Origin of the sequence: Paenibacillus sp. FSL R7-0302 (assembly GCF_038006885.1) — a bacterium.
GTDB lineage: Bacteria > Bacillota > Bacilli > Paenibacillales > Paenibacillaceae > Paenibacillus_AQ.
Genome location: NZ_JBBOWB010000001.1, coordinates 633,624 through 748,966, shown reverse-complemented (window position 1 = coordinate 748,966; position 115,343 = coordinate 633,624). Strand labels below are relative to the sequence as shown.

Sequence of the window (115,343 nt, the reverse complement as noted above, 5' to 3'; positions counted from 1 at the left end):
CTGTCCCAGGTGACTTCGGCGGACTCTGAATTCTCTGCCAGCCTGGCGGCTATGGCCGAAGACATGAAGGAATCATTCCGTACGCTCCTGATCAAGGATGGAGTCATTGCCGGCTTCGCTTACTTCCAGGAGGACGGCAGCATTGATTATATGCTTCACCCGCTGGATACAGAGACCGGCATTCATTACCGGTTACTGCCGATGACACGCAGCATTATTGCCGAGCTGGTCACTCCGCAGCAGGCGGCAGAGAACCTGCGCCTGATCGACGAACACCTGAACTGCCCGGACGGCGTGCGCCTGATGGACCGTCCTGCCCGCTATGAAGGCGGCGTAAGTACCATCTTCCGCCGTGCGGAGCAAGCAGCCAGCGTCGGCCGTGAGATCAGCCTGCAATATGTACATGCCCATATCCGCTATATTGAAGCTTCCGCCAAGCTGGGCGAAGCGAAGCGTGCCTGGGACGGCCTGTTCCAGATCAACCCGATCAACATCCGGCAGAGCGTGCCTAATGCCCAGCTGCGCCAGAGTAACATGTACTTCAGCAGCTCGGACGGCGACTTCCCTGACCGTTACAGCTATCAGGAGAACTTCGACCAGCTGCGTGACGGAAGCGTAGAGGTGAAGGGCGGCTGGCGGCTGTACTCCAGCGGTCCCGGGATCTATCTTAATCAGCTGATCTCAGCCGTTCTGGGTATCCGCTTCAGTGAAGAAGAGCTGATTATCGATCCGGTCCTTCCGGCCAGCCTTGACGGCCTGCGCTTCACTTATGAGTGCTTCGGCAAGAAGATGACCTTCGTCTATCACATTAGCGCAGGTGAGGCCCGCACCCCGGAAGTGCAGGCAGCAGGCGTTGCTGTTACCGGCCAGGTACTACCGAATCCATACCGCCCGGGCGCGGTAAGCATTGCCAAGAATCACCTGCTGAGCCTGCCCGGCGATGAGCTGCATATCTATATCACACAATAACTTTCAGTACGCTTACGAAGGAGTTAGCCATGACTAAACCGTTTATCCAGGATCTCGTGAACGATATGACACTAGACGAGAAGTTAGCCCAGCTTACCCAGCTTGGTCCATACTATTGGGGTCTGGATGATACCGTGGATTTGACGGGTCCATTCAAAGAGCTTAATATCGAGCCGCAGGTGATCAAAAGCATCGGAAGCGTTCTGAACGGCATCGGCGCACGGAATGTCATTGAGCTGCAGACCCGGCATCTGGAATCCAGCCGCCTGAAGATCCCGCTGATCTTCATGGCCGATGTCATTCACGGCTACCGGACCATTCTGCCGATTCCGCTCGCCATGGGCTGTTCTTTCGATCTTGATGCCTGTGAGCAGTTCGCTGAGGTAGCCGCGCGGGAGAGCGCTGCCGCCGGCATTCACCTCACCTTCTCTCCGATGACCGACCTCGTGCGCGATCCGCGCTGGGGCCGGGTCATGGAGACCTCCGGTGAGGACCCTTACCTGAACGCCCGGGTGACCGAGAGCATGGTCCGGGGCTACCAGGGCAAGGATCTGAAGGAGCCGGGTCGGATCGCTGCCTGCGTGAAGCATTTCGCCGGCTACGGTGCGCCTGAAGGCGGCCGTGAATATAACACGGTGGACATGTCCACCGGCGTGCTCCGCGAGTTCTATCTGCCGGCCTACAAGGCGGCAGTAGATGCCGGTGTCGCTATGGTAATGGCTGCGTTCAATACCATTGACCGCATTCCGTCCAGCGGCAACAGCAAGCTCCTGCGCGGTATTCTCCGCGAGGAATGGGGCTTCGACGGCGTAACCATCGCCGATTTCAACTCCGTGAACGAGCTGGTGCCCCACGGCGCAGCGCAAGACGGACGTGAAGCTGCCCTGAAGAGCCTGGTAGCGGGACTGGATATCGAGATGATGTCCACCCACTATCTGAACCACGCTGCCTCGCTTATTGAGGAAGGGCTGCTCGACCTCCGTCTGATCGACGAAGCGGTTACCCGGGTACTGGAGCTTAAGGACGCCCTAGGCTTGTTCGACAATCCGTTCAAGGATGCCGACCCTGTAGCTGACGAAGCCGATAAGCCAAGTCCTGAGCACCTTCAGGCGGCACGCGAGATGGGCGCCCGCTCGATCGTTCTGCTGAAGAACGAAGGCGGAGTCCTGCCGCTTAAGCGCGGCATGAAGATCGGCCTCGCCGGTCCCTTCGCTACCTCAATCAATGTTCTTGGCGGCTGGGCCGGTACTGAGAAAGACCCGGCGGTCTCCCTCTACACCGGCATCACCGGCAAAATCCCGGCAACAGACCTGCTCACAGCCATGACCGGCGAGCTGGGAAGTATGCTGGAGGGTGTATTCGATGTGGAGGATGCTTCCGAAGCGGCTTACGAGCAGCTGAAGGAATGTGATGTGATTCTGGCCGCAGTCGGCGAGAATCAGCAGGATACCGGGGAAGGCGGAAGCAAGGCCAGCCTGCGGCTGTCCGCCAATCAGGAGAAGCTGATCCACCGCCTCAAGGCAACCGGCAAGCCGGTGGTCACTATTGTGTTCAGCGGCCGCCCGCTGGAGCTTGCGCCAGTGCTTGAGTCCAGTGACGCGCTGGTACAGGCCTGGTTCCTCGGCACCGAGTCGGGGAATTCCATTGCAGATGTGCTGTTCGGCGATTATAATCCGTCCGGACGCCTCTCCATGAGCTTCCCTTACTCCGTGGGACAGATTCCGGTGTACTATAACGCATATCAGACGGGACGCCCTTATGATCCCCAGTATCCGAATGTACGTTATGTAACCCGGTATCTGGATATTCCAAATGATCCGCTGTTCTGCTTCGGCTACGGCCTGAGCTATTCCGCCTTTGCCTATAGCGGCTTCACAGTAGAAGCTGCGGCAGACGGCAAGGTGCTCGCCTCCATCCAGGTGGAGAACACCTCGGAGGTTACCGGTAAGGAGACGGTTCAGCTCTATATCCGCGATGTTACCGCAAGTGTGGTCCGTCCCGGCAAGGAACTGAAGGGCTTCAAGCAGATTACCCTTGCCCCGCATGAGAAGCAGACGGTATCCTTCGAGATCACCAGAGACATGCTCATGTTCTACGGCCAGGATGATCAGCTCGTGTTCGAGCCTGGAGACTTCGATATCATGCTCGGTGCAAGCTCCAGCGACCATAGCACACAGCGGATCTGGATCGGCTGATCCTATTAACCAATAGACATAACAAATAGCGCCAATCCTCCACTTCACAAGTGTATGGATTGGCGCTATTTATATTGCATAGCTCTGCGTTACGCCCCGGTCAGCAGCTCGATATCCAGCCGGGCAAAGGTATCCTTCCATTCCGCAGAGCAGCCGCTGTCGGTCAGAACCATGGAGATATGCTCCAGCGGAGCGATCTGGGCAAAGGTAGTGATGCCGAATTTGGAATGATCCGCGACCAGAATGGATTCCTCGGCCCGTTCCATCATTTTGCGGGAGATGAGGGCTTCCTCCAGGTGGTAGTCGGTGATCCCCTCCGAGAGCGAGATTCCTCCGGCAGAGATGAACGCCTTATTCACCTTGAACTGACCCAGCAGATCATGGGCGGTGCCCCCTACTGCTGCCTGATACCCTGCATTCACCTCGCCCCCGGCAAAAATAACCTTCCCCGCAAACTGCTCCAGCGCACAATTCAGCACGGGAACAGAGTTCGTAATCACCGTCACCTGTCCACGTTCCTTCAGCGCGCGCATAATCTCAAGGGTCGTTGTCCCGTTGTCGAGGATAACCGTCTCGCCATCTTGAATGAGGGAGGCTGCCAGCCTCCCGATGGCCTGCTTGCCCGGCAGATGCATCTGGGCGCGCTTCATGAACGTAGGCTCATGATTCTCCGAGCGGATGCGCACCGCTCCCCCGTACACCTTGCGCAGCCGCCCTTCCTTCTCCAGCCGGTCGAGATCGCGCCGGATCGTCTCCGTCGTCACCCCGAACCGCTCCGCGAGAAAATGCACCTGCACCTTCCCCTCAAGCTCCAGCTGGGCGAGAATCGTGTGCTTGCGTTCTTCATAGGTCAGCGACATCCAAGCTTCCTCCTATCGTTGTGGATTTTATATAGATTGTACTTTTATTTTTTCTATGATGGGATTGGCCGTGACACCAGAGAATAGTTGCCCCTCCAGCCGCTGTTGTCCCAGATTCCCTTGATTCAGCCACTTCTTGCGGGAGAAATCCGGTGACGGCTGCTGCACGAAGGTAATCCGGCCCGATGTATGCGAAAAACAGCATACATTCTGCTTACGCGAAAGTAACCAGGACCAATGTATGCGAAAAACAGCATACATTCTGCTGCACGAACTAGTAGAGCATCAGAATAAAACCCAAAATCTAACGGACCGGAGAGATCTTATCCCCGCGAAAACGCCACTTTTTGCGGCTTAACGGACCCAGTGGACCTTATAGTCTCTCTATGAGACGTTTCGGAGTTGAAGTGCAAAGGATAAGGCCTGTGGAGTCCGTTACTCGCCCAATTGGCGACTTTCTTCCCAAATAAGAGCACCTCAGTCCGGTACGCTAAGCCAAACGCCCCTGAAGAACAAGGCCCGCTTGGAAAAAAGATGTAATTTGAAGGGGTATTGCGTCTGCTCCACTATTTTAAAATACGATAAGGTACTAGTTAGTAAACTCAAATGTATGTTGGGTATCTCTAGTCAAAATGTTGTTTTTAGTTTATTGATGTTGTTTTCACCAGTATATGAATCTGAATTCCACTTGTCAATGCGAGACCCCTGCCACAGAAATATCCTTGGTAGCTATGTAGGTCTAGCACACATTGTACTTCATACAGCAGATTACTCCAAAATCGTCCGAAAAATGGCCTCTGCTGCACTTTGTACACTAGAATTCTGCTAAGAGGAGGTTTTGAAGCTATATTAGTGAAATCTAATGTATGAACTACAGCAGAATGAGCTTTTGCCTAATATCGTGCTAATTCTATTGCAGAGAATACAACCAGCACGAAATGAAGCTTGACAGAATAATCATCCGAGCCTAAAATCAACATGAAACAACATGAAGAAAGATAAATCAACAACACTCCCGTAAGTGACAAGAGAGGGGATTTCCCGCATGAACAGTAAATTATCATTTCGGCCAGACGGCACCTTCACCATTGCACAGTTCACCGACCTCCACTGGATGGATGGAAGAGCAGAGGATCAGCAGACCCGGGAGCTGATGGAGCTGGTGCTGAAGGCGGAGCTGCCGGACCTGGTTATTTTCACAGGAGATACGATCTATACGGGTCCGGTCCGTGAAGGCGAGCTGCCTTGCAAAGACCCCAAGCAGGCCTTCCGCGATGCAGTGGCTGCTGTAGTGAATTCCGGTGTGCCTTGGGCGTTCGTATTTGGTAACCATGACACGGAGAACGGAGTGACCTACAGCGAGCTGATGGAGATTGCGCAGGAGTCTCCGCACTGTCTGGCTGAGGCTGGTCCGGCGGAGCTTGCCGGTTCAAGCAATTACGTCCTGGAGATTGAGGGCGCGGGCAATCATGCGGGAGCCATCCTCTATATGCTCGATACGGGTGCCTACTCTCCGCTGGAGCAGATTCCCGGGTATAGCTGGGTCCGGCGCAACCAGATGGATTGGCTGGCAGAGCAGTCTGCGCGGCTGAATCCCGGAGAAGGTCAGGCGAAGCGGCAAGCACTGGCGTTCTTCCATATCCCGCTGCCCGAATATGACGAGATGTGGAACACCCAGGTCTGCTACGGACATAAGTATGAACGGGTCTGCGCTCCGGTTCTGAATTCAGGGTTATTCGCTACGCTCGTAGAGATGGGCGATGTGGCAGGCACCTTTTGCGGACATGACCATATCAATGATTTCACCGGCACGCTGCATGGCATCCGCCTCAGCTATGGCCGGGCAACCGGCTATAATACCTACGGGCACGACAACCTCAAGCGGGGCGCGCGCATCATCCGTCTAGAGCAGGACCATCCGTCCTTCGACACCTGGCTCCGGCTGGCAGACGGCTCCCGGTGCACTGAACAGCCTGCCCATACGCCTCTCTCTGCTGCCGATTCACAACACTAACTACTTCCTGAGGGGTTGACTATCCATGCTGCTGCCAATTCTTTTGGTGCTGGCTTCCGGAATGTGCCACGCGGTGTGGAGCATGTTCACCAAAAGAAGCCTGAATAAAAGTATCTTCCTGTGGTCGATCATGATGGTCTCCACGGTGCTGCTGCTGCCGGCCCTGCTGATCGAGCTGTGGACACAGCCGCTGGCCGCCGGTGCTTACGCCCTGCTGCTGCTGTCTGTGGCGCTGCAGGCCTTATATTCCTGGCTGTTATCCATAACCTATGAGATGGGCGACCTGTCCCAGATCTACCCGGTGATGCGGGGGACAAGCACGCTGCTGATCCCGCTGATCGGCGTTATTTTTCTGAAGGAATCCTTGTCTGTCTACGGCTGGATCGGGATCTGCTGCATGCTAGGCGGCTTCGCTGTCCTCAGCGGAATCGGCGCAAGAAGAAGCCTCCCGGTTTCCTCCGCCCCCGGCACCCCCTTAGGCTACTATACACCGATACTCATGGCCCTCTGCGTAGGATTATGCACCACCTGCTACGTATTCGTCGATAAACTGAACCTTCAGCATATGTCGCCGCTCGCACTGCTTGAGGTGACCAATATCGGCTTCGTTGCCGGACTGACCCCTGCGGTCCTGAGATCGCGGAAGCTGCTTGAAGAGTGGCGCCGCAACAAGTTCACCATTCTGCTGGGCAGCGTGCTGAATCCGGGCTCCTATCTGCTGTTCCTGTTCGCACTTCAGCAGGCGCCGCTCGCCCATATCAGCCCGCTGCGGGAGATCGGCACCATATTCGCTACTCTCCTCGGCGTGCTTCTCTTGAAGGAGCGTCAGGGCCTGCGGCGGATGATATGCTCGATTGTCATTTTCTGCGGCATTCTGCTAATTGGCATCTGGGGGTAAGCAGGATAAGGATCACAGATGTCGAATTGAAACCGTATGATGAAGATAACCTCGATGAGTACACACCTAATGAAGACAAAAGCCAGATTCAATCCCAAGCATGCTCTCTTGCTGCTTCTCTATCTAACCATTCTGATCAGTCTGCGCTATCTGTGGTTCAATGCCAATACAGCATCTGTGCATCCCGAGGCACAGCAAGGGGTACTGGATATGCGGGGCTGGGACTTCGAGCATTCCCCGTCCATTCAGCTGGATGGAGAATGGGAGTTCTATCCCGGCCAGTTCCTCGGCTATGAGGATTCCGCCCTACTTGCTGCGGACACGCCGCAAGTTGTCAAGGTTCCCGGCGACTGGAGCAGCGGATTCCCGGAAGGGGAGCAATCCTCTCTGGGCTATGGTACATACAGGCTGCGTATTCTGGTAGATCCGTCACAGACCGAGCCTTACGGCTTCTGGATTCAGCGGATTCAAGCCGCCTCCAGCATTGATATTAACGAGCAGAGAGAGACCAGCTTCGGGAAGCTGTCCACGGATAGCGGGGACTATATCCCTAAGGCGGTCTCTTACACCGCAGCCTACGAGAATCCAGGAAGACAGGAGATTGTTCTCCTGGTCCGGGCAGCCAACTACGACCATCCGCTGGAGGGCGGGATTGTGAGGTCGATCCGTTTCGGCTCCCAAGCCGCGGTGGATAGCGAACGGATGTATTCACTCGGCTTCCAGCTGGTGGCGTTCATGATCATGCTGCTGCATGCGCTGTATGCGGGGATTTTATTCTTTTTTAACCGGCGGCAGCGGTCATTCCTGCTCTTCTTCCTCCTGCTGCTGGCAGTAGCAACTACCATTGTAGCCGATAACGATACGATCCTGCTGCTCTGGTTCCCTATTAACTATACCTGGGCGCTGAAGCTCAAACTGCTGGCCTATCCTGCGTTATCGCTGTTCATGCTGCTGCTGACACGCAGCTTCTCTGCCTACGAACGTCCTGGCTGGCTGTTCAAAATCTATCTGCTGGTTCTGCTGCTCTATACCGCCTATGTTCTGATCTTACCGGCACATTACGTGGTCTATGCCAGACCCCTCTTCTCCGTCCTCTACCTGCTTCCAGTAGTCGGGGTAATCTATTCTATCGGACGGATGGTCATGCGGCAGGAGCAGGATTCCTTCTTCCTGCTGTTTGCCGCCGCCGCCATCGGCTCCAGCGTCATTGGCGGGGCCATGGAGTCGAATGCCAAAGGCAGTATCCTGTATTATCCTATAGATGTCATTGCCGCCATTATCGGCTTCTCCTCCTACTGGTTCAAGCGGTACTTCCGCAATGCAGAGGAGAACCGCCTGCTCAACCAGCAGCTCAAGGAGAGCGACCAGAAGAAAGACCAGTTCCTGGCGAATACCTCCCATGAGCTGCGGACACCGCTGCACGGCATCATCAGCATTGCCCAGACCGTAGCCTCCAAGGAACAAGCTTCGCTGGACGAACAAAGCTATAAGGATCTGGAGCTGCTCATTACCATCAGCCGCAGAATGTCCCTGATGCTTAACGATCTGCTCGATGTGACCCGTCTGGAGGAGAAGCGGATTATTCTCCAGCGGGAGCCGCTAACTATGGGTTCACTGGTCTCAGGCGTGCTGGGAATGTTCGAATTCATGATCGAAGGCAAACGGCTCCAGCTGCGTAATGAGCTTCCCGCTTCATTGCCGCCGGTCTGGGGGGATGAGAAGCGGATTGTACAGATCCTCTATAACCTGCTGCACAATGCCATCAAGTACACGCAGACCGGAACGGTCACCGTATCCGCTGCAGCCGACGGCAAGCTTGCATGGATCAGCGTAGCTGATACCGGAGCAGGGATCGACAAGGAGACGCAGGCGCGGATCTTCTCGCCTTACGAGCAAGGCAGCAAAGGCATCATTGACGGCGGCGGCATCGGTCTCGGCTTAAGCATCAGCAAGCAGCTGACCGAGCTGCACGGAGGAGACCTCACGGTTGATTCAGAGCCGGGTAAAGGCTCGGTGTTCACCTTCACCCTTCCACTGGCATCCTCTGCCGTGGCCCGGGAGATGACGGATCAGGAATCAGCCGCCGCAAGGCAGCCGGACCACCCGGATCTGAAGGGACTGCTGCTTGAGGAAGGCCGGCTGTTATTACAGCAGGCGGATATCCGCAATCTCACAGTCCCTATAGAGTTAACGGCTCCGCCGCAGATACAGGACGCCTCTCAGTCGGCCAAGTCTCTGATCCTGGCTGTCGATGATGATCCGGTCAATCTGAAGGTGCTCTCCAGCATGCTCTCGGCAGAGCATTATCAATTGGTCACCGCCACCAGCGCCGGGGAAGCCTTGGAGCTGCTTGGCACCGAGCCGTGGGATCTGCTGATCGCCGATGTGATGATGCCGTACATGTCCGGCTATGAATTAACACGGATCGTCCGGCAGCGCTTCTCCCTCTCGGAGCTGCCGATCCTGCTGCTCACCGCCCGCAACCAGCCAGCGGACATCTATACCGGCTTCCTGGCCGGGGCCAACGATTATGTCGCCAAGCCGGTGGACGCACTGGAGCTGAAGTACCGGGTCCGCTCGCTGACCGGACTGAAGCAGTCCATCAACCAGAGCCTGCGGATGGAGGCAGCTTACCTGCAGGCACAGATTCAGCCGCACTTCCTGTTCAACACGCTGAACGCGCTGATGGCGCTGAGTGAATTCGACCAGCCGAAGATGCGCGATCTCGGAGAAGCCTTCTCCTCCTACCTGCGCATCAGCTTCGATTATATGAATTCGCAGCAGCTCGTTGGACTCTCCCATGAGCTGGAGCTGGTAGAATCCTATCTCTTCATTGAGAAGGCGCGCTTCGAGGAACGTCTGCAGATCGAATGGGAGGTTGATCCGGGCATCGAGCTGCTGCTTCCTCCGCTCACCCTTCAGCCCTTAGTAGAGAATGCCGTCAGACACGGCCTGCTGAGCCGCAAAGCCGGAGGCAAGCTCCAGATCCGCATTCACCGCCAGGAGGGATACACCTCCTTCGAGGTGGAGGATAACGGCAAGGGCATGAGCGAGGAACAGGTGGCCCGTCTGCTCGACGACACCTTCCAGGCCCACCGCGGCATCGGCCTGCTGAACACCAACCGGCGCCTGACCCAGCTCTACGGCGAAGGCCTCGTCATCCGCAGCCAGCCCGGGGCTGGCACTACAGTATCCTTTGTGATTCCTGAGCGGAGGCGGGAGTGATCCTGTAGTTATACAGCCCAGACTGTCGACCACAACACAAAGCAGCGATTCTCCAATACCGGGAGAACCGCTGCTTTTTTGAGTTTAGATATAATTTAGTATTTCAACTGATACAAACGGTAGATCAAGGCAGCCGCCTCTGCTTTACTGGCGGTCTGGGCAGGGCGGAAGCTCTGATCCCCGAAGCCTTCGAACAGATGCATACTCTTGGTCAACGCCACACTGGATGCCGCCCATTTCGATATTTTGGCTCCATCTGTGAAGGCTGCAATCACTGCTGCCGGCTGGGCAACAGCTGATTTACCGTTATACGCTGTAAGTGCACGTGCAAGCATTGTTGCAATCTCTTCACGTGTGATGGTTGCCTCAGGGTCAAAAGCAGCCGGTGATTTGCCGTTAATAATCCCGGCTGCATAAGCCGCAGCAATTTCATCCGCATAAGGATTCGTTGTCTTAATATCCTTGAACGGCAAGATTAGCCCTTCCCCATTCAGCCCGTAAGCTCTGGCGATCATTGCCGCAAATTGCTGGCGGGTAATCTTGTCAGATGGAGCGAATACTCCGCCCTCATCCACGATGCCCTTGGTCAGCAGGTAATTGATCTCTTTAACTGCCCAGTGATTGGCAGGCACATCTGTGAATGCAGCAGCTCCAAGCATCACCGTGTACTTGCTGAAGTGTCCTCTCGGCGCAGTTACAGTTTGAGTAACAGGATCATATTTACCCCCAACCGCTTCCCAGGTAAGACTCTTCTCATTCAGGACGTACACGGTCAGATTCTCCAGATTCGCCTCTGAATATTTCGAAATATCGATGGCTGATACATCAAAGGTCACATCGATCGGCTTAGCGAAGCTCTTCACCGGCTGGCCGCCAACAGAAGCACTGAATTCCATCACAGGGATGTTAGCCAGCGGTTCTGCCTGGCGGGGTTTGTTAATCACAGCATTCTGTACAACTTCTGCTGCCAGATTAATTTTCTGGCCTGCCTCAACCTTACCGAAGGTATCCGGCTCAATAGTAAATGCCGTCTGGTCCATTTGAATCTTCAATCCGGCAATATCATTCTCCCGCACCAGCGTGAGAATCTCGGATGGAAGTGTGGTATTCAGCTTATGAATACCTTTATCCACCGGAGGTACCTTCACCGTCAGGCTCAGCTTGAGGTCAGCAGCTGTTCCTGCCCCAAGCTTGCTTGTCAGCTCTCCAGCGACTGATGCTAATGCCTTCTTGGCCGTTTCAATCTGTGCGCTGATAAATCCCGAATCCAGCTGTGAAGAGACGGCATTTCCTTCTACACTTACATTTTCTTTGGCAATTGTAACTTCGCCAGCCTTGTTAAGCGCGGCCTGGCTGGAATGAATAACAGCATCCTTCAGCTTCTGAACCTCTTCAGCCGTGATGCCCTGCGCATTGCTCAGCACTGCAGCAGCATTATTAATAAGGGCCTGGGCAACTTCTACTGCCTTGCTGGAGCTATCCAGCTTGTTCAGTAAATAAGGCGCACTTCCTATCAATTGAGTAATTGAACTCACAATCTTCTGTTTCTCTGTGGAATCCTGAATAGTTCCCAGGAGCTGTGCTGCCGTATCCATAGCCTGAGACAGACTCTTACTGTTCTGTTCAGCTTGTTCAGGCGTATTAGCCGATTTGAGTGACTCGGCAATGCTGGACAGCGCATTCTGGGCAGCAGAAGCCTTCTCTGCTGCGGAGCTGGAGGTGTTCTTCAGCAAGTCCTGCAGCTTGTCATTCTGCTGCTGAACGTTCGCGTCAGTCCCTGTTACCGCAGCCGGAGCAGGAGCAGCCGGTGTTGCTGCAGGTCCAGGTGCTCCTGGCCCGCTGCCTCCTGGTGCCGGTGCAGGATTTGGATTCGTACCGGTATTGCCGCCGCTACCTCCATTATCGCTTCCCGGCGGGTTCGGGGCCGGATTAACCACAGTACCCCCAGTCGACTCCAGGATTACTTTTTTGTCCAGGGTATAGGTCTGTCCATCAATAGTCATCGAAGCTTTGATCACATAAGTACCGTCAGTCAAAAGCTTGTTATCTGTATTATCATAAGTAATTGCTCTTAGCGGGTATACCAGAAAGGCCTCTTTGGATAGCACTTTCCCCGCTTCGTTCTGAATCTCATAAGTAGCCTTGTCCGGGTACAGACTCATGCTGCCACTGCTTGTTCCGCCATTGGCAACCAGAATTTGCGGCTTCTTGATTTGTCCGATGGAGTTGCCTGCCGTATCGACCAGTCCAATCTCAAGCAAGGTCGAACCAGCGGGCCTGATTAATTTACCATTCTGCAACCCCACAATATCCAGCCCTTTCAAGGCCAGTGGCGTAATCTGGGTGAGTGTACCTGCCTGCAGCGTTCCAGGTGCGAAATGAATATCGTATTGGTATTCGATGGCACCCTTGATTTGGTCTACAGATACTACTACATCGCCAGGGGTAATTTGCACCTGATTGGCATTGAACGCATAGCCTTGGAGTGTCGATTGGCCCGGTGTCGTATATTTAACCGCATAGATGGTTCCCGATTCAGGCGCCACCAGCGTAGCCAGCGCGGACGCACTGTCATCCATCGACAAGCTATTGTCTCCTGCACCGATTACAACCTTATCACGGTATACAAAAGTGTCTGACCGGGTATGTGCCAGCATACTGTAGGTTCCTTGTGTTGCGTAGAAATAATTCTCACCTGCAGGATTGTTGTCGATCACATAAGGAATATAATCTGCCCCTGCCAAATCCTGGCGTACCACATACAGCTCATCTGTCGGCTGATCCAATATAACCTTGCTGACTTCCTGAAGCTCTTGTCTGGCGTCCAGCACCAGCGAATAATCCTTGCCGGGTTCTGTGTTAATGGAGCCAAACATGTAGTAACCGTATTTGGCCTCCACTCCGTTATGGCTTCGGTTATATCGCATGAAGTCTACATCTACGGATGAAGGAGAATCTACCACCAGGAATCCATGCGACCCAGGAGTGCGAATATAAGAATTGACAACGTAAGAAATCCCGTCGCTTCTTTTCACTGTAGCCTGGATATTCGCATCATCCAGCGGAACCCCGCCCGCATAGTTGCCGCCTTCAGCCTTATCGAGGCCCCGCACACGGATGACAGCCTGCGATTGCGGATTAATCACCGCTACGTTCACACTTTTAGATAAATAATCAGCTTTCTTAAAGTACAGCTCACCTATATAAACAGCCTTGTCAGCCGGAATGGTGAACGTTCCCTGCTCATCGGTGGTGCCAAGCACCTCCCCATAACCGCTGATTTGCACTCCAGCCACCGGTTGCCCCTGGGCACCCGTATCATGCTGGCGTACAGTAATCATTACCTTCTGCGCCTGGTCAACGGTCAGGTATGGCTTGTCTACCAGATCCACCAACTTGCCATCATTGTCTCTAATCTCTATATCCAATTCGTTCTTCGGCAGAACCTTCAGCTCGGCCTCACTCAGCAATTCTCCCAGAACATAACCACCATTTTTATAAGTGTTTGGGAATAATTGAACCTTATACGTCCCTGATTTGGCAGGCTTCCAATTCCGCATGTTGATCCGCTGCAGCTTCCCTTCCTGTTCCTCAGTGGACCAATACAGAGATTCATCCGAGATCACTGCGCCGCTCTCATCTGTGATGATCAGCTTATAATTACTGCTGAGATCCAGACGATTCTCATACTCATCTGTCACTTTCACCAGAATATTCACACTCTCACCCAGAACAACCTGATTGCGGATTTCAGCCCCATCATAGTAACTGGAGCCTGGCACCAGGAGACTGATCCCGGCCTTAAAAGTACTGCCGCCACGGATGTTATACTCATCGTCAACCGGAGTGAAATACGAATTCAGTACAAGTTCATTCGGGTTGCTGCTAGAATCCGTACCGCCAAAAGTGGTGTTTGCCGTCAGACGGTGAATTTGTTCGCCCTTAGGTACATACAGATGATCATCTACGGCAAGACCCATACTGATCTGGTTATAGTTATATCTTTCGTTCAGATAAGAAATATTTATTTTACCATGTCCCATCCCCATAGCCGGTATCTGAAGTTGCAGCTTGCTGAAATCCCGGGAATGACCCTCATAGAATATTTCATGTTTTGCTTCGGTTGGCGTAATTTTATTACGGAATAAGATATTGACGCCGGTATCACGATTTCTTGCAAGCGACGTGAATTCATATTCCTTATTCTTCTCCAGATAGATACTTTGCCCGAAAAAGAGCTGAGAACCTCTAGCATCGTCAATCTGTTTGTACCTGGTATTATCAATGAGAGAATAGTTCTCTACATATACAGGCTCACCATCCAAGGAAGCACGGAAGCTAATCCGGCTGTAGTCACTGGCATCCTTGATGATTTCTTTGTGTAGCCCTTCTTCCGTTGCGTACAATGAAGAGGCAGGAATCTGGAACATATAAGCTTCACGGTTCTCAGTGGCTATATAAGCTTTATAGTCTCCAGGCACCTCTCCCGTTCTGAATACCAGCACCGTATATCCCGGCACAGCAAACTGATTCGCCAATCCCCTGAGTCCGGAGTTGGTCAGAAACGGCTGGGTGAACAGCTTCCCCTTGGCATCCAGATAACGGACAGCCACCATATACGTACCCGCTTGCTCCCGGTCAGTTACATAGATAGGCTTAGCCTCATACTGTTCGCTTCCCTGCTTAAGCAATACGAACATTACCGGACTATTCATATATAATTGATGATTATCCCTAAGCTGAATCTGTCCGTTCGCATCCGTGGTATAGTTAAAGGACTGATAATTCATCCATACCGCCACAGATCCATTCACAAGCGGAACACCATTATTCAGGATGGTAAGCCTTACATTCTTATCATCGCTGCGGACCTCCGATTGTGTAGCACTTTCATATGTATTGGAATCCTTCGTCATCCGTTCTACAGAGATATCAATGCCCGTAGCTGAAGGCACACGGATGCTCTGCGGAGGTGTCATCACCAGCCCCTGCCCGCCCGTATATTCGGCATGAAGAGAATATTCTTCACCGGCAGCCAGCCCTTCAAAAGAAAGATAATTGTACTCCATAGAAGTATACACTGCATCCAGCACAGTCAGCTTGGCTTCACTTCTCGCCTTCACCTTACTGGCTATCTCCACATCTTCTTTCATAAGTACGAACTTAACCTCATTCAGAACCTTCAGATCGCTATAAGTCACATCTACTACACTATTGACCATAATCTTTTGTGTGCCGTCCGGGAGCCGGTCATTCGAGACTACCCCTGCCCTGAACGAGGCGGCTGATACCTCAAGCACACTGAATAACGATAATAATACAACCAGAACCATGGAAACTGCCGTTCTTAATTTCTGCGAATACATACTTCATCTCCTTCTCCCCAGTTCAATCAACACATTTTACCTTATAGTTATATTATTACTCCCTCCCCAGTTAATCCTATTAAGAAGACTCACAACAAGGATGCTACATTTTTTTCGCGAAAATGTCTATTACTTCCTTAACAGGGACCCGGAAAGTTAACTTTACGCCGGGGGTTTGTCACATTTTGTCTGAAATAAATTCCAAAAACATACAAAAAAAAAAGACGAAGACCCCAAGGTCTCCGCCGTTTCAATTCTACTATTCCTCACAACCCCAATCCCGCCGTCTCCCGCTTCAGCCACACCCGGTGCTCCTCATCCAGCAGCGGAGCCAGCTTATCGTACACCTCAGCATGATAATGGTTCACCCAGTCCAGCTCCTCCCTGCTTAGCATAGAAGGCTCAATCGCCCGGGTATCTATCGGCAAATAACAGAGGTCTTCAAACTTCAGGAATCTTCCGAACTCCGTAGTCACATCCTCCGTAATCAGCAGCGTGTTCTCCGTACGGATACCATGACGGCCTTCCTTATAGACTCCCGGCTCTACCGTGATGATCATCCCAGGCTCCAGGACAACAGGATTCGGCTTGAAGCTAAACCGCTGCGGCTCTTCATGCACATTGGAGTAATAGCCCACACCATGTCCGGTGCCGCACTTGTAATCGAGGCCATTGTCCCACATCGGCTTGCGGGCGAGAATGTCGAGGGTAGATCCGGTGGAGCCATAGAGGAACTTGGCCGTAGACAGCGCAATCACAGACTTCAGCACCAGTGTAAAATCTCTCTTCTCCTCATCCGTCAGCGCGCCAAGCGCCAGTGTGCGGGTAATATCCGTTGTCCCGTTCTGGAAGTGCGAGCCCGAATCCAGCAGATACAGGCCTCTGGCTTCCAGCTCTACCGGATGATCGGCGGACGGAGAGTAGTGCATCATCGCAGCATTCGCGCCGTAAGCAGAGATACTGGAGAAGCTTAGCTCAGCGAATAACGGCTGCTGCCGGCGCAGCTCCAGCCCCTTCTCATCGGCTTCAAGCTCAGTCACCGGACGAAGCGGAACCGTCTCCTGCAGCCATTTGAACAGTCCGACCAGAGCGGCCGCATCCTTCAAATAGACATCACGGATATTCCGGATCTCCACCTCGTTCTTGATCGACTTAAGGGCCACCACAAGACCCGGCGCTTCAATGATACGAGCGGCGTCCGGGATCGCAGCCGCCAGACTATATCCGGTTTTATTCGGATCGTACAGCACGGAGGCCGCTTCCGGGAGCGTCTGCAGGAACGGTAGGATGTCATCATACTCCCTGATCTCCACGCCATCCCTGGCCAGCGTATCCTTATCTTCCGGGGTGGCTTTATGTCCTCCGGCGAACAATATTGCGTTATGTACCCCCACTATGGCAAAAGCAGTCACATACGGATTGAACGGGATATCCCGTCCCCGGATGTTGAACAGCCAGCACAAATCATCCAGCGCGGACAGCACATAATAATCAGCGCCTTGACGCTTCATGGCGAGCCGAACCTGCTCCAGCTTGTCCACCCGGCTGAGGCCCGCATATTGTTCATCATGCAGCATTAGCGGCTCGGCCGGAATGGCCGGTCTGTCCGTCCAGATCGCCCCTACGGGGTCGAGGTCAGTGATCGTCTGAATCCCTTTATCTGCGAACTTGACCTGCAAGCCCTTCATGGCGGTTACGGACAACGTTCTGCCGTCAACGGCCATACGTGCGCCCTGCGGCAATTGCTCGGCCAGCCATTCATCCCATTGCGGGACGCCCGGCTCAGCCATACGGAACAGACGGATACCGGAACCCTCCAGCTCCCGCTCCGCCTGAATATAATACCTGCCATCCGTCCACAGACCCGCATCCGTTGCCGTAATCACAGCCGTTCCGGCGGAACCGGTGAACCCGGTAATCCAGCGGCGGCTTTTCCAGTGCTCCCCCTCATATTCACTGATGTGAGCATCCCCGCTGGGTACCACACAGGCCTCTACCCCGCGCTCCGCCATCCATTCTCTTAGCTTATGTACTTTCTCCTTAGGCAACATACCAGCATCTCCTTCTCTCTATCTAGTCTACTGAATCATCATACACCTGCATTTCCTATAAAAAAAGATGAAGACCCTTAGGTCTCCATCGTCTCATTATCCTCTTTCCGTACCAGCTTCCGCCGCTGCTTCCCCTTCTTGATCCACAGCCGCTCCTGGTCATCCCGATAGAATCTGATCCCGAACAAGCGCAGCGGGGTCCACATTTCCCTAAAATAATAATTGGGCATGGTCCATTTCTCCCAGACTATAAATAGATTTGCTCCTAATTATAGACCGGGATACCTGGTTTGTTTGTCGCATTGTGGAGACGGAGCCTTAAGGTTTACCACCAGTTTCCCAAAATCGCCTTATCTGCGGAACCAGCGCTTGATCCGCTCCAGTGAACCCATTGATTTATAGGTATGCTCCAATTTGAACTTTGTATTGTTCGTTCTCTTCTTCATTTGCTTGATTCCGATGCTGCCCAAACAGATCGACACATTTGATTACATTGCTCTCGTTATTGATTCTAGCGGAGGTTTCCAAACTTTGCAGGATAAATCCAATTCCTTCTTTGCGCTTGTTATTTAAATAATAGGCTGCTAATTCAGCGAGGAATTGAGTGTGTTGGTCCAACATAACCTGCCTATTATAATCGCCAAATTCTGTAGAATACGTCCGGTATGGAATATAGGCAGCAAATCGCTCCAGAATAGAATCAACATTCCAATTGTAGCGGTTAGCAGATGTGATAATATTGTGTAAAGCTATGAATATCTCATCTGGTCGCTCAGAGATAAATTCGACATATTCAGAGAGGGCCTCATATTGGCCTCCCATCACCCGATGGAGCAGTCTGTTTGCGGTACCCCACTCCTGGAACTGAGCCATAGTCCGCTTCACTTCTTCATTGTCCTCCTGTATCCAGCTCCCATCCATATAGAGGAACACCCAATCTAATGCCGATTGATAGTCTCCTAATTTCTCATACACAGTTGAACGGATAAGCTGAGCGTAAAGGATATAAAAGTACAGGGGTTTCTCGGTTTTTTTCTCGTTACTCTCTCTACGGTCCGACTTAAGCTGAAGATTATAACGAAGAGTTGCTAAACGCAGCATTTTCTTCGCCAATTCATCCACTTTATGCCACCGATGCATTGTAGCATATACATGACCCAAATGCTTCAACCCGTCCAATTGATCCGCTTCATCCAGCCGGTCTAGGTAACATTCGAAGAGTAGCGCCGCCTGCAAATTCTGCGTCTGGTCATCACCAATGGCGATACGGAACAGACGGTATTGGCATACCGCGAGCCTCTCGGAATTCTGGTACTTCTCGCTGGCACTCACATTCTTATACAGCAATTCAGCAGCTTGCCACAGCCCCTCTTGAAACAGACCTTCGGCCACTTCGAACAGCATTGGGGCATAGACCAGATTCTCCAGCAGATTCTGAACCACCTTTTCAACACAATCCAGACGGCCCAGTTCAGCCGATCGCACAAGAAAAGGCCGCAGACGCCGCCAGGTGGGTGACGAGAAATAGAAACATTCATCCACATATAAGCTGTAGAAATGATCCTCCGGCAGATCCATCGCCTTGGTGATTCGCTCCAGATGGTTCATCGCAATGGGCTGCTGACCACTAAGTATCCGGCTGAGCGTTCCTGAATTAATTCCGGATTGTCCCGAGAATTGATGAATAGACATTCCCTTCTGCGACAAATGCAACGCTAATAGATCGCGAATCATAGTTCTAGTAGTAGAAACCACGCAAACACCACCTAACTGGAATCCAAATATTATTTATTCTATAGATGTAATAATATGTCACATAATTCCAATGGTCAATAACGTAGACTGCTGCAGATTAGTCTAATCCGTGAACTACAGGCAATCGGTTTGCCATGATGGCAAAAAAATAGAGACCCTAGGGGTCTCATAAGGTCTCTGTCATCCGATATCACATTTGCGTAGCCGCTTCTTCCTCCGGTGTTACCACCGCTTCACCCATTGCCAGTCCTCGTACCCCGTTACCTGCGGAACCAGCGCTTAATCTGTTCCATCGCCCCTTCGCTTCCGGGCCATTATAGCCGAAGGCATTGCCAATCATCTTAATGTATTTGCTGCCCGGTAAGCATTAACCGCCATAACCGTGGCCCATAGTTTGAATCAGAGTTGGAGTACTGATGCTTGCTACAGGCTCAGTAGTACCAACTGTTATAATAATTGCAATAGCCAGACTACAGGAAGCTAGAAGCTTGAACAATTTTCTTTTCATGTGAATCCTGCACCTCCCTAATTAGAAGTTTGTATTGCTCCTTCTCTTCTTCATCCGCCAAATGCCGATGCTGTTCGAATAGATCAACACATTTGAGGAGATTGCTCTCGTTATTGATTTTAGCAGATGATTCCATACTTTGCAGGATGAATCTAATTCCTTCTTTGCGCTTATTATGTAGATAATAGAATGCAATTTCAGCAAGAAATCGTGAGTATTGACTGGCTATGACTTGTTTGTTATGAAGAATCCCATACTCTGCAAGATTTGTCCGGTAAGGAATATAGGAAGCAAATCGCTTCAAAATATAATCAACATTCCAATCATAGCGGTTAGCCGATAAGATAATATTGTATAACGCTATAAATATCTCATCTGGCCGGTGGGAAATATATTCGACATATTCAGAGAGCGCCTCATATTGTCCGCCCATCACCCGATAGAGCAGTCTGTTTGCGGTGCCCCACTCCTGGAACTGAGCCACAATGCGCTTCACTTCTTCATCGTCTTCCTGTATCCAGCTTCCATCCATATAGAGGGATACCCAATCTAATGCCGAATTGAAATCTCCTAATTCCTCACACACAGTTGAACGGATAAGTTGAGCGTACAGAATATAGAAGTACAGGGGGTTCTCAGTTTTTTTCTCGTTACTCTCTCTACGGTCCGAATGGCGCTGAAGATTATAGCGAAGAGTTGCTAATTGCAGCATCTTCTTCGCGAGTTCATCCACCTTATGCCACCGATGCATTGAACCATAGACATGACCCAAATGATTTAACCCATCCAATTGATCCGCTTCATCCAGCCGGTCCAGGTAACATTCGAAGAGATGTGCCGCCTGTAGATTCCGCGCCTGATCGTCACCAATGGCGATACGGAACAGACGGTATTGGCATAACGCGAGTCGCTCGGAATTCTGATACTTCTCACTGACACTCACATTCTTATACAGCAATTCAGCAGCTTGCCACAGCCCCTCTTGAAACAGTCCTTCAGCCACTTCGAACAGCATGGGGGCATAGACCAGATTCTCCAGCAGATTCTGAACCACCTGTTCAACGCAATCCAGACGGCCCAGTTCAGCGGAGCGCACAAGAAAAGGCCGCAGACGCCGCCAGGTAGGTGACGAGAAATAGAAACATTCATCCACATATAAGCTGTAGAAATGATCCTCCGGCAGATCCATCGCCTTGGTAATTCGCTCCAGATGGTTCATCGCAATGGGCTGGTGACCACTTAGTATCCGGCTGAGCGTTCCTGAATTAATTCCGGATTGTCCCGAGAATTGATTAATAGGCATTCCCTTTTGCGACAAATACAACGCTAATAGATCGCGAATCATAGTTCTAGTAGTAGGGACCACGCAAACACCACCTAACTGGAATCCAATATAATTTCTTTTATAGTTGTAATAATATGTCACATTATACCAATGGTCAATAACATTGAATACTGTAGATTAGTACAATCCGTGAACTACAGGCAACCCGTTTGCCATATGAGGGCAAAAAAAATAGAGACTCTAGTAGTCTCATAAGGCAGGGCCACCCATTCGATTCAAATTCCCCATCATCACCTCTATCTTGCTCATAACAGCATCCCGTAGACTTTGAGGCTCCATCGCTTCAATAATCGGTCCATAAGAGAGAAAATAATTTGAAAGCCAATCTCCTTCGGGCATGGATGCGATAACAGTAAAAGATCCATATTCATGTTTTGTTATTTCTTTTTCACTAAAGTCATCGTATATCCTATACGCTCCCGCCGGAGAGATTTTTAACCGAATATCAATAAATTTCTGTAAATGATTATCTGTCCCTTCAGCCGCAGATTCCACTGATGTCTCTTGCTCAAAAACCTCTTCAGTGATTTCAATATTAGCCATACGGGATATTTTGAATGTTCTGTATGTCCTTTTATCATAGCAATACGCTTTCAAATACCATGCCTTATCCTTGAAAATCAACTTAAGCGGCTCAACCCTGCGCAAGCTTTTCACACCTGAGGTATTGAAATAGTCGAATATAATAATATGTTTGCTTATAATTGCCACTTTTATTGCATTGAAATTTTCTTTGTTTCGTTCATTACTTCCCCAGGGTGAGAAGTCCAATTCAATCCAATTCACATCACTCTTTTTGAAAAGGCTGCTTAATCGTGAAAGAATAGTATTAATTTCCGGATACCGCGCTGCTGATAGATTCTGCAAGGCGAGCAGTATTTCATCCTGTTCTTTTTCAGAAAGTAATGACTTATTGAGTATAAATTTGTCAAGAATGACGATTCCGCCGCCTCTGCCTTGATTCGTATAGACAGGTATGCCAGCGCTGCTTAATGTCTCAATATCACGATATATGGTTCTAACCGATACTTCAAAACGGTCGGCAAGCTCTTTCCCTGTAGTTTCTTTTTTCTCAAGTAAGTAATAAACAATGCCGAAAAGTCTGCTGATCTGCATTAAAGCACCTCAATTCAAGTACAGTATATCGTTCTAAACACGACACCAGTGTGTCATATTGACATATTTTTTAACACAAAACCAGACGGACTGTTGTCAGGTTTTGTCCTTTATATTAAGAAGTGTACAATCGACTGCGGCGTTGTCCGCACACTATAAAGGAGAATGATGATTATGATAAACAAAATTCAATTACCCCAACCGGTTGAGGAACATTTTCATGCGACCAATACAGATGATCCCGCGGCCTTCCTTTCGATCTTTGCCGAGGATGCCGTTGTTTTTGACGCCGGCAAAGAATATCACGGGAAAACCGCTATCAAAGAGTGGAGCGACCACGACTATTTCGGAGTAGACTTAAGACTAGAAATCATAAATGTCGTTCAAAATGCCAAGGAGATCGTGGTTACCGCAAAATCAGACGGAAATTACGACAAAACCGGACTACCGGACCCCCTTTATTTTGATTTTCATTTTACTGTGGATGGAGATAAAATTACACGCCTGCACAATGTTCTTTCCTCTAACAGTAGGGCAATTTCTTTGCCACAGCCTATTGCAGCCTATTATCATGCCTCAGATATCTTTGACGGTGACCTTCTCGCTAACTGCTTTGCAGAGGATGCCATATTAGTTGACAATGGAGAAGAATTTCATGGTCCCGAAGTTATCAGCAAGTTCATTGTGAAGGCAAACAGAGACGCTGCGGGTAGGACTGAAATCACCAATTGTGCGGAGAAAAATGACGAAACGGTTGTCACCGCCACCATTTCAGGTAATTTCAAAGGCAGTCCAATTCCACTGGATTTCCGTTTCAAGCTTAATAACGGGAAAATCAAAGCCTTGAATATCGTAGGGTAAATAAAGAACAAGAGCAAGTTATCGAAAAGATAACCTGCTCTTGTTTGCATAGTAACTTGACATTCCAAATGAATTTACGTACACACAGTAGTCTCATAAGGTCTCTGTTACCTGCGGAACCAGCGCTTAATCTGCTCCAGCGCCCCCTTCGCTTCCGGGCCATTATAGCCGAAGGCATTACCAATCATCTTGATATATTCGTTAAACGTCGTCTCCCGGCTATACCGGTCACTCCACCACGTCTTCGCGTTATAGCCCGAATCCGCCCCGATATAAGTCAGCGCAATCCCCGACTTCCTATACACATGATCGAAGATAAACTTCACCCGCCGCATATGAAAATCCGACGACACCACAATCGCTGACTTGAATCCCTCCTGCTGCATGATCGGAAGCGTGAGTTGCGCGTTTTGGTAGGTGCTCTCGGCAGCGTCCTCCGTCCAAATAGCGGATTCCGGGATGCCCAAGGAGAGGGCCGTTTCGCGCATGTCGCCGGCAGGGCCGGTGATCTCTTTAGCGTTAGACAGCAGGATCTGCGGCGCGTAGCCTTCTTGAAACAGCTGAACCCCTTGCTCCACCCGCCCTCCCCCGCCGCTGAGGATGATGATAACGTCTGCTTGCTTGGAAGTGTCGGATATAATCAAAAATCTTCCCGCAAAAATGGAAAGAAGCACTACTATAATGAAAAGACCAAAAAGGGGTTTGAGTATTCTTTTTCTTTTGTTAATAATCATAAGATTTAGGTGTTCACTTTTCTTCTACCAATTGACTCGTATACTAACCCATTTTTCTCCACCTCAGTAAGGGAATAGCAGTTTCGCCCATCAAGTATAAGTGGATTCTTCATCAACTCTTTATATTTATAAAGTGGAAAATTCTTAATCTCTTCCCATTCCGTAAAGATAAAACACATATCAGCATCTAATAAAGTATCTTCTATTGATTCACAGTAATTAATTTCATTAGGAAACAGTTTTCTAAAATTATCTGCCCCCACAGGGTCCCAGGCCTTAACATGAGCGCCATCCTCAAGTAGCAATGGGATATTTACTAAAGAAGGAGCATCTCTTAAATCATCCGTACCAGGCTTAAAAGTTAAGCCTAACACAGCAATATTAAGGCCACTAAAACTATCATAATATTTCCTGGATTTTTTTATAAGTCTTATTTTTTGATTCTCATTTACTTCAATTGCAGCCTTTACTGTTTTTAATTCATAATCATTAAAGCTGGCAAGCCAATGCAAAGCTTTAGTATCTTTGGGAAAACACGAGCCGCCATAACCTATACCAGCACTTAAGAACCTATCACCTATCCTTGGATCCATTCCCATTCCAGTAGCAACATCCTCAATGTTAGCTCCAACAATTTCGCAAAGATTAGCCATTTCGTTAATATAAGATATTTTCAAGGCTAAGAAATCATTAGCAGCATACTTAATCATTTCTGCACTTCTACGATCGGTAACTACAAAGGGAATATTAAATTCACTATACATTTCTTTCAATAATCTCTCTGCACTTTTTGACTCGACACCTAATACTATTCTTGTAGCATTCAGGGTGTCTTTAACTGCGGTACCTTGAGATAAAAATTCAGGATTAGAAGCAACTTCAATAGTTACATTATGGTTCTTATTTTCTTTTATAATTTGTTCAACTTTGTCATTAGTTCCTACTGGAACAGTTGACTTAACAATAACAATACAATCCTTTTCTACTGTTTGTGCTATTTGCCGAGCAACCTCATATACATATTTTAGATTCGCTGATCCATCTTTTTTTTCGGGGGTACCTACCCCAATAATAATAATTTGTGCATTGCTGTATGCCTTTTGAAAATCAGTTGTATAAGTAATACTCTCTTTATTTTTCTTCATAAGTACTTCTAGACCAGGCTCGAATATTGGAGAGACACCATTTTGCATGAGAGAGATTTTTTCTTCATCGATATCTAAACAAGTTACATTATTTCCTCTTTCAGCTAGACAAACTGCTGTTACTAGTCCTACATATCCTGTCCCTGCTACGGAAATCTCCACTCTAATCAGTCCTTAAAATATAATAAAAATCTTTATACAGTATGTTTACAATTCCTTTTTCCGATTTAAAAATATCATCGGATTGAACGATTTCAATACCATTTCAAAGGAAATTCTGGTTCTTTTAAAGAACCCAAAAATAATAATGTTGGCAAAAAATTGAGCCATTAAAGTAGCTATAGCTGCACCATACGCACCATATCTTGGAATAAGAAAGAGATTCAAAGTAAAGTTGATAATCAGTCCGCTAAAAGTTTGAATTAATGAATATCTTTGGAGTCCCTCACAAAGTAACCATATTGAACGAGCTGAACCAATAGTTGCAAAAACACCTGTCCATACACTAACTGATAATATCCTATATGCGCCAATGTATTCCTGACCGTATAACAATGTAATTGCAGGCTTAGATAAAAGTAGAATAATTAAACCAAAACAAATTCCAATCCAAGTAACTATCGAATACAACAGCTGCAGTGACTTCAAATAGCTTTTTTCATTAATTTTTCGTGTACTCATTATGACCGGTCTAAATGATGTAATAACCGCCATCGGCACAAAATACCACATTTCAGCAATTCTTACTGCTGCTGAGTAGATCCCCAAAACTCCCTTGTTTGGGAACATATATCCTAACATTACTTGGTCTAATCTCATATATAAAGTAATCATTAATCCTGAAATAATTAAGTACCAGCTCTGTGACATTATGTTTTTAGCATAAAAAAGATTAAATCTCCAATTAGACTTGCTTTCTCTGATTTTAAAATATGCAATTAATAAAGCAAAACTAATTATTATTGCATCAACGGTATAAATACAAGCAAAAAGAATTAAATTCCCTTTTAATAGCACTAATAATATCTTTAATATAGAAGTAATGATTGTTACTACCATTCGAATGATAGAAGAAACTTTAGCCTTTTGATGAGCTTGAATCCAATATTCAATAACATCTAAGGATTTAATAGTCATTGAAAATGACATAATTAGAACTATAATTTGTAAATTATAATCCTTAGGTTCAATTAATCTAATTATTAGTGTCGTGAATATTGTTAAGAATACCCCACCAAATATTCGTAGAAAAAGACTAGTACATAATATCGTTCCTTCATCAAACTCCTTTTCAACTAAAGACTTTACCGTCAAAACTTCTAAACCTAAAGTAGAAAAAGCAGTAAATAAAGAAACGAAAGCTAAAGCATAATTAAACTGCCCAAATTGCTCTGGCCCAAAATAACGAGCTGTAATTGCGCTAACAAATACTCCAAGTAGCAATGTGAAAATTTTATCACTTACCAACCAACTAGAATTATTTATAATTTTTTTAGCTTTATCATTTTTTATTTTGTGTATCCCGAGTTTCTTATATAATATTTTCAGACTCAATTTCAATATCCACCCTTCTCTTAAGTAAATTTATTCAAAGGATGGTTGAATAAGGCTTGTGTCTTTTTAATTGTTTCATCATTATTTAGATATTGTTTTCCATAATCATATGCTTTTGTTGACATTATCTCGTATTGAATTTTGTCCATGCCCACGCATCTTTCCAATATACTAATAATTTCATTTTGAGAATCTAATGAAAGGTCCCAACCACAACCCTTTTCCTCCAAAGATCTCCATGGCGTTTGATCACTAATGATAACTGGACACCCAACTGTCAATGCCTCTATTATCACATAACCAAAGTTTTCGCCATGTGTCGGTAGAAAAAAGAAATGATTTTCTGCTAATCTTTTATATACGCTATTGTGATCTATACTTCCCTCGTAAATGACTTTAATATTATTAGGCATACCACTTATAACATTTTTACATTTTTCCCAATATATTTTGTCTTCAATAGGCCCAAAAATGCTAAAAATCACTCTTCCTTTTACTTTTCTTAATAATTCTAATGCACCAATTAAATTCTTCTTAGGAGAAATTCTCGAAAGAAAAATCAATCTCACTTCACCAACATTTTTATTAAATCTTTTATTTTGAAAAACATCTTCAATATAAGAAGGAATCTCTGGAGCAACTTTCACTTCAACATATCTACCTATTTGATTCTCTATATCCTGAACCTCGAAATTACTTGAAGCTTGCCAGAGTATATTTTTGTATAACCCCAGTATCCTGGACAAATTAATAAATAGTTTTTTTTTATTACTTTTTAAGTTTAATGCCCCATTTGAGAATTCTCCTCTTGGAGCCAACACTATACTTTTATTTCTAAGCAACCTCATTTTTATTAGAATCAAGGGCAATATTGTAAACTTCCAAGAAAAAAAACTATTAAAATAAAATAAATCAAAATCCTTATTTTTAAGAGTTTTAATCAAACTAAATAAGGATAGAAGGCCAGGTTTTGAATAATAAACTTCAGTGCCGTTGAGCTGTGTCCATTTATCATTCTCAATTCCCTGATATTTTGTTTTGTCGCCCAGATCTCTATCAGAAGTCACAATTGAAAATTCAAAGTCATTTTTAAGAGCTTTCACAGTATTCTCTATGCAACGTATTGGCCCTCCACCTTTATATCCAGGAAGATAATAAGCACTAAACACTAATATTTTTTTCATTTTTCTCACCTAACATATTTTTTTTATCTACAATTAAACTATAAGAAAGTAATATTAAAAATAAAGCTAATAGTTTCTGTTCATCAATTAGAGTATTAATAGAGAATGCTACAATTGCTGGAATTAAAAAGAAATACCTTTTACCTTTAAACATATTATTAAAGAAAAATTTCAAAATCCCTAAATATGCAACAATTCCATAAGAATAAATCATTCGAAAATGATCGCTATGAGGCTTAAATATGTTCCCATTAATTAAAAGTATATAGCCCTCTCCCCAAAGATAAGGAGTAAAGTTTTTTAAAGTTAATATATATCGGTCTAGTCTTCCTTCTTTGTTATCAGAACTAACATTTTGAATTCTACTGAAAAAATAATCTAAATAAGGTGTAATAGTAGTCTTATATTGTGCAAATAATGTGTATATTAATATTAATGAAATGCCAACTGTTATAATTTGAGTTTTGCTTACACGTTTTTTGTATATTATAAAATTTATAATTTCAAAACCTAAAATCATTAAAAATATTAATAACAAAGCGTTACTTTGAATAGCAATTAGATTAATAGGTACTGACAGTATGGTTACCAGTTTCTCTACTAACTTTAAATTCATGTTGTATAACATAAATATTACAACTATTGCATACAAATAACCTGCGGTGTTTGGATCAGTGAACATATAACTGAATCTATAATTATAAAAAATATCTTCTATTCTATTTGCACTCGATTTATAAATCAGCATTTTTAAATCAACAAGATAATTCGGATTAATCATAAATAAAATAGATAAAACAGTAAAATAAATCACGAAAACCAAAAACACACTTTTAAAACTTATATCTATAGTTTTTAATATATATCTATAATAAAAAAAATAAGAAAATGTGGTTATTAATTGTAATCCTCTTTTCAAATTTTCAAGTAAATATTCTGAGCGATCATAAGTGAATAACCCAATTAAAATACTTATTGATATCATTACCGTAACTATTAGAAACAATAAAAAATACTCTTCTCTTACACTTTGCTTCACCGTTAAAAGATTAAGAATTAACACTATTGGTAAACTAAACGGGATAATAAATATAGGAAAATATGGCAATATCAATATATCAATTAATATTATTATTGGTAAACTTTTTGAAATTAACGATTTCTCTATATTTAACTTTTTACTCATATGGTTCTCCCTAAACTCAAACATTTTTTTTCATTTTATTGTCTATAATAGTCGAAAAAAAGTCCAATATTCTCTTTGAATGTATCTCACTTTCAAAAGAATTTTTCCCTCTATTCCAAGCCGACAACCCCATTTTTTCGCGATCATTATCACTGTAATTTATTAACTCCTCAAGAGCATTTGCAAATATTAATGGATTATTTGGTTTTACAATTAATCCATCTACTTCATGTCTTACATACATGGAAATATCTCCTACATCGGTGACAACTATAGGTTTTCCCAATGACATATATTCTGGTATTTTTTGAGGAAAGCCCGCCTTTGCGAACCTCATATTAGGTCTTGTTAAAATTAAAATATCACAATTAGAGAAAAAAACTGGGATATCTTCTTGATTAATCTTCCCCATAATCACAATTTTTTCAGATAATAATTTATTGGAGTTGACTATTTCTATGACTTTTTTCAAGTGACCACTTCTACCATCGTCACCAGCAAGGTAAAATTTAAAGTCACATTTTTTTTCAGAGAGTATATTAATAGCCTGAATCATTTCGTATATTCCATCTTTTATAGAAGGAGTACCGTAATAACCAATCTTTATAGGGTAATTGTTATCTTTTTTCTGTTCTGAAACTACTGGTAAATTATTAAATTCACCAATTGAAGGAACCCTCAATAACGGCAATGATGTTTTTTTATAATATTTTTCAAGATATGAACTAATAACTAATAATCCATCCACTCGTTTATTTATTACTCGCATATAATATTCGTGATCCCAAGAGAGAGGATGAAATGCACCACCATGAAACACAAAACTGCTAAACCATTCCATCACATCATTAACAACTGGGACACCATATTTTCTTGCTACTTTAAAGATACTTCTGAATGCAATATTAAAATTCCCGCTGTACAGAATAATGTCTATTCCTTCTAATTTAATTAGGTTTTCAAGACTTTTTGCACTTTCGTTATATGCTTCTATTAAATTCAAAGAACTAGTTAAGTATTTTTTTTGAGTTGTCTCTCTCTTTATAACCGATTCATATCTAATACCTTCAAATTCATAATTATCATTTTCTATATTGTAATCATCTTCCCTTGGTACATACGGTAATTGCGATATTACATAAACTTCAGTATTTAATTTTTTTAATGATTTAGCTAACAACCTATAACGAGCCCCAGCTGCATCTCCGTATGGAAAAAGAAATCCACCAACTATTGCAATTTTCATAATATCACCAACTCTTTATAAATCAATTGATTAATCTCCTCTACTCTTGATTCCCATGTTGCATTTTCACAAATATCCAAGGCTTTTTCAAAGTAAATGTAATCCCAATTATTATAGACAGATGTCAAAAATGAATTGAGGGAATTATTTTCTTTGTATATATTCACAAATTCATTATACGGACTTGGCCAATCAAAGAATGGAGTTGCAACAATTGGTTTACCCATCGATAAATATTCTAAAAACTTTAGAGCAAATCTATATTCTCCTACCTTATCGCACTTATAAGGAATCAAACAAACATCTAACTTAGATATTTCTAACATCATTTGTTTTTTATTTAGATTTCCAATGTAAGATACTCTATCATGATTAAAAAGTTCAGCATATAGATTCTTCATATTATGAGAAGATTCTATAATAGGCCCCCCAATGATTAATTGACAATTGGTATTTTTTATTATTTCATAAAAAAAATTCAAATCCAATGTGTTATTCAATGTCCCTATATAACCCACTGTGTCCATATTTTTTTTCTTCTCAAATCTCTTTGGGATTTCATTAGGCCATATACCATGAGGAATAAAATAACTATTCTCATTTATCTTCTTAAATCTCTCCATCAACTTGGGTGCAGTACAAAATACATAATCTACTTTTCTCGCCAAATCAACTTCATAATTCAGAAAAGCTTCTTCGCCAAAATAATCATTACAAAAGTAAATACTTTTAGAATCAGAGTAATATTTAGTTATCTTCTCTGCCGTAAAATCATATAACCATAACAAATCAGGTTTTCTTCCAATCTTGTTTTTGAGAAAATTATTTAATAACCTTATTCTTCTATTGTTATTCAATTTTTCTGAAACTCTAAATCTATGAGGTAATACAGATTTTCCAGTATGTAAGACGTATAAATTACTATTAATTTCTTCTAATTTTGGAGATTCGTATTTTTCTTTCCAAGATAAAGTTCTGTTTACCCATATAACTACATTATCTTTCGATAATTGGGTTGCATAATGATGCCTACCACGATGTGGTTCATTCCAAAGGCTCATTGTGAAAAATATTATCAATTTGTTTTTCATCAGAAACTCTCTTTCTTATTAACTTATTTATTCCACACTACCTTATTTACAATCCCTACATAACTCTGTATTATTTTAACAACCTTTACTGAAACATTATCATCTTTGTAATCAATAGCAATTTTAGTTTTAGCCCCTGCATTAGACAGTTCATGGCTTAATTCTATTCCTTGCAAAATTGTTTTTTCATTTATTCCACCAATAACTATAGTTCCCTTATCAAGAACTTCTGGTCTTTCAGTTGAAGTTCTTAATAATACTCCGTTAAACCCTAGCATGGCGCTCTCCTCAGACAAAGTGCCGCTATCTGAAAGCACACAATAACTATTTTTTTGAAGCTTATTATAATCTAAAAAACCAAATGGCTTAAGATTCTGTACTAGTGGATGAAACTTGAAATTACGTTGTTCTATATACTTCATGCTTCTAGGATGTGTAGAATAAATCACTGGCATTTGATAACGTTCAGCAATTTTATTTATTGCAGTCATCAATGACATGAAATTTTGCTCATTATCAATATTTTCTTCACGATGAGCTGAAACAATTATATACTTCCCCGACTCGAGATTTAATCGTTCAAGAACATTACTTGCATCGATCTTATCCATGTGCGCTTGAAGAACTTCCTGCATTGGGGACCCAGTAACAAAGATATGCTCTTTACGGAATCCTTCCGATAGAAGGTATCTCCTGGAATGCTCTGTATAAGGCAGATTAATATCCGAAATATGGTCAACAATCTTACGGTTGATTTCTTCAGGGACATTTTGATCAAAACATCGATTCCCTGCTTCCATATGGAAAATCGGTACCTTAAGTCTTTTTGCAGCTATCGCACTAAGAGCACTATTAGTATCACCTAAGATAAGCAAAGCATCAGGTTTTTCCCTTTCTAAAACTTCAAATGATTTTGCTATTATATTCCCCATCGTTTCGCCAAGATTTGTTCCTACTGCTTCGAGGAAGTAGTCGGGTTGCCGAAGTTCAAGTTCATTGAAGAACACTTCATTTAATGTGTAATCCCAATTCTGTCCAGTATGAACAAGAATGTGATTGAAATATCTATCACAAGCTTTAATACACTCAGACAAACGAATGATCTCTGGTCTAGTGCCCAGGATTGTCATGACTTTAAGCTTTTCCATTTTTTAAACCTCCAAGTAATAAGTATCTGGCTTATCGGGGTTAAACAATTCATTAGCCCAAAAAAGGGTGATTACATCAATGGTACCAGTATTAGTAATAGAATGTGTATAACCAGGAGGAATATCTATCACTCGCAAAGATAGTCCATTTACCGGATATTCTAAGATTTTCTCATCTTCAATCCGGCGGAATTTCACAACAGCTTCTCCTTCAATAACAAGGAACTTCTCCACCTTAGTATGATGCCAGTGGTTACCTCGGGTAATACCTGGCTTAGTACGAGAAATAAATACCTGACCAGAATGTTCAGTTTTAATAAACTCAGCTAACCAACCTCTGTTATCATGCTTCATTTCCAAATCGTATCCGAAATCATCTTCAGGCATATATGAGAGATAAGTACTATATAGAAAACGTTCAAAATCACTTTTCAAGTCTGAAATTACAAGTGTATGCCTGCTTGATTTAAAGGAAACTAAGCTTGCTTCAATATCTTTAAGCTTAACAATAAAGGAACGCGGTATATCACGGTAATCACTTATACTTGATGTATCTGCAGCATCCATCGTGTCTATGAAGGATTCAACAACATCATCAATATAAACCAACTCAACTTCTGCTTCCGGATTATTCACTTGAATAGGTATTTCTCTGCTAATATTGTAGCACCAAGTTGCGACAACAGAATTATAGTTTGGTTTACTCCATTTTCCAAAAACATTAGGTAGCCTGTACACAAATGTATTTACTCCTATATTATGACCATAAGCCAAAACCGCTTCCTCTGCTGCCCGCTTGCTGCTCCCATATGGATTTTCTTGTTTAGCTTGAATTGATGAAGAAAGCAAAATAGGAGTCTTCTTTTGATTCGAGGATAATATATTTATTAAATGTTGGGTGGAACCCAAATTCCCTGTCATAAAATCCTCAGTATTCTCTGGTCGATTAACCCCGGCAAGATGGTAAATGAAATCAGCCTTTAAAGCGTACTCTTCTAATTCCTCAAGTGAGTTTTTGGAGTCGATTCTCATAACCTCTATATCTTCTCTTCTACTTATAGTAGCTACCAAGTTACGTCCAATAAATCCGTTAGCACCTGTTACCAAAACAGTTCTCATTATAGAATTCCCCTACCATTTAGTTCTTTTTGGATTAAATCTAGACTTAACAAGAGTTCTTTTATTCCTTGAACATCTAATCTTTCTGTATTATGCGAATTGTATTCCCAGCCTTCAGAAATCTCTCTATTACCTTCTTCAAAGAACTTGTCATAGTTTAAATCTCTGGTGTCTGCAGAAATCCGATAATAGCTGCCTAAGTCGTTAGCTTTAGCCATTTCTTCACGCGTCAGCAAAGTCTCATATAACTTCTCACCATGTCTGGTTCCAATAACTCTGGTTTGACTATCTGATTGAAACAATTCTTTCAGGGCGATAGCCAATTCCCCTATTGTTGAAGCGGGGGCTTTCTGAACAAAAATGTCCCCTTGTGCAGCTTTGTTAAAGGCAAACAATACTAATTCCACAGCATCCTCTAAGGACATAAGATATCGTGTCATGTCAGGATCAGTAATTGTTATATCCTCATAATTTTTGATCTGATCAATAAATAATGGAATCACAGACCCTCTGGAACACATCACGTTTCCATAACGTGTTCCACAGATTAATGTATCTTCAGGAGATACAGTTCTAGATTTAGCAACCATTACTTTTTCCATCATTGCTTTTGAAATACCCATAGCATTAATAGGATATACTGCTTTATCTGTTGACAAACATACAACTTTCTTTATTCCAAATGCTATGGCTGCATTAAGAACATTCTCAGTCCCGATAACATTTGTTTTGACAGCTTCCATAGGGAAAAATTCGCACGAAGGCACTTGTTTTAGTGCAGCCGCATGGAACACGTAATCTACATTGTGCATAGCAGACGCCACACTATTATAGTCACGAACATCTCCTATGAAGAATTTCACTTTATCATTTCTTAGTTCCTTACGCATATCATCTTGTTTCTTTTCATCTCTGGAGAATATTCTAATCTCACTAATTTCTGTGTCTAAGAATCTCTTCAGAACTGCATTCCCGAAAGAACCAGTCCCCCCAGTTATCAATAATGTTTTTCCAGTAAACATACCGTATACCCCGCATCCGTTATTATTTAATGAGCAACAATGATTTCGTAGGTTTTATCTACAGTGAAGTTTTCTTCCAGATAAGTTCTCCCATTAGATCCCATTTCTAGCCGTAACATCTGATTGCTACTCAAGGTAATTATGTTATCTCTGAAGCTTTCTAAATCCCCACTCTCAGACCATAATCCACATTTAGCTTCGTAAAGCATATCTTTAACATCTGTAATAACATCGGTTGCAGCTAAAACTGGTAATCCGAACTCCAAGTAAGAATTGATTCTTGAAGGAAAATTTGGGATGGTAAATCTTCTATCCAGGAACACGAGCCCCACATCGCTTACAGATAAAATTTCATCGAATTCATTCTTAGGCATATATTGTTCTAACCTTACATTTGTTTGTTTATTAACTGATATATGATTCTTTATCTTATCAAACTCAGTACCTGAACCTATTATTAGAAAATATATATTTTCTATATTTTTCATACTATTTAATGTATTAATTAAAAAATCCATACCCTGGGGTTTACCTAAATTCCCACCATAAATATAAACCACAGAACCTTTAGGAATATTGTATTTTAGTCTCAATTCTTCCCTTCTAGCTAGAGACTGACAAGGAACGTCAACGGGTTTAATAGAGTTAGGACACACTTCAACTTTATTTATATTAACTTCTTTATTATGTTCCAGCACATAGTTAGCATTCGCTTTCGACATGCAGCCAATATTGTCAGAGACTGAATAGAGTTTTCTTTCCTTCTTCCTAAAGTAATACCAAATCAAACTCTTCTCTTTAATAATGCCTAGATCAACTGCATTTTGAGGGAATATATCTTTCAACAATAAGTAAGTCTTACTCCCATCTCGCTTTTTAAAATATTCGACCACTTTCACAAAAGTAATTGGTGGAGTAGAGTAGAGAATTAAGTCAAATTTTATTCCTTTATAATATTCTTTTGCTGCTTTTATAAACTGTCTTTCAATCAACAAGGTAGATAATCCCTTTTCAAGGAACCCTGTTTTAGTAACATTTCCTGTTCTCACCCTTAATACTTGTATTCCAGATTCATTTTTCAATTCTGTTTCTTTACCATATCTTCTCTCACGCTGACAAATAACAAACACTTCGTCACCACGATCTTTAAACTCTCTCATCAGGTCTACATATAAATTCCGAGAGCCTTCTCCCTCTGGATAAGCCAGTGTAAGAAATAATATTTTCATTTATTTACCGATGTAAAGATATTTTTAATCGTATTTATAACCAGGCTTTGTTGTTCATTTGTCATGGAAGAACCTGATGGTAGGCAGACTCCATATTGAAACAATTGATTACAAACGTACTCAGTCTCATTATGATAAAAAATAGGTGTATCCAAGAAAACAGGCTGTAAATGCATTGGTTTCCATAAAGGACGAGATTCAATATTCAGCAATTCAAGTTTATTAATGATGTATTCAGGGTTAAATTCCACATTCTCATTTAGAGTTAAAACCGATAACCAGTAATTAGGACTTCCCAAATCAGAAATAGGCATGAAAGAGAATGGAAGTTCTTGTAGTTGATCTTTATACTGTTGAAATATAAACTTTCGGTTATCAATGAATCTGTCCAAAGCTTGAAGTTGCCCCCGCCCAATCCCAGCACAAATATTAGACATCCGGTAATTGTATCCTACCTCTTTATGCTCATAATGCTTCGCAGGTTCTCTAGACTGCGTCGCCCAGAAGCGCATCTTCTTAATAGCCTCTTCGTCGTTAGAAACAACCATTCCACCACCAGAGGTAGTGATAATCTTGTTCCCGTTAAATGAAAAGATACCAATGTGACCAAATGAACCGCATTTCTTCCCCTTATACGAAGCTCCGAGGGCTTCTGCTGCATCTTCAATGACAGGAACATCATATTGCTCACAAATAGGTAGTAATGCATCGTAGTCTGCACTTTGCCCATATAAATCCACTATAATAACTGCCTTTGGCATTTTATTTTCTTTTTTGGCCCACTCGAATGCTTTCTCTAAAGCTATGGGTGACATATTCCAAGTTTCCGGTTCGGAATCAATGAATACAGGATTCGCATACTGATAAAGAATCGGGTTACAGCTTCCTGCAAAAGTTAAATCTGAACAAAATACATAATCACCAGGACCTACATCAAAGTATTTCAGTGCCAGGTGAATTCCTGCAGTACCTGATGACAAGGCAAGCCCATGCTCCATGCCAACATAGGCGCAGATCTCTTCTTCGAACATATCAACGTTAGTACCTAAAGGGGCAATCCAGTTACTATCGAATGCCTCCTGTATGTATTTCATTTCATTTCCACTCATATGTGGAGGTGATAAATAAATACGTTCCTGCATTACGATTCATCTCCAAAGCATTTTTTTGTTTGTGCTGGTACACCTGCTACCATTACACTATCAGGAATATCATTAATTACTACAGCGCCAGCGGCAACAATCACATTGGAGCCTATAGTGATATTATTTACGATCTTCGACCCTACACCTAGCCAAGTGAAATCATTAATTGTAACTGTTCCGCTAACATTGGTGCCAGGAGAAATATGAACCCCATTCCCAATCACACAATCATGATCAATCGTACTTGAAGTATTAAGGATGCATCCCTTTGCGATCCTAGCGTTTGCATTGACCACAACCCCAGCGAGAACTACAGTACCGGACTCAATTTCACAGAATTCACTTAATATGCTGGAGGGATGAATTATTACAGGGATTTTGTAGCCTGCTTGTTCAAGTGTAGTCAGCCAAGTCAATCTATTGTGATTATTCCCGATGGCAACGATCGCATTAGAATATGTCTCTTTATAGTTAGGATAAGTATCGAAACCTCCAATAACAGGAATCCCTATCACTTTTTTAAGAGAACTATCATTGTCCAAAAAAGCTATCTCATCCCATAGACCAGTACGCATAGCTGTTTCAGCGACAACCTTACCATGTCCTCCAGCCCCCAATATCAATAAGTTTCCCAATGAAATCACCTGACCTTGATAGAATAATCAGCTTTCAATTGTATTGCCACCCGTAAAGACTGGCATCGTATCTGTCTGAGAGTTGTTAACCCCTTCTCTAATCAAAACATTCTTAACCGTTTTCCAGAAAATTTTCATATCGAGCTTTAAATTAATATGATCAACATACCAAACGTCGTAATCGAACTTTTCTTGCCAACTGATTGTGTTTCTTCCATTCACTTGAGCCCACCCTGATATCCCTGGTGTAACTTCATGTCTACGATTTTGTTCAGGGGTATAATATTCAAGATATTTGACTAACAGAGGACGCGGTCCAATAAAGCTCATATCCCCTTTAAGAATGTTAAACAATTGTGGCAGTTCGTCAATGCTTGTCTTACGCAAAAAAGAACCTACCTTAGTCATTCTTTGAATATCGGGCAAAAGATCCCCCTGCGCATCCGTCTCTAGAGACATTGTCCTAAACTTGTAAACCGTAAAGATTTTGCAATTCTTTCCGGGGCGTTTTTGCTTAAATAAAGCAGGCCCCTTAGAGCTAATCTTCACAGCTATAATTGCTGCTATCATAAAGGGCGAACTTAGTACAATAAGCACACATGCAATGAGCCAATCAACAACCCTTTTTACTACTAAGTATGGCCTCATTCACCATCAACCTCTGTTTTCAGATATTGAAAATAGCGGATGTTAACCCGCCATCTTCTCGACAATGTCTCTTATTAGGTAAAACTGTTTCACACCTATTATTTCCCCATACCCTCAGCCGCAGCTCTTCCCTTATCTAACTCAGCCTCGAAGGCCGCTCTATACTGAGCAATAATAGCTGTGCTATATCCATTAGTGTTTAGTTTTTGTTCAGCGTCAGCGATTATACTGTTAAATGAGGCTTTGAAAGAAGCTAGTTGCTCTAACCCTTTGGCCTTGATACTTTGCTTGGTTGCAGCATCTGTAGCACCCACATATTCAAAGGCAATTGCTAACAATGTAGATGTACTCTGTGCCTGTAGCGCGCTCAGCTTGGCTTCGGTGTCACTGGTAATACTCTCATAAGAAATCTTACCGGACCCTGTTCCTGCCGATCCTGAACCGCCTGCTGCTCCACCTGGTTCAGCCGTTGGAGTTGCTGCTGGTGCCGGAGTAGGGCTTGCAGATGGACTTGTTCCCTTGTCGGTTGGTTTCGCAGAAGCTGTATTTTCTTCGTAGTTCTTGGAATTTGCTGTAATGGTCTTTGTCTTCGTATTCCAGCTAATGGAATTTCCTACAGATTCCGATAAGAATCTTAGGGGGACATAGATCGAGCCGTTCAGCAGATAACTGGACTGGCCTTGGGGCAATGCCTTCGTACTCCCGTTAAATACATAACTTGCCTTAACGTTGTTAAGCGTAATATTCTTGGCAGCAAAAGAAGGACTGGAAGTCGCATTCATCAGGTATTCCTTAATGACTACCATCTCTGAGCTGCTTGGCTCCGCTACGGATACCTTCAGGTTCTTGGCATCCCAGCTTACGCTCTTCTGTAGGGCATATGACATGAAGCGTAAAGGAACATAAGTGGTGTTATTGTACATGAACACATGTTGTCCAGCGGGCGGCTGTAGTGCTACACCGTCGAATAGCATGGTCACATCTACATTCTGTACTTTGATAGCATTGGACGCCTTGATGGGAGCAGCTGTTGCAGTGGCTACAGGAGTAGCTGCCGCTACGGTGGTAACCGGAGCCGATGCTGTCAGGGGCTCACAGCCCATTAAGGCTACGCTCAGAAGTGCTGCTGCAGGAATCTTGATCTTGAACATGCCTATTCACTTCCTTTTTCTTGGGCTTTAAGCTTTTCTTCTTCAGCCAGGATCTGATCCCGGGTCTTGCCTTGGCTGACGCCGTACTTCTTGGCAATCTGAGCAAGCTCGTTATACTGCTCCTCTGAGACCTTGCCGAGGATAATGCTGCGGGCTTCCCGCTTCTCTTCATTGGTTAAGCCGCCTTGGGCTAACTCTTGCAATCTCTTAATATCTGATACACTGAGCTGCTTGGCTACGATGGCTGCCACATTCGCTTTATCTGTGATCGTTACGTTCTCTTGAACTTCCTTGGCCTTGTCCGTAGAAATGTGGGCTAATCCATCCACACCCGCAGGGGTTGGAGCAGGAGTGCTTGCAGGCTTGTCTGTATTGGCAGGCTTGTCCGTACCACTAGTAGTCTGATCTCCGGTCCCGCCGGATGCAGGTGTACTATCCGGTGCAGAGCTTGAAGCCGGATCAGCGGAAGCTGCTGGCTCCGCAGACGGGTCACTATCTGCTACGACAGGTTCAATCACTTGTCCTTGAGGGACACTAGGCGTATTGCCAGCTTCCACATCGAAGCCGCCTGCCATGGAGTTCATCAGCTTGTCAACAGCATAATTGGCCGCGAATAGTCCGCTGGCTCCTAACACCACGATGACCGACAGCGTCCAGATCAATACTTTTTTCCATCTTTTCACTTCAGGTACCTCCAACTCTCTAATTAGCTAATGGCTGCCTGGATAACTGGCTGCATCGGTACGATCTGGTTAATCACTTCGCGGATGGCTTCCGCATCTTCGGTGATCACCCGTTCCAACCGTTTGAATTCCAGCTCCATCTGGCTCCGGGTGATGACATTAGGTCTGCCGATGAAGATCCGGTCATGCTGAGTGGAACCCAGGTTCTCCTCATCGGTCAACAGTTCTTCATACAGCTTCTCGCCTTCACGGATGCCGGAGAAGGTGATGTCGATGTCCTTGTAAGGCTCGTAACCGGACAGTGTGATTAAGTCCTCGGCCAGAGTCAGGATCCTAACTGGTGCTCCCATATCCAGGACAAATACTTCTCCGCCATTCGCGAAGGAACCGGACTGGATCACCAGTTGAACGGCTTCAGGAATAGTCATGAAGTAACGGACCATCTCGGGATGCGTTACGGTGACAGGTCCACCGGCGGCAATCTGCTGCTTGAAGGCGGGAATGACACTGCCCCGGCTGCCCAGTACGTTACCGAACCGTACCGCAGAGAACTTGGTAGGGCTTGTTACATTGAGACTCTGCACATACATCTCGGCAATCCGCTTCGTGGCTCCCATGACGCTGGTAGGGTTCACGGCCTTGTCGGATGAGATCATCACGAAGCGCTCTGCACCATACATGTCTGCACAGTCGGCTACATTGCGGGTCCCGAAGACATTGTTCTTGATCGCTTCGGAAGGGTTGCGCTCCATCAGAGGAACGTGCTTATGTGCTGCCGCATGAAAGACCACCTGCGGCTTATAGCTCTGGAATACATCCATTAACCGGGTGCGGTCCTGAACATCGGCAATCACGGTCACGATCTCCAGGTAAGGGAAGCTCTTGCGCAGTTCCATCTCAATGGTATAGATACTATTCTCGCCGTGTCCTAGAATCATCAGCTTGTCCGGTGCAAAAGGAGCGATCTGGCGGCATAGCTCTGATCCGATCGAACCGCCTGCGCCCGTAACCAGTACGGTCTTGTTATGAACATAGCCCAGAATACTGTTCATGTCTGCCACAATCGGCTCACGGCCCAGAAGGTCTTCTACGCTGACATCGCGGAGCTTCTTGACAGAGATCTTGCCGGCGATCAGGTCATTCAGTGCCGGAATAATCTTCAGCTTCGCACCTGTAGCCTTGGCCAGATTAATAATCTCGGATATTTGGGTTCTGGAGACCGAGGGCATCGCGATAATAATCTCGTGAATCTCCTTCTCCTTCACAATCCGTGGAATGTCATAACGGTTACCCAGTACAGGTACACCCAGAATGGACAGGTGATATTTATCTGCGCTGTCATCAATGAATCCAACCAGCCGGGTACTCGCGAAGGAAGGTCCCGTCAGTTCTTTGGCAATCAGAATTCCGCAATCTCCGGCCCCGACAATAAGTGTATGAAGCTCAGTATTCTTATTGTTGCTCCGGTCACTGCGGAAGACTCTCCAGAAGAAGCGGACGCCCCCAACCAGCAGCAGAACCGTCTCCATCGACCGGACTTCTATGCTGAATGGCACGCGCTCGGGCAGGATCATATATGCGGCAGCGTAAGATAACACTGCTCCTACTACAATAGCTTTGAGAACCGATATAATCTCGTTAATACTGGCATATTGCCACATTCTGCGGTAGAGTCCGAAGTAGACCAGGCTTCCCCCGACGGCCACCGTGGAGATTACGCCGAACACGATCATCTGTACCACATATTCCGGCGGGATCTCATTGTAGAACCGGAACAGGTAGGACGTCACGATGCTGAACCATATGATCGCAATATCGATCATGAATAATACCAACACTCTGGTTTTGGCTGTCATTTTCAGTGCCTCCAAAAACAACATTTTATCTATTCAACAATTCAATTGCCATAGTAGTAATAGTAATAGCCTTCACTGGCCTTGCGCTTCACGTTGTTAAGGACCACGCCCAGCATCCTGGCCCCGACCCGGTCCAAATTGTCCTTGGCCTTGGCAGCAATATCCCGCTTCACCTTACCGTAGCTGACCACCATGATTACGCCATCACTCTTGGAGGCAACAATCTGTGCATCTGTAACGGCCAATAGCGGCGGTGTATCAATCAGAATGACATCATATAACTGGCGCAGCTCCTGCAGCACCGCACTCATCCGGTTGGAGGCCATCATCTCCGCAGGGTTCGGAGGAATCGGGCCGGATGTCATTAGATACAGGTTGTTCACACCCGATTCCTGAATCACATCGGACAGATTCGCCTGCTGCGAGAGCAAGGAGGACAACCCATACCGGTTACTCAGTGAGAAAGTCTTATGCGCTGTAGGCTTACGCAAGTCACCGTCGATCAGCAGCACCTTCTTATCCGCTTGCGCGTACGCAGCGGCCAGGTTAGCGGTAACGGTTGACTTCCCTTCCTCCGGTCCGGAAGAAGTGACCATAATAATCTGGATCTGTTCATCTACAGAGGAGAAATCAATGTTCGTGCGCAGTGCCCGAAAGGCTTCGGATACCGGCGAACGCGGGTTGGTCACGGTGATCAGATGGCGTTGTTTATTTGGCTGCTGTGACATGCTCGAGTTCCCCCGCCTTTCTGCTCTGTGTCTGAGCCTGCTGCCCGGTGGTTTTGGTTTCTTCCTGGCCCAGCCGGGTAATCATAGCTATAGTTGGAAGTCCAAGGTATTTCTTAATGTCGTCTTCTGTCTTCAGCGTATCATCGAGATACTCCAGCAGGAAGGCAATCCCCAGACCAATCATCAGGGATACGATAAAAGCAATGGCGAGGTTCATGACCACATTCGGCTCTACCGGTCCGGGTGCAACTGGCGGATTAAGCTTGGCTTCGTTGAGGATGGACACATTCTGTACGTTGAACAAGGACGGAATCTCCTGCTTAAATACAAGTGATATGGCATTCACGATCTCTGCGGCTCTCTGGTATGAATTATCTCGAACGACAAGTGTCATCACCTGCGTATTATTTACAGAACTCACGTTAACCTTCTTCAGCATTTCCTCTGCCGTAATCCCGAACTGCGGGTAGTTCTTGGCCACAACATCGAGGATCGCCGGGGTCTTGATAATTTCCTTGTACGTATTAATCAGCTGAATGTTGGTATTGATCTGATTCAGATCCAGCTGTGCTGCCGTAGCTTGGGTAGGCGTCTGATTAACAATGATCTTCGTTGAAGCTTCATAGACCGGATTCTTGATATATAAGCTGTAGATCCCGGCAAGAACACAAGCCACGATAACAATGCTGATAATCATCCACAGTCTCTTCCTGACAATCTGGAAATAATCGCGCAAATCCAATTCTTGTGCTGACAAGTGCATTTCCCTCCAAGCTGTAAATTCTTATACCCTATATCCTAAAAAAGTGCCTCCTCTCTATACGACGAGAGGAGGCTCTCCACAATACTATTTACTTACTTGAAGTTGATTGTACGGTAGATAATTACTGCAGCTTCAGCACGTGTAGCTGTGTTGTTAGGGTTAAACTTGCCGGCGTTGCCGATAACCAGGTTATTGCTGGCAGCGAAGGCTACTCCGTCTTTCAGGGAAGCAGCGATCTTGCCTGCATCGGAGAACTTGCTCAGAGAGCTGACATTCGTTGCAGCTTCCGGCTTCTGCGATTTCACGGCACGGGCAATCATTGTTGCCATCTCAGCACGGGTAATCGTTGCATTCGGATCAAACTGGGCTGCACTGCGTCCAGTAATGATGCCCTTCTCAGCAGCAACTGCTACGTAAGGAGCATACCAGGAAGTGGAGCTTACATCGCCGAAGCTCTGCTTCGCGGAGTTGTTCTCCAGGTTCAGTGCGCGGATCAGCATCTTGGCGAACTCTGCACGGGTTACATTGTTCTTCGGAGCAAAGTTACCGTTGCCTACGCCTTCAATAGCGCCCTTGGCTGCTACAACCGAGATCTGTCTTCCAGCCCAGGCTTGAACACTGGCAACATCCTTGAAGCTTACTTTGTTCTCAAGTACAGCGTAGGAGGAGAAGCCGTCACGCGGTTCAGTGATGTGATCACCATCTACAACACCACCCTGGAATTGCAGTGCCCCGTATACTACCTTCGCTACGGACAGCAGTTCACGGTCAAGGCCTTCTGTATTCTTAAGCGGCAGCTTGATGATGATTGGCTGCTGGAACGTTGTTGTAGCAACGCCGCCTACAGTCAGTTCGAAATCATACACGCTTGAGGCCAGCTTCAGGCTGGACACAGAGGTTACGGTTGTATCTGCTACGGTGGAAGCGGTCAGGGTAATAGCTTCACTGAACTGTCCTACCGGAATCGTTACGGTCAAGCCGTTGAAGGTAATGGCGATGTTGGCAATGCCTTTGGCCTTGGCTGCTTCGATGATTGCTTTGGACAATGGCACTTCTACCGTTGCCGCATTCACTGTACCCAGGTTCAGGGTAAGCGTAAGACCTGTCTTACCGGCATTGGCAGCAACCAGTGCATCGAAGGCTTTCAGTACGTCAGCATCTACGAGCTTCAGGGTTGCTTTGTCGCCTACAATCGTTACCAGCTTGGATACATCGTATACACCTGGTGTAGCTGTAGGGTTCGTAACTGGAGTTGTTACTGTGCCGCCACCGCCGCTAGTGTTACCACCAGGGGTTCCAGGCTCAGTAGTTCCTCCACTAGTCGGGTAAGCTCTCAGATAAGCTAAAGCAAGGGCCTTCACAGCAGGCGTAGTTGTTGGAACTGTATCCTTCAGGTTCTTCAGACTGAGCTTAATATCAGCAGGAGTAATATTCAGGTTGTATACTACTTGACTTACTGTTAGTCCACCCTCAACTGTGTTATGGTTCAGAACTTTGGTGATCGCTTCATCCAGCAATGCATTGAAAGCCTCATTAGTGCTGGAAGCATTCGCAAGCAGGTTCACCAATTCGGCACCGGACTTATTGCTGATCAATGTGCGAAGTTCAGCTTCAACGCCTTTGTCGCCGAACAGGAATTCAGTGAAGTCTTCAGCTGTAAGATTCTTTACGCCAGCCTTAGCTGCAATTCTCTTCAGCAGATCCACGTTCTTCTCATCATAGCGGATCTCCTTAATTGCAGTGTAATCCTTGTCATATACATCGTAGACTACACTGGATACACTAGTGAATGCTTTATGGGCAGTTGCAAGATCTTCAGTCTCTAAGGCAAGCTTGGAAAGTACTGGTTGGAAAATCTGTTCGAAAACTTCAGCGCTGATATTGCCTGCTTCCTTTTCATAAGCAAGAAGTGCTTGTCTCTCAGTCTCTGTCAGTTGAGCATAAATCTTCTCAACCTTCGTCTTCACATCTGCTTGAGATACAGCCGCGGACGCGGTACTGATTCCAAAATGTTCAGCCAGCCCCTTGCTGCTGAACGGGAATCCGGCAACGGATGCCGCTGCCATGCTTACTGCTAGTGTAGATACTGCTAATTTTTTCTTCAAAGTCACTTGTCATCCACCTCTTATTATGTATTTGTATTAATACTAGTGCAAGAATCCAGTAATACCCATTCTACCATTAATGACACGGAAGGTCACCCTTTACGAGAAAAAAATCCGAACAATCTATGAAGTTTGCTGTTGGATTGAATAGAATTAACTCGAATAATCTCCTTATTTGCAAGGATATCGCGCGCATTATGTTGAAAAAAGTCGAATGATTCTTCTCCCAATTCCCGCCGCACCACCCCGTAAGCTTCGCTTAATCCAAAGGGACGATGCATAGAATCATGCGCATCCGATGCAATAATATGCACGGCATGCTTCCGGCATAATTCGAGCGACAGCTTCTGCAGCTTACTCCCGAAGACGCCGGCTATACTCTGTGCGGTTACCTGTCCCAGGGCGCCAAGCTCTATTAACCGCAGCAGCTTAGACGGATCGGCAGCAACCTCCGCATTGCGCTCCGGGTGGGCGATAACCGGCACCATTCCCTGGATAACCAGCTCATGACAGGTCTCTTCCATCGTGCGGGGCACCCGTGAAGAGGGCATCTCCAGCAGAATATACCGGGAACCAGCAAGCGTCAGCAGTTGTCCCCGCTCCAGATCATCGAGCAGTTCTCCGTAGATCCGGATCTCCTGCCCCGGCAGCACGACCAGCGGATTGCCTGCCTCCTGCAGCTTCGCATTCAGCACCCGCACCGCCGCTTCAATCTCCGGGGCCGGATTCATATAGACTCCGTTCGCATGGTGGGGGGTAGCCACTACAGTTGTAATACCATCGTTATGGGCGTCAAGCGCCATGGCGAGAGCGGCGTCGTAATCAGCGGCTCCGTCATCCATGAAGGGTAGAATGTGGCTATGGATATCTATCATATGTTGTTTATCGGTCCTTTCGTAGAGGATATGTATAGTTTTCGCAAAAAAATACAACCATTTCACTAGGAAATGATTGCCATATTTCGAAACATTATCACTTATGCTTCCAGTCGGAACAGCCGGCCGGCCGCCTCTGCAAGTCTCTCATCGACTTCCTTAATCACTGCCTCTTGCTGACTGCGGTTGCGCAGATCAAGCAATCTATCAGTCTCTTGCCGGAGCTGCTCAATCTCACATTCTACGCTCTGACGCTTGTAGACAGCCAGCATCTCTGCCACTGAATATTTATGCTGATAGATCAGCTTAGTGCCGCCCGGCCTTACTTCCGAGATCCGGCGCACCGAGCCGCCTTCATAGTAGTACATCATTGTAAGATCTTTATAAATCCGGTTTACGGTCCCTGTGCCCTTATACATGAAGAATAGTTTGCGCACTGCATTAATCAGATGAGGATTCACCACCCTGCAGGATAAGGAACCCATATAGATGCCGCCTTTGCGTTCAAAAGACAGATGGACCTCCTCGCCTCCGGCCTCCTCCAGCACAATCTCCTGTTCGCCCGCGCCTAGTACCTTCACACGGTGACTGATATAGCTGGTATCGGCGGTCAGCAGAAACTGGTTCAGCTGAAATTCAGTCATTTGCATCGTTGCATTCACATATTCCATCGCCAGACGCTGAGCCATAAACATCCCTCAATTCTTAATGACAAACCCTTAAGTCTCGGAAGGCGCTTCATGCTGCGGTTCATCCCCGGAATTCTGATCATCCGGATCTGCCGGAAGCTCTTCTTCGGTGGGTAGAGTATGTCTATCTATAAGTTCCCATAATTCGTCTTTACCAAGTCCAATCTCAGATGAATACGCAATGAAGCTGTCTCCCGGCAGCACACCGAGCTCCTGCTTCATTACCTTGATATGCTTCGGCCAGCGGGTCTTCGGAATTTTGTCCGCTTTGGTAGCCACTACGCAGAGCGGCAGATCGTAGTGCTTCAGCCAGTCAAACATCATCTTGTCATTGGCCGTCGGCGGGTGGCGCAGATCCACGACAAGCAGGACCATCTTCAGCGTCTCGCGTTCCGCCATGTACTTCTCGACCATTTTGCCCCAGGAGGCGCGCTGTGTCTTCGAGACCTTGGCATAGCCATAGCCCGGGAAGTCAACGAAATACATGCTCTCATTCACAAGATAATAGTTCATATGCTGCGTCTTGCCCGGCGTAGAACTGGTGCGGGCCAGATTCTTGCGGTTAATCATGCGGTTGATCAGAGAGGACTTCCCTACATTGGAGCGCCCTGCCAGAGCAATCTCCGGCAAGGCATCCACAGGGTATTGGTCAGGGCCTACGGCACTGATAATAAATTCGGCGTTGTTAACTTTCATAAGACTTCCTTTCTAATGCACACTACTGGGCGCTTCAATGCTTATTTCTGTATCTGTATCTGAGTCTGAGCCGGTGTTAACGTCTTCTGCATGATCTACGAGCGCGTGCTTCAGCACCTGGTCCATATGGGATACCGGCACGAACTCGACATCATTACGGACACTCTCAGGAATATCCTTGAGGTCGCGTTCATTGTCCTTCGGCATAAGAATCTTCTTGTAGCCTGCACGGTGGGCGGCCAGGGACTTCTCCTTCAAGCCTCCGATCGGCAATACGCGTCCGCGCAGTGTGATCTCGCCGGTCATGGCCACATGCTTGGAGACATAACGCTTGGTGAGCGCGGAGATCAGGGCCGTGGCGATGGTAATCCCTGCGGACGGGCCGTCCTTGGGAATCGCTCCTTCGGGAATATGGATGTGAATATCGTTCTTCTCGTGAAAATCAGGGGCAAGCCCCAGCTCCTCCGCCTTCGAGCGGGTATAGCTGAAGGCGGCCTGCGCCGACTCCTTCATTACATCGCCCAGCTGTCCGGTCAGCGTCAGCTTCCCGGTGCCCTGAACCACCGTGACTTCAATCAGCAGCGTATCGCCGCCAACCTCTGTCCAGGCCAGCCCGGTAACGGTACCGATCTGATCCTCCAGCTCTGCCATTCCATAACGGAACTTGGAGGCTCCCAAGTAATCCTTGATCTCCTCCGGAAGAATGCTGACGCGTTCCTTCTCTTCCGAGACAATCTGCTTCGCCGCCTTGCGGCAGAGGGCAGCAATCTGCTGCTCCAGATTCCGCACCCCGGATTCGCGGGTGTACTCGCGGACAATCTTCAGCAGCGTATCGTCGCCGATGGACAGCTGCTCTTCCGCAAGGCCATGGCTCTTGCGCTGCTTCGGCAGCAGATAACGGCTGGCAATCTGCAGCTTCTCCAGCTCCGTATAGCCGGGAATGAACAGCATCTCCATCCGGTCCAGCAGCGGACGCGGAATGTTGTGCACGGCATTCGCCGTAGTGACGAACATGACGTTCGACAGGTCGAACGGCAGCTCTACGAAGTGATCGCTGAACGTATTGTTCTGTTCCGGGTCCAGCACCTCCAGCAGGGCTGCCGACGGATCGCCGCGGAAGTCCGCTGCCATCTTATCGATCTCATCCAGCAGGAAGACCGGGTTGATGCTGCCTGCCGTCTTCATCCCCTGGATGATCCGGCCCGGCATTGCGCCGACATACGTACGTCGGTGACCCCGGATCTCGGCTTCATCCCGCACGCCGCCCAGCGAGATGCGGACGAACTTGCGGTTCAGGGAGCGGGCGATGGAGCGGGCGAGCGAGGTTTTGCCGACGCCCGGAGGACCTACCAGACATAGAATCGGCCCCTTCAGACCCTTGACCAGCTTCTGCACGGCCAGGTATTCCAATACCCGTTCCTTTGGCTTCTCCAGACCATAGTGGTCTGCGTCCAGCACCTCTTCCGCCTTGCGGATATCCAGATCATCTTCCGTGGCGTCACTCCATGGCAGACCAAGCAGCCAATCCACGTAGTTGCGGATGACGCTGCCTTCGGCCGAGCTTGCCGGCATTTTCTCCAGACGGTCGATCTCCTTCAGGATCTTCTCCTGCACCCGCTCCGGCAGATTCTTCTCTTCCATCTGGGTGCGCAGCTCATCGGCTTCACCAGCCCGGCCTTCCTTCTCGCCAAGCTCCTTCTGGATCGCTTTCATCTGCTCGCGCAGGTAATATTCCTTCTGGGTCTTCTCCATCTGCTTCTTCACGCGCTGGCTGATCTTGCGTTCGAGCTCCAGCACTTCGCGCTCATTATTGAGAATATCGAGCAGCTTCTCCAGACGCTTGCTGACGTCAATGGTCTCCAGGATCTCCTGTTTGTCCTTGATCTTCAGCGCCAGATGACTGGTGATGACATCCGCCAGCCGCCCGGGCTCCTCGATATCGGAGACCGCAGCAAGTGTCTCCGGCGTTACTTTTTTGGACAAAGTGATGTAGTGTTCGAACTGGCTCAGCACGCTGCGCATCAGGGCATCGCTCTCCTGATCCACATCCTCCTGCTCCGGCAGCTCACGCGCCATCACCTCATAGTACTCCTCGTTGTCCGTATAATGAATGATCTCAGCCCGCTCTACGCCTTCCACCAGCACACGGATCGTACCATTGGGAAGCTTCAGCATCTGCCGCACATTCGCCACCGTACCCACGCGGAATATATCCTCTTGTCCCGGCTCCTCAATATTGACTTCAGACTGGGAGCAGAGCAGAATCAAATTATCTTCAACCATAGCTTTCTCTAATGCCCGGACGGACTTCTCACGGCCTACATCCAGATGCAGAACCATACTGGGATAGACAAGAAGACCTCTAAGCGGTAATAAAGGAAAACGACGACCTTTGGATTTATTTTGTATCATCGCTTTCGCACCTCCCATGGTTCATAAGTTGTGTCATATGCATTCATTCTAACAAAAGCCGCATGAAAACACCAACAACCCGTGTCCGCAATTGGCGTTATTGGCACGCTTACCCATCGGTATGTAGTATTCGCTGAACATTCGTGTCCTATGCCGCCGCTCTCCCCTACTCAGCCATAAAAAATCCCCCGGCAGCTGCCCGCCAGGGGATTTCTATTCTGTGCCTGTCTTACCCGGGCATACTCTCGCCCGAAGCGTCCGCCTTCAGCAGCGAAGGCGCCGAAGAGAACGTCTCGCCGGATACGGCGGGCATCCGGATGTCTGCCGTGTCGGTGCCGAACAGGTGGCGGAAGACTTCCTCCACCGTGTCCACGGGGATCACCCGCAACGCGCCGAGATCGGCGAACAGCGACTGCCAGTTCTCCTTCGGAATCAGCACAGTCGTTGCTCCCGCCTGGAAGGCCGCCTCCACCTTGGCGACCACGCCGCCGACCGGCTTCACCCGGCCATGGATGCCAACCTCGCCGGTGATCGCCACCGTGTTGTCCACCGGCAGCTGCCGGATGGCGGAGACGATGGCCACCGCCATGGCCACCCCGGCGGACGGACCGTCAATCGGCGTCCCGCCGGGGAAGTTAATGTGCAGGTCATACTTGTCCGGCTCCAGCTTCATGGAGCGCAGGACGGTCAGCACATTCTCAATCGAGCCCCGGGCCATGCTCTTGCGCCGCACAGTCCGCGAGCCTCCGCGTGTCTCCTCTTCATCGACTACCCCGGTGATATTCAGCCTGCCCGGCCCGTTAAGTGCTGGCGCGGCTGAGACCTCAATCTCCAGCAGTGTGCCCATGCCGGGCCCGTAGACGGCAAGGCCGTTGACCAGTCCGACCTGCGGGGCGGATGGTATCTTACGCTCCGTCCGCAGCGGCAGCTGGCTGCTGCTGGCGACCCATTCCACTTCCGCTGCGCTCAGCGTATCCCGGCCTTCGGTCAACGCAAGGCCCGCAGCCAGCTGAATCATATTCACCGCCTCACGGCCGTTCGTAGCGTACTGCTGCACGACCTCGACCGCTTCGGGGCTTGGCTTCAGCCCAATCTTCTGGACGGCATCCCGTCCGATCACGGCAATCTCCTCCGGCAGCAGCGGACGGAAATAAATCTCCATGCAGCGCGAACGCAGCGCCGGCGAGATCTCGTCCGGCGACCGTGTCGTGGCACCGACCAGCCGGAAATCGGCAGGCAGGCCATTCTGGAAAATATCATGGATATACGCTGGTGTATTGCTGTCCTCCGAGTTGTAATAGGCGCTCTCCAGCAGTACCTTGCGGTCCTCCAGTACCTTCAGCAGCTTATTCATCTGAATCGGATGCAGTTCGCCAATCTCATCGAGGAACAGAATTCCGCCATGCGCCTTGGTCACCGCTCCCGGCTTCGGCTGCGGAACTCCCGCTACTCCCATGGCTCCTGCTCCCTGATAGATCGGATCATGCACGGAGCCGATCAGCGGATCGGCAATTCCGCGCTCATCGAAGCGCGCCGTAGTGGCGTCGATCTCGGTGAATTTGGCATCGCGTTTGAATGGCGATAACGCATTCTTCTTCGCTTCTTCCATAACTACCCGCGCCGCTGCCGTCTTGCCTACACCCGGCGGCCCGTAGATAATAACATGCTGCGGATTCGCACTGCATAACGCGGCCTTCAAGGCACGCAGCCCGTCCTTCTGTCCGACGATGTCGTCGATGGAGGCGGGGCGTGTCTTTTCCGAGAGCGGCTTGGTCAGTGAGATCATCCGCATCTTCCGCAGCTTGTCCAGCTCCTTGCGCGATTCCCGGTCCACCGCCGTCTTGTTCGTCTTCTGTCCCCGCAGCAGATTCCAAAAATAAACGCCGATGACCAGCGCGAAAAAGAGCTGCACGACCATCAGCAATATACTTAGTTCCATAGGTCACCCTCCTGTATCCTTCCGTCTGCATGTTCTGTATTCAGCTTCTACTAGGTAGTATAGCCGTTTCAAACATTCGTAAACTCCGGCGGCAAAAAAACAGGAACCGCACCGCCCTACCGGGCAGTCTATTGCATACGATTTCCACAATCGGAAAGACTATACGGGATGATAGGAGGCGAATGAACATGACACAGCTGGAGAACGCAGGCTCGCCGCAGGAGAAGCTGCCGGATTCTATGTCCGCTTTTGTAGAGGGGACACAGGCCCGTCTGGGTACAAGTACAGATATCATCTACAGATTCATTACACTCGGACCCTCGTCCGTGGTGGTTGTATATATTGAAGGAATGGCTGATCCGCAAGCTCTGATGGAGGCCATTCAAGAAGACGAAGACCGGTTCAATGAGTTCAGTGAACCGCAGCCGGAGCGCTGCCTGAAGCTGCTGCAGGAAAGAACAATCTCCCTCGGCAAAGTTGGAGAGATTACTAATTATACAGAGGTAGAGACGGAGCTGCTGGCAGGCAACTCGGTCATCTATATCGATGGAAGCACGAAGGCGTTGTCTGCCGGTACAGAAGCGCTGAAGCAGCGTTCAGTGGAAGACGCGGTTTCCCAATCCGTAGTAAGAGGGCCGCGTGAAGGCTTCACCGAATCCCTGCGGGAGAACACGGCTCTGATCCGCCGGCGTATCCAGAACCCCAAGCTGCGTATTGAACAGCGGAAGCTTGGAGAGCAGACCCAGACCAATGTCGCGGTGATGTATATTGAAGGCAATGCCGATCCCGAAGTGCTGCAGGAGCTGCGCAGGCGGCTGGATGCCGCTAAGCTCGACAGTGTGCTGGAGAGTAACTATGTTGAAGAGATGATTCAGGACCAGCGCTACAGCCCCTTTCCGACTGTGTATAATACAGAACGCCCGGATGCTACCGCCTCTGCACTGCTGGAAGGCCGGATCGCCATTCTGGTGGAGGGGACCCCGTTTGTCCTGGTGGTTCCGGCGCTATTGGTGCAGTTCTTCCAGTCGAGTGAGGATTATTACCAGCGGAGTGATTTTGCCAGTCTGGTCCGGATGCTCCGGTTCTTCTGCTTTGCCATCGCCCTGCTGACTCCCTCCTTCTATATAGCGATTACTACCTTCCACCAGGAGATGATTCCCACCACTCTGCTGATCAGTCTGATCGGACAGCGTGAGGGAATTCCTTTTCCGGCCTTCCTGGAAGCCTTCATCATGGAGATTACCTTCGAGATTCTGCGTGAGGCCGGCATCCGTCTGCCCAAATCGATCGGCCAGTCCGTGTCCATCGTCGGAACGCTGGTGATTGGTCAAGCGGCGGTCGATGCAGGACTCGTCTCGGCGGCTATGGTTATCGTCGTATCCATTACAGCCATTGCCAATTTCGCCTTGCCTGCCTTCAATGTGGGAATTTCCGTGCGAATGCTGCGGTTTGTCCTGATGGTCATTGCCGCCTCCTTCGGTTTATTCGGAATCATTATTGCCTTGATTATTCTGGGATTGCATCTGTGCAGCCTTGAATCTATGGGCATTCCTTACATGACCTCGTTTGCCCCCATCCGCTGGCAGAGCCAGAAGGATACGTTCATCCGCTTATCCCGGCGCACCATGAAGAAGTATTTTGGGCAGAATTAGCAGGTTGACATGAACTCTCTTCAACGAAAGGACTGCTGGCCATGTGGAGAAAATTCCTGTGTATCCTTCTGATCATCAGCCTTACCTTGCTCACCGGATGCTGGAGCCGCAAAGAGCTGAATGATCTGGCTCTCGTCATGGCGCTCGGCATTGATCTCGATCCGGGCGGCTATGCCGTCACCGTTCAGGTGATGAATCCCGGGGAGGCGGGCAACCAGAAGGGCGGCAGATCCGGGGGGATGCCTGTGGTTACCTATCAGACCATTGGCAGAACTGTTCCCGATGCGTTGCAGCGCATGCTGAGCATGACTCCGCGTATGCTGTATCTGGCCCATATCCGCGTGTTAGTCATCGGAGAGGCCTTGGCACGCAGAGGAGTCAGCGATGTGCTGGACTTCATCTCACGCAACCATGAGCTGCGTACCGATTTCTTCCTGCTGGTAGCGAAGGAATCCAAGGCTTCCAAGATACTGGAAATCATCACTCCATTCGAGCATATTCCGGCGAACTCCCTGTATTCTTCTATTCTGGTCTCGCATAAAAAATGGGCAGCTACCGGGAAAGTGACCCTCCAGCAGTTCATTACCGAGCTTGAGCGCGGCGGCTCCAATCCGGTGATGTCCGGTGTGCAACTGAATGGGGGCGGGCAGAATGGAGGGTCCGTGAACAATGTGGATACGATCCGCCCGAAGACCATGATCGAGCATGCGGGAATCGCAGTGTTCAAAAAAGACAGGCTGGTCGGCTGGCTGGACGAGCCTGGCAGCAAAACGGTCAACTATGTCCTGGATGAGGTAGACTCCACAGTTAGCAATGTATCCATTCCCGGAGGCGGGCTTGCAGGCTTCATAATAACCCGTTCAGACAGCAAGCTGGACGTCCGGCTAGATACACAGGGCAAGCCTGAGTTTACGGTAAAGCTAAATATAGAAGCCAATCTTACCACGATTCAAGGCAAGCTTAATCTGAATAATCCGGCCAGTATTGAAGATATTCAGAGGAATCTGGAGCAGACTTATGACCTCAGCCTCATGCAAAATATACGGAAGGTCCAGCAGAAATACGGCGCTGACATCTTCGGCTTCGGCGAAGCCCTGCACCGGAAGTATCCCCGTCTGTGGCGAACATACCGCGAGCATTGGGAGGACAGCTTCAGAACCGTCAAGGTTAATGTACGTTCCAAGATAGTCATTCAGCGCATCGGTTCGGTCATCCAACCCTTGAACCAGGAGATGGAGGAAAAATGAATTGGAATCTGATTCTGCTGTTCTTTCTGTTACTGGTGTTGATCCTGAAGACACCTGCCGTAATCAGGCTACGGTCACTGCGGGATGCGGCCGCCTTCTATAGTCTCTGGAGTCTTACTGTTGCGGCAACCGTACTGGACATGGCAGACCTGCCTCAGTTCAGGCCGCTCGACTGGGTACGCAGTCTCATGCAGCTTCTGTCCTGAAATAACTTTCAAGAGAGAGGGAGTGAACTACCCTGTGAAGAATCGTTCGGGTATTTCCTTACGGCAGTTCTATATCATGACATTCGGACTCACCATCGGAACCTCCATTCTGATCATCCCAAGCGGACTGGCGCATACTGCGAGAGAAGATGCCTGGATCGCTGCACTTTGCAGCCTCCTGATGAATCTGGTTATGGTCATCCTGTATCTCGCGGTTGCCCGCTTGTATCCCGGCAAAGATCTCTACGAAATACTCGAAGCTGGTTTCGGCAAATGGGTTGGCAAAATCATCTCGTTACTGTATCTGTTCTATTTCATGATTCTCACCGGCACGCTGCTGGGCGACCTGGGCTTCTTCATCACCAGTGAGATTCTGCCCGAAACACCGATTGAAGCGGTCCAGATTATCTTCCTGACCGCTGCCATAGTAAGTGTCAGTTCAGGGATTGTCGTATTTGCCAGAGTATGCGAATTATTATTCCCCTGGGTGCTGTTCCTGTTCCTGATTCTGGTGCTGGCCCTGATTCCCAAAATCGAATGGAATCATATCAAGCCGGTCCTGGAAGGGGGCTTACCTCCTGTCCTCCTCGGCGGCTATCAATCTGCTGTGTTTCAGGAGCTCATCGTGCTGATGACCTTCCTGCCACTCGTCAGGAAGCCAAAAAGCGGGGAGCGGGCCTTTCTGCTGGGCACGTTCACAGGCGGCATGGTCCTTAGCCTCATTGTGCTGCTCAGCTTGCTCATTCTTGGGATTGAACAGACGGAGAACAGCACCTTCCCCGCCTATGCTCTCGCCAAGACGATTAATATCGGAAATATTCTACAGCGGGTCGAAGGCATTCTGATCACCATTTGGGTACTGACCTTTTTCATCAAAATCTCGTTGCTCTACTTCTCCATTCTGAAGGGGCTGCAATCCGTCTTCCATCTGCGGAAGCAGGACTATCTCATCTATCCCTTGGCTGTATTGTTCATCATCATCGCTTGGAATACCTATATCAACACCGTTTATATCAATGAAATCATTGCAAAGGTATGGGGGAATTTCGCGTTTATCTTCTTGGTACTTCTTCCGCTGCTGCTCTATGGGCTAACTTTGCTGAAGAAAACTATTCATCGGCTCCGCACAAAATAAGCGCCCCGCCACAAACGTCTGATCAAACAGACTTCTGCAGCAGGGCGCTTCAAGTACATGGACATAATTATAATTAGGACAGGGTTCGTGACGAACGGGGCGTTCTGTTAATTCCCGTTCTCCGAATTGCTGAGCGCAGCGGCCGGAGCCAGTCCGGCATGACTGCGGCCGGGAATCTCACCAGTCGCCTCAAAATGCTCCACAATAATGTCAATCTCCTTCTTCAGCTCAGAGACCAGCTCCGCCTCAGGCACCTTGCGGATCATCTTGCCGTAACGGAACAACAGCCCTTCTCCGCGCGCACCGGCGATGCCGATGTCCGCTTCTCTGGCTTCCCCCGGACCATTCACCGCACAGCCGAGGACTGACACCTTAATCGGCACCTTCAGCTTGGAGATGTACTCCTCCACTTCGTTCGCAATCGAGAAGAGGTCAATATCCAGGCGTCCGCAGGTCGGGCAGGAGATCAGAGTTGCCGCATTCGAGATCAGACCGAAGGTCTTCAGCAGTTCTCGCGCTACCTTCACTTCCTCCACCGGATCAGCACTCAGGGAGATCCGCACTGTACTGCCGATGCCCATGGAGAGCAGCGCGCCGATCCCGGCGGAGCTCTTCACTGTTCCGGCGAACAGAGTACCGGACTCGGTAATCCCCAGATGCAGCGGATAAGGAATGACCTCCGCTGCCTTGCGGTAGGCTTCGATGGCCATTGGCACATCGGACGCCTTCAGCGATACGATAATATCGTGGAAGTCCAGCTCCTCCAGAATGCCGATATGGTACAAGGCACTCTCAACCATCGCCTCCGGTGTAGGATAACCGTATTTCTCCAGCAGGTGATTCTCCAGTGAACCGGCGTTAACCCCGATACGGATCGGTATTCCCTTCTCCTTACAGGCCTTAACGACAGCTTCCACCTTATCACGGCGTCCGATATTGCCGGGATTGATCCGCACCTTGTCGATGCCGTTCTCAATCGCCAGCAGGGCCAGCTTGTAATTGAAATGAATATCCGCTACGAGCGGGATATGAATTTGATTTTTGATTTCCTTAATCGCTGCTGCCGCTTCTTCATTGTTGACCGTTACCCGCACGAGCTGACAGCCGGCTTCCTCCAGCCGCAGAATCTCGGCCACGGTTGCTTCCACATCAGCGGTCTTGGTCGTACACATGCTTTGGATGGCAACCTCGTTGTTACCCCCGATAATCACTCCGCCAACATTGACGGGACGGGTCTGGTGTCTCAGGAACATGGTTTTCTCCCCCATAACGATCAAAGCTCCACCCTCTCCGCCCCCGCAGGTCATGCGGGGTGTGCGGGAGAAAGTGGAGACCCTGAGCTGTATTGTTAAGCCGCATCAGGCCTGGTTATTTAAGCCTGGCTTACGCGCTTTCTTCTTTTTTCTTATCCTTCTTGAGACTAAGCTCCGGCAGGGACTTCTCCTTAACAACCTGCTCGGTAATGACACAATCCTTAATGTCATCACGTGAAGGCACCTCGTACATCACATCAAGCATAATGCTCTCGATGATGGCACGCAGTCCACGGGCACCGGTGTTGCGCTTGATCGCTTCCTTCGCAATCGCTTCAAGAGCAAGCGGTTCGAACTTCAGAGCTACATTATCCATCTCCAGCAGCTTCACATACTGCTTCACGAGCGCATTCTTAGGCTCGGAGAGAATACGCACCAGGGTGCTCTCATCAAGCGGCTCCAAGGTCGAGATAACTGGCAGACGGCCGACGAACTCTGGGATAAGACCGAACTTCAGCAGATCCTCAGGCAATACCATGGACAGGTATTCACCGGCCTTGAGGTCCTTCTGCCCTTCAACCGCTGCGTTGAAGCCGATGACTTTTTTGCCGATACGGCGCTTGATCATCTGCTCCAGGCCGTCGAAGGCACCGCCCACGATGAACAGAATGTTCGTCGTATCGATCTGGATGAATTCCTGATGCGGGTGCTTGCGTCCCCCTTGCGGCGGAACCGAAGCAACCGTACCTTCCAGAATCTTCAGCAGCGCCTGCTGAACGCCTTCACCGGATACGTCACGGGTAATGGACGGGTTCTCTGATTTACGCGCTACCTTGTCAATTTCGTCTATATAGATAATGCCGCGTTCGGCTTTCTCCACATCATAATCAGCCGCTTGAATCAGCTTCAGGAGAATATTCTCAACGTCTTCACCGACATAACCGGCTTCCGTAAGGGAAGTGGCATCTGCAATGGCAAAAGGCACGTTGATGATCTTCGCCATCGTCTGCGCCAGCAGGGTCTTACCGGAGCCTGTAGGTCCGAGCAGCAGAATGTTGCTCTTCGTCAGCTCCACATCTTCAATCTTGCTCTGGCTGTTGACACGCTTGTAGTGATTGTATACAGCGACGGAGAGCGATTTCTTCGCTTGCTCCTGGCCGATCACGTATTGATCCAGAATATCACGGATTTCCTTCGGCTTCGGAATATCCTTCATATCCAGCTCTTCCTCGTGGCCAAGCTCCTCTTCCACAATCTCTGTGCACAGCTCGATGCATTCGTCACATATATAAACACCAGGTCCCGCTACGAGCTTACGAACCTGCTCTTGTGATTTGCCGCAAAAGGAACATTTCAATTGTCCTTTTTCATCATTAAATTTAAACATCTTACCACCCCTTTAAGATATGATCGGTGAAGAGAGTACTTGGTCAATGAGCCCGTATTCCTTCGCTTCTTCCGCGCTCATGAAGTTATCGCGGTCTGTATCCCGTTCGATTTTGTCAAGGGGCTGACCTGTGCGCTCTACATAAATCTGATTCAGCTTCTGTCTCGTCTTGAGAATCCAGTCGGTATGAATCCAGATGTCGGACGCCTGCCCCTGAACGCCGCCGAGCGGCTGATGAATCATAACCTCGCTGTTGGTCAGCGCATATCGCTTGCCGGGCGCTCCGGCTGTCAGGAGCAATGATCCCATACTGGCGGCCATCCCTACGCAAATCGTTGAAACATCCGGTTTGATATATTGCATCGTATCATATATACCCATGCCGGCTGTCACAGAACCACCGGGCGAGTTGAGGTACAAGTGAATGTCTTTTTCGGGGTCATCTGCTGCCAGGAACAGCAACTGCGCAATAACCAGATTGGCGACATCATCGTCAATCGCACTGCTCAGGAAGATGATGCGATCCTTGAGCAATCTGGAATAGATATCGTATGAGCGTTCTCCCCGGCTTGTCGTTTCCACAACCATTGGTACCAGACTCATGCCACCAACCTCTTTTCTCTATACAGATTAGTCTTTCCGTTTCAGAAATATTTTAACACGTTCAAAGCGGGATGTCATTTATTCACTGGCTCCCTAAACCGCATTGTTCATGTGCATGCCATTATAACGCAATTCCACGGACAATGCCAATTGAAGGGTTCATGATATGTACTACTAAACGCCCGGCCCCCGATAAAAATAAGGCACGTAACAAAAACTTACGTGCCTTATCAAATCTCTATGGAGGCTAATGGATAGCCGTTCTAGGTAAAGGATTGAAGCTTACTCAGCCTTTGCTTCTTCTGCTGCCGCTTCTTCTGCAGGTGCTGCCGGAGCTTCAACTTCCACGCTGTTGCTAACGAGGAATTCGATGGTCTTGCGCAGGGAGATCTCATCGTTCAGGCTGCTCAGGGAACCGTTGGCTGCCAGAATGCTGCGGATTTCTTCAGGAGTACGCTTGTAAGCTTCAGCCATAGTAGCCAGCTCTTGCGTAACTTCTTCTTCCGACACTTCGATCTTCTCTTCCTTAGCAATAACTTCCAGAACAAGGTTGTTACGAACGCGCTTCTCAGCATCGCCCTTCATTTGTTCCTGCAGGTCTTCACGAGTCTGGCCCGAGAAGCTGAGGAACATATCCATGTTCATGCCCTGCTGGCGGAGACGGGTATCGAAGTCACGAACCATGTTCTCTACTTCGCTGGCGATCATGGCCTCAGGAATTTCCACTTCAGCATTTGCTGCTGCTGCGTCAACTACTGCGGATTCACGAACGCTCTTCAGTTCTTCCTGCTTGCGGGATTCGAGCTGTGCCTTCAGATCTGCCTTGTATTCTTCCAGAGTGTCGAATTCACTAACATCCTTGGCGAATTCATCATCCAGCTCAGGAAGCTGTTTGCGCTTGATTTCGTGCAGCTTCACTTTGAATACAGCAGCTTTGCCTGCCAGTTCAGCAGCGTGGTAAGTCTCAGGGAAGGTTACTTCAACATCCTTGAAGTCTCCAGTGGACATGCCCACTACCTGCTCTTCGAATCCTGGAATGAAGGAATTGCTGCCCAGCTCCAGGGAATGACGCTCAGCCTGTCCGCCTTCGAATGGAACGCCGTCAACGGAACCGTCAAAATCAATTACTGTGATGTCGCCGTTCGCTGCTGCTCCTTCTTCAATGACAACAAGCTCAGCGTGACGCTCTTGCAGACGCTTCAGTTCAGCATTCAGCTCTTCGTCAGTGACTTCTGCCTTCTGTACTGGAACTTCCAGACCTTTGTACTCGCCCAGCTTCACTTCCGGCTTAACTGTGATCTTCGCTTTGAAGATGAACGGCTGGCCTTTGGCGAATTGCTCGATGTCCACTTCAGGACGGTCTACAGGGAAGATGTCAGTCTGTTCAACGGCTTCGCCGTAAGCTTCAGGAAGAAGAATGTCGATAGCATCCTGATACAGGCTTTCAACACCGAAACGGGATTCAAAAATCGGCCGCGGTACTTTACCTTTACGGAATCCAGGTACGTTTGCTTTCTTTACCACTTTATTAAAGGCTTTGTCGAGTGCTGCAGCTACGCGATCTGCTTCTACTTCGACTTCAAGAACTCCGAGGTTCTTCTCTATCTTTTCCCAAGTTGCTTTCATAATATACTTTTCCCTCCAAAAATAGGTTACATGTTTACTTAAATAGTCCAACATTTCACGCACAGAATAACCACTATATTATATACAACATTACTTTATTTATCAAGTAGAGAACTCTTCACGAATCCCCTGAGCGAACGGTAGGCCCCCTCAAATTGGAAGCGCATGCTATCGGTAATGCCGTACATCCCCCGTGTTTCCTCTTCTTTGCGGTTCCCGTTCAGGCTCTCCGACACCATCTGGTGCAGAGCCCCCGCCCAAATATCCAGCTGCGAATACTCCCCGTCCAGCAGCTTGCGGTAATCCCCCGTCCCGTAGATGGACATGACGAACTGCCCCCACAGCTCCTGGGCAAAATAATACAGCGTCGGCTCATGCACCTCCGCCTGCTCCGCCACCCGTTCCAGCACCTGGCTGATCTGCGGCGGGAACTCGTCGCTGTACAGCGGCACGGTCTCGATCTCCACCTCAGCGGCCTCATGGCCCCGGCTCAGCCTGATTGCCCCCTGAGCCCCTCTGCGCCGCAGCGTCTGCAGCGTGCGGAACTGCAGCAGCGGATGCACTTCGGCCTGCTGCAGCCAGCCGGTCAGCGCTTCATCCACCCCGCTCCCTTCTAGGTAGGAGAGCTGCTCCAGCGCCAGCACCGTCGCTTCAGACAACGGTTCGTTCATCACCCGCTTCAGCAGCTTATCCGGGTACTCCGCGTCCTCCTCCAGCTTGGATCTGGCCAGAATCCGGGCCATGTCCTCTTCCCCCAGATCCATCTCCTCCGCATCCGTGGCACCTTCCCCGTCACCGCCCTGCGCCGCGTGGGGGAAGGCTGCCGCCAGCCAATCCAGCAGCGACCGCCATTCCTCGTAGTGCCGCTCTTCCTGTCCCTGGCACTGCAGCAAAAAACGCAGCAGCTCCATCGCTTCCCCGTAACGTTCATTCTCCAGCATAACTGTGAGCTGAATCTGGTAGTAATCCAGGGTCTTGGGAAACAGCACGATGTTCTCTTTGGCGGGGGAATTGAATTGATTCATGAGGGCACCTCCTTTTCTCCGAACTGTAATCGCTTCTGAACCTTAATCAATTGTAGATTATAACATATCCCTGCACGGTTTCAAAAAAACAAGTTGAAAAAGTTAACTATGTATGATAACATAATTTTTGCTTGCTTTTCAGTCAGTGTTCATGTCCCGGTAGCTCAGTTGGATAGAGCATGCGCCTTCTAAGCGCACGGTCGGGGGTTCGAATCCCTTCCGGGACGTCAAAACAACAGCCTTCCTTCGGGAGGGCTGTTTTGTCGTCCGGGGGGAGTCTTAGTTTTGAGCGGGATGTACTTTGGCGCTTGGGTGGACGCTGCGCGAACGGACCGTTGTTACAATCGCTGTTGTCTCCAGATTTTATTTATTTCCCTAATCGGTAAAAATCCGGAGACAAAGGCGACCGCTATCGCTTTTCCACAATCGTTCCGTCCTCTCCGCTGTTTGAGCGGGAAATGACCTTCACAGACCCTCCCTCACTCTTTAGTAGTGGAGGAAGGGAATCCTGCACGTACTATGCGGACTGGAGATCCCTTATTCCGGCGGATCACGCCTATCCGCAGGGTCATGCGGACTCAGAGGCCGTTAAGTAACCTGTTTCTCCGCACTTCCTGCTCGAATGCACAGTTTAACGTCCTCTGAGTCCGTTTAAGAACAAAAAGTTGGTTTTTTCGGCGAATAGCGTACCCTCAGTCCGGATGACTCAGCTGCTGGCTACATTCTATTGGTTCACTTTGTTGTCCACGTTGAACCGGCTACCTGGGGAGGATGCCGGAGTAACAGCGAACCGTGCACGTACCGTGCACGTACTATGCGGACTGGAGATCCCTTATTCCGGCGGATCACGCCTGTCCGCAGGGTCATGCGGACTCAGAGGCCGTTAAGTAACCTGTTTCTCCGCACTTCCTGCTCGAATGCACAGTTTAACGTCCTCTGAGTCCGTTTAAGAACAAAAAGTTGGTTTTTTCGACGAATAGCGTACCCTCAGTCCGGATGACTCATCTGCTGGCTACATTCTATTTGTTACCCTTGTCGTCCACGTTGAACGGGCTACCTGGGAGGATGCCTGAGTAACAGCGAACCCTGCACGAACCCTGAGCACATTTCGCGGACTGGAGATCCCTTATTCCGGCGGATCATGCCTGTCCGCAGGGTCATGCGGACTCAGAGGCCGTTAAGTAACCTGTTTCTCCGCACTTCCTGCTCGAATGCACAGTTTAACGTCCTCTGAGTCCGTTTAAGAACAAAAAGTTGGTTTTTTCGACGAATAGCGTACCCTCAGTCCGCATAGCTCAGCTGGTGGCTACATTCTATTCGTTCACTTTGTCGTGCACGTTGAACCGGCTACCTGGTGAGGATGCCGGAGTAACAGCGAACCGTGCACGAACCGTGCATGTACTATGCGGACTGGAGATTCCTTATTCCGGCGGATCATGCCTGTCCGCAGGGCCATGCGGACTCAGAGGCCGTTAAGTAACCTGTTTCTCCGCATTTCCTGCTCGAACGCACAGTTTAACGTCCTCTGAGTCCGTTTAAGAACGAAAAGTTGGTTTTTTCGACGAATAGCGTACCCTCAGTCCGGATGACTCAGCTGCTGGCTACATTCTATTTGTTACCCTTGTTGTCCACGTTGAACCGGCTACCTGGTGAGGATGCCGGAGTAACAGCGAACCGTGCACGAACCGTGCATGTACTATGCGGACTGGAGATCCCTTATTCCGGCGGATCATGCCTGTCCGCAGAGCTTGTTATTACATAATGTGTAGAATAACGCTGTTCCATCGTTGGATCTCCGGTCTTCGAGAAGCGAAGAGGACGCTTGGGGCCCTTTCCCCTTTTGACATAAGCGGTATGGGATGGCTTCAGTTCATGCTCCCGTGCCTTCTGACGGATCAGTGAGAGGATGAAGTTGAACTGCGACAGATTGCCGCGAAGGACCCTTTCCAGATAAGGAACTTTGCCCAGACGCCACTCTTCTACCTGTTCAGGACTGACTGCTCCAAGTCTGAGGAAGACCTCCAACGGAGCGACAACGCCCTTTCCTGCAATGAGCTTCTTAACAATTTCGCCCACTTTCTTGTTCAATTCCTGCCTATTCATGCATGCCGTCCTCCGTATTCCTGCAACGCCCGCACTTCTCCGGGAAGTAAATGCCATCTGCCCGGTAGTAGCTAAAATCAAGGTGATCGAACACAAACGGCTCCCCGCATTCCTGACATGCCAGCAAAACATGATCACGCGGGCGTATAATAAGCAATTGCGCTCTTTCCTCCAGCAGTTGCTGCCACGCTGTTTCATCCATCTTGTAGCGCATTCTAAGGTCTGCAATTAGCTGGCGGATTTGAGTCTGTACCTTCTGAAACTCTATCGCTTGCCACTGCTCCAGGAAAGGGATGTATTTCTGATCGCCGGCACACAGGATTTTGAACAGAAACAACAGAATCATGCCCCGGTTCCGTTCCTTCAGATACTCCATACTGACCGGCGTGATCCCTTGGTCCAGCCACTTCTCCCATTCCCGCAGCAGCTCCTCTGCCGCCCGTTCCCGCCGGACAGTCCAGCCGTAGACGGTGAACTCGATCATGGGAAGCTTCCCGTACAACCCTCTCTTCAGGTACCCGGCTTCTATGAGGACGTCCACCTTCTCCATGGTCTGCTCCATCGTCAGTTCGCGGTAAAAGCCATAGGCGGGCGTGTGATCCAGGCCGAGCTCGAGCAGCTTCTTCTCCTTCGAGCCCTTCAGGATCTTGGCCAAAAGCGTACGCCCTCCTGCACCGATAATCTCATCAGCTGCCTGCAGAATGGCAAGCAGCTCCGGTCTCGGCAGCGGTGTATTTAATGGATACGCGGTCGTCTGCTTCCGCTTCGGCTTACGGCGGCTCTTCTTCTGCGTACTCACAGAGTTCTTCCTCCTTGTCCTTATCATGGGCACAGGCTAGTCCAGCCTGCACTTATTTTATAGCCGAATTATAACATATCCAGACCCGGAAACAGGAAATTCAGGGTGAATTACAGCCCTTCCCTGAGCACTCCGAAGCTCCCTCCATTACACAGCAAACAGGCTGCCCGCCATGGATTGTCCATAGCAGAGCAGCCTGTTCTTACAGGGTTATAGCGATAGCGTGAATCCGCGCATCCGTATCCCTCTCAGCGTCCCCGGCGGCGGTTGCCCAGCCACAGCGGGAAGCGGAACATGAAGTTGATCAGCAGCACGACAAAGACCAGCACGGCGGCAGACTTATCCGCGATTTGCCGCGCATCCTCGACAATGGCCTCAGATTGCACGTACCACAGATGTACGGCCAGGGTCTCGCCCGGCGAGAACAGGTTGAAATCCCACATCTCGCCGGAGGTGCTGAGTCCGGCGGTCAGGATGATAACCGCCGATTCCCCGAAGGCGCGGCCGGCCACCAGGCAGACGCCGGTGACGATGGCCGGAAGGGCTACCGGCACGACAACCTTGCGGATGACATGGAACTTGGTCATGCCGAGGGCATAGCCGGCTTCACGGATCTCGCCGGGTACCGCGCGCACCGCTTCCTCCGTGACGCGAGCCAGCATCGGCAGATTCAGCAGCGCCAGGCTGACTCCCCCGCCGAGGATCGTTAAGCCAACACCGAAGTACTCGGCGAAGATCGCCAGGCCCAGGAGGCCGAACACGATGGACGGCACCGAGGACAGGGATTCCACGCAGATGCGCAGCGCGCCCGTGAAGGCATTATCCGGCGCGTACTCCGCCATATAGATCCCTGCCCCGATCCCGATCGGAACGGAGATCAGGAGGGAGATGAACAGGATATAGAAGGAATTGAACAGCACGGGACCAATCCCGCCGCCGGGATCGATCTCCTCCGGCTGCTTGAGCAGGAAGTCCGGTCTGAGCGAAGGCAAGCCTTTGCTTAGAATGGTGAACAGCAGCCAGAAGATCAGCAGCATGACCAGAACGCCCAGCGTATAGAAGCCGATGGTCGCCAGTTTATTACGCCGCTGGGCTCTGGCCGTATGGCGTGTGCGCGTGAACCCGTTCATCAGGCATCCCTCCGTTTGCGGCCCAGGAGCCGGATAATCAGAATCAGTACAAACGAGATCAGCAGCAGCAGGAAGGCCATCATATGCAAGGAATAGTTCCAGGTGGAGTCGAACTCCACGTTGGAGATCTGCATCACGATATTACTGGTCAGCACCGAGGTGGGTGCGAACAGGCTCTTCGCCAGCTGCGGCGTATTGCCGATGACCATCACCACCGCCATGGTCTCCCCGACTGCGCGGGTCATGCCAAGAATGACCGCCGAGATAATGCCCCGGCTGGCAGCGGGCAGAACGACGCGCATAATGACCTGAAGCCGGGTCGAGCCGAGCGCATAGGCAGCGTCACGGTATTTGCGCGGAACAGCCACAATCGCATCATCGCTGATCCGGCAGATGGTCGGCAGCACCATCAATGCCAGCACGAGTGCGGCGGCAAGCAGTCCGTCCCCGAGACCTTCTCCGCTGACTCTGCGCAGGAAGGGCAGCAGCACGGTCAAGCCCAGATAGCCGTATACAATAGAAGGAATGCCGACCAGCAGATCAAGCACCGGACGGATGAAGCTCTTCAGCCAATTCGGGGCAATCTCTGCACAGAGCACAGCCATCCCGACCGAGATGGGCACGGCGATGACCAGGGTCAGCGCGGTAAGCGACAATGTATTTACGATGAAGGCGGCGGCGCCGAAGGCATCCTCTTCCGGCGTCCAGTTGAACGAGAAGAAGAAGTCCTGCGGGGAGATGCGGGTGAAGAGCAGCAGCGCCGTTTTGCCAATGAATACAATAACTAGTCCCAGCACAAGACAGAGCGCAAGGATGCTGAATAAGAAATAATAACGGGAGATGCTGTTGCCCAGCAGATGTCTGCGGTGCCGCTTGGTGTTACGTTTAACTTCCTCTAGGCTTGTCTGTGTCTTTGCTGTCAGGCCATGAACCGGTGCCCCCATACTTTCCCTCCTGTAAGAGGCCAACCCCGTAGTTCCCGGAGCTGGCCGCTGTTACCTATCCATCTATTAGGCTTGCTTGTCTTGAGTGATCTTAGGATTGCATCGCAGAGATTGGAATGAACTTAAGCTTCTTAAGCGAGCCCTGCTGGAACTTCTTGCTCTGTACATATTCGATGAATTCTTTGGTCGCGCCGGTCGGCTGGCCCTTCGTCATGTAGTAGCCGTAGGCCCAGATCTTGTACGAGCCGTTGATCACGTTATCCGTAGTAGCTTCCACACCATTGAACTTTACAGCCTTGATATCATTGCCGGTTACATATACAAGGTCGATGTAGCCGATAGCGTTAGGCGTTGTACCTACAGCTGTTTTCATGTCGCCGCTGGAGCCGGTTTCCTTGTAGTTCTTCTCTTTCTTCACGATATCTCCGCCGCCCAGCGCCTTGGCCTGATAGTTCACGCGCGTACCGGAGCCGAAAGCACGGGTGATCACTACGATATTCGCGTCCGATCCGCCGACCTCTTTCCAGTTGGTGATTTTACCGGCGTAGATGCCTTTAAGCTGCTCTGTAGTCAGGTTGTCGACTCCGACATTCTTATTAACGATGGTTGCAAAAGGAATCACCGCGACCTTGTTCGCCACCTGTCCGTCAAAGGCCTTGAAGCCCGGAACATCAATGCTGGCATCCCAGTCGCAGGCTCCGATATCGGCAATCCCCTTCTTCACGGCCTGCGGTCCGGTCACGGAGCCTTTGCCGGAAGCGGCGATCTTCACTTTAGGGTGCAGCTTCTGGAATTCCTTAGCGGCCTGCAGCGTCAGCGGAAGCAGGGCCGTAGAACCGTTAACGGTAATTTTACCTTTGAGGCTGTCCGCTGCTGCGGCTACCCCTGCAAAGGATGCGGTAACCGCGATCACCGCGGTAAGTGCTGTAACTGTGAATTTTTTGAACATCTTCATGTCTGAATTCTCCTCCCGGCGGTGTGCGCCGATAAATGTTGTAATTAATTAGCAGCTTCCGGTGAGACTGACAATTGCAGCGCTTTGCCGTTCTGAATGACCAGTACCTTGCCGTCGCTGATAATAGCCAGCTTGCTGCCGTCTGCCGATACCGCCACTTCCGATACATCTTCAGCTGTCCGGTACAGTTCAACTGGAGCTGCACTGCCTGCAATAGAGTAGATTACCGTGCTGCCGTCCGCTGTAGTCCCGGAGACCACAAGGCCCGTGCTAACCCCTATGGACCAGTTCACCTCTGCACCGAGGGCAACATCTGTGCTTTTACCGTCTGCTGCAATCAGCTTCAGTGTGTTAGCCGCATTGCCGTCTGCATCTGCACTCAGGTAGGACACGCTGCCGTCTGCCAGAATCTCAGGATACAGCTTGTTGTCAGGCGTAGTAGTCAAGGCTGCCGGCTTCGCGCCTTTGGTCGTAAGATCCAGCTTATAGAGCTGTTCTCCGGCCTTGCTGAAGTCTACAGTAAGTGAATCTTCTGTGCTGTCGGCATCATTCTTCGCGGTACCGGTGATATTGACGATGTACACTGCACTTTTGCCGTCTGCCGATATGCGAAGCTCCGATTTGTTCTCCACTTTATCCTCAAGCAGAGCCTTGATCTCTCCGGTCTCTACTGAAATCTGTGCCAGCTTCTCCTGCTTGTCGCCCTGGACGAAATAGAGCGTCTTGCCGTCACTGGACCACACGATATCTGTCTTCACGCTGGTGTCCTTGCCGAGCGGACTGATTAAGCCGGTGGACAGGTTGATCAGCTTCAGCTGGCCGGTCTCATCGCTGAACGCGCCCCACTGCTGGTCGGCGGAGACTGCGAAATCCACCGCGCCTTCGACGGAAGAGAACAGATCATAGTTGCCTGGAGTCTGGGTGAATTTATAGAGCAGGGTGGATTCAGCGTCGTTTCTGTTCGCAATCAGGCCGCCGTCAGCGCTCCAGTGAAGAGTATCGAATGAACCGGCGGGTCGGGCAAAGCTCAGAATCGTATGGGTATCGGCCGCAAGCTCACCGCCAAGCGCCGTAACCAGCTTCGTCAGCTCCACATACGTTTTGCTGTTACGTACAACCGGGGCCACTGTGAATTCCAGGGTTTCGCCATCCACCTGATAGCTTTTCACGCCAGGCTGGAGCTGTACACTATGTAGACCTTTGCTGTCATTCAGCTGGATTCCGCTGCTCCCGTGCACAAGTCCTGCTCCCAGCTCTGCGGCTACCTGGCTCAATGAATAGAGCTTGTATCCGCCGCTGTTAATGGTGCTGAGTGTAACCGGCGTACCGTTGATGCTCCAGGACATGCTGCCCTCTACGGCTGCTGTTTTCACAGCTGCGGCACTTACTTGGCTGCTTGTGGCCAGAACACTAACAGCTCCCCCTGTTACGAGAAGTGCAGAAGCCAGAGCCGCGCCGATCCATTTACTATTCTTCAATTAGATTCACCCTTTTCCTATAGGTAACTGCTAATGTTATTTTCGTCTACGAGTGTCAATTCTGTTGCGCAGGAATGTTATGGAAATATTAACTGTAAAAATAATTACAAGCCCAAACCAAAGAAGACCCGCCCGGGAACCCTCCCGGACCGGCCTATTGTAAATCCTGTGTTAATTCACAATCCACGTCACGATAATCTCATTCCCGCCGCGCTCTGATTCCGAGGGACTGCCAATAATAGAATACGAATATGAGCCGTTCACTTTGCCGTTAATCAGCAGGTTATGGCTGTCGACAAGCTCTGTACCGAGTTCCAGCTCCTTCTCTCTTACATACTTCTGATATGTAGTTCCAAGAGCGGCCATGCTCTCCTTCGTCTGATAGATCAGCATGGAGGATTTCTTCCCCTCTGACTGTTCACCTTGGGTAAAAGTAATACCTGCCCCTTCGGGAATCGGCAGATCCTCCGGCAAATATTGCCTTGCCTCCGTCTTCTCGTCTGCCAAGGTATGAAACCGTCCGCCACTGCCAGACTTGTCCGCATCGCCGCAGCCGCTAAGTCCAGCCGCAGCCAGCAGAGCTGCCAGAGGAAGGAGCAGCTTATGTCCTGCCATAATTCCACCGCCTTTAGTGAATTGGGTTTCAGGATGCCGGTAACCATAGGATGTTCCTTTTATTACCCGGATAAAGAGCAGGAGTAACGGATAATCCTTACAATTTTATTTACTTTTGAGTAGGGAATCATTAGTATAATGAGTGAGCGCTCACTCATTATTATGGCGGATGGAGGAGATTGGTATGGATGAGGGGAAGCCTGTCATTGCGGTTACTCATGTGAACCGGGCTTTTGGCGATAAAACAGTGTTGAAGGATATTACGCTTCAGGTGAATCAGGCAGAGACCTTCGGGATTCTGGGGCCATCCGGCTCCGGCAAAACCACGCTGGTCAAGCTGCTTACGGGCATAGACGAGGTAACCTCCGGTGAGGTCACCGTGCTGGGGGTGCGGATGCCGAAGCTTGCCATGCTCCAGCAGATCGGATATATGGCCCAGTCGGATGCCTTGTATAACGAGCTTAGCGCCAAGGAGAATCTGGAGTTCTTCGCTGCTCTGTATGGCTTGAAGGGCGGCAACCGCACACGGCGGATCGGGGATGTGATGGAGCTGGTGAACCTGCAGGAGCATCTGCGGAGGCGGGTGGACCAATATTCCGGCGGCATGAAGCGCCGGCTGTCCCTGGCGATTGCCCTGCTGCACGAGCCGCCGCTGCTGCTGCTGGATGAACCGACCGTCGGCATCGATCCGGTGCTGCGCCAGTCCATCTGGAAGGAGCTGAAGGCGCTGAACCGCAAGGGAACAACGATTGTGCTGACCACTCATGTGATGGATGAGGCGGAGAAATGTGACCGGCTGGCGATGATCCGGGACGGCGTGCTGCTGGCGGCTGATACTCCGGCCGGACTGCTTGAGGCTACCGGCACCGCCAGCATTGAAGAAGCCTTCCTCTGCTATGGAGGTGTACGCCGATGAGAATCCGGGCCATTACCCTGAGAATTCTGCAGCAGTTCATTCATGACCGGAGAACCATGGCGCTCATGTTCATCGCTCCCCTGCTGGTGCTTAGCCTGATGAGCCTGGTATTCGGCAGCGATGCCTATGAGCCTAGGATCGGCGTCTCGGAAGGTGCGGCAGGGTTCAGTTCAGCGCTGGAAGCCCAGCAGGCTGAGGTTACTAGCTATGCGGATGAAGCATCCGGGCATGCCGCCCTGAGGGCGGGAGACATCGATGCTCTCCTTACAATGAAGGGAGACGCTCCTGCTGTTGTCCTTGAAGGCAGCAATCCGGCGGCTAACCGTGCTGTGATCATGGCGCTCCAGGAAGCTGCGCAGAGCCTCCGGCCGCCAGCTCCGGGCGGCGGACAGCTCCAGCCGCAGATCAGCTACCTCTACGGCGCGGAGGATATGAAGACGATCGACCGCTTCGGCCCGATTATGATCGGAGTGTTCGTGTTCTTTTTCGTCTTCCTGATTGCCGGTGTCTCCTTCCTGCGGGAACGGACCACGGGCACGCTGGAGCGTCTGCTCTCCACCCCTCTTAAGCGATGGGAGATCGTGACCGGGTATGTCTGCGGCTTCGGCATCTTCACCGTCTTCCAGGCTCTGCTGATCTCCTGGTTCTCGATCCAGGTGCTGGGAATTATGATGACAGGCAGCTTCGGCTACGTGCTGCTGATGACGCTGCTGCTGTCGATGTCGGCGCTGACGCTCGGCACCTTGCTCTCGGCGTTCGCCGCCAATGAGCTGCAGATGATCCAGTTCATCCCCCTGGTCATTGTGCCGCAGATCTTCCTCAGCGGATTATTTCCGCTGGATACCCTGCCGCTCTGGCTCCAGCGCATTGGACTCGCCACCCCCATCTATTACGGCGCTCAGGCGCTGATGGACATCATGCTGCGCGGCAAAGGCTGGACCGACATCGCCCCGGATGTGCTCGTGCTGGCCGGCTTTTCCCTGCTGTTCATGCTGCTGAATGTGCTGGCGCTGCGCAAGCACCGGCGTATGTAAAGGGGGAACAGGCTATGGTACACTAGGAGGAACTGTAAGAGTCTGGAGGTTCTATTGATGGAGAATAACCCTGCTGCCGATCAGGGGCAGCTGGAGCAAGACCAGTGGGTCCAGGAGCTGCTGGACCTCAGCGAGAAGGAGCAGGTCACGCCCAAGCAGCTGTCGATTCTGCGGGCGGCGATTGATGTTTTTGCAGAGAAGGGATTCTCGGCGGCCGCCACCAGTGAGATTGCCCAGAAGGCCGGCGTGGCCGAAGGCACGATCTTCCGTTATTACCGGACCAAAAAAGATCTGCTGCTCGCCATCGTTGTGCCCACCATGAGCCGGATGATCGCCCCGTTCGTGCTGCGCAACTTCAGCGGTGTGCTGGATGTGCCGTTCGAGAGCTACGAAGCCTTCCTTAAGGCCTTCATGGTGAACCGGCTGGAGTTCGTCCGCAGGAATCTGAAAATCGTCAAAATTCTCATTCAGGAGATCCCCTTCCAGCCTGCGCTGAAGGAGCAGCTGACCGAGAATATCTTCGAGCAGGTTCTGGCGCGTGTCACTGCAATTACCGAGCATTTCAAGGCGAAAGGTGAAGTGATTGATGCGCCCACTCCTGCGATTATCCGCTTTACCATCTCCGCGATTGCCGGATACCTGCTGACCCGGCTGGTGCTGATGCCGGAGCAGGACTGGAATGATGAGGCAGAGATTGAACAGACAATAAGCTTCATTCTGCACGGGATCGGCGGGAATGGATAATCTTTAAGTACGATATCCCCCGTGGGGGTGGCTTAGATAGAAGCAATAAAAGGAAGTGAGTATACGGTGGGTTATCAGGTGCCGGAACGGGTAATCAAGCTGCTGTGCGGCAATGCCGCTTTTGACCAGGGAGCGGCTTATTATCATGCCCATAAGGTGGATCTTGTCTATACGGAGCATAACGGGGAAGACGAATATTCCAAATACCGCGCTGAGGTTCATGGCTTGGAGAGCTATGAGATAGCGCTAATTATCGACAGCGACGGGGATGTGCAGGGGGAATGCACCTGCCCTGCTTATGTTCACGGCGGCCCCTTCTGCAAGCATATTGCAGCGGCGCTGGTGGCGGTCCTCTACCGCAGCCGGGCGGCCGGAGCTGAACAGGCTGAGGATATGCAGGCAGATACGGAGGAGACTTATCCCGCAAAGGCCAGCAGTCTGCCGCTGGCGCAAGGCCGCTCCGGCCCCTCGGGGGCAGAGCACAGGGAGCGCAGCGGAGACCGGCAGCTGGTGAGCAGCATGCTCGGAATATTCACCGGCGGGCGGCAGCTGCCAAGCGGTGCAGGCACGTATATCGACCTGCGGACACCGCTCCAGGTCGAGTTCATCTGCCGGCCCTTCAACATTGGCTACAGCAGCACGATGCTTGGAATCGAAGTGAAGCTGGGTCCTAAGCGCCTCTATATCGCGCAGAAGATCAGACCTTTTCTGGAGCAGGTTCACCGGGGTGAGCCTTTTCAATTCACAGCGCACTTCAGCTATGATCCCGCCCTGCACAGCTTCTCCAAGGAAGATAATGAGGTCCTGCTGAAGCTGATTGAGATCATGCAGAATGAGAAGGTCTACAACAGACTCAACGATCCGTATGCCACCCGCTCCAACACTCTGGGGAATGACCGGCTGCTGCCGGTGGCCCCTTTTTTCTGGGAGAGTCTGTACCCCCTGCTAGAAGCAGCACCTGCCGTACGCCTTCAGCATGGACAGCTTCTGCTGGACCGCTTGTCCCTCTCGGAGGAGCCGCTGCCGCTCAGCTTCCAATTCGATCAAGCACAGGAGGAAGGCTACCGGCTGGACGTCCGGGGGCTTGAGCAGCTTACGATTCTGGAGAGCTACGGGCTGGTCTTGACCGAAGGCAGGCTGCTGAAGCTCCCGGCGCAGGAATGCGGGCGTCTCTCCGAGCTGAAGCGGATGCTCAGCGGCAGCCGGCGGGATAGCCTGGCGATTGCACCTGAGCAGATGGAGCCCTTCATGGAGACGGTCATTCCCGGACTGAAGAAGCTTGGCAGGGTAAGCATTGCCGACGCCATCGCGGACCGGATCGTCCAGACCCGGCTACACGCCAGACTCTACCTGGACCGGGTGCGGGACCGGCTGCTGGCCGGGCTGGAATTCCAGTACGGCGGGATCGTCATCAATCCGCTGGAGGAGAAGGCGCATGAGCGGAGCAGCGAGGTCATACTGATGCGGGACGGGGAAGCGGAGCGGCGGATTCTGGACCTGATGGCGCATGAGTCCTTCTCTCGGACCGAGAGCGGATATATCATGCGTGACGAGGACGGGGAATTCGACTTCCTGCACCATACCATCCCGCTCTTGGAACCGCTGCTTCAGGTCTATGCGACCACTGCGGTCAAGCAGCGGGTGCTTACGGAGCATGCAGCGCCCAAGGTCAGCCTGAGCTGGAACGAGAAGACCGACTGGCTGGACTTCAAGTTCGCCATGGAGGGCATCACGGAGAAGGACATTACCGAGGTCCTGAAATCTCTCCAGGAAAAGCGTAAATATCACCGGCTCAAGGACGGAGCCCTGCTCCCGCTGGATACCGCAGAGTTCCAGGAGATTATCGCGCTAATGAACGAGCTGGGCGTCCGCAGCGTGGATATCAAGAGTACCGAGTTCTCCCTGCCGCTGGTCCGCGCCCTCCATCTCCATGGGGGCACCGTCCAGGGGCAGACCATCCAGACCGGACGCTCCTTCCGGCGGCTGCTGGCCAACATGGCGAGTCCCGAGAATCTGGACTTCCCGGTGCCGGAGAGTCTGGCTCCCGTGCTGCGGGATTATCAGCAGTACGGCTTCCAGTGGATGAGGACGCTGGCTCATTACCGCTTCGGCGGGATTCTGGCGGACGATATGGGCCTTGGCAAAACACTGCAGAGCATCACCTTCCTGCTCTCGATGCGGGAAGACATCCGGCAGAGCGGCGTGCCTGCGCTTATTGTGGCGCCGGCCTCCCTGCTCTATAACTGGCTTAACGAGCTGAAGCGCTTCGCCCCGGAGCTTCAGGCGGTCATTGCCGACGGCACCGCCGGTGAGCGCAGCCGGGCCCTGCGGAACACGGCCGGGCATGATGTCATCATCACCTCGTACCCGCTGCTGCGCAGAGATGTGGATGAGTATGCCAAGCGGTCGTTCCATACGCTCATTCTGGATGAAGCGCAGATGATTAAGAATCATGAGACTATGGCTTCGCAGGCGGTCAGATTGCTCCAGGCCCGCTACCGCTTTGCGCTGACCGGAACACCGGTGGAGAATGCGCTGGAGGATCTGTGGTCGATCTTCAGCGTCGTTTTCCCCGGCCTGTTCCCCGGGAAGAAGGCCTTCCATGACCTTCCCCGGGAGACGGTCGCCAGGCGCGCCCGCCCCTTCCTGCTGCGCCGCCTGAAGAGCGATGTGCTGAAGGAGCTGCCGGACAAAATCGAGTCCCTCCAGGCCTCCGAGCTGCTGCCGGAGCAGAAAAGGCTCTATGTCGCCTACCTGGCCAGATTGCGCAAAGAAGCGCTTAAGCATCTGGACAGCGACAGCTTCGGGAACGGCCGGCTCAAGGTGCTGGCCGGACTGACCCGGCTGCGCCAGCTGTGCTGTCATCCCGCCCTGTTCGTGGACGGGTACACAGGCGGCTCCGGCAAATTCGAGCAGCTCCTGGAGATTATCGACGAATGCCGCAGCTCCGGCAAGCGGATGCTGATCTTCTCGCAGTTCACGCAAATGCTAGGCATGATCAGTCGTGAACTGGCTCTGCTCGGGATTCCGCATTTTTATCTCGACGGACAGACCCCGGCCTCCCAGCGGGTTGAGCTGTGCAGCCGCTTCAATGAAGGCGAGCGCGACCTGTTCCTGATCTCGCTGAAGGCGGGCGGCACCGGCCTCAACCTGACCGGGGCCGATACGGTCATTCTCTATGACCTGTGGTGGAACCCTGCTGTCGAACAGCAGGCCGCCGACCGCGCCCACCGGATCGGGCAGAAAAAGATCGTCCAGGTCATCCGCCTGGTAGCCCAGGGTACGGTGGAGGATAAAATGTACGAGCTGCAGCAAAAAAAGAAAAACCTGATTGACGAGGTGATCCAGCCGGGGCAGGAGGCGTTGTCGAGCCTCAGCGAGCAGGATATCCGCGAGATTCTCTCCATCTGACCGGCCGCCTGTTGTAGCAAGGCAGTTTATGCCAAAGCCGGACGAGGGGGATGGAGTGCTGAGGATGGAGGAGCTGGTGAATTAATGCATGCTGCTCAACCCTTCCTCAGCTATGCTGTACTTTGTACAACAGAACACTTCCAAAATCGTTGAGCACTTGAATCTATTGTACTTCGTACACTAGAATTTCGGGTAAAAGCTGTTTTTGAGCAGATATCCAGGAATCAAATGTAAGAAGTGCAATAGAATGCTTTTCTGAGCGGAAAAGTACTGTTTCTATTGCACAAAGTGCAATCACCTCAAATGGCTCAAGTGAGCTGCGGCAGTTGAGACGATATGGCTGGGAGGCCGGAGGCAGAGTGGCTCTGAGATGTTAGGGATGATGGCTGGAAACGCTGAAGGTAGCGAGAAGCTGACACGTTAAGCGCAGCGGCACTCTGGCGCTTGGAGACTCAGCCCCTGACTTGCGGCCCTGGTATAACGCCACAACAGGGACTCTCCCAAGCTAATACCCGGGAGGTCCCTGTTCTTTATATCCTATGGCATACCGCTGCTGAATTAGACGATGGTAAGTCCTGCACTGGCATAACCAGGAATCGTTACCGCTGCATCTGTTCCAGCTGTATTTGCAGCAGAGAAGACCATCAGCAGACGGGTTCCCGCAGTTACCGGGATAGACAGCCCTGTAGCTAATCCGCTGCTGATCGTACCTAGGGTAACAGCACCTGTCAACGCAGGGGCTAACGTGACCAACGCTCCGGTAACAGGGATGAATGTATTATTCGGAGTAACCGATTGATACAATTGTGCCGTTACAGTCATTGTAGATCCTGTGAGTGCGACTGTATCCGATGTGCTGAAATAAGCCGCCAGTGAAGTTATGGTGCCATCGTGGGGCACAGAGAAGGCAACATTGAGCATTGTGCCAGCCGCCCCTGTCAGATCAATGGTTCCGGCTGGCACGCCTGCAACGCCTGTCACGGTGTTGCCGAAGCCCACCAGACTGGAGGTATTGTTCACTCCTCCCACGACAGTCGTCATTTCTGCAGGAATCCCGGATGCATAAGGGATAATTGCCCCTGAGCCTGTAGCTCCGGTCATGCCGGTCGGCCCAGTCTCACCTGCTCCTGTCACACCGGTCGGCCCTGTTATTCCTGTCATGCCGGTCACACCTGTTGCCCCAGTCTCACCTGCTCCTGTCACACCAGTCGGCCCTGTTATTCCTGTCATACCGGTCACGCCTGTCGCTCCTGTCTCAGCTGCTCCTGTCACACCGGTCGGCCCTGTCGGTCCTGTCTCACCTGTCATACCGGTCACGCCTGTCGCTCCAGTCTCACCTGCTCCTGTCACACCGGTCGGCCCTGTCTCACCTGTCGCGCCGGTATCACCGGCCGCTCCGCCGCCTGGACCTGTAAGTCCTCTGGCGCCGGTCTCGCCCACATTGCCTGTCGCACCAGTAACTCCAGTTGGCCCTGTCGCGCCGACAGGCCCTGTCTCTCCGGTTGCTCCGCCGCCAGAACCAGCAGGACCTGTTGCTCCTGCTGGACCTGCTGGACCTGTTGCTCCTGCCGGACCTGCTGGACCTGTTGCTCCTGCCGGACCGGTGGTTCCGGCAGTGCCGGAACCTTCCCCTAGCAATTCCTCTGAGACCAGGCGGTGAGCAGTAACCAACGCCCCGGTACTGCTCTTGCCCCAGACTGATACCTGGATTGGGTCATCCGCAGTCACAGATGTCACAAATGTAAATTCAAAAGCGTCCAGATCGGCAAAATAGGTTTTAGTTACCGACTGATTCGGGTTAACATTATTTGCCTCGCTGACATACAGATTTCTCACTCCGCCGCTCAAATAATAACCTTTAACTGTTATTGTTGAGGCAGTAGTATCGCTGCGGTTATCAATCCTTACCGTAACCTGGGTAGTTGGTCTCACTCCGTTAACCCTATTATTTTCTATGGGTCCTGTGGATAAAAAACTCATTGTGTTCAGTCCTCCTGTTTATAATCGTTTTTAACGGGAATTTATACTTCAGGGTTTAGTTGCTCATGTGCAACCACACGATGAGCATTCACCAGCTGACCGGATGATGTTTTTCCCCATACTGAAATTCCGATCTCCTCTTCATCTGCTTCTTCAGTCGTAAATACAAATTCATAGGCATCCAGATCGGCAAAATAACTTCTGGTCACCGCTTCATTAGGAGCAACATTAATAAGTTCACTTACATACAGCGTTCTTGTCGTTCCCAGTACATAACCCTGAATGCTGACAGCCGAAGTGACAGCAGTATCCCGCTTCACTATTCTTACTGTAACAGTCTGTGTAGGTCTGACCCCTGAAACGGCATTATTCTCAATAGGTCCTGTTGATAATATCGCCATCCCGCTCCCTCCCTTCTGCCTCTAAACTCTGTCTCGGCGATTGAGTTTAATCGCTCGACATATTCATATTCAAGCATTGGCATAACGGTGTGGACACAGGCCTGAGCCTATTCACCAATGACCGCAGGCACGCATATCCTTGAATAAGGAAAGACCGCCCATGGGCTGCGCTTTCTTCATACGAACGCCGAACGGAAGAAGGGACTCCCATGCCCCCTCCTGGAAAAGGAAAGAAGCCCGCCGCCAAAAAATCACCGTCCAGCTCCAAAACCCAGACACCTAAGGGGCTTGAATTTGCCGTAGCAGCCCTTCTGTTGACCGGCAAGCTCAAAGTAGACTCTATCCAGATGTACACGGACGCGTCGATGTTCGTCAGTCTGGTAGGCAAATATAAAACCTTAAGCGATCTAAGTAGTGACAACGTCGATAAGCTGGTCAGCTTCCTCGATGACAACAGCAGCCTGACGCTGAACGAGATCATGGCTGCTCTAAAAAAGAAAGCCGAAAACACCTGAACACATACGGAAGTGAAAGTGAGGTACGGGGCTATGGACAGTTTTGACGGAGAAGGATTTGCCGGCGGACTCCTGCTGATTATTGCAATTCTGCTGCTGATTTATGGTTCAACGGACATCAAGAATCTGACAGGGGCGCCTAGTGACGTGTAATTTTTAACCGGAGGACTCCTGCTGCACAGCAATCTGCTCTTGCTTTCTTTCAGAAATTCGCTATACTGATACAAATCCATATTCAATCGATGACCGGGAGAGTAATGGTCTTATATCTAGTCCCCAGCGAGCCGGGAAAGTGGAAGCCGGTACAGATTAGAACCATGAAGCGCACCCGTGAGATGGACTTCTGAACCTTGTAGTAGGAAGCCCCGGCCGAGGACCGTTAACCTGTAAGGTGGCTGAACCGTAAGGCTCAGCAACGAGAGTGGTACCGCGAGCGCACAAGCCTCGTCTCTTAGGAGATGAAGGCTTTTTTGTCGTTATTTTATTCAGGAGGTTGTTATTCATGCCAATGCTAAGTGAGCTCATTCAAGAGAGCTTGAAGCAGTCTGTTCACAAAATCGTGCTAACCCTGGGCGTGCCCGCCATCGCTGAAGTAAATGTTGCCCTGGAGCAGCCGGCGAGTGCCGACCACGGGGATTATTCAAGTAATATCGCCATGCAGCTGGCCCGCCCTTTGCGCAAAGCTCCGCTGGCCATTGCCGGGCTGATCGCCGCCGAGCTCGAAGCTTCGGGCTCTGTTCACGGACTGGTGCTAAGAACCGAGGTCGCCGGTCCGGGGTTTATTAATATGTATCTGGATTGGCAGGCCTGGGCACGGGCGAAGGGAAATTTCACATTGCCTCAGTATGCAGGAGGATCGAAGGTGATTGTCGAGCATACATCCGTTAATCCGAATAAAAGCCTTCACATCGGGCACCTGAGAAACTCCTGTATCGGAGATGCGCTGGTGAGAGTACTGCGGGCGACCGGCCATACTGTTGAGGTACACAACTACGTGGATGATCTCGGCAATCAGCTGGCAGATACCGTAGCCGGTCTGCTGAATGTTCCGCTGGCGGGAGCCCATGTCCGGTTCGGAGACTACTGCTGGGACATCTATGCCGAGATTAACAAAACGTACGCGCAGCAGCCGGAAATGGTGCAGAAGCGGACCGAGATTCTTCTTGCACTGGAGAAGGGCCATGGTAATATTGCCTGGATTGGCAACCTCGTCGCCGGGCAGATTGTGAAAGAGCATGTAGAGGAGATGCGGGGGTTCGGCATTGACTACGATCTGCTGGTGTGGGAGAGCAGCATTCTGAAGGAGGGCTTCTGGGCCTCGGCATTCGAGCTTCTGTCGCAGACGGAGATCTTCGTGCAGGAGACCGAAGGCAAGCTGGCAGGCTGCTGGATTCTGAAGCAACCCGCAGAAGACGCTACACCAGACACGCTGGAGGAGCATCAGAAGGATAAGGTGCTGGTGCGCTCGAACGGAATTCTGACCTATACTGCCAAGGACATCGCCTATCATCTGTGGAAGTTCGGACTGCTGGAGAAGAATTTCAGCTACAGCGAATTTCAGAGCGGACTGTGGACGACCGGCTTGAGCGGACAGGCTCTGCCCTTTGGACGGGCGGACCAGGTCGTGAACGTCATCGATTACCGGCAGGAATATCCGCAGCAGATGGTCAAGCAGGCGCTCAAGGCACTGGGATTCGGTGCGCAGGCAGACGCGCTGCATCATGTCAGCTATGGGGTGGTCTCGCTGAGTCCCGCTTCTGCGGCCGGACTGGGCATTGATACCTCCAGCGGCAAAAGCTCCTACGCCATGTCCGGGCGCCAGGGAATCGGCATTAAGGTAACCGAGCTGGTCCGGCTCATGGAAGACATGATTGAATCCACCCGTTCGGACAAAAACGGCCTGTCCAGCCGGCTCATCGCCACCGCTGCCATCCGTTACTACCTGCTGCGCTTCAATCTGGGCACCGAAATTGTGTTCGACTTCAAGCAGGCAATGGAAATCTCCGGAAATACCGGTGTCTACCTGATGTACGCCTATGCGCGGGCGCAGCGCGTGCTTAGTAAGGCCGCTGCGGCGGGTGATGTGAGTGACGTTGGCGGGGTGCCGCTGTTCCCGGCGCAGCTCGAAGCGGCTGAGCTTGCCCTGCTGAGACAGCTCAGCTTGTGGCAAGACACACTCTATACAGCTAGCCGGGAGCTTACGCCGAATACGATTTGTAACTATGCCCACTCCCTGGCCTCGTTGTTCAGTAACTTCTACTCGGCTTGTCCGATTCTCAAGGGCGGGGAAGTCAGTATTGCCTTCCGCCTGTGGCTGACCCGGAGCTTCACCGAGACGCTGGGGGAGGCGCTCGACGTACTCGGTCTGCCTAAGCCGGAGCGGATGTAGACGCGCTGAGTCTACATCCGTTTAAGAACATACCTGCTCTATGGGATGAATGAGCAGGAACCTATGCGGGTCCGTGTAGCTTGCGTGGGCTGCTCCCCTTTCTCCATCTGCCCACTTCTGAGACATTCTACTTAATGAGGTGCACTAATGCACCTCATTTTCACATTTCGCCGGCTTCCGGTAAATTCAAGTGCACTTTTACACCACATTTTCTCATTTTGGCCGCTTCTGCTAAATTCAGGTGTACTTATACACCTCATTTGCTCATTTAGCTCTATTCTGCTAAATTCAGGTGCACTTGTGCTCCTCATTTGTTCATCTCGCTCACTTCTGGTAAATTCAGGTGTACTTATACACTACATTTGCTGATTTGGGCCGCATTCAGTAAATTTAGAGTCAATTGGTCCGTTCTAAATTGAGCGTACTAAGATCGCTCCTTTGGAATGGATGGTTTTTGAGCTTTTTTGGATTGTTATGTATTTTGCACCCCGCTTAAACAGCGGAGCGGACGGAACGATTGTGTAAAAGCGATAGCGGTCGCCTTTGTGTCCGGATTTTCACCTCTAAGGAGAATACATAAAATCTGGACACAACAGCGATTGGAACAACGGTCCGTTCGCGGAGCGTCCACCCAAGTGCCCACGTTGATCCTACTCAAAATAAAATGAGGGTTCTCATCCTCCGGACGACAAAACAGCCCTCCCGAAGGAAGGCTGTTTCTTGACGTCCCGGAAGGGATACAGCCCTTTCGGGCTGATTGCGAAGTATTCCTAACGAAGCTTATGCTCCAACGTCCCCGGCTGGCGCCCAGGGTTCTCATCCCCGGACGCACAAACAGCCTCCCCGAAGGGAGGCTGTTCTATGACGTCCCGGAAGGATACAGCCCTTTCGGGCTGATTGCGAAGCAGGTGCTAACGAAGCGTATGCTCCAACGTCCCCGCTGGCGCTGGGTTCTCATCCCCCCGACATCAAAACAGCCCTCCCGAAGGAAGGCTGTTTCTTGACGTCCCGGAAGGGATACAGCCCATTCGGGCTGATTGCGAAGCAGGTGCTAACGAAGCGTATGCTCCAACGTCCCCGGCTGGCGCCCAGGGTTCTCATCCCCCGGACGACAAAACAGCCCTCCCGAAGGAAGGCTGCTGTTTTGACGTCCCGGAAGGGATACAGCCCATTCGGGCTGATTGCGAAGCAGGTGCTAACGAAGCGTATGCTCCAACGTCCCCGGCTGGCGCCCAGGGTTCTCATCCCCCGGACGACAAAACAGCCCTCCCGAAGGAAGGCTGCTGTTTTGACGTCCCGGAAGGGATTCGAACCCCCGACCGTGCGCTTAGAAGGCGCATGCTCTATCCAACTGAGCTACCGGGACATGTAGGATAACGTTGTATCACTTGAAGCTTTTGAAGAGATATGTATTAACGCAACGTTATTCATTATACCTGATTCACCAGAATTAGCAAGACCAAACTCTTCCAGTTAAGAAGCTTCCCGCAACCGCCGTCACGGAAAGCCTCCTGCTCTATAGTTAAGCCTGGACATGACCTGCGGAAGATGTGGGCTCAGGGAAGCTGCCTGAAGTGCTCGCCCAGTTGACGCTTCAGATCGCCGAAGATCAGCAGCTCGCGCTGGAACTTGGAGCGTTCATCCTCCGGGGTCATCACCGTACTGCCGGTGAAGCCGCTGACCGTAACGTCCTGGAAGGCATCATGCAGATTATTGTCGAACCAGTCGGTGGCCGTATCCGCATCATTCGTCAGAATCCGGACAATTTCATAGCCCTCCTCGCGCTGATCCTCAACAATATACACCAGCAGTGCGGAATCGCCCACAGCTCCCGGCAATACGCCAACCTCTGCGCAAGGCGCACCGTCGTAGTCAGTCATTCTGCGGATTTTGGCGTCTTTAATGTAATACACTTGTCATCATCCCTCCTGGCAAATTTCCCTCTCCCCTAGTGTTCGGATAAGGACATACATTTTATCCCTTCAATCGGCATATATCTGTATTACTTGGCAAAAAAGAAAGGACAGACAACAATCGCACAAAAGAGAGGATGAATCAGACATGTGCGGAATAACCGGATTTGTCCAGTGGCGCGGTGATCTTACCGGGCACTCGCAGCTGCTCGTCAGAATGACCGAAACGTTAGCCAACCGCGGACCGGATGCAGCCGGAACCTGGATTTCAGGGCCTATTGCCTTCGGACACCGCCGACTCAGCGTCATCGATCCCGAGAACGGTGCACAGCCGATGATTGCCCGCCATGAGGATAAGTTATACGCTATAGTATATAACGGCGAGCTATATAATGCCCCTGAGCTGAAAAAAGAGCTGAAGCAGCGCGGGCATCATTTTCTCACGGAATGCGATACCGAGGTTCTGCTGCATGCCTACATCGAATGGGGGCCGGATTGCACAGAGAAGCTCAATGGCATCTTCGCCTTCGCCGTCTGGGACAGCTTGCGCGATCAGGTGTTCCTGGCCCGCGACCGTCTGGGCGTGAAGCCGCTGTTCTACAGCCAAGTGGAGGACGTCTTCGTCTTCGGGTCCGAGCCCAAGGCGCTGCTGCAGCATCCCCTGGTCCAGCCGAAGGTCGGGCCGGAGGGTCTGGCCGAGATATTCATCATCGGTCCGGCACGGACTCCGGGACAAGGGGTATACAAAGATATATTCGAGCTTCGCCCGGGTCATGCCATGATTTACAGCCGCAGCGGAATCCGCAGCTATGCTTACTGGAAGCTGGAGAGCGTCCAGCATGCCGATAACGTGGATGAGACGGCAGCACGGGTGCGTGAATTGCTTCAGGATACGCTGGAGCGCCAGCTGGTCTCCGATGTTCCGGTCTGCTCGCTGCTCTCCGGCGGACTCGATTCCAGCGCCCTGACTGCGCTTGCTGTGGATTATTACAAGCGGACCGGCCAGGGCCGGGTCGATACCTTCTCCGTCGATTATGTAGACAACGATAAGCATTTCAAAAGCCATTCCTTCCAGCCCGGAGCAGACGGCCCCTGGATTCAGCGGATGGTCGATGAGCTGGACACGAACCATCACTTTATCGCTTTTGACACACCGGAGCTGGTAGCCGCTCTCGATAATGCCCTGTACTCCCGCGATTTGCCGGGGATGACCGACGTGGATTCCTCACTCTATTTGTTCTGCCAGGAGATCAAAAAGAAGGCCACAGTGGCCATCTCAGGCGAAGCAGCAGACGAAATCTTCGGCGGCTATCCCTGGTTCCACCGTGAGGAGATGTTATCTTCCGGTACCTTCCCCTGGTCAGTGGCCCCCAATATGCGTGCCGGATTATTATCGCCGGAAATCCGGGAGTGGATACGTCCGCTGGAATATTTAGGAGACCGGTACAGCGATGCGGTGGCTGAGGTACCGAAGCTTGACGGCGAGACCGGCAAACAGGCACAGATGCGGGTGATGTCCTATCTCAACATAACCCGCTTCATGCCGACCCTGCTGGACCGTAAGGACCGGATGAGCATGGGCGTGGGGCTGGAGGTACGCGTTCCGTATTGTGACCACCGGCTGGTGCAATATGTTTTTAACATTCCATGGGAGATTAAGATGGTAGGCAACCGGGAGAAAGGCATCCTGCGCAAGGCGCTGGAGGGCGTACTGCCGGACGATGTGCTCTACCGCAAAAAAAGCCCGTACCCCAAAACGCATAACCCTGCCTATCTGAACAAGGTGCGCTCACAGGTACTAAGCATTCTGGACGATCCTTCCTCCCCCATTCTCCCGCTCCTTGATCCGGCCAAAATCCGTGAAATCGCCGCATCGCCAGAGTCCTCCACCAATCTGCCGTGGTTCGGCCAGCTGATGTCCGGCCCGCAATTATTCGCTTATCTGGCCCAGGTCAACCTGTGGCTGAAGACATACAATGTGTCGATCGGCTGATGCCGCGTCAAGCCAAAAACAGCGGCTCTCATCAAAGAGAGCCGCTGTTTTTATTTTTAGCAAGCCGGTCCGCCTCATTTCTCAGCGCAAATCATGAACACCGGTGTGGACCGGTACAAGACCTGCTGTCTCTCATCCAACACCTTACCGTTAAGCTTCTCTTCCGTATATACAGCGGAGAAGCCCAACTCTTTGAGTACCCGTACATCCCACTCCGGCCGCCACTCTCTGGTCAGCGGTAAGGCCAGGCTCAGACGGTCAGTCTCTTCGATGTTCTTATGATGCGGAAGCTCACCATAGCCCCTGTCGATATAGGCCTGCTGATCCTCTGCGTGCTTCCGCGCCATCTCTTCATCCCATAGATGACGATTCCAGTTGGCATCGAAGACCAGCAGCCGTCCCCCGGGCTTGAGTACTCTTCCCCACTCCTTGTAAGCTGACTGCGGATCGGTAAGACTCCAAGTGACATTGCGGCACACGATTAGATCAAAGCTCTCTGCAGCAAAATCCAGCTTATGCGAGTCCATCTTGCGGAAAGTTACGTTGACACCCTCCCGGCTGGAGTGGGCGCGCGCCTCTTCCAGCATATTGTCGGTACAATCAATGGCCGTAACCAAATGCCCGGCACTTGAAAGAATGACTGAGAAGAAGCCGGGACCACAGCCAATATCCAGAACATGCAGGCTCTCCTTCTGCGGAGCATGATCAAGGATAAGCTTCAGCCAGGCCTCCCGCTGGAAACCGTTCAGTTCCTTCTGGATGCCTTCACTGTACAGCTCTGCTTCGCCTTCCCAATACTGTTCTACCTCTTGTTGTATACTCATTATCATTCGCTCCTTCTTGGCAAGTACTGTATCTTATCATTTACTGTCTACATCCAGCTGGTTCCAAAAGACAGGGGTGAACGTGGTGTGCCCCGGCTTAAATCCGGTCACTCTATGATTTACAGCCAATATGTCATCAGGGAAATACACAGCTGCAAACATTGCTTCCTTATACATGCTTAAAAATATGGAATCATAAGCACTCTGACGTTCCTGAAGATCCATGGCTCCGACTGCGGTATCAATCTGTGCTTCCAGTTTCGCATCAGACCATACTACAGCAGGAGCTTCAGCCGACCGGTGGAACAGGGACAGCAGGAATGAATGAGGGTTATAGGCATCATCATAGGTCCGGTACAGGATGAGATCGTAGGCTTTGCTTGTCCATAAGGCATCATAATAGGCATTTGGCTCCAGCACCTGAAGATTAACCGCAATCCCAATCTCCTTAAGCTCCGATTGAACCAGCTCACTGATGGTCTTCCATTCAGGATATTCCGCCTGCTGAAGCACGAAATTGAATTCAAGCGGGTTTCCGTCCTTCTCGGCAATCCCATCTCCGTCCGCATCCTTATAGCCGGCGGCTGCCAGCAGTTGCTTCGCTTCCCCGGGATCGAAGCCGTACCATGTGTTATTGGACTCTGTGACATAGGGAACGGTCAACGGGAATAGGCCCTTTGCCTCCTGTCCAATACCGTTCATGAGATCGTTCACAATGCTTTTTTTGTTCATTGCCAAATTAATTGCTTTGCGGACATTCAGGTCTTGCAGAGCAGATGTATTATAATTAAAAATCATGAAATGCGAGCTTGTTCCTGGTGATTTTTGCAGAGTTAGTGAGGAATCCGCTTCGATCACGGGTACACTTTCGACTGGGATTTTCCCCATTTGTCCCCCGGCAATATCTACATCCCCGCTTTGCAGCGCCAGTACTCTGGACTGTGGATCAGGAATGACCTTCATAATAATTTTGGACAGCTTCGGCATGTCTCCCCAATAATTAGGATTGCTGACCAGTACGGCTTCCTGATCCGTCTTATAGCTCTCTGCCATCCAGGGACCGGTTCCAATCGCCCGGACGAATGTACCGTTAATATCACCTGCTGGCTCCACCGCGGTAGGGCTGATAATCCGTACCGGTCTTGCAAAGGATAGCTCGGTCAAAAAAGGATAATAGGCTTTGTTGAATGTCATAGTAATAGTACGCTTGTCTACGGCTTCAAGAGATTCCATGGCGGTAGCTACATTCAGCGAATTGGCCGGATCTTTAACCCAGCGTTCGAAGGAGAACTTGACTGCATCCGCATTAAATTCCGTACCGTCCGAGAATTTGACACCCCGACGAAGGTGGAAGGTATAGACCTTCCCATCCTCAGAGATGTCCCATGACTCCGCAAGCGAAGGCAGGATTTCGCCCTTCTCGCCGTACTCCACTAATCCGTCATATATCATCGCATGTACATTCATCGAACCCTCATAGGCCCCGGCATCCAGCCGGTCAAGACCGGTATCAGCCGCTATGGCAACAGTAATCACCTTGTCCCCGGATTCAGAGGTTTGTACCGTTCCATTGCCTGCAGCAGAATTGGAATGAGTTGATGAATTGCTTCTGTTATCCGAACTACTGCAACCTGACACTCCTATAATTAGCACAAGAAGCAGGATGAATAGTGACGTTGTTAATACACTTTTTGACTTTGAGCTGGCTCTCATTCTCTGTACTCCTTTTCTCTATCTTTTCTCCTTAAGCGGGGGTCTTGCACAGGTATCGAGGAGAGTAATTTTCTTGTATACGGGTGGTCTGCCTGCTGCATGATATGCGCACCTGATTGCTTCTCCACAATCTCCCCTTGATCCATCACAGCTACACTGTCGCAAAAACGGTTCACTACCGACAAGTCATGTGTGATAAACACGTAGGATAATCCCAGCTCACGCTTCAATGCCTGCAACAGATCCATCATCTGCTTGCGCAGGGTGACATCGAGACTGGAGAACGGTTCATCACAGATGATCAGCTCCGGGCGCAGTGCAATCGCTCTGGCAATTCCGACCCTTTGCTGCTGGCCGCCGCTGAGTTCATGCGGATAGCTATGAATGTGCTTCTGCTCAAGTCCAACAAGCTCAAGCGTGTCAGCTACCAGAATTCTCCGCGCGCCAGCCTTCCTCTCCCCGTAGTTCCGCAGAGGCTCTCCGATAATTTGCTCTACTGTGAACAGTGGATTAAAGGAAGCCAGACTGTTCTGGAACACCATCTGCATCCTGCTGCGGATCTTACGCATCTCGCTGAAGCTCCAGTCTGTATAATCCGCACTTCGGTACAGCACTCTTCCGGAGGAGGGTTTCTCCAGTCCCAGCAAGAGTCTGGCTAAGGTACTTTTCCCGCAGCCGCTTTCACCCACCAGTCCCAGGGTTTCTCCGCTCTCCAGACTGAAGGACAGATTCTTCACAGCATGCACACTCCTGATATCAGATGTGAACCACCTCCTTTTCATTCCATACTTCTTATTCAGGCTTACCGCCTCCAGCAGCTTCATGGATCACCACCTCCCCCGTAGAACATATAATTCTATAGTTGTTATCTGCAATCCATTAAGTATCTAGTGTAGGAATGCATTGGACGTGCAAAGATGTCAAAGACATTGCCCGATTCCACAATCCTTCCGGATTTCATCACATATACATAATCCGCAAGCTCGGCGACAACACCGAGATCATGCGTTATTAATAGGATGCCCATATTATTCGCCCATCTGATCCGGTCCAGCTCCGTAAGAATCTGTGCTTGGATGGTTACATCCAGAGCCGTTGTAGGTTCATCTGCAATAAGTAAGCTTGCCCCGGAAGCCAGCGCGATAGCGATCATGACCCGTTGGCACATCCCGCCGCTAATTTGAAAAGGATATTTATTGAATAGCTGCGCCGGATCGTTAAGGCCCGCTTGCTGCATTTGCAGCATAGCCAGCTGCTTGGCTTCTTGTCCAGTGACTTGCCGGTGCATGGTAATCGTCTCCATGATCTGCCTTCCAACCGGAAGCACCGGATTCAGCGCGTTCATGGGATCTTGAAAAATAACCGCCATTTCTGTTCCCCGGAGCTTCCTTAGCTGGCGGGTAGAGCACTCCCGGAGGTTGTGGCCGCGAAGCCATATCTCTCCGCTATCAATGCAGCCTGGAGGATCTACCAATCCGAGAATAGACATCGCCGTAACACTTTTCCCGCTGCCGCTCTCGCCAACCAGAGCAACAATCTGCCCGGACCTCACCTCGAGACTGACATCCTCTACAGCCCTGACTTGCTGACTTCCGGTATGGAAGCTGGTCGATAAGTGACTAACCTTCAGCAGGGTGGATTCACTGTTCATTTACCGGACGCTCACCTCCCGGGTATCGTAATCACGCGCTGAGCGGCGCAAGCCTTCCCCCAACAGATTGAAGCCCAGCACCGACAGCAGGATGGCCATTCCCGGGAAGAGCATGAGCCGCGGCTCAGTCTGAATATAGGCCCGGCTGTCGTTCAGCATCATCCCCCATTCCGGTGTAGGCGGCTGGGCTCCCAGACCAAGGAAGGACAAGCCCGCAATCGAGAGCATAATTGTACCTGTCTCCATAGAAGCAAGAACCAGAATGGGACGCGCCGCAACCGGCAGGATATGCGTGAGCACAATTTGCAAATGGGAAGTACCCGACGCTGTGGCGGCTGCGATATAGCCGCCTTCCTTGATCTGAAGCACCAGGCTGCGGATCACTCTGGCATATCCCGTCCACCAGACGGCTGCAAAGGCGATTAACAGATTCTTCATACTGGCGCCCAACATCGCTGTAATTGCGAGCGATAGAATTAAGCTGGGAAAAGCAAGTAAGATGTCGATGATCCGCATAATCAATTGATCAATCTTGCCGCCAGCGTAACCAGCCAGTAAACCAACGGGGATGCTGATGGCAAAAACTACAGTCAAAACGGCAAATGAATAGTAAAGCGTGGTTCTTGTCCCATAGATTAAACGGGATAGCATACAGCGCCCCAGATGATCCGTACCCAGCGGGTAGTCCCAGGAAGGCATGCTCAGCTTATGCTCCATGTGAATCTGCAGCGGGTCAGAGGGGGAGAGCCAGGGGGCAAAGAGTCCCGCTCCAATGAACAAAAGGATAATCCCTGCCCCCAGCTTCGCTCCGTTTTTCTTAAATAAGCTACTTCGAAACATAATACCTTACTCCTTTTACAGCGTCACCGCAGCCTGATTCGCGGGTCCAGCATCAGATGCAGTGCATCTACTGCCAGGTTAATCAGAACAACGACGACAGCCATCCATAATACATAACCCTGAATGACAATATAGTCTTTTGCAAAAATCGCCTCAACCACATACTTTCCGATCCCCGGCCAGGAAAATATAGTCTCTACGACCACAGAACCGCCGAGAAGCCCTGCTATGTTAACCCCAAGTAAGGTAAGACTCGGAAGAAGTGCATTACGAAGCGCATGTCTGGTGATGACTCTCCATTCCTGCAGCCCCTTGGCCCTCGCCGCCTTGATGTAGAGCGTACCCAGAACCTCCAGCAGACTGGAACGAATCAAACGGATGTACACCCCCGCCATGCCAAACCCAAGTGTAAATGCAGGCAGAATGACACTGGAGATCCCATCCATTCCTGTTACAGGTAATAGCTTCAGCTTCACTGAACCATAATAAATCAGGAGCAGACCCAGCCAGTAGCCTGGCATTGATACGCTAAACAGAGCACATACTCTTCCCAGCCGGTCAAGCCATTTCCCCGGATACAGTGCAGAGCCTACACCCATAGGCAGAGCTATAAGAATAGCAGCCAATAAGGAACAGCCGCTCAACAGCGCAGTAGCCGGGAACCGATTCATCAGCTCTGTGAATACCGGACGATTGCTGCTGTAGGATATGCCCAAATCGAGGTGGAGCACACGGTACAACCAATGAACATATTGCATATATACAGGTCCATCCAGACCGAGTGCATGTCTGGTCGCCTCAATGGCTTCATATGTAGGCTTAATACCGTCAGCACGCAGCATAATCTCTGCAGGATCACCTGGGGTCAGGTGCATCAGCGCAAAGGTTATGACAGAGATGCCTAGCAGCACAGGAATGAGCTGCAATAAGCGTTGCAACAAAGTTCGTATAATGGCATTCAACTCCACTTATTTAATCGTAATAATTACGATTATAACATAAAAATTTTAAATGAATAGTCCTAAAAAAAATGCCACACTGCCGCCAAATGCAAAAAGCAGCCCCCTTGAGGAGGCCGCTCTTTGCATTTACAGCTTATAATGACTCTATCTGCCAGCTTAGAAATTGAAATTATCCGGGTCCGGGCCGAAGCGGCGGTTCTGATTCAGCTCCTCGATGGCTTTAACATCCTCATCGCTGAGTGTGAAGTCGAAGAAGCCGGCGTTCTCGATGATCCGCTCCTGATGGACCGACTTCGGAATGGTAATGACACCCTGCTGGAGATCCCAGCGCAGAACAATCTGTGCTACCGTCTTGCCGTAACGCTCTGCCAATTCCTTCAGCAGCGGCAGGTCCAGATTACCCTGCATGAGCGGACTCCAGGCTTCCAGCTGGATATCATGCTCCCGTGCATACTTCAGCAATTCACGCTGGGTCAGCAGCGGATGGAATTCCACCTGGTCCACCACCGGCACCACGCCGCTGTCCTCGATGATATCCTCCAGATGATGCGGCTGGAAGTTGCTCACCCCGATGGATTTGACCAGCCCTTCCTTTTGCAGATGGATCAGAGCTTTCCAGGTTTCTTTATATTTGCCGGCCACCGGCCAGTGGATCAGATACAAATCTACCTGCTCCAGACCCAGCTTCTTGCGGCTGACTTCAAAGGCCTTCAGTGTCGATTCATATCCCTGATCCGGGTTGCGGACCTTGGTGGTAATAAACAGCTCTTCCCGGGGGACTCCGCATTCACGGATGGCCTGCCCCACACCCTCTTCATTGTTATAGCCGGCAGCCGTATCAATACTGCGATACCCCGTCTCCACCGCAGACTTCACCGCGCGGATAACCTCCTCGCCATCCTTGGTCTGCCATACGCCAAGACCCAGCCACGGCATAGTTACTCCATCGTTCAAGGTAGGCCCGCCTGTAAATGGTGCGTTCATTTCACTCATATGGATACCCTCCAAGCCTAATTTGAATTCAACAAGCTTCCTTAACCGTATTACCGCTCTCATAATCATCCAATTGCGAAATCCGTTCCCGTTATAGCGAATAGGTTGCCAAATCGTGAAGATTGTATGCCTCTTATGTACAAAAATGGAGCACAGCCCCTTCCCGGCCGTACTCCATTACAACCTGCTTATTTCTTGTCAATCAGCTTGAAATCGTCAAAGTGGAACTCCGGCGATACGATGCAGGAGACGAGTGCCGGTTCTTCACCCAGCGGGCGGGCGGCCTGCCATACGCCTGGAGGAATCACTACCTGCGGCTGCTGGCCCGCAGCGATATCCAGACCCAGGATAACCTCCGTTACGTTCTCCGGCTCTGCGCCATTGCCTCCCAGACTAAGCACGATCGGGCTGCCGGAATGATACAGCCAGATTTCGGAGGACAGCACAGTGTGCCAATCCGAACTCTCGTCAGCATGAAGCAGGAAATAAATCGATGAAGCTGAAGCACGCGGGCCCGAATAAGCCTCGCCCAGCGTGTCCCGGGGAATCTCAAACGGAGAATTCCAAAGTCTCTTGTACCATCCGCCTTCCACGTGGGGCTGCAGCCCCAGGGTTTCTACGAGCGGGGAAATTTCTTTTTGCGTCACGGTATCTTCTCCTTCAAGTTCTGCACAGCGGCAAAACAGTCTTCATAAGCAGAGGCTTAAGAGGTACAAGAGTACCTGCTAAGCCTCGGCCTGATTGTGCTATTAACTGTAACGGAAACTGCAGCGATTGTAAATTGTCTTCCTCTTATTTGCCTTCTTTGCTGGCCTTGAATACTTCGGCGATCGCTCCCAGGCTGCCCAGTGTCTCCACCGCACTAGTCGGCAGGAATATTTTGTTCGCAGGTCCCTTAGAGATGTCAGTCAAGGCTTCAAAGGATTGATAAGCCAGCACTCTTTCATCCAGTCCTGCGCTGGCAATCATGGCAATCCGGGCCTTCTCCGCCATCGCGACTGCTTCAATCGCCTTGGCCTGGCCGAGGGCTTCCAGCTCCTGCGCCTGACCGAGACCTTCCGCCTGACGGATGCGGGCTTCCTTATCCCCTTCCGCCTTCAGGATCTTACTCTGCTTATCCCCTTCAGCACGAAGGATCATATCCTGCTTGGCGGCTTCCGCTTCCAGGACAATCGCGCGCTTGCTGCGTTCTGCCTTCATCTGTTTGTCCATGGCTTCCTGAATATCGAGCGGCGGCTTGATGTCGATCACTTCGACACGCTCAATGCGCACGCCCCACTTCTCTGTCGCTTCATCCAGCGCGAGACGGATGTCGGAGGAGATTTTCTCACGGCCGGACAAGGTCTCATCCAGCTCCAGCTTACCGATAATCTGACGCATGGTGGCTGTGGAGATATTCCGTACCCCGTACACATAATCGGAGATTCCGTACGTTGCTTCTTCCGGACCAACCACCTGATAGAAGATAATCGTATCGATCTGCACCTGCACGTTATCCTTCGTGATTACCGTCTGCGGCGGTACATTCGCCTGTTGAATCCGCAGGTCATGATAGACCCGCACCTGATCAATTACCGGAATGAGAATATTCAGACCTGGTGTGAGCAGACGGTGGAATTTACCCAGACGCTCTACAACTCCAACTCTTTGCTGCGGGACAATCTTGATCGTCATTGCGATAAATACTACGACAACAACAATAATAATTCCGATAATTATCAATTCCATTAGTACATATCCCCCCATCGTTCTACTTCAATAATGGTAGTGCTTCTTCTTACTACAATTACCTGCTGACCCTTACCCAGTGCCACTGTTGAGGTTGCACTCCATGTATCGCCGCCAATCTTGACCTGCCCGTAACGGCCAGGCTCAATCGGTTCGGTCACCAGACCCTGTCTGCCGATAATCTCGGTACCCGTATCCTTGAAGCCCCGCGCATTGCGCAGCCGCTCAGACAAAGGCTTGGTGAAGAACGTCAGGACCAGGGCTAACAGCGAACCTGCTACGACCTGCAGCAGCCATGCATCCGGCAGCACAAGCGCAACCAGTCCGGCAGCCAAGGCTCCCAGGCTAAGCCATAACAAATAGAATGTAAACGTAAACATCTCTACAACAAACAAGACGCCAGCGGCAATTAACCACAATACCCACATACTCATTGGTGAACCCACCACCTTCCGCTATATACTACTATAACGAAATAATCGGCATCACGTTTCACAAATTTTTAGAGGCCGGGACAGCCGCCTGTCTGTTCATTATATTTCAGCCTGTGGAAGCTTATGAACCTGAAGCGGGATACAGGACGGCTAAATTGTATTTAAACATAAATATATCCAATCGAAGCGAAAATAACTCATGAACCGGAATTTCCGTACCCGGGAGCTCGCGGCAGATGAAGCAAGTGTCTGCTCACGCTTTCTATTAGCAAACAGAATCGTACGCAGCAGCACAACCTGTTCAGAAAAACACAAAAACGGTGCCAGCTTAAAGCCGGCACCGTTCCTTCTTCTATACTTAGGCATATTCATGCCTTATGGCTGGATTTCCGCGCTGCCCGCTCCGCCTTTAGTTCAGCTTCCAGAGCGCAGGAGTGACATTCGGTTCCCAGCCGGCAAGTGAGGTATGCGCCTGCAAGCAGGTGTAGGATTGGCCGCTGTACGTTACGGTACTGCCGACACTATAAGCGGTGCCCGCTTTCCAGGCAGTAGCGCCTGGGGTAGCCGAAGGGACTGGCGTCACTACAGGCGTAGACGTTGGCGCTACTGTCGGCGTAGCCGAAGGGCTTACTGTCGGGAGTGGCGTAGCTGTCGGCTGCGGAGTAGCGTTACCGCAGGTTCCGGTCACCCGCCATACCCCGGAGGTACCGCTGAGGTCCGGCCGTTCTCCTTGTGTCCACCACTGGGCTTGGTACAGCAGCCCGCCATAGGAGACTTGCTGGCCCTGTGTGTAGACAGCGGTGGAACTCCAGGCTGCCGTAGAGCATTGCCCCGGCGTAGCCGTTGGCGTCACGGTCGCGGTCGGCGTGGCCGATGGCTTCACCGTGGCCGTTGGCGTCACGGTTGCCGTTGGCGTAGCCGATGGCTTCACCGTGGCCGTCGGCGTCACGGTCGCGGTCGGCACCGGCGTAGCCGTTGGTGTCACCACTCCGCCACCCAGCTCTGCGCTGAGCTTGGTCTGCAGCGTCTTGTTGCGGTCTCCGCTGGTCTCCCAGAACATCGCACCGGCCAGGCCCTTGGATTTCAGGTAACTGGCTTTGTAGCCGATGGATTCAGCATCATCATAGCTGATGAAGGTCTGGTTGGACGAGTTGTAGAGATAAGGGACCTTGGAGGTGTTGTTCCAGTAGCGGGTGTAGCCGTTCTTATTGATGTAATTGGCCTCAAGGTCACTGAAATCGTAGTTGCCCTTCTCCCAGGTTCCGGTGGAAGAGATCCCGGCGGATACCTGATATTGCCCGTTCCCCGCAGCAGGAGCCCCGCCCCAGCCCCGGCCGTAGAACGGCATGCCGAGCACCAGCTTATTCGCCGGTACGCCTGCACTCAGATAGCTGGTCACTGCCTTATCGATATTATAGTTCGCCGGCTCGGTCAATCCTGACGAAGCGGCTGCCGGGTCATAATACAGCGGCGCATTGTGGCCGGTAGTAGGGTTCCAGCTGCCGTTGAAGTCATAGGTCATAATGTTGATCCAGTCCACCACGGAGGCGATTCCGCTGAGATTGTTGTTCTGAATGTACGTTGGTCCTGCACCGGAGGCAATGGTCAGGAGATACGTTTTGCCGTCGGCAGCTCCGGCGGCATTCAGCTTCTCCCGGATCTTCTGGAGCAGCAGGATGTAGTTCTGCTTATCCTCGGGGCGATAGCTGTTGCCCGCAAGTCCGCCGCTGACCGGGTATTCCCAGTCCAGATCGACGCCGTCCATCTTGTATTTGCGGATGAAATCCACGGAGGAGTTCGCGAACACCTCACGGGTTGCCGCCGTGGCTGCCACATCCGAGAAGCGGTTGGACCAGGTCCAGCCTCCGACAGAGATCATTGTCTTCAGGTTCGGATTCTTCTCCTTCAGCTTCCAGAGCTGCTTCAGATTCCCCTTGATCGGGTCATCCCATTTGTCATCGCCGAAGCTTTTCTGGGCATCGATCCAGGGATCGCCCAGCACTACTGTACCGTTGGGGACGCTGATCGCCTGTCCCTGCTCGTTCTGGCAGGACCAGGTGACCGGATTCGGCCCGGTCGGGTCGGGATTGCCGTGTATGCCGTTCCAGCAGATGTCGGCAAAGGCATAGTTGATGACATTCATTTTGCCGGGATCGATATCGGTGACATTATAAGCCCGCCCGTAGGCGGCCCATGAAGCATAGTAGCCGACAATCTTGTAGTTACCGGCTGCATGAACAGTTCTGCTATTTGCACCAAAAGCCGAAAAAAGAGTAAGGAAAAGGACTGCCGCCAAGCCAAGCACAAAGGATTTGCTTTTGATAAAGGCCATTTCGTGATTACCTCCCCGTTTCAATGCGTAACCTGTAAGCCTGCTTCATGGACATACATGCGCCTCTGCCATCAAGGATATTAAGTGACCGTTCTTCCCTTGCCGCGAATGAGAAAGCTCAACGTTCACCTCCCGGACCCGATTGACCTTGACCTTCACCCTGTGAAACTATTAAATTCCTTGCAGTGTGGCTGGTAGACTAGCAATATACAGCTCAAAAAAGCACAGTTCAGCAGCATACGGATCACTCGCTCCGCTGCGGTAGCATTGTTGTTTGGTACAGGGCAGGGTGGATGGATTGCGGCGATTGGCGGAAGGATGCAGGATCTGCGAAGGGGTGAAGTCAACTCTTATTCTCATACAAAGCCGGAGGATATGCTAGGGATAAATTTCCATAATCAGGGGGGATTATTATCTAAAAAAACAGAAGCAGCCCCAAGCATATTCTGCTTACGGGGCTGCTTCATAGGTACCAAATCTTCTATTGACCGCCGCTCTGCGCGGCAGCAAGCTTCTCGGTCAGACGCCGCAGCGCCGTCCCGCGGTGGCTGACCGCCTGCTTCTCCTCAAGCGTCAGCTCAGCCATCGTCTTCTCGTATTCCGGGAGATAGAACAGCGGGTCATAACCGAAACCGCCGGCACCCGCCGGCTCTGAGGTAATCCAGCCTTCAACCGTGCCCTCAGCCGTCCATTCCCGGCCTTCCGCCGGATCATAGAGCGACAGGGCACAGACGAACCGGGCGGGGCTCAGCAGCGGCTGTCCGGTATCCTCACCCTGCTTCAGCCGCTCCAGCTCGCTCATCAGCTTCAGATTATTCGCCTCATCATCCGCCGCCTCACCGGCATAACGGGCCGAGTACACGCCGGGGCTTCCGTCCAGCGCCTCTACGCAGAGACCGGAATCGTCTGCCAGCACCGGCAGTCCAAGAACGTCCCCTACAGCGCGGGATTTCTTGAAGGCATTCTCGGCAAAAGTGGCCCCGTCCTCGACCACATCCGGCAGATCCGGGTAGTCATACATGCTTTTGACCGTAAGTCCCAAGGGAGCAAAGGCATGCTGGAACTCCCGAACCTTGCCTTTGTTCTTCGTCGCGACAATCAGAATTCCGCTGCCGGACTTCATCCTACACCTCTTGACCGGTCTGGCCGGCAGGGATTTTGAGCGCGATGGCGCCAAGGACTTCTTTTTGCACAGCGATCAGCTCGTAGATCCCCTTCTCTCCGAGACCCAGCAGCTGGTCCAGCTCCTGGCGGGTGAACGGCCGCTCTTCGCCCGTGCCCTGAACCTCAACGAAAGCGCCGCTGCCTGTCATGACCACGTTCATATCCACCTTCGCCTTGGAATCCTCTTCATAATTCAGGTCGAGCAGCGTCTTGTCGCCAACGACACCCACACTGATAGCTGCCAGGTAGTCCGTAATCGGGAAGACCGTCAGCTTATTCTGGAGGGCAAGCTTGTTCATGGCGAAGGCCATCGCTACAAAAGCACCCGTGATCGAAGCCGTCCGCGTTCCCCCGTCCGCCTGAATCACATCACAGTCCAGCGTAATACTGCGTTCGCCGAGCGCCTGCAGATTCACCACCGAACGCAGGGCCCGTCCGATCAGACGCTGGATTTCCATGGTCCGCCCGGTCAGCTTGCCGCGTGCCGCTTCACGCTGGTTGCGGGTCTGGGTCGCACGGGGAAGCATCGAATATTCGGCGGTTACCCAGCCCTTGCCTTGTCCTTTCAGAAACGGCGGGACCTTCTCGTCCACGGTTGCCGTACAGATGACCTTGGTATCTCCCATCTCAATGATGACGGAGCCTTCTGCATATTTGTTGGTCTGGGTCGTTATCGTTATTGGCCGGAGCTGGTCTTCGTTGCGTCCGTTTGATCTCATCTTTTCTGCCTCCTACATCGTATAGCGCAAAGTTTGTGTATACATCCATCCGTATCTTATACGCAGAAACGGGTGCCGTCCCCTATGGAAGAGAACGGCACCGCTGCTCCTGACCCGTTATTCGGATGAATAATACTTTATTCTATCAAAGAGTAGGCACAAAAGCATCTTTTTAAGCCAGGGGATTCGCTCTAGAGCGGCAGCTCGTTCACATATTCCGGCGCGGAGACCGGCTGGCCGTAATCGACGTTATTGGTGCCCGTAACCGTATCCTTGCCGTTCAGGCGGATCTGTACCAGCGAATCATCTGTATTCTGGGCCACCGTCAGCACAACCGACTCCAGCATCTCCTCGGGAATGCTTGTGCTGCCTTTGAACATATCATCGGTCAGCGATACGGTGACTACCCCGTTCTGCCCTGCTTTTACAGAATCAACTACCGTTCCCTGCGTCATGACCATCTCCAGGCCGTTCTCGGACTGCGGTCCGGCAATCAGCTCGCTCAGAGCTGCCTTCACCGTATCCCCGCCAGCGGGTACAAAACGGGTAACCGGAACATAATACTGATGGCCGCTATCCGGTGAAGCTGCAGCGAAATAGACCGTAACCGCGCTGGAATTCATCATCAATGCGTTATGCTTCGGCAGGTTAATGCCCATTGTACGGGACAGCGGGCGATCCAGCGGTGTACCCTGCAGCGGCATTTCAGTCAGCTTTTTGCCATCGACCCAGAGCTGTACTCCCTTGATGTCATCCTGCCCGGTCAGTGTCCAGGTCAGCGCTTCAAGGATTTTGCGTTCATCTGATGGATCGTAGTCGTTAAATGCCGAGTTGAATTCAACAATTGCTACATGATCCTGACCGACCGACACCTGGTTCACCTTCGTTCCTGCGGGCAGTACGCCCTGGAAGCCCTTAGGCAGAGCAGAGGCGTAATCCCCCTTGCTGACCAGTGCCGTGAGGGAATTCTTCAGCATGACCGTATCCTCGCTTTTCGGAAAAGACAGAGCCACCGGAGCCAGCAGACCGTTCTGATCCTCCAGATACACAGTAGTCCGCTCCCCGGCTACAGCAGGCGCACCGGTATCCTTCACCCCGGCAGACAGATCAGTCTCATCCATGGAGGCTGGTCCGAATACACCGGTATCCAGCGTATCTTCCCCGCTCACTTGCAGCATTTGCGCTTCTACGGCGGCGGGAGGCGGATCCACAGCGGCGGATTCTGAACCGAACAGACTGCAGCCGGAGAGCACAAGCGGAACGGCCAGCAGGCAAGCCGCAGACGCCCCGCGGAGGTGTTTCACTGGTTTCATCAATCTTCATTACCCCTTTCTAGCGTTAAGATCAGTTTGTACTGCTATGTATACGAGCCCTGTGTCCAAAAAATAACAACAGCTTATCCTAAATTACAGAAGTTCTATTCCGGACGTTTCTGGACATCGGTCTGCCGCTTGCGTACAATTTAGTACATACCCACATCACACCCGACTCACGAATGGAGGACTTCCTATGACTGATGCCAAAATTCCTTACAGCCTCAACAGCAAAGCCGTTGCCGAAGCGACCCGGCACTGGCTGCACAAGCGCGGGGTAACCCTGGAGGAGATTGCCGAGCTTGTCATGCTGCTGCAAAAGAAATACTATCCGGGCCTGACTATGGAGGAATGTATTCATAACGTTGAGATGGTTCTCAGCAAGCGTGAGGTGCAAAATGCGGTTCTGACCGGCATCCAGCTCGATGTGCTGGCGGAGGAGGGCAAGCTGTTCTCGCCGCTGCAGGATATGATTGAGAACGATGAAGGATTGTACGGGGTAGACGAGATTCTCGCCTTCTCGATTGTTAATGTATATGGCAGTATCGGGTTCACCAACTATGGTTACGTGGACAAGCTCAAGCCCGGCGTACTGGAGAGACTGAATGACAAAACCACCGGCCAGATCCATACCTATCTGGATGATATCGTAGGTGCTGTAGCCGCAGCGGCCAGCAGCCGGATTGCCCACCGCAAGCAGGCGGAACGCGAGCAGGAGCTGGGCCTGCCCCATGCCCCGGAGGACGCGGAAGAGGCTGCACGGCGCAGCCGGCTGGAGGAGACGTTGCCAGAATAAGACGAGAGCTGCTATTTATAAAAGGAAAGGTGCGAAATATGCATGACCTATTCGTTCGTAGTGGAGCCGCTGGCCGTCCAGGATTTCGAGAGTGAGGATGAGCGGATTGAGCGGTGTAAGGAATGGAATCTTCTGCCCGGTTCAGCCACCCGGGTCAAGACTTATCTGTACAAACGGCAGGGCCTGACCCTGCCTTGTGAAATTATAGGGTTCGTGGATAATCAGACGGTGGTGGTCCAGTTCGAGAATAAGCAGCAGCATTGTATCCACCCGGCGTACCTCAAAGAAATGCAGACCGCCAGCTTCGGCCAGCGCGCGCAAGCAGCGGCGGATGCACGGTCCGAGGACCCGGCAGAAGCTGCAGGAGAGGCCGCAGCTGAGGAGCTGCTGGAGAACCACCCGGTTGAGGAGGGTGCGGGGAGTGCTGGTGCTGTGGAGCGTTCAGAGAGCGGGAGTGCTGCTGAAGGCGTGACTGCTGCGGAGACAGCAGCTCTTGAAGAGAAGCCGCGCAAGCCAGCCGCCTCCAAAAAGAAGCCCGCCCTGCAGCTGCCGGAAGACAAGCTCAAGGTTACAGCGGTTGTCAAGGAATTCACGACCGTTCCCAACCACTTTTCGGATAACGATGATGAAGTGATTATCTATGACAATGTAGCGATAGAAGGGCATGAGCTGGCCATTGACGAAGTCTGGTCAAGCCATAGTGCCACGCTGAAAAAGCTGGAGCTGAAGGAGGGCGACCCTGTTTCTTTTGAAGCGAAGATTGTGGCTAAGAAGCTCTCCCAGCACCCGGTCAAATACAAAATCAACAACCCGTCCAAGATGAAGGTGATCCAGCCGGATTCCTAGGAATGGGATAACCGCAGGCCACTGGACGACACCGGCAGCTCATTGTCTAGGGCAGAGCGTCCAGCGGCTGCGGTCCCATCTGATTGCGTTCGAGGAGGATACTGATATCCTCCATCAGCCTTTTGGCCGAAATCGGTAGCGAGTGTGTAATCCACCATTCCATTACGCCCACAGCAGCCGAAGCCATAAAATGCAGCAGCATCTCCTTGTTCATCCCCCGGTTTACCCCATCCATATCGATCTGCTCCGCCAGTCCCTCCATCAGCATTGCATGCAGACGGCTTCTGAAGGCAGGAATCCCGCTGTTATTAATTAGTGTAATGAAGACGGCAGCATGCTGCTCCACATATTCAGCCGTACGCAGCAGAGGACCGGAAGAGGTGAAATCCAGATTCTCCTGGACGCCCATACAGCGGTCGCGCAGCTCCGTCATTTCCTTCTCCACACACTGATCCAGCAGATCATATTTGTCCACAAAATGCAGATAGATAGTCCCTCTGCTGACATTAGCCCGCTCCGCAATCTCATGTACCGTAATCTGCTCAAAGCTCTTCTCTTCCATCAGACTAAGAAACGCCTTAAAAATAGCATCCCGCGTCTTCCCAATACGCCTGTCCACCGCCATCCCTCTTACATCTCCTTCCCCTGAGCTCTTAGTTGGGTTCATTATATTTAACAGTTGTCAAAAAATCAACAGATGTGCAGAATTCAGGGGCACTTGTGCTTCATTCACGCTCCCCGCCCGTTTTCGGCGAATTCAGGGGCACTTGTGCTCTTCATTCAGACTGCTCAATGGGATTTATCCCTCTCATATCCGCACCTCAACCACTTTCAGCTGAATTAATAGGATTTATCCCTTTCATTTCGGATCATTCGCCACTTTCAGCCAAATTAATGGGATTTATCCCTCTCATTTCGGACCATCCGCCACTTCTAGCCGAATCAATGGGATTTATCCCTTTGATTATCACACATCACCCGCCTGCAGCCGGGCTGGAGGTAGTGTTGATTACAGGCTGCAAGTTTCACCAACGATTTTGCCATTTTTTTCAGGCATTCCAGTAGTCGAGGTTTCCAGAATAGTGTGAGGGTAGCAACAGGCTAATGAGCGGTTTTCGGTCAGCGGGTTGTGTGCAGTGGGGCATTACAGCGAGTTATGGGCTACGTGTTTTGAGCTGTGTGGGCGTGTTATGGGAGCTACCTGTCGTGAGCTGTGTGGGCGTGTTATGGGGAGCTACCTGTCGTGAGCTGTGTGGGCGTGTTATGGACTACGTGTCGTGAGCTGTGTGGGCGTGTTATGGGGACTACGTGTCGTGAGCTGTGAGGGCGTGTTATGGGGACTACGTGTCGTGAGCTGTGAGGGCGTGTTATGGGCTACGTGTCGTGAGTTGCATGTTATGTTATGAGTCACGTGTGATGAGCTATGTATGATGAGCTGCTACATGTCATGAGCTGCGGGTTGGCGGCAGCAAATTACAGTATCTTGTAATCTGCTGCCAGCAGTCGGCACCGTTTCCTCGCGCCGGCCTACTCCACAGCCGTGAAAAGCAGGTCGCCGCCTGGCCCGGCCTCCGTCTCGGCCGCCCGCCCCCGGCGCACCAGCTCGGCCAGATGGGCCAGCGCCTCGCTCATGGCGAACCGCATCTGGTGCGCTGTCGCGACCCGGCTGCGGAACAACCCCTCGCAGACCGCGAACCCGCTCTGCGGTCCGCCTGTGAGCAGCGCGGCTGTAGCATCCAGCCGCTCCTCATGATGCCGGAGCAGGCTGTCCGCCCGCGCCGTGAACCCCGGGAACGGTTCCCGGTGGCCCGGGAACGCCAGCGTTACCCGCAGGCTGCGCAGCTCCCGCAGCCCCTCCAGGAACGTCAGCAGCGGCTGCGGATCGCTGCCTGGCTGCAGGCCGACATTGGGCGAGATCTGCGGCAGCACAGCATCGCCGCAGAGGATCTGCCCGCTGCCGCCGTGGTAGAACGACACATGCCCCGGCGCATGCCCGCCTGTGATAATGGGCTGCCATTTCCGGCTGCCCATCACAAACGGCTCCGCGGCATGGATATAGGTGACCTCCGGCTGCGGGGTCACCTCGGGCAGGAAGCTATCCAGATGCTCCCGGATACCCAGAAGCCACTCCTCCGGCATGCCATGCCGCCGGAAAAAGAGCGGCAGCGCCTCATTCAGAATCGCCTCGTCCCCCCAGGCCAGAGCAGCCTCGGCATGCGCCCGCTCACTCATCCACACCCGCGCTCCGCTGCGGGACTGCATCCAGCCTGCCAGCCCGTAATGGTCGGGATGATGATGGGTCACCACGATATCCCGCACCTGCGTCCAGGTAAGGCTCAGCGCCTCGAGTACCCCCTGCCAGGCAAGCTCGGCAGCCGGTGTATGCGGGCCCGGATCAATAACCGTAACCCTGCCGTCCTTGTCCGGCAGAAGATAGCTGTTAACCTGGCGCAGCGGCAGCCCCATTGGTACAGATACTTGAAGAACTCCTTCGTCCCAAGCTTGAATGATCTCCTTGTTCAACCTTCCTTCGCCTCCTCTAAGCCCTCTCCCTGATGCCATCTCTAAGGTCTACCTCCCATGAAGATCATGCGGGCTGAGGCTTCAGCGTCATATTCCTCTTCGTCGTAGCCGCCGTGAACGGTATCCAGCCGCAGCCCGGCAGCGTCAAGCATTCTGCGGAAATCCTCCAGCGTGTAGAGCTTCACCCGTTCCTGGCACTTGCGGGCCGGAGCGCTCCCAGCCTTCGAGGTCAGCAGGATCTCCTTTTTCACATACCCTTCCTCGATCCGGCGGGTCTCATCAATCGTGATATCTCCATCCTCCCGGACCGAATGGGGCACCAGATGGCGGATGACGTAAGCCGGGTTCAGAAAATCAATGAGGAACCGGCCACCCGGCTTCAGCATCCGGCAGATCTCCTTAAGCACCTTAATCTGCTCCTCATCCTCTTCAAAATACCCAAAAGAAGTGAACAAATTGACCACAGCATCGAAGCCGCCCGTAAGCGGAAGCTCACGCATATCCGAGCGCAGCCAGGTTACCTGCTCGGCACCCGCCTGCGCACGCGCCTCACGCAGCAGCACCTCCGACAGATCCACGCCCGTTACTTCATAGCCAGCCTGCGACAGAGCCAGCGAATGGCGGCCCATGCCGCAGCAGAGGTCCAGTACCTTCGCGCCCCGGGGCAGGCCAAGCCACTGGATCAGGCTCTCCACCTCATGACGCGCACCGCTGAAATCCCTGTGTTTGTATACAATCAGATAGTCCTCGCCAAAACATTTCTCATACCACTCACTCATCTCTCTCCTGGCTCCCTCCATACCCCGCTTCACCGCACGGGCTTATCCCTGTCTCTAATAACGCCTATTGTACCGCCTTTTACTATAGAAGCCCAGCGAAGTCACAGACCTGCAACACATAATATTTTATTTATAATTAGAGGAACCGGATCACAGTGTGGACAAAAAACATAATAATTCGCAATACCTCGCGGCGCATATGTATTCAGTCTTCCGCATAACAAACAGCAGTCCCGGCGTTCCCGCCAGGCCTGCTGCACATCTATAGGTTCGGTTCTGCATTCGTTCGGTTCTATGCTCAATTATCGCTTGGATTCGCTTAAGCAGGACCATTATCTATCCGCTGCAGATACACGCGCGCTTCATAAGGGCGGAGCTTCAACTGCTGGAGATCCTCCTCCTGAGCAGGCTCATAATTGGAGATCAGCAGCTCCAGCTTCGCGGCCGGCTGAAATTCCTCCGGCAGCTCGAATACCGGCTCATGCCCGAAGAAATTCAGGATCACGAGCAGGCGCTCGTCCTCCAGCGTCCGGGTATAGGCATAGATTTCGGGATGCTCCTTCAGCAGCAGTCCGTATTCACCATAGACGATGACCTGATGTTTTTTACGGAGCTGAATCAGCTTCTTATAATAGTTGAAAATAGAGTCCGGGTCCTTGACGCTGCTGGCAGCATTGATCTCCCGGGAGTTCGAGTTAACCCTGATCCAGGGCGTACCTGTGGTGAACCCGCCTTCCTCGCCATCATCCCATTGCATCGGAGTCCGGGCGTTGTCACGGCTCTTGGTATGAATTGCCGCCATGATGTCGGCTTCGGGAACACCGGCGTTGCGCTTTTCCTCATAATAGTTCAAGGTCTCCACATCCCGGTAATCATCGATCGACTCGAAGGCTACATTGGTCATGCCGATCTCCTCACCCTGATAAATGTACGGCGTGCCTTCAAGCATATGAATGAAGGTGGCGAGCATCTTGGCCGACGGTACCCGGTAGTACAGGTCATCCCCGAACCGCGATACCGAGCGCGGCTGATCATGGTTACACAGATAGTTGGCGTTCCAGCCCCGGTTATGCAGCACGGTCTGCCAATCGCTGATGATGGTCTTCAGGTCCGTCAGCTTCCAGGGCACGACATCCCACTTCCCGCTGCCCGGCGAAGCGGCATCCAGATTCATATGCTCGAACTGAAAGGTCATATTCAGCTCGCGGCGTCCGTCACCGACATAATCCAGCGCCTGCTCCGGCCCGAGGCCCGAGGTCTCCCCTACCGTCATGATGTCGTAGTAATAGAGCACCTGATCGTGCAGATTCTGCAGCAGGGTATGCACATGATTCAGGTTCGAGAACATGTCATAGGCGCGGACAGTGGGGGTGCCGCCGGGATTCAGGGCATCCGGGTAGCCTTCCGCCTTCACGATATGGGCAATTGCATCGAAGCGGAAGCCATCTACACCCTTCTTCAGCCACCACTGCACCATCTCATGCAGCTTGTCGATCACAGCAGGATTCTCCCAGTTAAGATCGGGCTGGAACCGGGAATACAGATGCAGGTAATATTCATCCGTACGGGGATCAAGCTCCCAGACCGAACCGCTGAAGTAGGATTCCCAGTTGTTCGGCGGACCGCCGTTTTTACCTTTTCGCCATATATAATAGTCACGCTTGGGATTATCCTTCGAACTTCTGGATTCCACGAACCACGGATGCTCATGCGAGGTATGATTCAGCACCAGGTCCATCATCAGCTTCATTCCGCGGGAGTGCATCTCGCGCAGCAGCAGGTCAAAATCATCCATCGTGCCGAATTCCTTCATAATGTCGCAATAATCGCTGATATCATAGCCATTGTCATGATTCGGGGATTTATAAATCGGACAGACCCAGATCACATCCACGCCGAGATCCTGCAAATAATCAAGCTTCGATAATATTCCGCGCAAATCTCCAATTCCATCACCGTTAGCATCCATGAAGCTGATCGGATAGATCTGGTAGACAACACTCTCTTTCCACCATTTAGGGTTCAATTCAGACGCCTCCGCTTCTCTCGATTCCTGTTGCATAAGACACATTAATATATTTTAACCAGAACAACCGCCTTCAACCAACCTTCGAATTCACATGCCTGATCGACCTTTGCGGCAAAAAGAAAGGCCGGATACCTGATCGGGTACCCCGCCTTCTGCCGGCACGTATCCGGCCCAATAAGTGAAAATATTCTGGTCGAAAGCCGAGCGATGACGCTACATACGGTACGCCTAATTGCATTCCGTACATCTAAATCGTCTGATTTATTACCGGTGATACGTTAAACCGAACCCCATAAATTGCTCATGGTGAATGAATTCACTTCTTGGTACTGATGCTGTACTAAGCCAGCTGCTTAATGACAATCGAAGCATTGACATTGGCTTGTGTTCCTCCAGCCAGCGTCTGCAGAGTGACTGCGGCAGCCGAGCTGTGATTCCGAAGCGTCAGCACATCGCCTGACGATAAAGCGATGATCGCCTGCCCGGTGTTCTGCTGGGTGCCTGCGCCCGATCCGTAGACCGTTCCCGGAACCTCCGCCCCATTCACGAATAAGGCAAACTGGCTGGGCTCCGTACCGGATACCGAGAAATTAACCTCATAGATTCCGTCATTGGCTACCGAAATTGTAGTTGTCCCTGGGGCATGTGTAATTCCCGGGGTAAGCAGCCCATTCGTATCAAAAGACACATCTGCCTCAATCGGCACTACCAGCGCGCCGAGGTTATAGACGTATCCGAACTGGGCAATTCCACCGGCTGCCCCTGTGGCACCCGTCGCTCCCGTTGCCCCGGCTGGACCGGCAACTCCTGTTGCACCCGTTGCTCCAGCGGGCCCCGCTACTCCCGTAGCACCTGTGGCCCCCGCTGCTCCTGCCGTTCCCGCTGGCCCCGCCGGGCCGGTAGCTCCTGCCGTTCCCGCTGGCCCCGCCGGGCCGGTAGCTCCTGCCGTTCCAGCTGGCCCCGCCGGGCCGGTGGCTCCCGCCGCTCCAGCTGGCCCCGCCGGGCCGATGGCTCCTGCCGCTCCAGCTGGCCCCGCCGGGCCCGCCGGACCGATCCCGCCCAGCGCTCCGGCCGCGCCTAATGCTCCGGCCGCTCCCGCAGCGCCGAGCGCACCTTGGGTACCGGCTGCGCCCAGCCCCCCGACTGCTCCGGCTGCGCCCAACAGCCCGGCTGCACCTGCGGCTCCACGGGCACCTGCGGCACCGGCTGCACCTGCGGCGCCAAGTGCTCCGGCCGCGCCAATTGCCCCCAGTGCCCCTGCGGTTCCCTGTTCGCCCAGCGCTCCGGCTGCTCCCGCTGCACCGAGCGCACCTGCTGCACCTGCGGCTCCCGCAGCTCCCAGCGCTTCAACAGCGCCTGCCGCGCTTAATGCTCCTGCCGCACCCGCGGCCCCCAGCGCACCTAATGGAATATTGACGCGGACAATTTGCTGCTTGACGATAATTTTCTTGCAGCCGCATTTGTTGTCCTTCCGTTTTGTCGCGGGACGTTTCGCTCTTGGCAGAGGGCATCCGGCAAACTCCTCTGTGCAGCTCCGCTTTTTCTTCTTACGTTCCGTACGACCCATATTTGACACCTCCTATAGACTTTATGTATCCTACTCCGTTTACCCAGAGGGGGCATGGACATTCATCCCGTAGGCAAATATTTATTTTATGGAAAAGTGGTTAATTGTACAGGATGGACAAGCTCAATTCACCCCTTCAGGCCGAAATTTGTTCTCATACCCGCTCACCACCCGTCCACCAAAAACATATACTATTGCCGGACAAACCGCCTTCATTGCCCCGGTGATCACACTTGATTGCATCCTCGCTCAGACTCTCTGCATCAGCAGGCCAAATAAGCCTACTGATGCAGTACATACATCCGATTTCAGTGCAGAGTCAAACTTCAGTTGCAGAGTCATCAAATCAGCTATCCGTTGGATTCTGCTGTACAGAATGCAATAGAACAGGCTCCGAACGCAAAATAACCCCACAAAGCGGGAGCCAATCACCTTTAAATGCTCAGGTAAATGCTCAGGTGCTTTCGGGGGATGCAAATCATACAAATCCTTGTCTTTTCAGAACAAAATAAGCCAAACGGTTGAATCTAGCTGTAGGTTATGGCACCGTTATGGTGATTAAGTAGCTATTACGGCCACTCTTCATCGCTGTATTATGACGATTCTGGAGTAGCATCCGGCGAAATCAGGTGCACTATTGCCAATGTCATTAAGATAAGTTCAAAGATAAGTTTGGAATTAATAAAGAGAATCCAAAACGGTATGGGGAAACGTCCTATGCCGTTTGTTTTTGGTGTAAGGAAGGAAAAAAGCGCATAGCAAACAAAGCGGATGGAAGATCCACTTAAAAAAATGTTCATGCGAACCGAATTATGCTACTCTGTAGACGAAGCTAATGGCGGATTTGCTACGTATTCTGCGTGTATTCCTTTGCCCAGGACGGGTGAGACGAATCGGCAAAATATTTTTGCGAATCAAAGCTTCCACATCAGGCGGGGGTCCATCGCCCTTGGAGCGCAGGAAATGTCTACAGACGTGAACGGCCACCGTGAAGTTGACTTGGTAGAGGTGCCGTTTATCCTTTTGGGAAATGACTACGTGCGAGGTAATCATTTCAGCGAAATTGTAGAGGATCATTCTTGCGAATATCTCTTGGGTAATGGACTCTTGCTTCTTTGCGTGAAAATGGGTCAGACCGATGGTGTATTTTAAGGCCCGGAAAGAGGTCTCAATCCCCCATCGCAGGTGATACAGTTCCCGGAGTTCATCCGGTGAGAATTCAGCAGCCGGTAGATTGGTAATGACGGTTTCATAATCGCCACTGGGCAGGAGGAAACGAACCACCCGAAAGGAAATCGGGTAAAACAGGTTCTTTTGCATGTCCAGAAAATCAAAGCTAGAGGTGGCCGGAAGAATTTTATAGATTTCGGGGTGATCCCTGAACGCTTTCGTTCGTTTTTTAGTCAGCGTCAGGTGAATCTCCTGATCAAACGCCCCTTCAAAGGTCAAGTGCAAGCCCGAAAGAATGCCATTCGAATGCAAATCCTTGACCCGTATGACGTACTTCCATCCTTTCCGTTCCAGATGCGCGAACGTATTGTAGCTTTCCAATCCTCGATCCGCCAACACAATGACGTTCCCCTGAATAGGGGACCGATCCACCATCGTGGACAGCGCCCTTCCTTCGTTGCGCAGCTTTCGAGGTTGAAGGATGGCGTCCACGTAAAGCCGGTTACAGAGGTCATAAGCAGCGTTCAAGTGCAGAAGGTTAAAGCCTTTCGAGTGGGGCTGACTTTGAGAATAGGTCAACGGGTCCGCAGGATCTGTTGCAATATGCAGATCGGAACCGTCAATGGCCAATAATCGATAGCCTCGATAATCCTTGAATTCCGTATGGGACGCGGTAAAGGTGTGAAACAAAGATTCGACCGCAGACGGCAAAATTTTATTTCTTTGCTGAACAAAAGCAGAAGAAGTTGCGGTGTTAACGTCATAGCCCTGCGATTCCAACAGTTCCTTATAGAGGCTGTTGCCGCCCATAAAGATCAGGGTTTGCATAACCATTTCAAAGGGTAGTTTTTTCGTTCGGGTAAAATCCTTTCCCGGGTTTCTGACGTAAGGCGCGGGGGCAGCCGCCATCTCACGGATGAGAGATGTCAGTCTGTCTTTCAGCGAATTTGCATAAGCATTCATTGGCGTAACCTCCTCGTTTTTTCAAGGGGCTTCGCCACACGTTTTCTACGGATTGTCAAGATTTTTTTGTGCAAAAAAAGAGCAGGCTATCTTTTCGATAACCTGCCTTTTTCTTGTTTTTGGCTCTATATCTTAACTTAATGACATTGGCACTATTGCTCCTCATTCTCGCCTGCCGCCCACTTTCTACCGATTCAGGTGCACTATTGCTCCTCATTCCCGCCTACGGCCCACTTTCTACCGATTCAGGTGCACTAATGCTCCTCATTCCCGCCTGCCGCCCACTTTCTACCGATTCAGGTGCACTAATGCTCCTGATATCCTCCTTTAGCCTGCATCCAGTAGTGTCAGAGCGATTTATCCCTTTTATTTCCCCTTCCAGCACACTCTGGCGGGATCGAGGGATTTTGCCCCCATAATTTCATAGCTGGTAACAAAAAGAGCATTCAATTGCATAAAACTGCAATAGAATGCTCTTTAAGATGCGTTCCTGCTCCAGATAACGCCCCAGCCATCGGTTTGTTGCTTTCTCCGGTTACTTTTCCGTTCGTATCTACGGGTGTTTCTCCAGATATTTCTCCAATGTTTCGTCAGTGTTTCTCCAGAAGTTTCTCCGCTATGTTTCCCTACCCTCTCCAATTTCCTCCTACCTTCTCAAGTCGCTTTCCCGCCTCGGCCATTTGCTCACCGCACCGCATCAGCCCCTATCTACAGCAGCCCGACCATCTTCAAGCCTTCATAGATCCCGTCCTCACGGACAGACTTCGTAATGAAGGAGGCCGCCGCCTTCGCTGCCTTCTCGCCGTTGCCCATGGCAATGCCATACCCGACATACCCCAGCATCTCCACATCATTCAGGCCATCGCCAAAAGCATAGACCTCTTCCTTCTCCACCCCGATCACCTTCAGCATCTCCGCGATCCCGTTCGCTTTGGAGCCGTTGCCGGGCAGTACATCCATACAGAACGGGTGCCAGCGGATGAAATTCAGCTCCGGGTACCGCTCGGCATAGATCTGCTGACTCTCCTGCGGACAGAAGATCATCGCCTGGTAGATGTCATTCTTCAGGAAATATCCAGCGTCATGCGTCGGAAATACCAGCTTCAGCGAACCTACGCTCGTATTGATGTACTCATGATCGGCCACATTCACTCTCATGCCCGCCGTATCCGTATACGCAACAGGGTGATCCAGCTTCTCCGCGAACAAGGTCAGCTCCTCCAGCACGCCGGTCGCAATCGGGTTCTTGTACACCGGCTTCCCTTCATAGACTGCATACTGCCCGTTCAGCGAGACATACGAGTCGATTCCCAGCTCCTCGCGCAGCCCCTCGAACATATAATCCGCTCTTCCGGTAGCAATCGCTACATGGTGCCCGCGTCTCTTCAGCTCCGCTATCGCTTCTCTGGTGGAAGCCGGAATATTCTTTTCTTCATCATAGATCGTACCGTCAATATCGAAAAAAATCGTTTTCTTCAAAGTGATGCCTTCCCTTCTCCATACGCTCTGCCTATTCATAACCTGCTCAAATTGTAACAAAATCCTCCGCCAAAGTGGAGTCCATTCTACCCCCGGCCTGCCAGACCCGGATATATTTTCAAAAAAAAGCTGCGCCGCACTCCACATGGAGGACAGCCCAGCTTATGCATCCGTATAGTTAAAAATATATTATACCGCATTCTGTGCGCGCTGCTGCTCTTCCATCAGCCACTGCAGCAGCATGACTTCCGGCACAGTGCCCTTACGGGCCTCCGCGTATGCCCGGACCTTCTCCAGCAGACGGCCGGCAGTCTCGGCGCTGACTGCAAGTCCCAGCTGCTCCAGCACATGCGCCACGCCGCCGCTGCCGGAATGCTTACCCAGCACATAGCGGTGCGCGCGGCCGACCACCGCCGGATCGAAAAACTGATACGTCTCCTGCTCCTTCATCAGCCCGTCCACATGAATCCCGGATTCATGGGTGAAGGCGAGCTGTCCCACGACCGGCTTCGCATCGCCGACACTGCGGCCGGACGCGGCGAGAACTTTGTCGGCGAGGACCTGGAGCCCCTCCAGCCTGACCTCGCATTCCCCGCCGTACAAATAGCGCCAGGCCATGGCAACTTCCTCCATGGCCGCATTGCCGGTCCTCTCGCCGATCCCGGCCACCGTCGTACTGGCCCACACCGCTCCGGCAGCTATGCCGCTGAGTGTGTTCGCGCAGGCCAGCCCGAAGTCATTGTGGCAGTGTACCTCCAGCTCCACATCCTCAGGCACTTCTCCCAGCAGCCGGCTTACCCGCTCTGCCATCTGGCCCGGATGATGGGCCGAGACGGTATCTGCATACCGGAACCTGCGGATTCCCTCCTTGTATAAGGTATTCACCACTTCGATCAGGAAGCTCAACTCCGCCCTGGAGGAATCCTCCATACCTGCCGATACGGTCATGCCCTGCCGCAGCCCGTATTCCACGGTAAGCAGCAGCTTGTTCAGACCTTCCCGGGGCGTCAGCCCCAGCTTGCCCTGCAGCTGAATCTCCGACACCGGAATGGAGATATGGCTCCAGTTCACACCGGTTGCCTTGGCCTTGTCAATATCCCCGGGGACCGAGCGGTTCCATGTCATAAGCTTCATGGGTAATCCCAGCTCAGCAACAGCGGCAATATCCTCCTGCTCCCGCTTGCCCATGGCAGGAATGCCTACCTCTGCCTGCTCTACTCCGCTCTCCGACAGCAACTTTGCGATTTCCAGCTTTTCCGCCCTCGTGAATGAAACTCCAGCCGCCTGTTCACCATCCCTGAGTGTCGTGTCACATAGCTTGAGACGTTTCACGGTTTACCTCCCTCTCCGCAGCAAGCGCAATTCGGATTACAGGCAATACGGACGCTATAACAGACGAAGTCGAGTGAGCTGAAGCGATGCATTACGCCCGCGTAAGTTGTCCCTACCCCTGTAATCCATTTTACGGCCTCCAGCGCTGCCAGACAACCGGCAATCCCGGAGGTGGCACCCAGAACCGGGAACCCCAGCGGCTCCCACTGCGGCGGCAGTTCCGGATACAGGCATTCGAGGCATGGTGTAAGCCCGGGAATCACTGTAGTGAGCGATATTTCAAAGCCATACATGGCTGCCTCCACCATCGGTGTATTCGTATCGACACACAGCCGGTTCAGTGCATACCGCTCAGGGAAGTCGTACCGGGCATCGATCACAAGATCGGCAGCTTCTACCCAGGGGCGTGCCTGAGGATATTCAATTCTGGAATTATAGCCTTCAATCTCTACCTGCGGATTCAGCTGCTTCAGCCGGGCAATCGCCGTACTCATCCGCTCCTGGCCGAGATGCTCACTGTCCATTAGAATCTGCCGGTTCAGGTCAGGGGCTACAATGACCCCCTCATGGGCCAAAATAAGCCGGCCTACTCCAGCCGCCGCCAAATAGAGGGCAGCCGTTCCGCCAAGCCCGCCGATTCCGGCGACCATAACCGTCGCTTCCTTCAACGCCTTCTGCCCGTCTTCCCCGAGCAGCTTCAGCTGCCGGGTGTACCGTTCCAGCTCCAACCCTCCGGCAAGCTGCTCCATCCCTGACTCCCCCTGTTACCAGTTATATAAGACGCACTTAAGGTTTAAACTTGAAGCTTTATCGTCACTGCGGTGAACATTTGGACTTCCGGCCGCTATTGTCAACAGATTTCTTGAATTTTCCCGCTGTTCGCGGTTGAAATCCGTTGACAAAGGCGGTCGCTACCGCTCCTACAGTTCCAAATTTCCCCTCCGCTTCTTTTGCTTTTTGTTATTTTTTTAGTGTTTCTTATATAGATATTCCTTTCCTCCCCTAGCCCTCCAGGCTAAGCAGGCCATGCGCTGAAGTCAGCTCCTTATATTTTTCCAGCCAAGCCATTCCTTCTTCAATACACTCCACCCCGTACGAAATCGTCTTCTCAGCCGAAGTGAACGGGAAGGGAAAGCCTGCCCGCAGGCTCTTAAGCACCACAATGACTCTGCCGCTGTAGAGCAGCCCCCGTCCGAAGCCCTCGCCGTTAATCTCCGCTGTACTCTGGATCATAAGGCCGCATCTCTCCTCCATGACACCCGCCATGGCCTGGAACAGCAGCGGCACCTGCTGGCGGACCTTGGGCGACACCGCGCAATTGAATTCCGATTGATCCTTGTCCCCGGCAGATGCCAGGAACAGCTTCGCGATCTTCTCTAGCGGAGGAAGGCTGCTGCTGCGTCCGAAGAAATCTCCAGCATCCAGCAGATTACACAGACGCCGGATCAGGGCATCTGCGGTCTCCGGATTCAGCTCCTTGCGCGCTCTGGGACTGCGCTGTCTCAGCGCCGAAGCTCCCGGAATTACCGTACCCTGCCACGCCGCACTCTCATTAGCCATGGGTTCCATCCGCATCCCCTCCTTCA

General features: G+C 50.8%; 93 protein-coding genes, 2 tRNA genes and 1 other annotated feature (2 of these 96 cut by a window edge). Of the genes, 21 read left to right on the top strand and 74 right to left on the bottom strand.

Annotation, left to right across the window (positions count from 1 at the left end):
* Together MKY96_RS03285 and bglX are read left to right on the top strand one after the other, a co-directional pair.
* Positions 1–969, top strand: the 3' end of a protein-coding gene (locus MKY96_RS03285) for a GH36-type glycosyl hydrolase domain-containing protein (protein ID WP_340938622.1). The gene continues 2,358 nt to the left of window position 1, outside the view; only the last 969 of its 3,327 coding nucleotides appear in the window; its start codon lies off the left edge, out of view; it ends in the stop codon at positions 967–969.
* 29 nt (positions 970–998) lie between these two features.
* Entirely contained in the window at positions 999–3,164 is a 2,166-nt protein-coding gene (gene bglX, locus MKY96_RS03280; RefSeq protein WP_340938621.1) for a beta-glucosidase BglX, read from the top strand.
* An 89-nt stretch (positions 3,165–3,253) separates the two neighbouring features.
* Here bglX and MKY96_RS03275 read toward each other — a convergent pair whose 3' ends face one another.
* Positions 3,254–4,024 (bottom strand): DeoR/GlpR family DNA-binding transcription regulator, encoded by a 771-nt coding sequence (locus tag MKY96_RS03275; protein WP_340938619.1) that lies wholly within the window; start codon positions 4,022–4,024, stop codon positions 3,254–3,256.
* A gap of 1,045 nt (positions 4,025–5,069) precedes the next feature.
* Between MKY96_RS03275 and MKY96_RS03270 the strand changes: the two genes are divergently transcribed.
* The 3 genes from MKY96_RS03270 to MKY96_RS03260 all read left to right on the top strand — a co-directional run bounded on the left by MKY96_RS03270 (position 5,070) and on the right by MKY96_RS03260 (position 10,161).
* A complete protein-coding gene (locus tag MKY96_RS03270) occupies positions 5,070–6,038 on the top strand; it encodes a metallophosphoesterase family protein (RefSeq protein WP_340938618.1) in 969 nt (322 codons plus the stop codon).
* A 25-nt stretch (positions 6,039–6,063) separates the two neighbouring features.
* The gene (locus MKY96_RS03265; protein WP_340938616.1) at positions 6,064–6,936 is read left to right on the top strand and encodes a DMT family transporter; all 873 of its coding nucleotides are present in this window, start codon (positions 6,064–6,066) and stop codon (positions 6,934–6,936) included.
* Positions 6,937–7,005: 69 nt separating this feature from the next.
* A complete protein-coding gene (locus MKY96_RS03260; protein ID WP_340938614.1) occupies positions 7,006–10,161 on the top strand; it encodes a hybrid sensor histidine kinase/response regulator in 3,156 nt (1,051 codons plus the stop codon).
* A 95-nt stretch (positions 10,162–10,256) separates the two neighbouring features.
* Here MKY96_RS03260 and MKY96_RS03255 read toward each other — a convergent pair whose 3' ends face one another.
* The 7 genes from MKY96_RS03255 to MKY96_RS03225 form a co-directional block, all read right to left on the bottom strand.
* Positions 10,257–15,527: an S-layer homology domain-containing protein gene (locus MKY96_RS03255; RefSeq protein WP_340938613.1), complete on the bottom strand. Its 5,271-nt coding sequence runs from the start codon at positions 15,525–15,527 to the stop codon at positions 10,257–10,259.
* A 266-nt stretch (positions 15,528–15,793) separates the two neighbouring features.
* Positions 15,794–17,578, bottom strand: a complete 1,785-nt coding sequence (locus tag MKY96_RS03250) for an aminopeptidase P family protein (protein WP_340938611.1) — start codon at positions 17,576–17,578, stop codon at positions 15,794–15,796.
* Between the two features lie 77 nt (positions 17,579–17,655).
* Positions 17,656–17,808 (bottom strand): hypothetical protein, encoded by a 153-nt coding sequence (locus MKY96_RS03245; RefSeq protein WP_340938610.1) that lies wholly within the window; start codon positions 17,806–17,808, stop codon positions 17,656–17,658.
* 166 nt (positions 17,809–17,974) lie between these two features.
* Positions 17,975–19,312 carry a helix-turn-helix domain-containing protein gene (locus MKY96_RS03240; protein WP_340938609.1) on the bottom strand — a complete coding sequence of 446 codons (1,338 nt, stop codon included), beginning with the start codon at positions 19,310–19,312 and terminating at the stop codon, positions 17,975–17,977.
* 211 nt (positions 19,313–19,523) lie between these two features.
* Positions 19,524–19,673, bottom strand: a complete 150-nt coding sequence (locus MKY96_RS03235) for a hypothetical protein (RefSeq protein ID WP_340938608.1) — start codon at positions 19,671–19,673, stop codon at positions 19,524–19,526.
* Between the two features lie 130 nt (positions 19,674–19,803).
* On the bottom strand, positions 19,804–21,186 hold the full coding sequence (locus MKY96_RS03230) for a helix-turn-helix domain-containing protein (protein ID WP_340938607.1): 1,383 nt from the start codon (positions 21,184–21,186) through the stop codon (positions 19,804–19,806).
* Positions 21,187–21,375: 189 nt separating this feature from the next.
* Positions 21,376–22,302, bottom strand: a complete 927-nt coding sequence (locus tag MKY96_RS03225; RefSeq protein WP_340938606.1) for a helix-turn-helix transcriptional regulator — start codon at positions 22,300–22,302, stop codon at positions 21,376–21,378.
* A 174-nt stretch (positions 22,303–22,476) separates the two neighbouring features.
* Between MKY96_RS03225 and MKY96_RS03220 the strand changes: the two genes are divergently transcribed.
* Positions 22,477–23,163 carry a nuclear transport factor 2 family protein gene (locus tag MKY96_RS03220; RefSeq protein WP_340938605.1) on the top strand — a complete coding sequence of 229 codons (687 nt, stop codon included), beginning with the start codon at positions 22,477–22,479 and terminating at the stop codon, positions 23,161–23,163.
* 107 nt (positions 23,164–23,270) lie between these two features.
* Here MKY96_RS03220 and MKY96_RS03215 read toward each other — a convergent pair whose 3' ends face one another.
* The 25 genes from MKY96_RS03215 to lonB all read right to left on the bottom strand — a co-directional run bounded on the left by MKY96_RS03215 (position 23,271) and on the right by lonB (position 52,146).
* Positions 23,271–23,807 (bottom strand): YdcF family protein, encoded by a 537-nt coding sequence (locus tag MKY96_RS03215; RefSeq protein ID WP_340938604.1) that lies wholly within the window; start codon positions 23,805–23,807, stop codon positions 23,271–23,273.
* Positions 23,808–23,902: 95 nt separating this feature from the next.
* A complete protein-coding gene (locus tag MKY96_RS03210) occupies positions 23,903–25,204 on the bottom strand; it encodes a UDP-glucose dehydrogenase family protein (protein ID WP_340938602.1) in 1,302 nt (433 codons plus the stop codon).
* A 45-nt stretch (positions 25,205–25,249) separates the two neighbouring features.
* The gene (locus tag MKY96_RS03205; protein WP_340938601.1) at positions 25,250–26,602 is read right to left on the bottom strand and encodes a flippase; all 1,353 of its coding nucleotides are present in this window, start codon (positions 26,600–26,602) and stop codon (positions 25,250–25,252) included.
* Between the two features lie 14 nt (positions 26,603–26,616).
* Entirely contained in the window at positions 26,617–27,780 is a 1,164-nt protein-coding gene (locus tag MKY96_RS03200) for a glycosyltransferase (protein WP_340938600.1), read from the bottom strand.
* Positions 27,758–28,966 carry a hypothetical protein gene (locus MKY96_RS03195; RefSeq protein ID WP_340938599.1) on the bottom strand — a complete coding sequence of 403 codons (1,209 nt, stop codon included), beginning with the start codon at positions 28,964–28,966 and terminating at the stop codon, positions 27,758–27,760. Before MKY96_RS03195 ends, MKY96_RS03200 begins: the two co-directional genes overlap by 23 nt.
* Positions 28,967–28,982: 16 nt before the next feature.
* Positions 28,983–30,212: a glycosyltransferase gene (locus MKY96_RS03190; protein ID WP_340938598.1), complete on the bottom strand. Its 1,230-nt coding sequence runs from the start codon at positions 30,210–30,212 to the stop codon at positions 28,983–28,985.
* Positions 30,209–31,303, bottom strand: a complete 1,095-nt coding sequence (locus MKY96_RS03185; RefSeq protein WP_340938596.1) for a glycosyltransferase — start codon at positions 31,301–31,303, stop codon at positions 30,209–30,211. Before MKY96_RS03185 ends, MKY96_RS03190 begins: the two co-directional genes overlap by 4 nt.
* 23 nt (positions 31,304–31,326) lie before the next feature.
* Complete coding sequence (gene wecB / locus MKY96_RS03180) at positions 31,327–32,451, bottom strand: non-hydrolyzing UDP-N-acetylglucosamine 2-epimerase (protein ID WP_340938595.1); 1,125 nt, start codon at positions 32,449–32,451, stop codon at positions 31,327–31,329.
* Between the two features lie 3 nt (positions 32,452–32,454).
* Positions 32,455–33,570 (bottom strand): polysaccharide biosynthesis C-terminal domain-containing protein, encoded by a 1,116-nt coding sequence (locus MKY96_RS03175; RefSeq protein WP_340938594.1) that lies wholly within the window; start codon positions 33,568–33,570, stop codon positions 32,455–32,457.
* The gene (locus MKY96_RS03170; RefSeq protein WP_340938593.1) at positions 33,570–34,592 is read right to left on the bottom strand and encodes a polysaccharide biosynthesis protein; all 1,023 of its coding nucleotides are present in this window, start codon (positions 34,590–34,592) and stop codon (positions 33,570–33,572) included. Before MKY96_RS03170 ends, MKY96_RS03175 begins: the two co-directional genes overlap by 1 nt.
* A 26-nt stretch (positions 34,593–34,618) precedes the next feature.
* Positions 34,619–35,752, bottom strand: a complete 1,134-nt coding sequence (locus MKY96_RS03165; RefSeq protein WP_340938591.1) for a glycosyltransferase family 4 protein — start codon at positions 35,750–35,752, stop codon at positions 34,619–34,621.
* 65 nt (positions 35,753–35,817) lie between these two features.
* Positions 35,818–36,963 carry a DegT/DnrJ/EryC1/StrS family aminotransferase gene (locus MKY96_RS03160; protein WP_340938590.1) on the bottom strand — a complete coding sequence of 382 codons (1,146 nt, stop codon included), beginning with the start codon at positions 36,961–36,963 and terminating at the stop codon, positions 35,818–35,820.
* Entirely contained in the window at positions 36,963–37,601 is a 639-nt protein-coding gene (locus MKY96_RS03155; RefSeq protein WP_340938588.1) for an acetyltransferase, read from the bottom strand. The genes MKY96_RS03160 and MKY96_RS03155 overlap by 1 nt, the downstream gene beginning before the upstream one ends.
* Positions 37,602–37,628: 27 nt before the next feature.
* Positions 37,629–38,249: a sugar transferase gene (locus tag MKY96_RS03150; RefSeq protein WP_340938586.1), complete on the bottom strand. Its 621-nt coding sequence runs from the start codon at positions 38,247–38,249 to the stop codon at positions 37,629–37,631.
* Between the two features lie 98 nt (positions 38,250–38,347).
* A complete protein-coding gene (locus MKY96_RS03145; RefSeq protein ID WP_340938584.1) occupies positions 38,348–39,400 on the bottom strand; it encodes a stalk domain-containing protein in 1,053 nt (350 codons plus the stop codon).
* Between the two features lie 2 nt (positions 39,401–39,402).
* Positions 39,403–40,083, bottom strand: coding sequence for a hypothetical protein (locus MKY96_RS03140; protein ID WP_340938583.1), 681 nt, complete (start codon positions 40,081–40,083; stop codon positions 39,403–39,405).
* Positions 40,084–40,106: 23 nt separating this feature from the next.
* On the bottom strand, positions 40,107–41,939 hold the full coding sequence (locus MKY96_RS03135; protein WP_340938582.1) for a polysaccharide biosynthesis protein: 1,833 nt from the start codon (positions 41,937–41,939) through the stop codon (positions 40,107–40,109).
* A 41-nt stretch (positions 41,940–41,980) separates the two neighbouring features.
* Positions 41,981–42,667 (bottom strand): CpsD/CapB family tyrosine-protein kinase, encoded by a 687-nt coding sequence (locus tag MKY96_RS03130; RefSeq protein WP_340938580.1) that lies wholly within the window; start codon positions 42,665–42,667, stop codon positions 41,981–41,983.
* Positions 42,648–43,430: a YveK family protein gene (locus MKY96_RS03125; RefSeq protein WP_076159883.1), complete on the bottom strand. Its 783-nt coding sequence runs from the start codon at positions 43,428–43,430 to the stop codon at positions 42,648–42,650. Before MKY96_RS03125 ends, MKY96_RS03130 begins: the two co-directional genes overlap by 20 nt.
* Positions 43,431–43,522: 92 nt before the next feature.
* Positions 43,523–45,535 (bottom strand): S-layer homology domain-containing protein, encoded by a 2,013-nt coding sequence (locus MKY96_RS03120; protein ID WP_340938576.1) that lies wholly within the window; start codon positions 45,533–45,535, stop codon positions 43,523–43,525.
* Positions 45,536–45,627: 92 nt separating this feature from the next.
* A complete protein-coding gene (locus tag MKY96_RS03115; protein WP_340938574.1) occupies positions 45,628–46,410 on the bottom strand; it encodes a tyrosine-protein phosphatase in 783 nt (260 codons plus the stop codon).
* A 101-nt stretch (positions 46,411–46,511) separates the two neighbouring features.
* On the bottom strand, positions 46,512–47,099 hold the full coding sequence (locus MKY96_RS03110; protein ID WP_340938572.1) for a non-ribosomal peptide synthetase module: 588 nt from the start codon (positions 47,097–47,099) through the stop codon (positions 46,512–46,514).
* 30 nt (positions 47,100–47,129) lie between these two features.
* On the bottom strand, positions 47,130–47,795 hold the full coding sequence (gene yihA, locus MKY96_RS03105; protein ID WP_340938570.1) for a ribosome biogenesis GTP-binding protein YihA/YsxC: 666 nt from the start codon (positions 47,793–47,795) through the stop codon (positions 47,130–47,132).
* A 12-nt stretch (positions 47,796–47,807) separates the two neighbouring features.
* Positions 47,808–50,207, bottom strand: coding sequence for an endopeptidase La (gene lon / locus MKY96_RS03100; protein ID WP_340938569.1), 2,400 nt, complete (start codon positions 50,205–50,207; stop codon positions 47,808–47,810).
* 229 nt (positions 50,208–50,436) lie between these two features.
* Positions 50,437–52,146, bottom strand: coding sequence for an ATP-dependent protease LonB (gene lonB, locus MKY96_RS03095; protein ID WP_340752032.1), 1,710 nt, complete (start codon positions 52,144–52,146; stop codon positions 50,437–50,439).
* Between the two features lie 188 nt (positions 52,147–52,334).
* On the opposite strand from lonB, the gene MKY96_RS03090 reads away from it, so the two are divergent.
* From MKY96_RS03090 to MKY96_RS03075, 4 genes are read left to right on the top strand one after another with little or no spacing between them, the layout of a single operon-like run.
* On the top strand, positions 52,335–53,798 hold the full coding sequence (locus MKY96_RS03090) for a spore germination protein (protein ID WP_340938567.1): 1,464 nt from the start codon (positions 52,335–52,337) through the stop codon (positions 53,796–53,798).
* Positions 53,799–53,839: 41 nt separating this feature from the next.
* Positions 53,840–55,045, top strand: a complete 1,206-nt coding sequence (locus tag MKY96_RS03085) for a Ger(x)C family spore germination protein (protein WP_340938565.1) — start codon at positions 53,840–53,842, stop codon at positions 55,043–55,045.
* Positions 55,042–55,251 (top strand): hypothetical protein, encoded by a 210-nt coding sequence (locus MKY96_RS03080; RefSeq protein WP_340938564.1) that lies wholly within the window; start codon positions 55,042–55,044, stop codon positions 55,249–55,251. Before MKY96_RS03085 ends, MKY96_RS03080 begins: the two co-directional genes overlap by 4 nt.
* A gap of 34 nt (positions 55,252–55,285) precedes the next feature.
* The gene (locus MKY96_RS03075) at positions 55,286–56,386 is read left to right on the top strand and encodes a GerAB/ArcD/ProY family transporter (RefSeq protein ID WP_340938563.1); all 1,101 of its coding nucleotides are present in this window, start codon (positions 55,286–55,288) and stop codon (positions 56,384–56,386) included.
* Positions 56,387–56,493: 107 nt separating this feature from the next.
* Here the strand turns inward: MKY96_RS03075 and ispG are convergent, their stop codons facing one another.
* The 5 genes from ispG to MKY96_RS03050 form a co-directional block, all read right to left on the bottom strand.
* Positions 56,494–57,639, bottom strand: coding sequence for a flavodoxin-dependent (E)-4-hydroxy-3-methylbut-2-enyl-diphosphate synthase (gene ispG / locus MKY96_RS03070; RefSeq protein WP_340938562.1), 1,146 nt, complete (start codon positions 57,637–57,639; stop codon positions 56,494–56,496).
* Positions 57,640–57,769: 130 nt separating this feature from the next.
* Positions 57,770–59,026: an ATP-dependent Clp protease ATP-binding subunit ClpX gene (gene clpX, locus MKY96_RS03065; protein WP_036697574.1), complete on the bottom strand. Its 1,257-nt coding sequence runs from the start codon at positions 59,024–59,026 to the stop codon at positions 57,770–57,772.
* 12 nt (positions 59,027–59,038) lie between these two features.
* A complete protein-coding gene (gene clpP, locus MKY96_RS03060; RefSeq protein ID WP_340752026.1) occupies positions 59,039–59,629 on the bottom strand; it encodes an ATP-dependent Clp endopeptidase proteolytic subunit ClpP in 591 nt (196 codons plus the stop codon).
* 282 nt (positions 59,630–59,911) lie between these two features.
* The gene (tig, locus tag MKY96_RS03055; RefSeq protein WP_340938558.1) at positions 59,912–61,255 is read right to left on the bottom strand and encodes a trigger factor; all 1,344 of its coding nucleotides are present in this window, start codon (positions 61,253–61,255) and stop codon (positions 59,912–59,914) included.
* Between the two features lie 95 nt (positions 61,256–61,350).
* A complete protein-coding gene (locus tag MKY96_RS03050; RefSeq protein WP_340938556.1) occupies positions 61,351–62,280 on the bottom strand; it encodes a hypothetical protein in 930 nt (309 codons plus the stop codon).
* Between the two features lie 153 nt (positions 62,281–62,433).
* On the opposite strand from MKY96_RS03050, the gene MKY96_RS03045 reads away from it, so the two are divergent.
* Positions 62,434–62,507: transfer RNA gene (locus MKY96_RS03045), tRNA-Arg, on the top strand.
* A gap of 474 nt (positions 62,508–62,981) precedes the next feature.
* Positions 62,982–63,167, top strand: coding sequence for a hypothetical protein (locus MKY96_RS03040; RefSeq protein WP_340938553.1), 186 nt, complete (start codon positions 62,982–62,984; stop codon positions 63,165–63,167).
* Positions 63,168–63,996: 829 nt separating this feature from the next.
* Here the strand turns inward: MKY96_RS03040 and MKY96_RS03035 are convergent.
* From MKY96_RS03035 to MKY96_RS03005, 7 genes are all read right to left on the bottom strand, one after another.
* A complete protein-coding gene (locus MKY96_RS03035) occupies positions 63,997–64,383 on the bottom strand; it encodes a hypothetical protein (RefSeq protein ID WP_340938552.1) in 387 nt (128 codons plus the stop codon).
* Positions 64,376–65,182, bottom strand: a complete 807-nt coding sequence (locus tag MKY96_RS03030) for an RQC-minor-1 family DNA-binding protein (RefSeq protein WP_340938550.1) — start codon at positions 65,180–65,182, stop codon at positions 64,376–64,378. The genes MKY96_RS03035 and MKY96_RS03030 overlap by 8 nt, the downstream gene beginning before the upstream one ends.
* A 248-nt stretch (positions 65,183–65,430) precedes the next feature.
* The gene (gene pstA, locus MKY96_RS03025) at positions 65,431–66,312 is read right to left on the bottom strand and encodes a phosphate ABC transporter permease PstA (RefSeq protein WP_036726033.1); all 882 of its coding nucleotides are present in this window, start codon (positions 66,310–66,312) and stop codon (positions 65,431–65,433) included.
* On the bottom strand, positions 66,312–67,256 hold the full coding sequence (gene pstC / locus MKY96_RS03020) for a phosphate ABC transporter permease subunit PstC (protein ID WP_340938547.1): 945 nt from the start codon (positions 67,254–67,256) through the stop codon (positions 66,312–66,314). Before pstC ends, pstA begins: the two co-directional genes overlap by 1 nt.
* A gap of 91 nt (positions 67,257–67,347) precedes the next feature.
* Entirely contained in the window at positions 67,348–68,211 is an 864-nt protein-coding gene (locus MKY96_RS03015) for a phosphate ABC transporter substrate-binding protein (RefSeq protein ID WP_340938545.1), read from the bottom strand.
* A gap of 44 nt (positions 68,212–68,255) precedes the next feature.
* The gene (locus MKY96_RS03010; protein ID WP_340938543.1) at positions 68,256–69,689 is read right to left on the bottom strand and encodes a stalk domain-containing protein; all 1,434 of its coding nucleotides are present in this window, start codon (positions 69,687–69,689) and stop codon (positions 68,256–68,258) included.
* Positions 69,690–69,860: 171 nt separating this feature from the next.
* Positions 69,861–70,304, bottom strand: coding sequence for a hypothetical protein (locus tag MKY96_RS03005; protein ID WP_340938540.1), 444 nt, complete (start codon positions 70,302–70,304; stop codon positions 69,861–69,863).
* A 184-nt stretch (positions 70,305–70,488) separates the two neighbouring features.
* Between MKY96_RS03005 and MKY96_RS03000 the strand changes: the two genes are divergently transcribed.
* The 4 genes from MKY96_RS03000 to MKY96_RS02985 all read left to right on the top strand — a co-directional run bounded on the left by MKY96_RS03000 (position 70,489) and on the right by MKY96_RS02985 (position 76,409).
* Positions 70,489–71,220 (top strand): ABC transporter ATP-binding protein, encoded by a 732-nt coding sequence (locus MKY96_RS03000; RefSeq protein ID WP_340938537.1) that lies wholly within the window; start codon positions 70,489–70,491, stop codon positions 71,218–71,220.
* Positions 71,217–72,254, top strand: a complete 1,038-nt coding sequence (locus MKY96_RS02995) for an ABC transporter permease (protein WP_340938535.1) — start codon at positions 71,217–71,219, stop codon at positions 72,252–72,254. The genes MKY96_RS03000 and MKY96_RS02995 overlap by 4 nt, the downstream gene beginning before the upstream one ends.
* 57 nt (positions 72,255–72,311) lie before the next feature.
* Entirely contained in the window at positions 72,312–72,998 is a 687-nt protein-coding gene (locus MKY96_RS02990) for a TetR/AcrR family transcriptional regulator (protein ID WP_340938534.1), read from the top strand.
* Between the two features lie 66 nt (positions 72,999–73,064).
* Entirely contained in the window at positions 73,065–76,409 is a 3,345-nt protein-coding gene (locus MKY96_RS02985; protein WP_340938532.1) for a DEAD/DEAH box helicase, read from the top strand.
* 558 nt (positions 76,410–76,967) lie between these two features.
* Here MKY96_RS02985 and MKY96_RS02980 read toward each other — a convergent pair.
* Positions 76,968–78,389 (bottom strand): exosporium glycoprotein BclB-related protein, encoded by a 1,422-nt coding sequence (locus MKY96_RS02980; RefSeq protein WP_340938530.1) that lies wholly within the window; start codon positions 78,387–78,389, stop codon positions 76,968–76,970.
* Positions 78,390–78,430: 41 nt separating this feature from the next.
* Complete coding sequence (locus MKY96_RS02975) at positions 78,431–78,790, bottom strand: hypothetical protein (RefSeq protein ID WP_076086513.1); 360 nt, start codon at positions 78,788–78,790, stop codon at positions 78,431–78,433.
* A gap of 209 nt (positions 78,791–78,999) precedes the next feature.
* Between MKY96_RS02975 and MKY96_RS02970 the strand changes: the two genes are divergently transcribed.
* Both MKY96_RS02970 and MKY96_RS02965 read left to right on the top strand, forming a co-directional pair.
* Positions 79,000–79,305, top strand: coding sequence for a hypothetical protein (locus MKY96_RS02970; protein ID WP_340938528.1), 306 nt, complete (start codon positions 79,000–79,002; stop codon positions 79,303–79,305).
* Between the two features lie 233 nt (positions 79,306–79,538).
* Positions 79,539–79,760, top strand: a binding site (T-box leader).
* Between the two features lie 53 nt (positions 79,761–79,813).
* A complete protein-coding gene (locus MKY96_RS02965; protein WP_340944426.1) occupies positions 79,814–81,694 on the top strand; it encodes an arginine--tRNA ligase in 1,881 nt (626 codons plus the stop codon).
* 1,292 nt (positions 81,695–82,986) lie between these two features.
* Here MKY96_RS02965 and MKY96_RS02960 read toward each other — a convergent pair.
* Together MKY96_RS02960 and MKY96_RS02955 are read right to left on the bottom strand one after the other, a co-directional pair.
* Positions 82,987–83,060: transfer RNA gene (locus MKY96_RS02960), tRNA-Arg, on the bottom strand.
* 190 nt (positions 83,061–83,250) lie between these two features.
* A complete protein-coding gene (locus MKY96_RS02955) occupies positions 83,251–83,607 on the bottom strand; it encodes a hypothetical protein (RefSeq protein WP_340938526.1) in 357 nt (118 codons plus the stop codon).
* Between the two features lie 148 nt (positions 83,608–83,755).
* Here MKY96_RS02955 and asnB point away from each other — a divergent pair, with 148 nt between their 5' ends.
* Positions 83,756–85,600: an asparagine synthase (glutamine-hydrolyzing) gene (gene asnB / locus MKY96_RS02950; RefSeq protein WP_340938524.1), complete on the top strand. Its 1,845-nt coding sequence runs from the start codon at positions 83,756–83,758 to the stop codon at positions 85,598–85,600.
* Positions 85,601–85,674: 74 nt separating this feature from the next.
* Here asnB and MKY96_RS02945 read toward each other — a convergent pair whose 3' ends face one another.
* The 14 genes from MKY96_RS02945 to MKY96_RS02880 form a co-directional block, all read right to left on the bottom strand.
* The gene (locus MKY96_RS02945; protein WP_340938522.1) at positions 85,675–86,424 is read right to left on the bottom strand and encodes a class I SAM-dependent methyltransferase; all 750 of its coding nucleotides are present in this window, start codon (positions 86,422–86,424) and stop codon (positions 85,675–85,677) included.
* A gap of 36 nt (positions 86,425–86,460) precedes the next feature.
* Positions 86,461–87,960, bottom strand: a complete 1,500-nt coding sequence (locus tag MKY96_RS02940) for a nickel ABC transporter substrate-binding protein (RefSeq protein WP_340938520.1) — start codon at positions 87,958–87,960, stop codon at positions 86,461–86,463.
* Positions 87,961–88,133: 173 nt separating this feature from the next.
* Positions 88,134–88,961, bottom strand: a complete 828-nt coding sequence (locus MKY96_RS02935; protein WP_340938518.1) for an ATP-binding cassette domain-containing protein — start codon at positions 88,959–88,961, stop codon at positions 88,134–88,136.
* 41 nt (positions 88,962–89,002) lie between these two features.
* Positions 89,003–89,788, bottom strand: coding sequence for an ABC transporter ATP-binding protein (locus tag MKY96_RS02930; RefSeq protein ID WP_340938517.1), 786 nt, complete (start codon positions 89,786–89,788; stop codon positions 89,003–89,005).
* Positions 89,789–90,628 (bottom strand): nickel transporter permease, encoded by an 840-nt coding sequence (nikC, locus tag MKY96_RS02925; protein WP_340938516.1) that lies wholly within the window; start codon positions 90,626–90,628, stop codon positions 89,789–89,791.
* Positions 90,629–90,651: 23 nt separating this feature from the next.
* Positions 90,652–91,566 carry a nickel ABC transporter permease gene (gene nikB / locus MKY96_RS02920; RefSeq protein ID WP_340938515.1) on the bottom strand — a complete coding sequence of 305 codons (915 nt, stop codon included), beginning with the start codon at positions 91,564–91,566 and terminating at the stop codon, positions 90,652–90,654.
* Positions 91,567–91,746: 180 nt separating this feature from the next.
* Positions 91,747–92,583, bottom strand: coding sequence for an aldo/keto reductase (locus MKY96_RS02915; RefSeq protein ID WP_340938514.1), 837 nt, complete (start codon positions 92,581–92,583; stop codon positions 91,747–91,749).
* A gap of 188 nt (positions 92,584–92,771) precedes the next feature.
* On the bottom strand, positions 92,772–93,230 hold the full coding sequence (locus tag MKY96_RS02910; RefSeq protein ID WP_340938513.1) for a cupin domain-containing protein: 459 nt from the start codon (positions 93,228–93,230) through the stop codon (positions 92,772–92,774).
* Between the two features lie 145 nt (positions 93,231–93,375).
* A complete protein-coding gene (locus MKY96_RS02905) occupies positions 93,376–94,311 on the bottom strand; it encodes an SPFH domain-containing protein (protein ID WP_083685599.1) in 936 nt (311 codons plus the stop codon).
* Entirely contained in the window at positions 94,311–94,745 is a 435-nt protein-coding gene (locus tag MKY96_RS02900) for an NfeD family protein (RefSeq protein ID WP_076083137.1), read from the bottom strand. Before MKY96_RS02900 ends, MKY96_RS02905 begins: the two co-directional genes overlap by 1 nt.
* Positions 94,746–95,154: 409 nt before the next feature.
* The gene (locus tag MKY96_RS02895; RefSeq protein ID WP_340938510.1) at positions 95,155–97,077 is read right to left on the bottom strand and encodes a glycosyl hydrolase family 18 protein; all 1,923 of its coding nucleotides are present in this window, start codon (positions 97,075–97,077) and stop codon (positions 95,155–95,157) included.
* 481 nt (positions 97,078–97,558) lie between these two features.
* Entirely contained in the window at positions 97,559–98,200 is a 642-nt protein-coding gene (locus MKY96_RS02890; protein ID WP_340938508.1) for an XTP/dITP diphosphatase, read from the bottom strand.
* Position 98,201: 1 nt separating this feature from the next.
* The gene (rph, locus tag MKY96_RS02885) at positions 98,202–98,960 is read right to left on the bottom strand and encodes a ribonuclease PH (protein WP_340938506.1); all 759 of its coding nucleotides are present in this window, start codon (positions 98,958–98,960) and stop codon (positions 98,202–98,204) included.
* 191 nt (positions 98,961–99,151) lie between these two features.
* Positions 99,152–100,273: a GerMN domain-containing protein gene (locus tag MKY96_RS02880; protein WP_340938505.1), complete on the bottom strand. Its 1,122-nt coding sequence runs from the start codon at positions 100,271–100,273 to the stop codon at positions 99,152–99,154.
* Positions 100,274–100,469: 196 nt separating this feature from the next.
* Between MKY96_RS02880 and MKY96_RS02875 the strand changes: the two genes are divergently transcribed.
* Both MKY96_RS02875 and MKY96_RS02870 read left to right on the top strand, forming a co-directional pair.
* Positions 100,470–101,069, top strand: a complete 600-nt coding sequence (locus MKY96_RS02875; RefSeq protein WP_340938504.1) for a phosphatidylglycerophosphatase A family protein — start codon at positions 100,470–100,472, stop codon at positions 101,067–101,069.
* Positions 101,070–101,111: 42 nt separating this feature from the next.
* Positions 101,112–101,915 carry a hypothetical protein gene (locus tag MKY96_RS02870; RefSeq protein ID WP_340938501.1) on the top strand — a complete coding sequence of 268 codons (804 nt, stop codon included), beginning with the start codon at positions 101,112–101,114 and terminating at the stop codon, positions 101,913–101,915.
* A 46-nt stretch (positions 101,916–101,961) separates the two neighbouring features.
* Here MKY96_RS02870 and MKY96_RS02865 read toward each other — a convergent pair whose 3' ends face one another.
* The 11 genes from MKY96_RS02865 to nifX all read right to left on the bottom strand — a co-directional run.
* A complete protein-coding gene (locus tag MKY96_RS02865; RefSeq protein ID WP_340938499.1) occupies positions 101,962–102,534 on the bottom strand; it encodes a TetR/AcrR family transcriptional regulator in 573 nt (190 codons plus the stop codon).
* Positions 102,535–103,442: 908 nt separating this feature from the next.
* Positions 103,443–104,438, bottom strand: coding sequence for an MBL fold metallo-hydrolase (locus MKY96_RS02860; protein ID WP_340938498.1), 996 nt, complete (start codon positions 104,436–104,438; stop codon positions 103,443–103,445).
* A 41-nt stretch (positions 104,439–104,479) separates the two neighbouring features.
* Entirely contained in the window at positions 104,480–105,217 is a 738-nt protein-coding gene (locus tag MKY96_RS02855; protein WP_340938497.1) for a class I SAM-dependent methyltransferase, read from the bottom strand.
* Between the two features lie 319 nt (positions 105,218–105,536).
* Positions 105,537–107,243, bottom strand: a complete 1,707-nt coding sequence (locus tag MKY96_RS02850; protein ID WP_340938495.1) for a glycoside hydrolase family 13 protein — start codon at positions 107,241–107,243, stop codon at positions 105,537–105,539.
* Between the two features lie 343 nt (positions 107,244–107,586).
* Positions 107,587–108,813, bottom strand: a complete 1,227-nt coding sequence (locus MKY96_RS02845; protein ID WP_340938493.1) for a BclA C-terminal domain-containing protein — start codon at positions 108,811–108,813, stop codon at positions 107,587–107,589.
* Between the two features lie 810 nt (positions 108,814–109,623).
* Entirely contained in the window at positions 109,624–110,946 is a 1,323-nt protein-coding gene (locus tag MKY96_RS02840) for an IS4 family transposase (RefSeq protein ID WP_076086935.1), read from the bottom strand.
* 708 nt (positions 110,947–111,654) lie between these two features.
* The gene (locus MKY96_RS02835; protein ID WP_340938491.1) at positions 111,655–112,464 is read right to left on the bottom strand and encodes a Cof-type HAD-IIB family hydrolase; all 810 of its coding nucleotides are present in this window, start codon (positions 112,462–112,464) and stop codon (positions 111,655–111,657) included.
* 150 nt (positions 112,465–112,614) lie between these two features.
* Positions 112,615–113,757 (bottom strand): homocitrate synthase/isopropylmalate synthase family protein, encoded by a 1,143-nt coding sequence (locus MKY96_RS02830; protein ID WP_340938489.1) that lies wholly within the window; start codon positions 113,755–113,757, stop codon positions 112,615–112,617.
* The gene (locus tag MKY96_RS02825) at positions 113,754–114,506 is read right to left on the bottom strand and encodes a HesA/MoeB/ThiF family protein (RefSeq protein WP_340938487.1); all 753 of its coding nucleotides are present in this window, start codon (positions 114,504–114,506) and stop codon (positions 113,754–113,756) included. The genes MKY96_RS02830 and MKY96_RS02825 overlap by 4 nt, the downstream gene beginning before the upstream one ends.
* 253 nt (positions 114,507–114,759) lie before the next feature.
* Complete coding sequence (locus tag MKY96_RS02820; RefSeq protein WP_340938486.1) at positions 114,760–115,326, bottom strand: DUF269 domain-containing protein; 567 nt, start codon at positions 115,324–115,326, stop codon at positions 114,760–114,762.
* On the bottom strand, positions 115,310–115,343 hold the 3' portion of the coding sequence (gene nifX / locus MKY96_RS02815) for a nitrogen fixation protein NifX (protein WP_340938484.1). It continues 377 nt past the right edge of the window; the window shows 34 of its 411 coding nt (coding positions 378–411); the start codon falls outside the window, past its right edge — the gene reads right to left on this strand; it ends in the stop codon at positions 115,310–115,312. Before nifX ends, MKY96_RS02820 begins: the two co-directional genes overlap by 17 nt.

Excerpts from the sequence above, each read along its gene's own strand:
- MKY96_RS03225 (WP_340938606.1), bottom strand. The coding sequence starts at position 22,302 with ATGCAGATCAGCAGACTTTTCGGCATTGTTTATTACTTACTTGAGAAA.
- MKY96_RS03200 (WP_340938600.1), bottom strand. The coding sequence starts at position 27,780 with ATGAAAAAAATATTAGTGTTTAGTGCTTATTATCTTCCTGGATATAAA.
- MKY96_RS02890 (WP_340938508.1), bottom strand. The coding sequence starts at position 98,200 with ATGAAGTCCGGCAGCGGAATTCTGATTGTCGCGACGAAGAACAAAGGC.
- MKY96_RS02915 (WP_340938514.1), bottom strand. The coding sequence starts at position 92,583 with ATGAGTGAAATGAACGCACCATTTACAGGCGGGCCTACCTTGAACGAT.
- clpP (WP_340752026.1), bottom strand. The coding sequence starts at position 59,629 with ATGAGTCTGGTACCAATGGTTGTGGAAACGACAAGCCGGGGAGAACGC.
- ispG (WP_340938562.1), bottom strand. The coding sequence starts at position 57,639 with ATGTTCCTGAGACACCAGACCCGTCCCGTCAATGTTGGCGGAGTGATT.
- wecB (WP_340938595.1), bottom strand. The coding sequence starts at position 32,451 with ATGGAAAAGCTTAAAGTCATGACAATCCTGGGCACTAGACCAGAGATC.
- bglX (WP_340938621.1), top strand. The coding sequence starts at position 999 with ATGACTAAACCGTTTATCCAGGATCTCGTGAACGATATGACACTAGAC.
- MKY96_RS03115 (WP_340938574.1), bottom strand. The coding sequence starts at position 46,410 with ATGATAGATATCCATAGCCACATTCTACCCTTCATGGATGACGGAGCC.
- MKY96_RS03185 (WP_340938596.1), bottom strand. The coding sequence starts at position 31,303 with ATGAAAAACAAATTGATAATATTTTTCACAATGAGCCTTTGGAATGAA.
- MKY96_RS02825 (WP_340938487.1), bottom strand. The coding sequence starts at position 114,506 with ATGGAGCAGCTTGCCGGAGGGTTGGAGCTGGAACGGTACACCCGGCAG.
- MKY96_RS03235 (WP_340938608.1), bottom strand. The coding sequence starts at position 19,673 with ATGATTGGCAATGCCTTCGGCTATAATGGCCCGGAAGCGAAGGGGCGA.
- pstC (WP_340938547.1), bottom strand. The coding sequence starts at position 67,256 with ATGGGGGCACCGGTTCATGGCCTGACAGCAAAGACACAGACAAGCCTA.
- rph (WP_340938506.1), bottom strand. The coding sequence starts at position 98,960 with ATGAGATCAAACGGACGCAACGAAGACCAGCTCCGGCCAATAACGATA.
- nikC (WP_340938516.1), bottom strand. The coding sequence starts at position 90,628 with ATGTTTCGAAGTAGCTTATTTAAGAAAAACGGAGCGAAGCTGGGGGCA.
- MKY96_RS03275 (WP_340938619.1), bottom strand. The coding sequence starts at position 4,024 with ATGTCGCTGACCTATGAAGAACGCAAGCACACGATTCTCGCCCAGCTG.
- MKY96_RS03080 (WP_340938564.1), top strand. The coding sequence starts at position 55,042 with ATGAATTGGAATCTGATTCTGCTGTTCTTTCTGTTACTGGTGTTGATC.
- MKY96_RS02930 (WP_340938517.1), bottom strand. The coding sequence starts at position 89,788 with ATGAACAGTGAATCCACCCTGCTGAAGGTTAGTCACTTATCGACCAGC.
- lonB (WP_340752032.1), bottom strand. The coding sequence starts at position 52,146 with ATGGAACTAAGTATATTGCTGATGGTCGTGCAGCTCTTTTTCGCGCTG.
- MKY96_RS03175 (WP_340938594.1), bottom strand. The coding sequence starts at position 33,570 with ATGAGAACTGTTTTGGTAACAGGTGCTAACGGATTTATTGGACGTAAC.
- MKY96_RS02970 (WP_340938528.1), top strand. The coding sequence starts at position 79,000 with ATGCCCCCTCCTGGAAAAGGAAAGAAGCCCGCCGCCAAAAAATCACCG.
- MKY96_RS02965 (WP_340944426.1), top strand. The coding sequence starts at position 79,814 with ATGCTAAGTGAGCTCATTCAAGAGAGCTTGAAGCAGTCTGTTCACAAA.
- MKY96_RS02840 (WP_076086935.1), bottom strand. The coding sequence starts at position 110,946 with ATGAATGCTTATGCAAATTCGCTGAAAGACAGACTGACATCTCTCATC.
- MKY96_RS02935 (WP_340938518.1), bottom strand. The coding sequence starts at position 88,961 with ATGAAGCTGCTGGAGGCGGTAAGCCTGAATAAGAAGTATGGAATGAAA.
- MKY96_RS02995 (WP_340938535.1), top strand. The coding sequence starts at position 71,217 with ATGAGAATCCGGGCCATTACCCTGAGAATTCTGCAGCAGTTCATTCAT.
- MKY96_RS03085 (WP_340938565.1), top strand. The coding sequence starts at position 53,840 with ATGTGGAGAAAATTCCTGTGTATCCTTCTGATCATCAGCCTTACCTTG.
- MKY96_RS02835 (WP_340938491.1), bottom strand. The coding sequence starts at position 112,464 with ATGAATAGGCAGAGCGTATGGAGAAGGGAAGGCATCACTTTGAAGAAA.
- MKY96_RS03135 (WP_340938582.1), bottom strand. The coding sequence starts at position 41,939 with ATGACAGCCAAAACCAGAGTGTTGGTATTATTCATGATCGATATTGCG.
- MKY96_RS03000 (WP_340938537.1), top strand. The coding sequence starts at position 70,489 with ATGGATGAGGGGAAGCCTGTCATTGCGGTTACTCATGTGAACCGGGCT.
- MKY96_RS02980 (WP_340938530.1), bottom strand. The coding sequence starts at position 78,389 with ATGAGTTTTTTATCCACAGGACCCATAGAAAATAATAGGGTTAACGGA.
- MKY96_RS03005 (WP_340938540.1), bottom strand. The coding sequence starts at position 70,304 with ATGGCAGGACATAAGCTGCTCCTTCCTCTGGCAGCTCTGCTGGCTGCG.
- MKY96_RS02820 (WP_340938486.1), bottom strand. The coding sequence starts at position 115,326 with ATGGAACCCATGGCTAATGAGAGTGCGGCGTGGCAGGGTACGGTAATT.
- MKY96_RS02905 (WP_083685599.1), bottom strand. The coding sequence starts at position 94,311 with ATGGAATTGATAATTATCGGAATTATTATTGTTGTTGTCGTAGTATTT.
- MKY96_RS03250 (WP_340938611.1), bottom strand. The coding sequence starts at position 17,578 with ATGTTGCCTAAGGAGAAAGTACATAAGCTAAGAGAATGGATGGCGGAG.
- MKY96_RS03050 (WP_340938556.1), bottom strand. The coding sequence starts at position 62,280 with ATGAATCAATTCAATTCCCCCGCCAAAGAGAACATCGTGCTGTTTCCC.
- MKY96_RS03170 (WP_340938593.1), bottom strand. The coding sequence starts at position 34,592 with ATGTTTACTGGAAAAACATTATTGATAACTGGGGGGACTGGTTCTTTC.
- MKY96_RS03220 (WP_340938605.1), top strand. The coding sequence starts at position 22,477 with ATGATAAACAAAATTCAATTACCCCAACCGGTTGAGGAACATTTTCAT.
- MKY96_RS03190 (WP_340938598.1), bottom strand. The coding sequence starts at position 30,212 with ATGAAAATTGCAATAGTTGGTGGATTTCTTTTTCCATACGGAGATGCA.
- MKY96_RS03035 (WP_340938552.1), bottom strand. The coding sequence starts at position 64,383 with ATGAATAGGCAGGAATTGAACAAGAAAGTGGGCGAAATTGTTAAGAAG.
- MKY96_RS03245 (WP_340938610.1), bottom strand. The coding sequence starts at position 17,808 with ATGCCCAATTATTATTTTAGGGAAATGTGGACCCCGCTGCGCTTGTTC.
- MKY96_RS02845 (WP_340938493.1), bottom strand. The coding sequence starts at position 108,813 with ATGGGTCGTACGGAACGTAAGAAGAAAAAGCGGAGCTGCACAGAGGAG.
- MKY96_RS03260 (WP_340938614.1), top strand. The coding sequence starts at position 7,006 with ATGAAGACAAAAGCCAGATTCAATCCCAAGCATGCTCTCTTGCTGCTT.
- MKY96_RS02870 (WP_340938501.1), top strand. The coding sequence starts at position 101,112 with ATGACCTATTCGTTCGTAGTGGAGCCGCTGGCCGTCCAGGATTTCGAG.
- MKY96_RS02945 (WP_340938522.1), bottom strand. The coding sequence starts at position 86,424 with ATGAGTATACAACAAGAGGTAGAACAGTATTGGGAAGGCGAAGCAGAG.
- MKY96_RS03150 (WP_340938586.1), bottom strand. The coding sequence starts at position 38,249 with ATGAGGCCATACTTAGTAGTAAAAAGGGTTGTTGATTGGCTCATTGCA.
- asnB (WP_340938524.1), top strand. The coding sequence starts at position 83,756 with ATGTGCGGAATAACCGGATTTGTCCAGTGGCGCGGTGATCTTACCGGG.
- MKY96_RS03090 (WP_340938567.1), top strand. The coding sequence starts at position 52,335 with ATGACACAGCTGGAGAACGCAGGCTCGCCGCAGGAGAAGCTGCCGGAT.
- MKY96_RS03125 (WP_076159883.1), bottom strand. The coding sequence starts at position 43,430 with ATGCACTTGTCAGCACAAGAATTGGATTTGCGCGATTATTTCCAGATT.
- MKY96_RS02895 (WP_340938510.1), bottom strand. The coding sequence starts at position 97,077 with ATGGCCTTTATCAAAAGCAAATCCTTTGTGCTTGGCTTGGCGGCAGTC.
- MKY96_RS03165 (WP_340938591.1), bottom strand. The coding sequence starts at position 35,752 with ATGAGAGAGTTTAAAGATCGTGGTGACGAAGTGTTTGTTATTTGTCAG.
- MKY96_RS02855 (WP_340938497.1), bottom strand. The coding sequence starts at position 105,217 with ATGAGTGAGTGGTATGAGAAATGTTTTGGCGAGGACTATCTGATTGTA.
- clpX (WP_036697574.1), bottom strand. The coding sequence starts at position 59,026 with ATGTTTAAATTTAATGATGAAAAAGGACAATTGAAATGTTCCTTTTGC.
- MKY96_RS03145 (WP_340938584.1), bottom strand. The coding sequence starts at position 39,400 with ATGTTCAAGATCAAGATTCCTGCAGCAGCACTTCTGAGCGTAGCCTTA.
- MKY96_RS03015 (WP_340938545.1), bottom strand. The coding sequence starts at position 68,211 with ATGAAGATGTTCAAAAAATTCACAGTTACAGCACTTACCGCGGTGATC.
- MKY96_RS03160 (WP_340938590.1), bottom strand. The coding sequence starts at position 36,963 with ATGCAGGAACGTATTTATTTATCACCTCCACATATGAGTGGAAATGAA.
- yihA (WP_340938570.1), bottom strand. The coding sequence starts at position 47,795 with ATGAAAGTTAACAACGCCGAATTTATTATCAGTGCCGTAGGCCCTGAC.
- pstA (WP_036726033.1), bottom strand. The coding sequence starts at position 66,312 with ATGAACGGGTTCACGCGCACACGCCATACGGCCAGAGCCCAGCGGCGT.
- MKY96_RS02900 (WP_076083137.1), bottom strand. The coding sequence starts at position 94,745 with ATGAGTATGTGGGTATTGTGGTTAATTGCCGCTGGCGTCTTGTTTGTT.
- MKY96_RS03110 (WP_340938572.1), bottom strand. The coding sequence starts at position 47,099 with ATGGCTCAGCGTCTGGCGATGGAATATGTGAATGCAACGATGCAAATG.
- MKY96_RS03230 (WP_340938607.1), bottom strand. The coding sequence starts at position 21,186 with ATGATTCGCGATCTATTAGCGTTGTATTTGTCGCAAAAGGGAATGCCT.
- tig (WP_340938558.1), bottom strand. The coding sequence starts at position 61,255 with ATGAAAGCAACTTGGGAAAAGATAGAGAAGAACCTCGGAGTTCTTGAA.
- MKY96_RS03130 (WP_340938580.1), bottom strand. The coding sequence starts at position 42,667 with ATGTCACAGCAGCCAAATAAACAACGCCATCTGATCACCGTGACCAAC.
- MKY96_RS03040 (WP_340938553.1), top strand. The coding sequence starts at position 62,982 with ATGACTCAGCTGCTGGCTACATTCTATTGGTTCACTTTGTTGTCCACG.
- MKY96_RS03270 (WP_340938618.1), top strand. The coding sequence starts at position 5,070 with ATGAACAGTAAATTATCATTTCGGCCAGACGGCACCTTCACCATTGCA.
- MKY96_RS03265 (WP_340938616.1), top strand. The coding sequence starts at position 6,064 with ATGCTGCTGCCAATTCTTTTGGTGCTGGCTTCCGGAATGTGCCACGCG.
- MKY96_RS03255 (WP_340938613.1), bottom strand. The coding sequence starts at position 15,527 with ATGTATTCGCAGAAATTAAGAACGGCAGTTTCCATGGTTCTGGTTGTA.
- MKY96_RS02990 (WP_340938534.1), top strand. The coding sequence starts at position 72,312 with ATGGAGAATAACCCTGCTGCCGATCAGGGGCAGCTGGAGCAAGACCAG.
- MKY96_RS03240 (WP_340938609.1), bottom strand. The coding sequence starts at position 19,312 with ATGATTCGCGATCTATTAGCGTTGCATTTGTCGCAGAAGGGAATGTCT.
- lon (WP_340938569.1), bottom strand. The coding sequence starts at position 50,207 with ATGATACAAAATAAATCCAAAGGTCGTCGTTTTCCTTTATTACCGCTT.
- MKY96_RS02975 (WP_076086513.1), bottom strand. The coding sequence starts at position 78,790 with ATGGCGATATTATCAACAGGACCTATTGAGAATAATGCCGTTTCAGGG.
- MKY96_RS02880 (WP_340938505.1), bottom strand. The coding sequence starts at position 100,273 with ATGAAACCAGTGAAACACCTCCGCGGGGCGTCTGCGGCTTGCCTGCTG.
- MKY96_RS02875 (WP_340938504.1), top strand. The coding sequence starts at position 100,470 with ATGACTGATGCCAAAATTCCTTACAGCCTCAACAGCAAAGCCGTTGCC.
- MKY96_RS03195 (WP_340938599.1), bottom strand. The coding sequence starts at position 28,966 with ATGAGTAAAAAGTTAAATATAGAGAAATCGTTAATTTCAAAAAGTTTA.